Origin of the sequence: Micromonospora sp. NPDC048930 (genome assembly GCF_043197935.1) — a bacterium.
GTDB lineage: Bacteria > Actinomycetota > Actinomycetes > Mycobacteriales > Micromonosporaceae > Micromonospora.
Genome location: NZ_JBICUB010000005.1, coordinates 168,563 through 280,787, shown reverse-complemented (window position 1 = coordinate 280,787; position 112,225 = coordinate 168,563). Strand labels below are relative to the sequence as shown.

101 protein-coding genes, 1 tRNA gene, 4 pseudogenes and 2 riboswitches (2 of these 108 cut by a window edge) are annotated in these 112,225 nt (G+C 73.7%); of the genes and pseudogenes, 40 read left to right on the top strand and 66 right to left on the bottom strand.

The features are described from left to right. The 3 genes from ACGFI9_RS15970 to ACGFI9_RS15960 form a co-directional block, all read right to left on the bottom strand. A protein-coding gene (locus tag ACGFI9_RS15970; protein WP_393178706.1) for an anion permease crosses the window boundary here: on the bottom strand, positions 1-314 show its 5' end (the start). 688 nt of this gene lie to the left of the window's left edge; only the first 314 of its 1,002 coding nucleotides appear in the window; its start codon is at positions 312-314; its stop codon lies off the left edge, out of view. Positions 315-318: 4 nt separating this feature from the next. Then, complete coding sequence (locus ACGFI9_RS15965; protein ID WP_393178705.1) at positions 319-945, bottom strand: DUF47 domain-containing protein; 627 nt, start codon at positions 943-945, stop codon at positions 319-321. 131 nt (positions 946-1,076) lie between these two features. Next, entirely contained in the window at positions 1,077-2,054 is a 978-nt protein-coding gene (locus ACGFI9_RS15960; protein WP_393178704.1) for a PPK2 family polyphosphate kinase, read from the bottom strand. Positions 2,055-2,298: 244 nt separating this feature from the next. Here ACGFI9_RS15960 and sigJ point away from each other — a divergent pair, with 244 nt between their 5' ends. Further along, positions 2,299-3,255: an RNA polymerase sigma factor SigJ gene (sigJ, locus tag ACGFI9_RS15955; RefSeq protein WP_393178703.1), complete on the top strand. Its 957-nt coding sequence runs from the start codon at positions 2,299-2,301 to the stop codon at positions 3,253-3,255. Positions 3,256-3,261: 6 nt separating this feature from the next. Here the strand turns inward: sigJ and ACGFI9_RS15950 are convergent, their stop codons facing one another. Further along, positions 3,262-3,768, bottom strand: coding sequence for a DUF402 domain-containing protein (locus tag ACGFI9_RS15950; RefSeq protein ID WP_393178702.1), 507 nt, complete (start codon positions 3,766-3,768; stop codon positions 3,262-3,264). A 127-nt stretch (positions 3,769-3,895) separates the two neighbouring features. Here ACGFI9_RS15950 and ACGFI9_RS15945 point away from each other — a divergent pair, with 127 nt between their 5' ends. Next, positions 3,896-6,037 carry an ATP-dependent DNA helicase gene (locus ACGFI9_RS15945; protein WP_393178701.1) on the top strand — a complete coding sequence of 714 codons (2,142 nt, stop codon included), beginning with the start codon at positions 3,896-3,898 and terminating at the stop codon, positions 6,035-6,037. Positions 6,038-6,175: 138 nt separating this feature from the next. On the opposite strand, the gene ACGFI9_RS15940 is transcribed toward ACGFI9_RS15945, so the two are convergent. Beyond that, positions 6,176-7,540 carry an AI-2E family transporter gene (locus ACGFI9_RS15940; protein WP_393178700.1) on the bottom strand — a complete coding sequence of 455 codons (1,365 nt, stop codon included), beginning with the start codon at positions 7,538-7,540 and terminating at the stop codon, positions 6,176-6,178. An 87-nt stretch (positions 7,541-7,627) separates the two neighbouring features. Here ACGFI9_RS15940 and ACGFI9_RS15935 point away from each other — a divergent pair, with 87 nt between their 5' ends. Together ACGFI9_RS15935 and ACGFI9_RS15930 are read left to right on the top strand one after the other, a co-directional pair. After that, the gene (locus ACGFI9_RS15935) at positions 7,628-7,978 is read left to right on the top strand and encodes a GroES family chaperonin (protein ID WP_393178699.1); all 351 of its coding nucleotides are present in this window, start codon (positions 7,628-7,630) and stop codon (positions 7,976-7,978) included. Positions 7,979-8,059: 81 nt separating this feature from the next. Then, positions 8,060-8,227 carry a hypothetical protein gene (locus ACGFI9_RS15930; RefSeq protein ID WP_393178698.1) on the top strand — a complete coding sequence of 56 codons (168 nt, stop codon included), beginning with the start codon at positions 8,060-8,062 and terminating at the stop codon, positions 8,225-8,227. Positions 8,228-8,377: 150 nt separating this feature from the next. Here ACGFI9_RS15930 and ACGFI9_RS15925 read toward each other — a convergent pair whose 3' ends face one another. After that, positions 8,378-9,865: a PrsW family intramembrane metalloprotease gene (locus ACGFI9_RS15925; RefSeq protein ID WP_393178697.1), complete on the bottom strand. Its 1,488-nt coding sequence runs from the start codon at positions 9,863-9,865 to the stop codon at positions 8,378-8,380. Between the two features lie 23 nt (positions 9,866-9,888). Continuing rightward, positions 9,889-10,009: riboswitch (SAM riboswitch) on the top strand. Positions 10,010-10,059: 50 nt separating this feature from the next. On the opposite strand from ACGFI9_RS15925, the gene ACGFI9_RS15920 reads away from it, so the two are divergent. After that, entirely contained in the window at positions 10,060-11,322 is a 1,263-nt protein-coding gene (locus tag ACGFI9_RS15920; RefSeq protein ID WP_393178696.1) for an aminotransferase class V-fold PLP-dependent enzyme, read from the top strand. A gap of 111 nt (positions 11,323-11,433) precedes the next feature. Here the strand turns inward: ACGFI9_RS15920 and ACGFI9_RS15915 are convergent, their stop codons facing one another. Then, positions 11,434-12,699, bottom strand: a complete 1,266-nt coding sequence (locus ACGFI9_RS15915; RefSeq protein WP_393178695.1) for an aromatic acid exporter family protein — start codon at positions 12,697-12,699, stop codon at positions 11,434-11,436. A gap of 68 nt (positions 12,700-12,767) precedes the next feature. Between ACGFI9_RS15915 and ACGFI9_RS15910 the strand changes: the two genes are divergently transcribed. Beyond that, positions 12,768-13,406: a metal-dependent phosphohydrolase gene (locus ACGFI9_RS15910; protein ID WP_393178694.1), complete on the top strand. Its 639-nt coding sequence runs from the start codon at positions 12,768-12,770 to the stop codon at positions 13,404-13,406. Positions 13,407-13,448: 42 nt separating this feature from the next. On the opposite strand, the gene ACGFI9_RS15905 is transcribed toward ACGFI9_RS15910, so the two are convergent. Further along, positions 13,449-13,757 carry a DUF4031 domain-containing protein gene (locus ACGFI9_RS15905; protein ID WP_393178693.1) on the bottom strand — a complete coding sequence of 103 codons (309 nt, stop codon included), beginning with the start codon at positions 13,755-13,757 and terminating at the stop codon, positions 13,449-13,451. Positions 13,758-13,815: 58 nt separating this feature from the next. Here ACGFI9_RS15905 and ACGFI9_RS15900 point away from each other — a divergent pair, with 58 nt between their 5' ends. Beyond that, complete coding sequence (locus tag ACGFI9_RS15900) at positions 13,816-15,216, top strand: FAD-binding oxidoreductase (protein ID WP_393178692.1); 1,401 nt, start codon at positions 13,816-13,818, stop codon at positions 15,214-15,216. Positions 15,217-15,219: 3 nt separating this feature from the next. Here the strand turns inward: ACGFI9_RS15900 and ACGFI9_RS15895 are convergent, their stop codons facing one another. Beyond that, a complete protein-coding gene (locus tag ACGFI9_RS15895) occupies positions 15,220-15,726 on the bottom strand; it encodes a hypothetical protein (protein WP_393178691.1) in 507 nt (168 codons plus the stop codon). Between the two features lie 63 nt (positions 15,727-15,789). Continuing rightward, complete coding sequence (locus tag ACGFI9_RS15890; protein WP_393178903.1) at positions 15,790-17,604, bottom strand: glycerol-3-phosphate dehydrogenase/oxidase; 1,815 nt, start codon at positions 17,602-17,604, stop codon at positions 15,790-15,792. Between the two features lie 73 nt (positions 17,605-17,677). Here ACGFI9_RS15890 and ACGFI9_RS15885 point away from each other — a divergent pair, with 73 nt between their 5' ends. The 3 genes from ACGFI9_RS15885 (at position 17,678) to ACGFI9_RS15875 (ending at position 21,378) form a co-directional block, all read left to right on the top strand. Then, a complete protein-coding gene (locus ACGFI9_RS15885; RefSeq protein ID WP_393178690.1) occupies positions 17,678-20,098 on the top strand; it encodes a S8 family serine peptidase in 2,421 nt (806 codons plus the stop codon). A 45-nt stretch (positions 20,099-20,143) separates the two neighbouring features. After that, positions 20,144-21,073, top strand: coding sequence for a GNAT family N-acetyltransferase (locus ACGFI9_RS15880; protein ID WP_393178689.1), 930 nt, complete (start codon positions 20,144-20,146; stop codon positions 21,071-21,073). Positions 21,074-21,138: 65 nt separating this feature from the next. After that, positions 21,139-21,378 carry a hypothetical protein gene (locus ACGFI9_RS15875; RefSeq protein WP_393178688.1) on the top strand — a complete coding sequence of 80 codons (240 nt, stop codon included), beginning with the start codon at positions 21,139-21,141 and terminating at the stop codon, positions 21,376-21,378. A 69-nt stretch (positions 21,379-21,447) separates the two neighbouring features. Here the strand turns inward: ACGFI9_RS15875 and groL are convergent, their stop codons facing one another. The 3 genes from groL to ACGFI9_RS15860 all read right to left on the bottom strand — a co-directional run bounded on the left by groL (position 21,448) and on the right by ACGFI9_RS15860 (position 25,063). Further along, a complete protein-coding gene (gene groL, locus ACGFI9_RS15870) occupies positions 21,448-23,070 on the bottom strand; it encodes a chaperonin GroEL (protein ID WP_393178687.1) in 1,623 nt (540 codons plus the stop codon). 274 nt (positions 23,071-23,344) lie between these two features. Continuing rightward, positions 23,345-24,751, bottom strand: coding sequence for a hypothetical protein (locus tag ACGFI9_RS15865; protein ID WP_393178686.1), 1,407 nt, complete (start codon positions 24,749-24,751; stop codon positions 23,345-23,347). 108 nt (positions 24,752-24,859) lie between these two features. Beyond that, positions 24,860-25,063, bottom strand: coding sequence for a cold-shock protein (locus ACGFI9_RS15860; protein WP_013288855.1), 204 nt, complete (start codon positions 25,061-25,063; stop codon positions 24,860-24,862). A gap of 224 nt (positions 25,064-25,287) precedes the next feature. Here ACGFI9_RS15860 and ACGFI9_RS15855 point away from each other — a divergent pair, with 224 nt between their 5' ends. Beyond that, positions 25,288-25,806 carry a GNAT family N-acetyltransferase gene (locus ACGFI9_RS15855; protein WP_393178685.1) on the top strand — a complete coding sequence of 173 codons (519 nt, stop codon included), beginning with the start codon at positions 25,288-25,290 and terminating at the stop codon, positions 25,804-25,806. 169 nt (positions 25,807-25,975) lie between these two features. Here ACGFI9_RS15855 and paaN read toward each other — a convergent pair whose 3' ends face one another. Then, positions 25,976-27,649, bottom strand: coding sequence for a phenylacetic acid degradation protein PaaN (paaN, locus tag ACGFI9_RS15850; protein ID WP_393178684.1), 1,674 nt, complete (start codon positions 27,647-27,649; stop codon positions 25,976-25,978). A 157-nt stretch (positions 27,650-27,806) separates the two neighbouring features. On the opposite strand from paaN, the gene ACGFI9_RS15845 reads away from it, so the two are divergent. After that, positions 27,807-30,017 carry a hypothetical protein gene (locus ACGFI9_RS15845; protein ID WP_393178683.1) on the top strand — a complete coding sequence of 737 codons (2,211 nt, stop codon included), beginning with the start codon at positions 27,807-27,809 and terminating at the stop codon, positions 30,015-30,017. On the opposite strand, the gene ACGFI9_RS15840 is transcribed toward ACGFI9_RS15845, so the two are convergent. The 3 genes from ACGFI9_RS15840 to ACGFI9_RS15830 form a co-directional block, all read right to left on the bottom strand. Next, on the bottom strand, positions 30,007-31,026 hold the full coding sequence (locus tag ACGFI9_RS15840) for a GNAT family N-acetyltransferase (protein WP_393178682.1): 1,020 nt from the start codon (positions 31,024-31,026) through the stop codon (positions 30,007-30,009). The two genes, ACGFI9_RS15845 and ACGFI9_RS15840, sit on opposite strands and share 11 nt — an antisense overlap. A gap of 362 nt (positions 31,027-31,388) precedes the next feature. Then, positions 31,389-32,678, bottom strand: a complete 1,290-nt coding sequence (gene thrC / locus ACGFI9_RS15835; RefSeq protein WP_393178681.1) for a threonine synthase — start codon at positions 32,676-32,678, stop codon at positions 31,389-31,391. Positions 32,679-32,690: 12 nt separating this feature from the next. Beyond that, positions 32,691-32,823, bottom strand: a riboswitch (SAM riboswitch). A gap of 185 nt (positions 32,824-33,008) precedes the next feature. Continuing rightward, positions 33,009-33,974 carry a DMT family transporter gene (locus ACGFI9_RS15830; RefSeq protein ID WP_393178680.1) on the bottom strand — a complete coding sequence of 322 codons (966 nt, stop codon included), beginning with the start codon at positions 33,972-33,974 and terminating at the stop codon, positions 33,009-33,011. A 90-nt stretch (positions 33,975-34,064) separates the two neighbouring features. Between ACGFI9_RS15830 and ACGFI9_RS15825 the strand changes: the two genes are divergently transcribed. Beyond that, complete coding sequence (locus ACGFI9_RS15825; RefSeq protein ID WP_393178679.1) at positions 34,065-34,370, top strand: ArsR/SmtB family transcription factor; 306 nt, start codon at positions 34,065-34,067, stop codon at positions 34,368-34,370. Positions 34,371-34,475: 105 nt separating this feature from the next. Continuing rightward, on the top strand, positions 34,476-35,174 hold the full coding sequence (locus tag ACGFI9_RS15820) for a hypothetical protein (RefSeq protein ID WP_393178678.1): 699 nt from the start codon (positions 34,476-34,478) through the stop codon (positions 35,172-35,174). Positions 35,175-35,297: 123 nt separating this feature from the next. On the opposite strand, the pseudogene ACGFI9_RS15815 reads toward ACGFI9_RS15820, so the two are convergent. Both ACGFI9_RS15815 and ACGFI9_RS15810 read right to left on the bottom strand, forming a co-directional pair. Further along, a pseudogene (locus ACGFI9_RS15815) lies at positions 35,298-36,165 on the bottom strand (ABC transporter permease). 19 nt (positions 36,166-36,184) lie between these two features. Then, complete coding sequence (locus ACGFI9_RS15810; RefSeq protein WP_393178677.1) at positions 36,185-39,055, bottom strand: alpha/beta fold hydrolase; 2,871 nt, start codon at positions 39,053-39,055, stop codon at positions 36,185-36,187. 401 nt (positions 39,056-39,456) lie between these two features. Between ACGFI9_RS15810 and ACGFI9_RS15805 the strand changes: the two genes are divergently transcribed. Together ACGFI9_RS15805 and ACGFI9_RS15800 are read left to right on the top strand one after the other, a co-directional pair. Next, a complete protein-coding gene (locus ACGFI9_RS15805; RefSeq protein WP_393178676.1) occupies positions 39,457-39,918 on the top strand; it encodes a roadblock/LC7 domain-containing protein in 462 nt (153 codons plus the stop codon). A gap of 100 nt (positions 39,919-40,018) precedes the next feature. Continuing rightward, a complete protein-coding gene (locus tag ACGFI9_RS15800; protein ID WP_393178675.1) occupies positions 40,019-42,301 on the top strand; it encodes an AAA family ATPase in 2,283 nt (760 codons plus the stop codon). A 19-nt stretch (positions 42,302-42,320) separates the two neighbouring features. Here the strand turns inward: ACGFI9_RS15800 and ACGFI9_RS15795 are convergent, their stop codons facing one another. From ACGFI9_RS15795 to ACGFI9_RS15720, 16 genes and pseudogenes are all read right to left on the bottom strand, one after another. Next, the gene (locus tag ACGFI9_RS15795; protein WP_393178674.1) at positions 42,321-42,674 is read right to left on the bottom strand and encodes a gas vesicle protein K; all 354 of its coding nucleotides are present in this window, start codon (positions 42,672-42,674) and stop codon (positions 42,321-42,323) included. Next, entirely contained in the window at positions 42,671-42,889 is a 219-nt protein-coding gene (locus ACGFI9_RS15790) for a gas vesicle protein (RefSeq protein WP_393178673.1), read from the bottom strand. The genes ACGFI9_RS15795 and ACGFI9_RS15790 overlap by 4 nt, the downstream gene beginning before the upstream one ends. Next, entirely contained in the window at positions 42,880-43,695 is an 816-nt protein-coding gene (locus tag ACGFI9_RS15785) for a GvpL/GvpF family gas vesicle protein (protein WP_393178672.1), read from the bottom strand. The genes ACGFI9_RS15790 and ACGFI9_RS15785 overlap by 10 nt, the downstream gene beginning before the upstream one ends. A 151-nt stretch (positions 43,696-43,846) precedes the next feature. Beyond that, a pseudogene (gene gvpJ / locus ACGFI9_RS15780) lies at positions 43,847-44,047 on the bottom strand (gas vesicle protein GvpJ); the annotation flags it as partial. 1 nt (position 44,048) lies between these two features. After that, positions 44,049-44,399 (bottom strand): gas vesicle protein, encoded by a 351-nt coding sequence (locus ACGFI9_RS15775; RefSeq protein ID WP_393178671.1) that lies wholly within the window; start codon positions 44,397-44,399, stop codon positions 44,049-44,051. After that, entirely contained in the window at positions 44,396-44,740 is a 345-nt protein-coding gene (locus tag ACGFI9_RS15770) for a gas vesicle protein GvpG (protein WP_393178670.1), read from the bottom strand. Before ACGFI9_RS15770 ends, ACGFI9_RS15775 begins: the two co-directional genes overlap by 4 nt. Positions 44,741-44,743: 3 nt before the next feature. Continuing rightward, positions 44,744-45,499, bottom strand: a complete 756-nt coding sequence (locus ACGFI9_RS15765; RefSeq protein WP_393178669.1) for a GvpL/GvpF family gas vesicle protein — start codon at positions 45,497-45,499, stop codon at positions 44,744-44,746. A gap of 202 nt (positions 45,500-45,701) precedes the next feature. Then, positions 45,702-45,926: pseudogene (gene gvpJ / locus ACGFI9_RS15760) on the bottom strand (gas vesicle protein GvpJ); the annotation flags it as partial. Further along, positions 45,926-47,125 carry an SRPBCC family protein gene (locus ACGFI9_RS15755; RefSeq protein WP_393178668.1) on the bottom strand — a complete coding sequence of 400 codons (1,200 nt, stop codon included), beginning with the start codon at positions 47,123-47,125 and terminating at the stop codon, positions 45,926-45,928. The pseudogene gvpJ (ACGFI9_RS15760) and the gene ACGFI9_RS15755, both read right to left, overlap by 1 nt. A gap of 2 nt (positions 47,126-47,127) precedes the next feature. Continuing rightward, positions 47,128-47,577 (bottom strand): hypothetical protein, encoded by a 450-nt coding sequence (locus tag ACGFI9_RS15750; RefSeq protein ID WP_393178667.1) that lies wholly within the window; start codon positions 47,575-47,577, stop codon positions 47,128-47,130. A 291-nt stretch (positions 47,578-47,868) separates the two neighbouring features. Then, a complete protein-coding gene (locus ACGFI9_RS15745) occupies positions 47,869-48,378 on the bottom strand; it encodes a GNAT family N-acetyltransferase (protein ID WP_393178666.1) in 510 nt (169 codons plus the stop codon). Between the two features lie 149 nt (positions 48,379-48,527). Beyond that, complete coding sequence (locus ACGFI9_RS15740) at positions 48,528-49,421, bottom strand: hypothetical protein (RefSeq protein ID WP_393178665.1); 894 nt, start codon at positions 49,419-49,421, stop codon at positions 48,528-48,530. A 167-nt stretch (positions 49,422-49,588) separates the two neighbouring features. Next, positions 49,589-50,059, bottom strand: a complete 471-nt coding sequence (locus ACGFI9_RS15735; protein WP_393178664.1) for a DUF3263 domain-containing protein — start codon at positions 50,057-50,059, stop codon at positions 49,589-49,591. Between the two features lie 158 nt (positions 50,060-50,217). Further along, entirely contained in the window at positions 50,218-51,231 is a 1,014-nt protein-coding gene (locus tag ACGFI9_RS15730; protein WP_393178663.1) for an ABC transporter permease subunit, read from the bottom strand. Continuing rightward, a complete protein-coding gene (locus ACGFI9_RS15725; RefSeq protein ID WP_393178662.1) occupies positions 51,228-52,214 on the bottom strand; it encodes an ATP-binding cassette domain-containing protein in 987 nt (328 codons plus the stop codon). The genes ACGFI9_RS15730 and ACGFI9_RS15725 overlap by 4 nt, the downstream gene beginning before the upstream one ends. Positions 52,215-52,335: 121 nt before the next feature. Then, positions 52,336-53,121 carry a DeoR/GlpR family DNA-binding transcription regulator gene (locus tag ACGFI9_RS15720; protein WP_393178902.1) on the bottom strand — a complete coding sequence of 262 codons (786 nt, stop codon included), beginning with the start codon at positions 53,119-53,121 and terminating at the stop codon, positions 52,336-52,338. Between the two features lie 202 nt (positions 53,122-53,323). Here ACGFI9_RS15720 and ACGFI9_RS15715 point away from each other — a divergent pair, with 202 nt between their 5' ends. Genes ACGFI9_RS15715 through nagA form a run of 3 tightly spaced genes read left to right on the top strand, consistent with a single transcriptional unit; the run spans position 53,324 to position 56,299 of the window. Next, the gene (locus ACGFI9_RS15715) at positions 53,324-54,253 is read left to right on the top strand and encodes an SIS domain-containing protein (protein ID WP_393178661.1); all 930 of its coding nucleotides are present in this window, start codon (positions 53,324-53,326) and stop codon (positions 54,251-54,253) included. Continuing rightward, positions 54,250-55,170: an ROK family protein gene (locus ACGFI9_RS15710; RefSeq protein WP_393178660.1), complete on the top strand. Its 921-nt coding sequence runs from the start codon at positions 54,250-54,252 to the stop codon at positions 55,168-55,170. Before ACGFI9_RS15715 ends, ACGFI9_RS15710 begins: the two co-directional genes overlap by 4 nt. A gap of 19 nt (positions 55,171-55,189) precedes the next feature. Beyond that, on the top strand, positions 55,190-56,299 hold the full coding sequence (nagA, locus tag ACGFI9_RS15705) for an N-acetylglucosamine-6-phosphate deacetylase (RefSeq protein WP_393178659.1): 1,110 nt from the start codon (positions 55,190-55,192) through the stop codon (positions 56,297-56,299). A 319-nt stretch (positions 56,300-56,618) separates the two neighbouring features. Here nagA and ACGFI9_RS15700 read toward each other — a convergent pair whose 3' ends face one another. Then, entirely contained in the window at positions 56,619-57,830 is a 1,212-nt protein-coding gene (locus tag ACGFI9_RS15700; RefSeq protein ID WP_393178658.1) for a DUF4032 domain-containing protein, read from the bottom strand. Positions 57,831-57,971: 141 nt separating this feature from the next. Between ACGFI9_RS15700 and ACGFI9_RS15695 the strand changes: the two genes are divergently transcribed. Together ACGFI9_RS15695 and ACGFI9_RS15690 are read left to right on the top strand one after the other, a co-directional pair. After that, complete coding sequence (locus tag ACGFI9_RS15695; RefSeq protein ID WP_393178901.1) at positions 57,972-58,709, top strand: phosphatase PAP2 family protein; 738 nt, start codon at positions 57,972-57,974, stop codon at positions 58,707-58,709. A gap of 9 nt (positions 58,710-58,718) precedes the next feature. After that, on the top strand, positions 58,719-59,960 hold the full coding sequence (locus ACGFI9_RS15690; RefSeq protein WP_393178657.1) for an APC family permease: 1,242 nt from the start codon (positions 58,719-58,721) through the stop codon (positions 59,958-59,960). Positions 59,961-59,964: 4 nt separating this feature from the next. On the opposite strand, the gene ACGFI9_RS15685 is transcribed toward ACGFI9_RS15690, so the two are convergent. Then, positions 59,965-61,746 (bottom strand): potassium channel family protein, encoded by a 1,782-nt coding sequence (locus ACGFI9_RS15685; RefSeq protein ID WP_393178656.1) that lies wholly within the window; start codon positions 61,744-61,746, stop codon positions 59,965-59,967. Between the two features lie 86 nt (positions 61,747-61,832). On the opposite strand from ACGFI9_RS15685, the gene ACGFI9_RS15680 reads away from it, so the two are divergent. The 3 genes from ACGFI9_RS15680 (at position 61,833) to ACGFI9_RS15670 (ending at position 64,669) form a co-directional block, all read left to right on the top strand. Next, the gene (locus tag ACGFI9_RS15680; RefSeq protein WP_393178655.1) at positions 61,833-62,324 is read left to right on the top strand and encodes an MSMEG_6728 family protein; all 492 of its coding nucleotides are present in this window, start codon (positions 61,833-61,835) and stop codon (positions 62,322-62,324) included. Positions 62,325-62,364: 40 nt separating this feature from the next. Then, positions 62,365-63,891 carry an FAD-dependent oxidoreductase gene (locus ACGFI9_RS15675; RefSeq protein ID WP_393178654.1) on the top strand — a complete coding sequence of 509 codons (1,527 nt, stop codon included), beginning with the start codon at positions 62,365-62,367 and terminating at the stop codon, positions 63,889-63,891. Between the two features lie 334 nt (positions 63,892-64,225). Then, complete coding sequence (locus tag ACGFI9_RS15670; protein WP_393178653.1) at positions 64,226-64,669, top strand: HNH endonuclease; 444 nt, start codon at positions 64,226-64,228, stop codon at positions 64,667-64,669. A gap of 76 nt (positions 64,670-64,745) precedes the next feature. Here the strand turns inward: ACGFI9_RS15670 and ACGFI9_RS15665 are convergent, their stop codons facing one another. Further along, on the bottom strand, positions 64,746-65,513 hold the full coding sequence (locus tag ACGFI9_RS15665) for an enoyl-CoA hydratase/isomerase family protein (RefSeq protein WP_393178900.1): 768 nt from the start codon (positions 65,511-65,513) through the stop codon (positions 64,746-64,748). 357 nt (positions 65,514-65,870) lie between these two features. On the opposite strand from ACGFI9_RS15665, the gene ACGFI9_RS15660 reads away from it, so the two are divergent. The 3 genes from ACGFI9_RS15660 to ACGFI9_RS15650 are packed head-to-tail and all read left to right on the top strand — an operon-like array spanning position 65,871 to position 69,463. Continuing rightward, entirely contained in the window at positions 65,871-66,509 is a 639-nt protein-coding gene (locus ACGFI9_RS15660) for an RNA polymerase sigma factor (RefSeq protein ID WP_393178652.1), read from the top strand. Further along, entirely contained in the window at positions 66,496-67,671 is a 1,176-nt protein-coding gene (locus ACGFI9_RS15655) for a CU044_5270 family protein (protein ID WP_393178651.1), read from the top strand. Before ACGFI9_RS15660 ends, ACGFI9_RS15655 begins: the two co-directional genes overlap by 14 nt. A 25-nt stretch (positions 67,672-67,696) precedes the next feature. Beyond that, the gene (locus ACGFI9_RS15650) at positions 67,697-69,463 is read left to right on the top strand and encodes a hypothetical protein (protein WP_393178650.1); all 1,767 of its coding nucleotides are present in this window, start codon (positions 67,697-67,699) and stop codon (positions 69,461-69,463) included. Positions 69,464-69,597: 134 nt separating this feature from the next. Here ACGFI9_RS15650 and ACGFI9_RS15645 read toward each other — a convergent pair whose 3' ends face one another. Next, on the bottom strand, positions 69,598-72,000 hold the full coding sequence (locus tag ACGFI9_RS15645; protein WP_393178649.1) for a M4 family metallopeptidase: 2,403 nt from the start codon (positions 71,998-72,000) through the stop codon (positions 69,598-69,600). Between the two features lie 186 nt (positions 72,001-72,186). On the opposite strand from ACGFI9_RS15645, the gene ACGFI9_RS15640 reads away from it, so the two are divergent. After that, positions 72,187-72,624 (top strand): protealysin inhibitor emfourin, encoded by a 438-nt coding sequence (locus ACGFI9_RS15640; protein ID WP_393178648.1) that lies wholly within the window; start codon positions 72,187-72,189, stop codon positions 72,622-72,624. A 96-nt stretch (positions 72,625-72,720) separates the two neighbouring features. Here ACGFI9_RS15640 and ACGFI9_RS15635 read toward each other — a convergent pair whose 3' ends face one another. The 4 genes from ACGFI9_RS15635 to ACGFI9_RS15620 form a co-directional block, all read right to left on the bottom strand. Continuing rightward, positions 72,721-73,332 carry a histidine phosphatase family protein gene (locus ACGFI9_RS15635; protein ID WP_393178647.1) on the bottom strand — a complete coding sequence of 204 codons (612 nt, stop codon included), beginning with the start codon at positions 73,330-73,332 and terminating at the stop codon, positions 72,721-72,723. An 86-nt stretch (positions 73,333-73,418) separates the two neighbouring features. Next, positions 73,419-73,838, bottom strand: a complete 420-nt coding sequence (locus tag ACGFI9_RS15630; protein WP_393178646.1) for a VOC family protein — start codon at positions 73,836-73,838, stop codon at positions 73,419-73,421. A 35-nt stretch (positions 73,839-73,873) separates the two neighbouring features. Then, complete coding sequence (locus ACGFI9_RS15625; RefSeq protein ID WP_393178645.1) at positions 73,874-74,278, bottom strand: helix-turn-helix domain-containing protein; 405 nt, start codon at positions 74,276-74,278, stop codon at positions 73,874-73,876. Continuing rightward, positions 74,275-75,144: a sigma-70 family RNA polymerase sigma factor gene (locus ACGFI9_RS15620; RefSeq protein WP_393178644.1), complete on the bottom strand. Its 870-nt coding sequence runs from the start codon at positions 75,142-75,144 to the stop codon at positions 74,275-74,277. The genes ACGFI9_RS15625 and ACGFI9_RS15620 overlap by 4 nt, the downstream gene beginning before the upstream one ends. A gap of 141 nt (positions 75,145-75,285) precedes the next feature. Between ACGFI9_RS15620 and ACGFI9_RS15615 the strand changes: the two genes are divergently transcribed. Then, entirely contained in the window at positions 75,286-75,750 is a 465-nt protein-coding gene (locus tag ACGFI9_RS15615) for a carboxymuconolactone decarboxylase family protein (RefSeq protein WP_393178643.1), read from the top strand. A 177-nt stretch (positions 75,751-75,927) separates the two neighbouring features. Here the strand turns inward: ACGFI9_RS15615 and ACGFI9_RS15610 are convergent. Beyond that, positions 75,928-76,004: transfer RNA gene (locus tag ACGFI9_RS15610), tRNA-Thr, on the bottom strand. A 364-nt stretch (positions 76,005-76,368) separates the two neighbouring features. On the opposite strand from ACGFI9_RS15610, the gene ACGFI9_RS15605 reads away from it, so the two are divergent. Beyond that, positions 76,369-77,460 carry an ABC transporter ATP-binding protein gene (locus ACGFI9_RS15605; RefSeq protein WP_393178642.1) on the top strand — a complete coding sequence of 364 codons (1,092 nt, stop codon included), beginning with the start codon at positions 76,369-76,371 and terminating at the stop codon, positions 77,458-77,460. A 61-nt stretch (positions 77,461-77,521) separates the two neighbouring features. On the opposite strand, the gene rlmB is transcribed toward ACGFI9_RS15605, so the two are convergent. Both rlmB and cysS read right to left on the bottom strand, forming a co-directional pair. Then, positions 77,522-78,637, bottom strand: coding sequence for a 23S rRNA (guanosine(2251)-2'-O)-methyltransferase RlmB (rlmB, locus tag ACGFI9_RS15600; RefSeq protein WP_393178641.1), 1,116 nt, complete (start codon positions 78,635-78,637; stop codon positions 77,522-77,524). Beyond that, complete coding sequence (gene cysS, locus ACGFI9_RS15595; protein WP_393178640.1) at positions 78,638-80,056, bottom strand: cysteine--tRNA ligase; 1,419 nt, start codon at positions 80,054-80,056, stop codon at positions 78,638-78,640. It abuts the gene before it with no gap. Positions 80,057-80,118: 62 nt separating this feature from the next. On the opposite strand from cysS, the gene ACGFI9_RS15590 reads away from it, so the two are divergent. Both ACGFI9_RS15590 and ACGFI9_RS15585 read left to right on the top strand, forming a co-directional pair. Then, positions 80,119-80,766, top strand: a complete 648-nt coding sequence (locus ACGFI9_RS15590) for an IclR family transcriptional regulator (protein ID WP_393178639.1) — start codon at positions 80,119-80,121, stop codon at positions 80,764-80,766. A 173-nt stretch (positions 80,767-80,939) separates the two neighbouring features. Further along, a complete protein-coding gene (locus tag ACGFI9_RS15585) occupies positions 80,940-81,794 on the top strand; it encodes a BTAD domain-containing putative transcriptional regulator (RefSeq protein WP_393178638.1) in 855 nt (284 codons plus the stop codon). Between the two features lie 53 nt (positions 81,795-81,847). Here ACGFI9_RS15585 and ACGFI9_RS15580 read toward each other — a convergent pair whose 3' ends face one another. The 3 genes from ACGFI9_RS15580 to ACGFI9_RS15570 form a co-directional block, all read right to left on the bottom strand. Then, positions 81,848-83,539, bottom strand: a complete 1,692-nt coding sequence (locus ACGFI9_RS15580; RefSeq protein ID WP_393178637.1) for a vanadium-dependent haloperoxidase — start codon at positions 83,537-83,539, stop codon at positions 81,848-81,850. 175 nt (positions 83,540-83,714) lie between these two features. After that, a complete protein-coding gene (locus ACGFI9_RS15575; protein WP_393178636.1) occupies positions 83,715-85,394 on the bottom strand; it encodes a S8 family serine peptidase in 1,680 nt (559 codons plus the stop codon). Between the two features lie 234 nt (positions 85,395-85,628). Next, positions 85,629-86,591, bottom strand: coding sequence for a DMT family transporter (locus tag ACGFI9_RS15570; RefSeq protein ID WP_393178635.1), 963 nt, complete (start codon positions 86,589-86,591; stop codon positions 85,629-85,631). 85 nt (positions 86,592-86,676) lie between these two features. Between ACGFI9_RS15570 and ACGFI9_RS15565 the strand changes: the two genes are divergently transcribed. Beyond that, on the top strand, positions 86,677-87,222 hold the full coding sequence (locus ACGFI9_RS15565) for a CGNR zinc finger domain-containing protein (protein WP_393178634.1): 546 nt from the start codon (positions 86,677-86,679) through the stop codon (positions 87,220-87,222). A gap of 129 nt (positions 87,223-87,351) precedes the next feature. Here ACGFI9_RS15565 and ACGFI9_RS15560 read toward each other — a convergent pair whose 3' ends face one another. The 5 genes from ACGFI9_RS15560 to ACGFI9_RS15540 form a co-directional block, all read right to left on the bottom strand. Beyond that, positions 87,352-88,761 (bottom strand): class II fumarate hydratase, encoded by a 1,410-nt coding sequence (locus ACGFI9_RS15560; RefSeq protein ID WP_393178633.1) that lies wholly within the window; start codon positions 88,759-88,761, stop codon positions 87,352-87,354. Between the two features lie 35 nt (positions 88,762-88,796). Continuing rightward, positions 88,797-91,787, bottom strand: a complete 2,991-nt coding sequence (locus tag ACGFI9_RS15555) for a BTAD domain-containing putative transcriptional regulator (RefSeq protein ID WP_393178632.1) — start codon at positions 91,785-91,787, stop codon at positions 88,797-88,799. A 194-nt stretch (positions 91,788-91,981) separates the two neighbouring features. Continuing rightward, a complete protein-coding gene (locus tag ACGFI9_RS15550; protein ID WP_393178631.1) occupies positions 91,982-93,649 on the bottom strand; it encodes a fumarate hydratase in 1,668 nt (555 codons plus the stop codon). Between the two features lie 100 nt (positions 93,650-93,749). Next, entirely contained in the window at positions 93,750-95,123 is a 1,374-nt protein-coding gene (locus ACGFI9_RS15545; RefSeq protein WP_393178899.1) for a PQQ-binding-like beta-propeller repeat protein, read from the bottom strand. A gap of 123 nt (positions 95,124-95,246) precedes the next feature. Further along, a complete protein-coding gene (locus ACGFI9_RS15540; protein WP_393178630.1) occupies positions 95,247-95,741 on the bottom strand; it encodes an Lrp/AsnC family transcriptional regulator in 495 nt (164 codons plus the stop codon). 140 nt (positions 95,742-95,881) lie between these two features. Here ACGFI9_RS15540 and hppD point away from each other — a divergent pair, with 140 nt between their 5' ends. The 4 genes from hppD to hisC are packed head-to-tail and all read left to right on the top strand — an operon-like array spanning position 95,882 to position 99,947. Continuing rightward, the gene (gene hppD / locus ACGFI9_RS15535) at positions 95,882-97,087 is read left to right on the top strand and encodes a 4-hydroxyphenylpyruvate dioxygenase (protein WP_393178629.1); all 1,206 of its coding nucleotides are present in this window, start codon (positions 95,882-95,884) and stop codon (positions 97,085-97,087) included. Between the two features lie 10 nt (positions 97,088-97,097). Next, on the top strand, positions 97,098-97,814 hold the full coding sequence (locus ACGFI9_RS15530; RefSeq protein ID WP_393178628.1) for an RDD family protein: 717 nt from the start codon (positions 97,098-97,100) through the stop codon (positions 97,812-97,814). 55 nt (positions 97,815-97,869) lie between these two features. After that, positions 97,870-98,847, top strand: a complete 978-nt coding sequence (locus ACGFI9_RS15525; protein ID WP_393178627.1) for an RDD family protein — start codon at positions 97,870-97,872, stop codon at positions 98,845-98,847. Beyond that, positions 98,844-99,947 (top strand): histidinol-phosphate transaminase, encoded by a 1,104-nt coding sequence (hisC, locus tag ACGFI9_RS15520; RefSeq protein ID WP_393178626.1) that lies wholly within the window; start codon positions 98,844-98,846, stop codon positions 99,945-99,947. Before ACGFI9_RS15525 ends, hisC begins: the two co-directional genes overlap by 4 nt. Positions 99,948-100,011: 64 nt before the next feature. Here hisC and ACGFI9_RS15515 read toward each other — a convergent pair whose 3' ends face one another. From ACGFI9_RS15515 to ACGFI9_RS15495, 5 genes are all read right to left on the bottom strand, one after another. Continuing rightward, positions 100,012-101,265, bottom strand: a complete 1,254-nt coding sequence (locus tag ACGFI9_RS15515; protein ID WP_393178625.1) for a PQQ-binding-like beta-propeller repeat protein — start codon at positions 101,263-101,265, stop codon at positions 100,012-100,014. Positions 101,266-101,309: 44 nt separating this feature from the next. Then, on the bottom strand, positions 101,310-101,792 hold the full coding sequence (locus ACGFI9_RS15510; protein ID WP_393178624.1) for an SRPBCC family protein: 483 nt from the start codon (positions 101,790-101,792) through the stop codon (positions 101,310-101,312). A 117-nt stretch (positions 101,793-101,909) separates the two neighbouring features. After that, a complete protein-coding gene (locus tag ACGFI9_RS15505) occupies positions 101,910-102,119 on the bottom strand; it encodes a DUF397 domain-containing protein (RefSeq protein WP_393178623.1) in 210 nt (69 codons plus the stop codon). 137 nt (positions 102,120-102,256) lie between these two features. Further along, the gene (fahA, locus tag ACGFI9_RS15500) at positions 102,257-103,456 is read right to left on the bottom strand and encodes a fumarylacetoacetase (RefSeq protein WP_393178622.1); all 1,200 of its coding nucleotides are present in this window, start codon (positions 103,454-103,456) and stop codon (positions 102,257-102,259) included. After that, on the bottom strand, positions 103,453-104,310 hold the full coding sequence (locus ACGFI9_RS15495) for a hypothetical protein (protein ID WP_393178621.1): 858 nt from the start codon (positions 104,308-104,310) through the stop codon (positions 103,453-103,455). The genes fahA and ACGFI9_RS15495 overlap by 4 nt, the downstream gene beginning before the upstream one ends. A gap of 94 nt (positions 104,311-104,404) precedes the next feature. On the opposite strand from ACGFI9_RS15495, the gene ACGFI9_RS15490 reads away from it, so the two are divergent. Then, complete coding sequence (locus ACGFI9_RS15490; RefSeq protein WP_393178620.1) at positions 104,405-105,571, top strand: homogentisate 1,2-dioxygenase; 1,167 nt, start codon at positions 104,405-104,407, stop codon at positions 105,569-105,571. Between the two features lie 94 nt (positions 105,572-105,665). On the opposite strand, the gene ACGFI9_RS15485 is transcribed toward ACGFI9_RS15490, so the two are convergent. The 3 genes and pseudogenes from ACGFI9_RS15485 to ACGFI9_RS15475 all read right to left on the bottom strand — a co-directional run. Beyond that, entirely contained in the window at positions 105,666-106,691 is a 1,026-nt protein-coding gene (locus ACGFI9_RS15485) for a tetratricopeptide repeat protein (protein WP_393178619.1), read from the bottom strand. A 123-nt stretch (positions 106,692-106,814) separates the two neighbouring features. After that, positions 106,815-107,513 (bottom strand): ABATE domain-containing protein, encoded by a 699-nt coding sequence (locus tag ACGFI9_RS15480; protein WP_393178898.1) that lies wholly within the window; start codon positions 107,511-107,513, stop codon positions 106,815-106,817. Beyond that, positions 107,514-108,162 (bottom strand): annotated as a pseudogene (locus ACGFI9_RS15475) (BTAD domain-containing putative transcriptional regulator); the annotation flags it as partial. 188 nt (positions 108,163-108,350) lie between these two features. On the opposite strand from ACGFI9_RS15475, the gene ACGFI9_RS15470 reads away from it, so the two are divergent. Then, a complete protein-coding gene (locus ACGFI9_RS15470; RefSeq protein WP_393178618.1) occupies positions 108,351-108,878 on the top strand; it encodes a hypothetical protein in 528 nt (175 codons plus the stop codon). Between the two features lie 28 nt (positions 108,879-108,906). On the opposite strand, the gene ispF is transcribed toward ACGFI9_RS15470, so the two are convergent. Genes ispF through ACGFI9_RS15455 form a run of 3 tightly spaced genes read right to left on the bottom strand, consistent with a single transcriptional unit; the run spans position 108,907 to position 110,641 of the window. Further along, complete coding sequence (gene ispF, locus ACGFI9_RS15465; protein WP_393178617.1) at positions 108,907-109,389, bottom strand: 2-C-methyl-D-erythritol 2,4-cyclodiphosphate synthase; 483 nt, start codon at positions 109,387-109,389, stop codon at positions 108,907-108,909. A 16-nt stretch (positions 109,390-109,405) separates the two neighbouring features. Then, positions 109,406-110,101: a 2-C-methyl-D-erythritol 4-phosphate cytidylyltransferase gene (ispD, locus tag ACGFI9_RS15460; protein ID WP_393178616.1), complete on the bottom strand. Its 696-nt coding sequence runs from the start codon at positions 110,099-110,101 to the stop codon at positions 109,406-109,408. 54 nt (positions 110,102-110,155) lie between these two features. Further along, positions 110,156-110,641, bottom strand: coding sequence for a CarD family transcriptional regulator (locus ACGFI9_RS15455; RefSeq protein WP_012015454.1), 486 nt, complete (start codon positions 110,639-110,641; stop codon positions 110,156-110,158). Between the two features lie 327 nt (positions 110,642-110,968). On the opposite strand from ACGFI9_RS15455, the gene ACGFI9_RS15450 reads away from it, so the two are divergent. Further along, a complete protein-coding gene (locus tag ACGFI9_RS15450; protein ID WP_393178615.1) occupies positions 110,969-111,691 on the top strand; it encodes a hypothetical protein in 723 nt (240 codons plus the stop codon). A gap of 8 nt (positions 111,692-111,699) precedes the next feature. Here ACGFI9_RS15450 and ACGFI9_RS15445 read toward each other — a convergent pair whose 3' ends face one another. Continuing rightward, on the bottom strand, positions 111,700-112,225 hold the 3' portion of the coding sequence (locus tag ACGFI9_RS15445) for a hypothetical protein (protein WP_393178614.1). Its footprint extends 29 nt past the window's final position; only the last 526 of its 555 coding nucleotides appear in the window; its start codon lies beyond the right edge, outside the window; the stop codon is at positions 111,700-111,702.

Genomic DNA, 112,225 nt, shown 5'->3' with positions numbered 1-112,225 from the left:
GACGGCAGACCGAAGTACCAGGTGATCAGGTTCCAGGCGATGGCGCCGAGCACGCCGGCGAAGACCACGCCGAGACTGGCCACCCCGGTGGGCAGCGTGACCAGGCCGTCGCCGACCGTCTTGGCCACCCCGGCGCCGAAGTGCGCGCCGACGAAGTTGCCGACGGCGGCCAGCGCGAGGGCGACCCGGGGTGTCAGCGCCCGGGTGGAGACGCTGGTGGCGATCGCGTTGGCCGCGTCATGGAAGCCGTTCGTGTAGTCGAACGCCATGGCGACCACGATCACCGCCAGCACGGCGATGAGTTCGGGACTCACGGGATCAGGACTCCTTGACCGCGATGGTCTCGACGGTGTTGGCCACGTGCTCGAAGGCGTCGCAGGCGGCCTCCAGCTCGTCGGCCACCTCCTTCATCTTCAGCACGGTGAGCGCGTCGTACTCACCGGAGAAGAGGCGGACCAGCAGCATCCGGTAGGCCTGGTCACCGTCGTTCTCGAGGCGGTTGCACTCGATCCAGTAGTCCTCGAGGTTCTTCATCGACCGCAGCTGCGGCATCGCCTCGGCGGTGAGCTTGGCCTGCTGGTCCAGCACGTTGACCAGCTCGTGCAGCTCGCGCGGCAGCGCGGGGAGCTTGGTCAGGCCGTACAGGTAGAGCAGGTTGCCGACCGCCTCCAGGTGGTCCATCACGTCGTCGAGCAGTGAGCCCAGACGGTAGATGTCCTCCCGGTCGAACGGGGTGATGAAGGTGGAGTTGATCTTCTTGTAGAGCTCGTGGGTGATCTGGTCGCTGTCGTGCTCGACCTCGGTGAGCCGCTCGCTCACCGACTGGACCTCGACGTCGGGCAGCGCCAGCTCGTTGAGCAGCTCGGTTCCCTTTACCAGGTTCTGCGCGGCCCTGGTGAAGAGCTCGTAGAAGGCGCCCTCGGTGGGACGGAAGGAAAACTTCACAGCACGGACCTCGTCGTGTCGGTGGAAGGGTGGCCGTCGCCCCGAAGGGCGTGTGCTCTGGGCATGCTAGGTACCCCACGGAACCGGGCATCGGCCGGCCCACCCCTGGTCAGGCCCGATTCACCACTCGTTCACCTGGCGTTCACCTTGTCCCGGTCGCTCTCACTCCGCAACCGCTGGCGCTCGCGCTCGACGTCGAAATCGGCAGGCGGATACCCCAGATCCAGGGTGTCGAACGTCTCCCGGAGCAGGTGGGCCACCGCCCAGTCCCGGTACCACTTGCGGTCCGCCGGCACCACGAACCAGGGCGCGGCGTCCGTGCCACAGCGCGCCAGGGCATCGGCGTACGCCGCCTGGTAATCGTCCCAGCGGGCCCGGGTGTCCAGATCGCTGGGGTTGTACTTCCAGTGCTTCGTCGGGTCCGTGAGCCGCTCCATCAGCCGCTCGCCCTGCTCGGCGTACGAGATGTGCAGCATCACCTTCAGCAGCGTGACCGAACTCGCGGTCAGCTCCCGCTCGAAGTCGTTGATCATGTCGTATCGGGCCTGCCAGGTCGGCTCGTCGACCAGCGACTCCACCCGGGCCACCAGCACGTCCTCGTAGTGCGAGCGGTTGAAGATCCCCACGTAGCCGGGCGGCGGCAGGGCCCGCCGGATCCGCCACAGGAAGTCGTGCCGCAGCTCCTCCTCGGTGGGCGGCCCGAACGAGCGGATGTGCAGCCCGAGCGGGTTCATGGCACCGGCCACCCGCTTGATCGTGCCGTCCTTGCCACCGCAGTCCATCGCCTGGAGCACCAGCAGCACCCGGCGCGGGCGGTCGCCGCCCAGGTCGGTGCCGGCCAGGGTCGGGGCGCTGGTCGGCGCCTCCGGTCCGGCGGCGCCCTTCGCGGCGGCGTACAGCATCTCCTGCTGCCGGCCGAGGTCCGCACCGAGCAGCTCGACCTGCGACCGCGCCCACTCCTTGCGCTGCCTCCCGGGGCCGGCCGCCGCCGGCAGCCCCGGGGTCGACCGGGGATCGACCGCCGCCAGGTCCACCGCCCCCGGGGCCACCCGCAGCAGCTCCCGCATCGACCCGCCCTCGGGCCGCACCACGTCGTCGACTCCGCTCATCCCCCGATCCTCACCCACCCCGCCCACCTCCGCCTCCCGAGCCTCCGCCGTGTCCGCCGAGGGACCTCCTTCACGGCAGCCGAGCGGCCTCCTTCACGGAAACAGTGGCCTCCCGCGCTGTGGAGGCCACTGTTTCCGTGAATTTGCACGATCTTGGGCGGGGGGCGCGGGGCGGGCGGGGGTGGGGGCGGTGGGGGGGGTCCGGGCGAAGGGGGAGAATGCGGGTTGCGGGAGGGAGTGGGTCGTGGGGGATCTGACGGCGGAGTTCGAGGCGGAGCGCGGGCACCTGCTGGCGGTCGCGTACCGGATGCTGGGCAGCCGGAGCGAGGCCGAGGACGCGGTCCAGGAGACCTGGCTGCGGTACGCGGGCGCGCTCGCCGACCCGGCGGCCCGCGCCCAGGTGCACGAGCTCCGCGCCTGGCTCACCACCACCTGCTCGCGGATCTGCCTCGACGTGCTCCGCTCCGCCCGGGTGCGCCGGGAGGCGTACCCCGGTCAGTGGCTGCCGGAACCGATGGTGAGCGACGTGCCCACGGCGGACGGGTACGCCCCTGACCCGGCCGAGCGGGCGATCCGGGCCGACCAGCTCGGCACCGCGCTGCTGGTGGTGCTGGAGCGGCTGACCCCGGAGCAGCGGGTGGCGTTCGTCCTGCACGACGTCTTCGCCGTGCCGTTCGCCACGGTCGCCGAGGTGCTCGGCACCACCCCCGCCGCGGCCCGGCAGCTCGCCTCGCGGGGCCGCCGGGCGGTCACCGCCCCCGACGCGCCCCGGCACACCGCCGACCTGGCCGAGCAGCAGCGGGTGGTGGCCGCCTTCTTCGCGGCCGTGGAATCCGGCGAACTGGACCGGCTGGTCCAGGTGCTCGCCCCGGACGTGGTGCTGATCGGCGACAGCGGCGGCCACTTCCCGGCGGCCCGCCGCCCGGTGGTCGGCGCGGAAGCGGTCGCCCGGTTCCTCCTCGGCCTCTTCGGCCAGGCCGCCCGGTATCACGCGAAGCTGGTGACCCGCCCCGCGCTGGTCGACGGGACGCTCGGCTGGCGGGCGGAGACGGTCTTCCGGGACGGGCGGCCGCTGCGCATGGTGTCCTCGTTCGCCGTGCACGAGGGGCGGATCACGGGCGTGTTCAACCAGCTCAACCCGGAGAAGGTGGGCCACCTGCCGCCGCTGGCGCCGGACGGGCCCCCGGCGCCGCTCGACTAGCCCGGCTCAGACCACCAGGGCCAGCCACTTCCGGTACGACGTGGCGAACGGCTCGGTGCCGTCGGCGAGCGCGCCGAAGAGCCAGCCGGCCGCCGCCTCGGCCGCCACGACCAGGTCGTCGGGGTAGCCCCAGCGCGCCCGGTGCTCGGCGAACTCGTCCTCGTCGCGCAGCTCGACCAGGCCGGTCTCCCGGCGGCGTACCACGTCCAGGTCGAGGTCGACCAGGTGGACCGTGTCCTCGCCCTCCCAGCGGGCCGGGGTGGTGATGTCGCAGTAGACCTCGCTGGTCCGGGGCGGTGGGTTGAACATCCCGGTCCACCAGCCGTGCCGGGGCACCAGCAGGACGAACGGGATCTGCTCGACCGAGGGCCGGCCGTGGTAGACCGACTCGGTGCCGGCCGGTACGCCGAGCCACACGCCGAGGTCGTCCTCGGCGAGCCGGCGGGCCGGGTAGTCGCGGTGGGCGCTGCCGTCGTACTTGCGGTAGATCACGCGGACCACGTCGCTCGGCATGACTGGCACCCTAACCGATTCCGGCCACGCGACGCATTCGGCAGGTAACCCGACGCGACCCGGCCGGGACCACGCCACGCGGTGGAGGGGCGGGGCCGGTGTCGGGCCGGGCGGGTACGGTCGCACGGTGACCCCGCCTCGCACCGCCACCGGTCCCGCCGTGCCGAAAAAGCGTCGGGGCGCCCGGCCCAGCGGCGGTGACCTGCTGGCCGCGGCGGTCGGCGCGGTCCCGGGCGGCGCGGCCCGTCCCGGGCAGCAGCAGATGGCCGAGGCGATCGAGCGGAGCGTCGGCTCCGGCGAGCACCTGCTGGTCCAGGCCGGCACGGGCACCGGCAAGTCGCTGGCTTACCTGGCCCCGGCCCTGACCGTGGACGGGCCGGTGGTGGTCTCCACCGCCACCCTGGCGTTGCAGTCCCAGCTGGTCGACCACGACCTGCCCCGGCTGGCCGAGGCGGTGGAGCCGCTGCTCGGCCGCCGCCCCACCTTCGCGGTGCTGAAGGGGCGACACCACTACCTCTGCCTGGCCCGGCTGGACAGCTCCACGGAGGAGGAGCCGGAGGACACCCTCTTCGACGCGCCCCGCCCCGGCGGCGGCACGAAGTGGCTCGGCGAGGCGGGCCGGCTGGGCAAGCAGATGCAGCGGCTGCGCGACTGGGCGGAGGAGACCGCCACCGGCGACCGCGACGAGCTGGACCCGGGCGTCGACGACCAGGTGTGGCGGAGCGTCTCGATGCCGGCGCGGGAGTGCGTGGGCGCGACCCGCTGCCCGTTCGGCCAGGAGTGCTTCGCGGAGGCGTCCCGGGCCCGGGCCCGGGAGGCGGACATCGTGGTCACCAACCACAGCCTGCTCGCCGTGGACATGCTCGCCGGCCGGCACATCGTGCCGCCGCACAAGCTGCTCATCGTAGACGAGGCGCACGAGCTGGCCGACCGGGTCTCCTCGGCGGCCCAGGCCGAGCTGGTCCCCGAGCTGATCGACCGGTCCGCCCGCCGGGCCCGGCCGCTGCTGCGCCCGGAGGTCGCCGAGCGGCTCGCCGAGGCGGGCGACGCCCTGACGGTGGGGCTGGCCGAGGCGCCCGCCGGGCGGCTCACCGCCGGCCTGCCGCCCGCGCTGCGCGAGGCGTGCACCCTGCTCGACGCGGCGACCCGGGCCGCGCTGGAGGCGATCGGCGAGATCAAGGCGGACGACCCGGACCCGGTCCGCAAGCAGCAGGCCAAGGCGGCGCTGGACGAGCTCTCCACCACCGCGCAGCGCCTGCTGGAGGAGGCCGACCACGACGTGGCCTGGGTGGAGAAGCCGGAGAACGGCAGCCGCCGGGCGCTGGTGGTCGCGCCGCTCTCGGTCGCCGGCACCCTCGCCACCCACCTGTACGACGAGCGCACCGTGGTCGCCACGTCGGCCACCCTGGCGCTGGGCGGCCGCTTCGACACGGTGGCCCGGGCGCTGGGGCTGGAGGCACCGCCGCCGGCCCCGCCCTCCCCGGCCGCCGCCGCGCTGGCCACCGCGGCCGCCGCCGGCCGCGCCACCGTCCCCATCCCGGTGGCGAGCACCGAGGGCAGCCGGGCCACGATCGGCACGGTCCCGGCCACCGAGGGGCCGGGCTGGCGGTCCCTGGACGTCGGGTCGCCCTTCGACTACGCCCGGCAGGGCATCCTGTACGTCGCCGCGCACCTGCCCCGCCCGAGCGTCTCGGGCCTGCCCGACGCGGCCGGCGAGGAGCTGCTGGCGCTGGTCGAGGCGCTCGGTGGGCGTACCCTCGGGCTCTTCTCCTCGCGACGGGCGGCGCAGCAGGCGGCGGAGCTGCTGCGCGCGCGGACCGACCTGCCGGTGCTGCTCCAGGGCGAGGAGGCCCTGCCGCTGCTGGTCCGGCGGTTCCGGGAGGAGCGGGAGAGTTGCCTGTTCGGGGTGATGTCGCTCTGGCAGGGGGTGGACGTGCCGGGCGACTCCTGCCAGCTCGTGGTGATCGACCGGCTGCCGTTCCCGCGGCCGGACGAGCCGCTCGCCGCGGCGCGGGCGGCGGCGGTGGACGCCAGCGGTGGCTCGGGGTTCGCGGCGGTCAGCGTGCCGATCGCGGCGGTGCGGCTGGCCCAGGGCGTCGGCCGGCTGATCCGGGCCACCGGTGACCGGGGCGTGGTGGCGGTGCTGGACTCCCGGCTGGAGACGGCGCGGGGCTACGGCCCGTTCCTGCGGCGCTCGCTGCCTCCGTTCTGGTATACCACCCGGCCGGACGTGGCCCGCGGCGCGCTGGAGCGCCTCGGCAAGGGCTGATCCGGCCGGGCCGTCTGGCGCGCCCAAGGCGCGGGATGGCGCATGTCGCGGCCTCCGCTCGACCGGAAGCCCCGGGATGCCGCGAAACGCGACGGGCCCGTCCGCGTGGGGCCGGACCCGGTCGGCGGTTCGGGGGGGTCAGGGCGCCTGGGCGGCGACCACCACGGCGTCCGGCGGGGTGTCCGGCACGGTACGCGCGGCGAGCCGGCGGATCGCGGTGTTGAGCACCGCGATCAGCGGCACCGCGACCAGCGCGCCGGCGATCCCGGCGAGCACCACCCCGGCGGCGATCCCGATGATCACGGCGAGCGGGTGGATGGCCACCGCCCGGCCCATGATCAACGGCTGGAGCACGTGCCCCTCGACCTGCTGCACGCCGATCACCGCACCCAGGATGATCAACGCGGTGACCGGGCCGCTGTCGACCAGCGCCACCAGCACGGCCACCACGCCCGAGAGGGTGGCCCCGACGATCGGGATGAACGCCCCCAGGAAGACCAGTGCGGCCAGCGGGAACGCGAACGGGATGTCGAAGACGACCAGGAAGATCCCGATACCGACCGCGTCGATGAAGGCGACCAGCACGGTGGCCCGGACGTACGCCCCGAGCGTCGACCAGGAGGCCCGGCCGGCGTCGTCCACCTTCCAGCGCGCCTTCACCGGCAGCAGCCGGACCAGGAAGCGCCAGATCTTGTTGCCGTCCCGGAGGAAGAAGAAGGTGGCGAAGAGCACCAGGATGGTGCCGGTGAGCACCTCGGCCAGGGTGGCCGCCGTGTTGATGGCGCCGCTGGTGAACGTCTTGGTGTTCTCGTCCACCCACTTCTGCGCCTCGTCGATGTAGTTGTTGAGCTGGCTGTCGGAGAGGTGCAGCGGGCCGGTCTTGAGCCAGTTCTGGATCTGCCGGACGCCCTGCGAGGTCTTCTCGCTCAGCTCCGGCACGCCCTGGATGAACTCGTTCACCACCAGGGTCAGCGTGCCGACCACCGCGGCCAGGCCGCCGACCAGCACCACGCCGGTCGCCAGCGACCGGGGGAAGCGGACCCTGAGCAGCCAGCCGACCGCCGGGGCGAGCAGGGCGGAGAGCAGCAGCGCGACCGCCAACGGGATGATCACGATGCGGATGGTGCCGATGATGTTGAGGAGCGCCCAGGCCACGATGCCGACCACGATCAGCCGCCAGCACCAGGCCGCCGCGATCCGCAGCGCGTGCGGCACCTCGGTGTCGTCCCGGCTGGCCGTCGTGGCGTGCGTGACCGCGGGCGGTTCCGCGCCGACCACGGTCGCCGCGGCGGGCGCCGCCGGGCCCGGCGAGGACGGCGAGGCCACCCCCGGCTCCTCCGGCGCGTCGTCCGGGTCGACCCGGCCGGCCCGCGCCGATTCCCGGCCGGACTCGTACGCGCGGCGGAGCCGTCCGCGCAGCGCCTCGAAGCGGCTCAAGCGCACCTCCCGCAAACTTGGCCCGCCCACGTCACAGGGGGGACAGGATACGTCCGTCCGCCCCACCCTAGGGCGGCTCCGCCACCATTGCCCCCCTCCCGTCGCGCTCAACCACCGGATGATCGACCGTGGCGCACGCGGTAGCGTCTTCGCGTGACCGCCGACCAGAACCTCGTCGACACCGGCCTGCCGATCCGTCTGCTGCACGACCGTGTGCTGGTACGCACGGAGAACGGCGAGGGTGAGCGCCGATCCACCGCCGGCATCGTGATCCCCGCGACCGCGGCGGTGGGCAAGCGGCTGGCCTGGGCCACCGCGGTGGGCGTGGGCCCGCACGTACGCGCGATCGTCGCCGGCGACCGGGTGCTCTTCGACCCCGACGACCGCTCCGAGGTCGAACTGCACGGCCGGGCGTACGTGCTGCTGCGCGAGCGGGATGTGCACGCCGTCGCCGCCGAGCGGGTGGAGAGCGAGTCGACCGGCTCGACCGGCCTCTACCTGTAGGACCCCGCCCCCGCCCCCGGGCGTCGTTTGCACCGCTGCCCGGCGGGAAGCCCAGGCACCTCAGCGCCCTGGGGAGGGACCATGCCGGTACTGCTCAAGAAGATACTGACCTGGGGATTCTTCGCGTTCCTGATCTACTTCATGGCGTTCCGGCCGGATGGTGCCGCGCAACTGTTCAAGTCGATCGGGGCGGCCCTGATGGCCATCTTCCAGGGCTTCGGCGACTTCATGACCGGCCTGATGACCTGACCACCTCCCGCGCCGGGCGGGCCGTCAGGCGCCGGGGGGCCAGGGGGCCGCAGGGGCCCGAAGGCACGGCGCCGGACCAGCCGGGCGGGCCGTCAGGCGCCAGGGGGCCAGGGGGCCGCAGGGCGCGGGCCGTACCAGCCGGGCAGGCCGTCAGGCGCCAGGGGGCCAGGGGGCCGCAGGGCGCGGGCCGTACCAGCCGGGCGGGCCGTAGCCGAACGGGTGGGCCGGGGGCGGCGGCGGGGCGAGCACGACCGGGATCGGCACCACCGGCTCGTCCGGCGCCTCGACCGCCCGCTGCGACCCGTCCGGGAACCGCAGGTGGTAGCGCTGCCCGTCCCAGACCCCGACCGGCGCCTGCGGATCCCGCCCCACGAAGAACGACCGGTACGCGGCGATCGCGTCCAGCAGCTCCCGTTCCTCCCTAACCGTCCGGTCCCGGTCGGCCGGCTTCCGGTCCAGCCCCCGGCGCATCCCGTCGCGCAGCAGCGCCAGCCGGGTGGCCGCGAACTGGTAGCCCCGCATCGCCTTCACCCCACCGTCACCGGCCACCCGGCGAGCCCAGGTACGCGCGGCGTGCCGCCGCCCGAGGCTGCCCAGCGCGGCCACCTCCGGCGGGGTGAGCCAGCCCGCCCGGACGTAGTCCGGCAGGGTCCGCTCGGTGAGCCGCCCCTCCCACGCGCGCAACCAGATCGCCAGCCCCACCATGCCGAAGAAGATCGGCACCATCACGCCGATGTAGCCGTACAGGACGATCACCGGCTGCCCGGTGGCGACGGCCAGCGAGGGCAGCAGGTTCCAGGTGCCGTGCAGCATCATCGCGAGCAGCAGGCCGGCGATCGGGGCGAGGATGCGTACCCGCCGGTCGGCGGTGCGGGCGGCGACACCCAGCCCCACCCCGGTCATCGAGGTGAACAGCGGGTGGGCGAAGCCGAAGAGCAGGATCCGGACGATGAAGATCGCGATGACCTGCTGCGCGCCGGTGGCCGGGCCGTACTCCTCGACGCCGGTGCGGTAGCCGTAGCCGCCCAGGTAGAGGATGTTCTCCACCATGGCGAAGCCGACCGCGGAGAGCCCGCAGTAGACCAGCGCGTCGGTGACCCCGGAGAACTCCCGGCGCCGGAAGATCAGCAGCAGGATCGGCCCGGCCGCCTTGGTCAGCTCCTCGATGAACGGGGCGACCAGCACGGCGACCAGGGCGCTGGGCAGCCCCCAGTTCTGGAAGAGCTTCGCGGCTGTCTCGTTGACCAGCAACGAGACAGCGGTGGAGACGAACGCGCCCCAGGCGAAGCAGAAGATCAGGTACTTCAGCGGCTCCGGCTCGTACCGGTCCAGCCAGAGGAAGCAGGAGACCAGCACCGGCACCGGCAGGATCGCCGCGATCACGCCGACCAACAGGGCCTCGGCACCCAGGCTCTCGCCGAGGGTGAAGACCATGAACACCGCGCCCGCGGCGATCAGCAGCACCACCGCGGCGAGCGCCAGGATCCGTCGCCAGCCGAGACGGCGCAGCGGCATCCGGGGGGTCGACGACCCCGGCGGTGGGGCGGCGGGCGCGGTCGGCGGCGGCAGGGCTCCGCCGGGCGGGGTGTCGGCCATGCGGTCAGCGTAGTCACCCGCGACCCACTGGTCCGGCCGCATTCCGCCCGCTATGCTCCGGGGCAGGTCACGAGTGCCAGCGTCAAGCCCCGGCTTGCTGGCCGGCAACCCTCGTCGAGTTCGCGGTGGGGTGCCCCGGGTGATGACCGGGCCCAGCCCGAACCGCGTGCTGGGCAAGCGCGGACCCCGTCCCGGTGCCCATACCCCGGGGTCCCCTGGACCCGGGAGGTTCCGGTATGACCGTCACCCTCGTACCCTCGCTGCCCACGCCGCCGGCGCCGACCCGGCCGGACCCGCTCGGCGTGCTCGGCGTACCGGGGGAGATCAACCTTGACCACGCCGCCAGCGCGCCGTGCGCGCGGGCCGCGGCCGACGCGGTGGCCGAGCTGCTGCCCTGGTACGCGAGCGTGCACCGGGGCGCCGGGGCGCTGTCGCAGCGCTGCACGCTGGCCTACGAGCGGGCCCGGCAGACAGTCGGCGACTTCGTCGGCGCCCGCCCCGACGATCACGTGATCTTCACCCGGAACACCACCGACGCGCTCAACCTGCTGGCCCGGGCGCTGCCCGCCGGCACCACGGTGGTGACCTTCGCCGGCGAGCACCACGCCAACCTGCTGCCCTGGCCGCGCGGCTCGGTCCGGCTGCCGGTGCCGGCCAGCCCCGCCGGGGCGGTACGCGCGCTCGCCGCCGCCCTCGCCGAGCTGTCCCGCGACGCCCGGCCGGGCCTGCCGGTGCTGGTCGCGGTGACCGGGGCGAGCAACGTGACCGGGGAGCGCTGGCCGGTGGCCGAGCTGGCCCGGGTCGCCCGCCGGCACGGCGCCCGGATCCTGGTGGACGCCGCCCAGCTCGCCCCGCACGCCCCGGTGGACCTGGCCGCGCTGGACGTGGACTACCTGGCGCTCTCCGGCCACAAGCTGTACGCGCCGTTCGGCGCGGGCGTCCTCGTCGGGCGGGGCGACTGGCTGGACGCGGCGCCGCCGTACCTGGCCGGCGGCGGGGCCACCAGCCATGTCGGCGCGGCCACCCACGAGGTGCGCTGGGCGACCGGGCCGGCCCGGCACGAGGCGGGCACCCCGAACCTGCTCGGCGCGGTGGCCCTGGCGGCAGTCTGTACCGCGTTCGCCGACGCCGACCGGGACGCCCTGCACGCCCGGGAGCAGGCGCTGCTGGCCCGGCTGCGGGACGGGATCGACGCCCTGCCGCACGTGGTGGAGCTGCGGACCTTCGACCCGGACGCGCCCCGGGTGGGCATCGCCTCCTTCGTGGTCGCCGGGCGGGACTCGTCCGACGTCGCCGCCCACCTGGCCCGGGTGCACCGGATCGGGGTGCGGGACGGGCTCTTCTGCGCCCACCCCCTGGCCCGGCGGCTGCTGGCCGAGGCGGCGGCGCGCACCGGCCGGACCGACCTGCCCCCCACCGCCCTGCGCGCCAGCTTCGGCCTCGGCACCACCGAGGCCGACGTGGACGCCCTCCTCACCGCCCTGGCCACCCTCCCCTGACCGCCGCCGCCCCCTCCCAGGTCCGCACTGATTCGCGGAAAGAGTGGCCATGCACCATCGAATGACCACTCTTTCCGTGCATCAGGGGCCTGCGAACCCGTGCGCGGCGGGTCAGCCGACGGGGGGTGCGGTGGGGGGTTTGGGGGCGGGGCTCTGCTCGGCGGTCTCGCCGGTGCGCTGCTCCTTCTCGCCGAACGCCTGCCGGACCAGGCGGTTCGCCTCCTCCTGCTCGATGCCGGAGGCCACCATCAGGTCGCTGGCGGCGGTACGCACCTGCGCGATCACCACGCTGCCGGAGAAGCCGACCCCCTCCGCGTACGCCCGGCCGGCCTCGCTGACCGCGCGCAGCGCCCGCTCCCGGGCCTTCTCCGGCTCCTCCCCGACGGCGAACTCGTGCCGCAGCAGGCGTACCGACTCGGCGAGGTGGCTGACCGAGTCCGGCATCGGCTCCGGGATGGGCTCCTCGTCCTCGATCATCGTGACCGAGCGGCGGATCAGCGTGCCGCTGTTGCGCATCGCCCGGTCGATCGGCTCGGCCGCCTCGGCGTAGTGGGTCAGCTCGCTGCGCCGGTGCCAGCGGGCGGGCGAGATGGTCACGGTCTCCTTGGCACCCTCGATCGCCTCGGAGAACGCGGCCAGCTCCTCCTTGTTCTCCCGGAGCCGGAACAGCGCCTGCTGGGCCAGGTTCCGGTCCCGCTTGCGCAGCGCCTCGGCACAGGTGTCGAGCTGGGTCGCGAGCAGGTCCAGCGCCGGCCGCGCGGCCCGGTTGATCACGCGCAGCGGGTTGAGGGGCAGCAGGATCGCGGTCACCAGCAGCGCGATGCCACCGCCGATGAAGGCATCGACGAACCGTGGGACCTCCAGGTTCTGGGTGGACGGGCTGAGCGTCACGATCAGCACCGCGGTGGCCGCCGCCTGGATCACGATCGCCACGCTCGCCCCGGCGAAGATGGTCAACAGGATCGCCGCGGTCACCACCAGGCCGAGCTGCCAGGCCCCGGTGCCGAGCAGGTAGATCAGGAAGTCGCCGACGGCCACCCCGACCGCCACCCCGATGATCAGCTCCACGGTCCGGCGGAAGCGCTGGCCGACCGAGGCCGCCAAGGTGCCGACCGCCGAGATCGGCGCGAACACCGGTTGCGGGTTGTTGAGCAACCGGTGGGAGATCAGGTAGGCCAGCCCGGCCGCGAGGCCCGCCTGGACCGCCAGGCCGGCGGCCGTACGCACCCGGTGCAGGCGATCGTGCAGGGTGGCCTTGCTGCGGTTGCGCAGTTCCTCGACGGCCTCGGCGATGCGCGGCCCGTCCAGGTCGACCAGCCCTTCGCGCAGCGGGGCACGACGCAGGAACGAGGGTCGTCGCTCCCGGGCCTCGGCCATGGCCGGGACTACCCACCCCGCACCGGGTGAATCCTCGGGTTTCGGGGCGGTGCGGCAGACTGCACCGGGTGGGAGAGCTGATCGAGCGGTGGCGGCTGGCGGCCCGCGAGGCAGGGGCGTCCGACCCGGCCGGAGTGGCCCGGGCCGGGGACCGGCTGCTGGCCGCCTGGCGGGAGCCGCACCGGCACTACCACGGCGTGCCGCACCTGCGGGCGGTGCTGGACGTGATTGACGCGTACGCCGGGGCGGCCCGGCGCCCGGAGCTGGTCCGGCTGGCGGCCTGGTGCCACGACGCGGTCTACGACCCCCGGGCCGGCGGGGACGCCAACGAGCGGGCCAGCGCCGAACTGGCCGGCGACCTGCTGTCCGACGCCGGGCTGCCGGCTGCCGCGGTGACCGAGGTACGCCGGCTGGTGCTGCTCACCGCCGGGCACGCGGTGCCGCCCGACGACCCGGACGGCGCCCTGCTCTGCGACGCCGATCTGGCGATCCTGGCCGCCCCGGCCCCCGAGTACGACCGTTACGCCGCCGCCGTGCGCCGCGAGTACGCCCACGTCCCCGACCCCGCCTTCCGCGCCGGCCGCGCCACCGTCCTGGCCGCCCTCCTGGCCCTCCCCGCCCTCTACCGCCTCCCCGACCCACACGCCCGCTGGGAGCCCACGGCCCGCGCCAACCTCACCCGAGAACTCACCACCCTGCGCCCCTGACCCCGGCGATCTTGCAGTTGTGGTGCCGACAAAGGGCGCACATCACCTCGAACGGGCAACCCGAGGTGCAAGATCGTGGGGAGGAGGTGGGGGGAAGAGGTGTTTGGGGCGGCGGAGGCCGGCGGCGTGGAGGACGCGGACGATCTCGCGGGAGGGGACGACCCGGGCGCCGAGCCAGACGGCCATCCGGAAGCGTTCGGCCGGCAGGTCGTAATGGTCGCGGTCGAAGGCCCGGCGGGGCGCGCCGAGCGCCTCCGCGAAGGCGTGCAGCTCGGCGTACGAGACGTCGCTCACCAGATGCGACCAGAGCCGGCCCCGCCACGGCACCGAGGGCCGGTCGACGTACAGCATGGCGACCAACGGTACGCCCGGTTGATGATCGCCGCCGGCACGACCTAGCCTTCCCGGCATGGTCGCCAACCCCCTTCTCGACGAGCTGCGGGCCGCCCTCGGTGACGCCGCCGTGCTGACCGACCCGGACCTGCTACGGATCCACGAGCGGGACGAGGCCGACCTCTGCGCGGCGGGCACGCCGCTGGTGGTGGTGCGCCCACGCAGCACCGAGGAGGTGGTGGCGGTGGTCCGGGCGGCGGGCCGGCACGGCGTACCGGTGGTGCCGCAGGGGGCGCGGACCGGGCTGGCCGGCGCGGCGAACGCGGTGGACGGCGCGGTGGTGCTGAGCACCGTGGCGATGGACCGGATCCTGGAGATCGACCCGGTCAGCCGGATCGCCGTGGTGCAGCCCGGCGTGGTGAACGCGACGCTGGCCGGCGCGGTCCGGAAGCACCACCTCTACTACCCGCCGGACCCGGGCTCCTGGGAGTCCTCCACCATCGGCGGCAACGTCGCCACCAACGCCGGCGGGATGTGCTGCGTCAAGTACGGCGTGACCACGGAGTACGTGCTCGGCCTGGAGGTGGTGCTCGCCTCGGGCGAGGTGCTGCGCACCGGCCGGCGCACCGCCAAGGGCGTCGCCGGGTACGACCTGACCCGGCTCTTCGTCGGCTCGGAGGGCACCCTCGGCGTGATCACGGAGGTGACCGTGTCGCTGCGGCCGGCGCCGGAGGAGTCGCTGACCCTGGTCGCGGTCTTCCCCACCACCGCCGCGGCCGGTACGGCGGTCGCCGGCATCGCCGAGCGTGGGCTCACCCCCAGCCTGCTGGAACTGCTGGACCGCACGCACCTGCGGGCCATCGAGGCGTACCGGCCGATGGGGCTGCGTACCGACGCGGAGGCGCTGCTGCTGGCGGCGGTGGACACCGGCGCCCGGGCGGCGGACGACCTGGCCCGGCTCGCCGAGGTCTGCGCGGCGGCCGGCGCCGACGAGGTGTACGCGGCCACCGACGCGACCGAGGCCGCCGCCCTGCTCCAGGCCCGCCGGCTGGCCCACCCGGCGATGGAGAAGTTCGCCGCCGACACCTTCCCCGGTGGCAACGGCGGTCTGGTCATCGACGACGTGGCGGTGCCGCGTGGGGCGCTGGCGGCGTTGCTGGACGGGGTGGCCCGGATCGCCGAGGAGTGCGCCGTGCCGATCGGCGTGGTCGGGCACGCCGGTGACGGCAACATGCACCCGAACATCGTGGTCGACCGGGCCGACCCGGCCAGCGTGGCGCGCGGCCGACGGGCCTTCGACGAGATCATGCGGCTCGGGCTGGACCTCGGCGGCACCTGCACCGGCGAGCACGGCGTCGGGCTGCTCAAGCGGGACTGGCTGGCCCGCGAGATCGGCCCGGTGGGGGTCCGGGTGCACCAGGCCATCAGGGCGGCGCTCGACCCGGCGGGGCTGTTCAACCCGGGCAAGGTGTGCTGACGGTCAGCCCTTGTCCTCGGCGGGGGTGGTCTGGGTGAGCAGCAGCAGGATCTGGTAGGCCACCTTCGGCTTCGGCTCGCCCGGGCAGTCCTGCGTGGTGATGGTCAGCCCCGGCGGGATGAGCAGGCTGGAGGTCAACGCGTCGATGCAGCCCTGCTTGTACTGGCGGGCCTCGTCGGTCTCCTTCGCCAGGGCGGGGTCGGCGAGCATCCGCTGCAACCGTTGGGTCTGCTCCGGGTTGAGCTGACCGGTCGAGTCGACCCCGTCACCGGCGCAGTCCCGGCACTGCCACCGCCCGCTCGGGTCCACATCGAGCGTCCGGATCGGACCGTCGATGCCGAGCTTCTGCACCAGCGAGACCCGCCGCCCGGCCGCGGCCGAAGCTTCTCCCGCCTGCGCGGGTGTGGTGCTGCCCTCCGCCCGGCCGAACACGGAACAGCTGGCCAGGGCGATCACCAGCAGGGCGCCGGCGGACAGGGAGAGGATCCGGAACCAGGATGGGCGAACCACGGAGGGAAACCTACACTTCCGTAGGTAGCGCCCGGTACCCTCCGGAGCGACGTTACCCGCCGGTCACCGCGGGGACGGCAACTCGACGCCATCCCCGTCGATCCCCCGGTCGGCGGCGAATCCGCGTACGTCGGGAGCGCCCAGCCGGGCCGCGTCGGCGGCCACGTCGTCCGGCATCTCCTGCGACCGCCGCTCCGCCTCGACCCGGGCCCGATAGTGGGCGACCTCGCGGGCGCGGGTCGCCTCGTCCCAGCCCAGCACCGCACCCATCAGCTCGGCGGCGTGCTCGGCCGACTCCAGGCCCCGGTGACTGGTCTCGATGGAGATCCGGGTACGCCGGGTCAGCACGTCCTCCAGGTGCAGCGCCCCCTCGGCGCGGGCCGCGTACGTCACCTCGGCGGCCAGGTATTCCGGGGCTCCGGCCAGCGGGGAGCCGAGCAGCGGATCGGCGTCGACCAGGGCGAGCAGGTCGCGGGTGAGCGTGCCGTACCGCTCCAGCAGGTGCTCGACCACCCCGACGGGCATGCCGTGCCGGCGGGCCAGGTCGGCCCGGTCCCGCCACATCGCCGCGTACCCGTCGGCGCCGAGCAGCGGCAGGTCGGCGGTCCGCGACGGCCGGGTCCAGCCGAGCCGGTGCACCGCCCGGTCGACCACGTCGGAGGCCATCACCCGGTACGTCGTGTACTTGCCGCCGGCCACCAGCAGCAGCCCGAGCATCGGCTCGACCACCGCGTGCTCGCGGGAGAGCTTGGAGGTGGAGTCCGCCTCGCCGGCCAGCAGCGGGCGCAGCCCGGCGTAGACGCCCTCGATGTCGTCGGTGGTCAACGGCCGGTCCAGTACCGCGTTGACCTGCTCCAGCAGGTAGTCGATGTCGCGGGCGGTGGCCGCCGGATGGGACCGGTCCAGCCGCCAGTCGGTGTCGGTGGTGCCGATGATCCAGTGGCCGCCCCACGGGATGACGAAGAGCACGCTGGTGGCCGTCCGCAGGATCAGGCCGGCTTCCCCGGTGATCGCCGAGCGGGGCACCACCAGGTGCACGCCCTTGGAGGCCCGCACTCGCAGGCCGGGCCGCAGCCCGACATCGTCGAGCATCCGGGACATGTCGTCGCTCCACACGCCGGTCGCGGCGATCACCGTGCGGGCGCGTACCTCGAACTCGGCGTCCGGGGAGCCGGCGGGGGCCTCCAGGTCACGGACCCGGACCCCGGTCACCTCGCGGGCCTGCCGGATCAGCCCGACGGCCCGGGCGCTGGTGACCACGGTCGCCCCGAGGCTGGCCGCGGTGCGGGCCAGGGTCACCACCAGGCGGGCGTCGTCGACCTGCCCGTCGTAGTAGCGGATCGCGCCGGCCAGGTTGTCGGCCCGCAGGCTGGGGAAGACCCGGCGGGCGCCCTCGCGGGTGAGGTGCCGGTGCAGCGGCATGCCGCGCCCGCCGCCGAAGACCCCGGCGAACGCGTCGTAGGTGGCCACCCCGGCGCCGTAGTAGGAGCGGCGGAAGAACCGTCGGGGCAGGTCGCGCAGCCCGCCCTCGGCGGGGAGCGGGACCAGGAAGGGCACCGGGCGCACCAGGTGCGGGGCGAGCCGGGTGGCGAGCAGCCCGCGCTCGGTCAGCGCCTCGTGGACCAGGTGGAACTCCAACTGCTCCAGGTAACGCAGGCCGCCGTGGATGAGCTTGCTGGACCGGCTGGAGGTGCCGGCGGCGAAGTCCCGCGCCTCCACCAGGGCCACCTTGAGCCCGCGGGACGCGGCGTCGAGCGCCGCCCCGGCCCCGGTCACCCCGCCGCCGATGACCAGCACGTCGAACCGCTCGGCGCGGAGTCGACGCAGGTCATCGGCACGGCGCTCGGCGGAGAGCTGACCGGCCACGGATCGGGACACATTGGGGTCGCGCACCTGTCCACGGTAACCGCCCCGGCGGTACGGCGGCAGCTACCGGCCGGGCCGTACGGTGATGGTCATGACGGTCGGTCCGCCCGCAGCCCCGCCCCCGCCGCCGGTTCCCGGACCCCGGGAGGGCGGGCCGTGGCCGGTGGTCGCCGCCGTCTTCACCGGCGTCTGGGCCGTGCTGGTCACCGTGCTTGGCCAGGTGGCCGGCTGGGTGCTCGACCAGGCGGTGCTGACCAGCGGCCAGGACCGGGTGGTGCTGGTCTGGCCGGTGGTCGCGCTGGCCACCGTGCTGCTGGTGGGCGCGCCGACGCTGGCGCTCGCGCTGCTCCCCCGCGCCCCGGCGGTCCGGACCGCCGGCCGGGTCTGGCTGGCCGGCACCCTCGCGCTCGGCGCGGCGACCCTGCTCCGGGCGCTGCCACCGGTGCACCAGGAGGCGTACCTGGCCGCGCTGGCCGCCACCGCCGGCCTGCTCGCGCTGCTCCTCGGCCGGCTGCCCCGCCGCCGCCCCGGCGTCGCACCGGCCCGGGCGCGGCGGTACGACGTGGTGACCCTGCTGGCGGTCGCCGCCGGGCTGGTGATGCTGCTGCCCTGGGCCTGGGTGGGTGCCCTCGGGGGTGCCCTGGAGACCCTGCTCGCCGTGCTCGCCGCCGCCGCGTTCGGCGCGCTCGCCGGGGCGCTGCTCGACGCCGCGTTCTGGGCCCCGTTCGCGGTCGGCTCGCCGCCCCGGCCGGCCCGGCTGGTGCTGGTCGGCGGCCTGGTGGCCGGGGTGGCCCTGGTGCTGGTGGCCGCCGGAGCCGGGCAGTCTGGGGCGCACCTGCCCGGGTTGTTCCTGCTCCCGCCGCTCGGCTTCGTCCTGGGCGCGCTGGAGGCGGCGGCCCGGCGCGCCGGTGCCCCGGCCGGCCGTGCCGCGGTCCGCTGGGCGGTCGGCCTCGCGCTGCTCGGGCCGCTGGCGTTCACCGACCCGGAGGAGATCACCGTCCTGCTGGCGACCAGCCGCGACGTGCCCTACTGGGTCGCGGTCGCCACCGGCGCGGCGTTCGCCGTCGCGGTCCTGCTCGCGGTCGCGTACGGCGTCCTGCTGGCCCGGCCGCGCGCCCGCGCGCCCCGGCGCGGGGTGGCCGGGCTGGTCGCGGCGGGCCTGCTCGCCGCCGTGGCCGTGGTGTACGTCGTCCCCGGCCAGCCCGGCTGGCACGGCGAGCGGCTGCTCGTGGTGCTGCGCGAGCAGGCCGACCTGAGCGGGATCCGGGCCGGGGCACCCGGTCGGGCCGGGCGGGACGCGCGGGCCGCCGAGGTCTATCGGCGGCTGGTGGCGACCGCCGACCGGACCCAGGGCGACCTGCGCCGCGAGCTGACCCGGCTACGCCTGCATCCCACGCCGTACTACCTGGTCAACGCCATCGAGACGGACGGCGGGCCGGAGGTGCGGGCCTGGCTCTCCGGGCGGCCGGAGGTGGCCCGGGTGCTGGTCAGCCAGCGGCTGCGCCCGCTGCCGGCGGCGCCGCCCCCGGCCCGGGGCGACCAGCCGGCGCCGGCCGGTCCGGCCTGGAACGTCTCGCTGATCGGTGCCGACCGGGTCTGGGCCGAGCTGGGCGTCACCGGGGCGGGCGTGGTGGTCGGCAGCTCCGACTCCGGGGTGGACGGCCGGCACCCGGCGCTGGCCGCCGGCTTCCGGGGCGGCGACGACTCCTGGTACGACCCGTGGGAGCACACCCGGACGCCGGGTGACCGGGGTGGGCACGGCACCCACACGGTGGGCAGCGCGGTGGGCCGGGACGGCATCGGGGTGGCCCCCGGGGCGCAGTGGGTCGGCTGCGTCAACCTGGAGCGCAACCTGGGCAGCCCGGCGCACTACCTGGACTGCCTCCAGTTCATGCTGGCCCCGTTCCCGGCCGGCGGGAACCCGTTCACGCAGGGCCGCCCGGAGCGGGCACCGGACGTGCTGACCAACTCGTGGGGCTGCCCGCCGATCGAGGGCTGCGACCCGGGGGCGCTGCGGCCGGCGACCGCCGCGCTGGCGGCGGCCGGGATCCTGGTGGTGGCCGCCGCCGGCAACACCGGCCCGTACTGCGGCTCGGTGGCCGACCCGCCGGCCCCGTACCCGGACGTGCTGACGGTCGGCGCGGTGGACGAGGCGCGGCAGCTCACCCGCTTCTCCGGCCGGGGCCCGGCCGCCGGGGGTCTCGCCAAGCCGGACCTGGTGGCGCCCGGGGCGCGGGTGCCGTCCGCGTTCCCCGGCGGCGGTTACGCCACCCTGGACGGCACCTCGATGGCGACCCCGCAGGTGGCGGGGGTGGTGGCGCTGATGTGGTCGGCGAATCCGGCGCTGGTCGGCGACCTGGCCCGGACCCGGCGGATCCTGCTGGACACCGCCACCCCGGCCCGGGTGCCCCCGGGCACCGACCGGTGCGGTGGCGACCGCGACCTGGTCGGGGCCGGTCTGGTCGACGCGTACGCGGCGGTGCGGGCCGCGCGGGCGGAACGGTGACCGCCCTCTGTTAAGAACCCTGCCCGATGGCCTAGGGTCGCGACCATGGACGTGGAGATCATCGAGCTGGACGTCGACCGCCTGCCCGCGGTCGTCGACCTCTGCCGGCGGGCCCTCGACCTGCCGGAGGACGCCGCCGAGGCGCCGGCCGTCGTGGACACCCTGGCCGCCCGGGCGGCGGCCGACCGGCCGGTGCTGCGGCTCGGCGCGGTACGCGCCGGCGAGCTGATCGGGGTGCTGGTCGGCTCGGTCTCGGCACGGGATCCCCGGCTCGGCCACGTCGATCTGCTGGCGGTGGCGCCGCCGGAGCGCCGGCGGGGCGTCGGGCGGGCGCTGCTGACCGAGGCGGAACGGCGGCTCGCCGGGCTCGGCGCGAGCGAACTGCTGCTCGCCGGGAACCCGCCGTACTACGCCTGGCCGGGCATCGACGTCCGGTACACCCCGGCGGTCTGCGCCGCGCTGCGCCTCGGCTACCGGCAGGACCGTACCGCCTGGAACATGACCGCGGACCTGGCGGCGGGGTCGCCGGCGCTGCGCTCGACGGAGGCCGCCGAGCGCCGGCTGGCCGACGGCGGCGTCACGGTACGCCGGGCCGAGCCGGCGGACCTGCCGGCGCTGGCGGCGTTCGCCCGGGACACCTTCGGCGGGGCCTGGGACGGGGAACTGGCCGGCTCCCTGGGCCGGCCGGACGCGGGCGCGCACCTGGCCGAGCGGGACGGCGCGATCCTCGGTTTCGCCGCGTACGGCTCGTCCCGGCCGAGCTGGTTCGGCCCGATGGGGACGGCGCCGGCCGCGGAGGGTTCGGGAATCGGCGGGGTGCTGCTGCGCCGCTGCCTGCGCGACCAGGCGGCGGCCGGGATCGGCGCGGCGCAGATCGGCTGGGTCGGTCCGGTGCCGTTCTACTCGGGCGCGGCGGGCGCCCGGATCGAGCGCGTGTTCTTCCTGTACCGCAAGGAACTTAACGGACAAAAGTAACGTACCGTCGTTTCGCCTCCCCGGCCATCGACCGCGCCCTACCGTCGGGCGTAGAGGAGGCAGCCATGACCATGGAAGACGAACGGACCGACCAGCCGGCGAGCTGGCCACCGGCCGACGAACTCCCCGGCCACCTGCCGTTCGACCGGCTGGACTACGGCGACGCCGAACAACTCGCGGAGATGACCGGCGGCGACGAACCGGCCACCGAGGAGCCGCTGCAACCGGTGGACGAGCCGATCCGCGTCCCGCCGCCGTACGACCGGACGCACAAGCGACGCAACCAGCGACGGCTGCCGACGTAGAGACAGAAGAAAAGGGGGCGGACCGCTGACGCGGCCCGCCCCCTTTCGGCGTGCTGGGTGGAGCTGGACTCAGAAGTCCATGTCCCCGCCACCCGGGCCAGCCGGGGCGGCCGGGGTCTTCTCCGGCTTGTCCGCCACGACGGCCTCGGTGGTGAGGAACAGCGCGGCGATCGACGACGCGTTCTGCAGCGCGGAACGGGTCACCTTGGCCGGGTCGATGATGCCCGACGCGAGCAGGTCGACGTACTCGCCGGTCGCGGCGTTGAGGCCGTGACCCGGGTCGAGGTTGCGGACGTGCTCGACGACGACGCCACCCTCCAGGCCGGCGTTGACGGCGATCTGCCGCAGCGGGGCGTCCAGCGCGATCTTGACGATCTGGGCGCCGGTCGCCTCGTCACCGTTCAGGTCCAGCTTGTCGAAGGCGGTCTTGCCGGCCTGCACCAGCGCGACACCACCACCCGGGACGATGCCCTCCTCGACGGCGGCCTTCGCGTTGCGGACGGCGTCCTCGATGCGGTGCTTGCGCTCCTTCAGCTCGACCTCGGTGGCCGCGCCGACCTTGATCACCGCAACACCGCCGGCCAGCTTGGCCAGGCGCTCCTGCAGCTTCTCGCGGTCGTAGTCGGAGTCGCTCTTCTCGATCTCGGCCCGGATCTGGTTGACCCGGCCCTGGATCTGCTCGGCGTCGCCGGCACCGTCGACGATGGTGGTCTCGTCCTTGGTCACCACGACCTTGCGGGCCCGGCCCAGCATGTCGAGGCCGACGGCGTCCAGCTTGAGGCCGACCTCCTCGCTGATGACCTGGCCACCGGTGAGGATGGCGATGTCGGCCAGCATGGCCTTGCGGCGGTCACCGAAGCCCGGCGCCTTGACGGCGACCGACTTGAAGGTGCCGCGGACCTTGTTGACCACCAGGGTCGCCAGGGCCTCGCCCTCGATGTCCTCGGCGATGATCAGCAGCGGCTTGCCCGACTGCATGACCTTCTCCAGGATCGGGAGCAGGTCCTTCACCGAGGAGATCTTGCTGTTGACGATCAGGAGGTACGGGTCGTCGAAGACGGCCTCCATACGCTCCGGGTCGGTCATGAAGTAGGCGGAGATGTAGCCCTTGTCGAAGCGCATACCCTCGGTGAGCTCGAGCTCCAGGCCGAAGGTGTTGCTCTCCTCGACGGTGATGACGCCTTCCTTGCCGACCTTGTCCATCGCCTCGGCGATGATCTCGCCGACGCTGGTGTCACCAGCCGAGATGGAGGCGGTGGAGGCGATCTGCTCCTTGGTCTCCACGTCCTTGGCGAGCTTGAGCAGCTCCTCCGAGACGCTGGACACGGCGGCCTCGATGCCCCGCTTCAGGGCCATCGGGTTGGCACCGGCGGCCACGTTGCGCAGGCCCTCGCGAACCAGGGCCTGGGCCAGGACGGTCGCCGTCGTCGTGCCGTCACCGGCCACGTCGTCGGTCTTCTTCGCGACCTCCTTGACCAGCTCGGCGCCGATCTTCTCGTACGGGTCCTCGAGCTCGATCTCCTTGGCGATGCTCACACCATCGTTGGTGATGGTGGGGGCGCCCCACTTCTTCTCGAGCACGACGTTGCGGCCCTTGGGGCCGAGCGTCACCTTCACGGCGTCGGCGAGCTGGTTCATGCCCCGCTCGAGGCCGCGGCGCGCCTCTTCGTCGAACGCGATCATCTTGGCCATACGGCGTTGTCCTCCTGGACACTCACGGGCCACCCGGGGATCCCCCGGATGGGCCGTCTGGTGTACGCACCTTGGGGACGTCGCCACCTGGCGACGACGACGTCTCCTCGGTCGGGCCGGACAGCCCGCGACGACCGGCCCGTGCCGTTCCGGCGCCATCGAGACGCCGGCGCGGCCGTGGCCCTACCGCCCCGACCATTGGCACTCACCGCATGCGAGTGCCAATGACCTGTTTAGCACTCTCCCTAGCCGAGTGCAAGCACGATGGCCTCGCTCAGCCGAGTTCCGCAACCAGTCGGGCGGTGTTCACCGGACCGTCCTGGGCCCGCTGCTCGGCGTACGTCACCAGCAGCCCGACGAGCTGGGCCAGGTAGGACGGGGTGACGAGCACGGCGCTCAGCACGGCCACCAGGACCGCCCCCACCGCGGTGCCCGGGGCGGCCATCGGATGCACCCCGAACGTGAGCTGGCTGACCGCCTCCAGCACGCCGTTGACGACGGCGGCGGCGACGAGCACGGCCACGACCAGCGCGACCCGGCCCAGCACCATCCCCAACCGCCGGTGCAGCATCCCGAACGAGCGGCCGATCGGGTCCTGCCGCTCGAAGAGGTAGACCGGGCCGAACAGGGCGATCGCGAAGATCACGTAGATCCCCGGGAGGACGCACGCGCAGAAGCCGACCATGATCAGCAGCGAGGCGACCACGGTCCAGCCCCACAGGCCGAGGGCCCGGCGCCACCCGTACCGGAAGGCGGCCCCGACACCGGCCGGCTCGCCGGCCGCCTGCCGGGTGATCACCCAGGTGCCGGCGGCCCAGCCCGCGGCCTGGAGCGGGCCGAAGAGCAGGACGGCGAGCAGCACCGCGCCGTAGAAGAGGAAGATGTCCCCGAAGTACCCGTCCGGCAGCACCGGGGCGCCCTGGGGCCCGGTGACGGGCTCGCCCGCCGGGGCGAGGCCGACGGAGAGGATCCCGATCACCGCCGCCGGCACCGCCTGGGTGAGCAGCATGATCGGCAGCAACTGGCGCCAGCCCCGGCGTAGCGCACCGGTGCACCGGGCGAACCAGCCGCCGATCCCCGCGTACGGGGGCGTGACCAGCGGGTCGTTCGGGTCGGCGCCGGGGTGCCAGCCGTAGGGCTGGCCGGGCAGTGGCAGCTGGCCGGGGTACGCCCCGCCCGGCACCGGACCGGCCCCGGCCGGCCACGCCCAGCCGTGCGGCTGGGCCGCCGGATCGCCCGGGTACGCCGCGCCCGGCGTCGGCCAGGCCGACCCGTGCGGGTACGCCGCCGGATCGCCCGGGTACGCCCCCCAGGACTGCCCGCTCGGCGCGGCCGGATATCCCGGCTGCCCCGGCGCGGCGAACCCCGGCTGGCCGGGCACGGGCTGGCCTGGCGCGGTGAACCCCGGCTGAGTCGGCACGGGCTGGCCCGGCACGGTGAGTCCAGGGTGGCCGGGCAGCGTCGGGTCGACGGGCTGCGCGGGCACGGCCGGGTACCCGGGCTGGCCCGGCATCGTCGGATCCGTCGGGGTGGGCTGTCCGGACGTGACGGGGTGGTCCGCATGCCCCGGTGTCGGGGCCGGCGCGGCGGCCGGCGGTGTCGACGGGGCCGGGTCGGCCGGCGTACCGGACGACGCCGGGGGCACCGGCTCGGTGGGACCCGACGGGGGCTGGTCGGACATGAACCCTCCTCAGCAACGATGGCTGGAACGGCTCACGATCTTCCCTGGTGCGCGCCCGCACCGCACCCCCGGAATCGGGGTGAAATCCGCCGAACGGCGGCGACGCGGTCAGGCGATGACGCGGACCCGCTCGGCCTGCGGACCCTTCTGACCCTGGGCGATCTCGAACTCGACCCGCTGACCGTCGTCCAGCGCCTTGTAGCCGTCCATCTCAATCGCGGAGAAGTGGACGAAGACGTCCTGCCCGCCGTCGACGGCGATGAAGCCGTAGCCCTTTTCGGCGTTGAACCACTTGACGGTGCCCTGTGCCACGGTGCACTTCCTCACTCTGCGCGGCGTTCCACAACCCGGAGACCGGCGGACCGGCACCGGCGGACCACCGGTTTCGGCGATCGGCTACGGTCGCTGAATCGGGTGACCGAAATCGCACGCTACACGAGGCGTGACGACACCGCACGACCGCAAATCGGGCATATTTCGGCCGCCATCGGCCCCGGGTGGACCGGTCCCGCCGGCACTCCGGTATGCATTGCCACATGACCAGCGCGCCCACCATGACCGCGACCGTCCGCCGGGTCCGTCCGGAGGACGCCGCCCGGATGCGGGCGCTCCGGCTGGAGATGCTCGCCGACTCACCGCTGGCGTTCCTGGAGACCGTGGCGGAGGCGGCCGCCCGCCCGCACGCCGACTACGCGGCCCGGATCGCCGCGGTCTCCGCCGGCACCGCGAGCGCCCAGTTCGTCGCCGACCCCGGTGGCCGGTTCGTCGGGCACGCCGGCGGCATCGCGGCCCCGGATGAACCGGGGCTGACCCTCATCTACGCCGTCTACCTCACCCCGGCCTGGCGCGGCAGCGGGCTGCTCGGCGCGCTCGTCGACCAGGTGGCCGCCTGGTCCCGGGCCTGCGGCCGACCGGAGCTGATGATGGAGGTGGTGGTCGGCAACGACCGCGCCTACCGCGCCTACCAGAAGCTCGGCTTCGAGGACACCGGCATCCGCGTCCCCCACCCGAGGATCCCCACCCTCAACGAACTCCAGATGCGCCGCCCCGCGTAGCCCACCCCCGGACCGAGGACCTGACCCGAGGCAGCGCCCCTCAGATCAGCCCCCACGGGTTCCGGGGCAGGCCGCCTCGCGGAGGGATCAAGCCTGACCGCCCGGAGCGAGGCGGCCTGCCCCGGAAACCACGCGCACCTGCCCCGGAAACCCCTAACCGTAACCAAGATCAGACGTGCCGGCGGCTCTGCACGATCCGGAACCGGTTCGCCACGTACGCCCCGTCGGTCAGCGCGGAATTCGCCGCCGGGTTCGCCCCCGACCCGTGGAAGTCGGAGAACGCCGCCGACTGGTTGACGAAGACCCCGCCGGTGAGGTTGCAGGACAGGTGCACCCCGGCGTCGATCGCCGCCGCCTCGGCCGCGTCGAGCACCGCCTCGTCGGTGGAGTAGACCCCGGCGGTGAGCGCGCCCTTCTCCCGGACGGTCGAGCGCAGGATCTCCAGGCTGTGCGCGGTGGAGTCGGTGGCGATGGCGAACGAGATCGGCCCGAACCACTCCCGGGAGTAGGTCCCGGTGTCCGCCGCGTCCAGCTTCACGATGGTCGGCGTACGCACCACGGCGCCCGGGAAGCTCGGGTGCTCGACGGTGCGCGACTCCAGCACCGGCTCGCCGACCTTGGTGACCTCCTCCAGCCGCTCCAGCACACCGTCGTTGACGATGGCGCCGGTCAGCTCGACACCCCGGGCCGGGTCGGCGGTGAGCTTGCCGACCGCCCCGGCGATGCCGGCGGCCACCTCGTCGAAGCTCTTGTGCCCCTGGTCGGTCTCGATGCCGTCCCGGGGGATGAGCAGGTTCTGCGAGGTGGTGCACATCTGCCCGCTGTACAGGGTGAGCGTGAAGCCCAGGTTGCGGCACAGGCCGGCGAAGTCGTCGGTGGAGTCGATCACGACCGTGTTCAGGCCGGCCTTCTCGGTGTAGACGGCGGCCTGCCGGGCGTTGGCCTCCAGCCAGTCGCCGTACTCGGTGGAGCCGGTGAAGTCGACGATCTTCACCGCCGGGTGCAGGGCCAGGGTCGAGGCGAGCTTCTCGTCCGCCGCCTCGGAGGCGAGCTGCACCAGGTTCGGGTCGAAGCCGGCCTCGGCGAGCACCTGGCGGGCGTACTTGACGGTGATGGCCAGCGGCAGCACCGCGCGCGGGTGCGGCTTGACGATCACCGGGTTGCCGGTGGCCAGCGAGGCGAAGAGCCCGGGGTACGAGTTCCAGGTCGGGAAGGTGTTGCAGCCGATCACCAGGGCCACGCCGCGCGGCACCACGTGGAAGGTCTTGCTCATCCGCAGCGGGTCGCCCTTGCCGGCGGCCTTCTCCCAGCCGGCGGTCCCCGGGTGCCGGGTCATCTCGGCGTACGCGTAGGCGATCGCCTCCAGCGCCCGGTCCAGCGCGTGCGCGCCACCGGCCTGGAAGGCCATCACGAACGCCTGGCCGCTGGTGAACTGCACCGCGTTGGCCAGCTCGAAGACGTTCTTGTGCAGCCGGTCGAGGATCTCCAGGCAGACGCCCACCCGGGCCTGCGGGCCGGCGTCCCGCCAGGCGGGCAGGGCGGCGGTGGCGGCGGCCACCAGCTGGTCCGCGCCGGCGTGCGGGTAGCGGACGTTCAGCTCGACGCCGAACGGGCTGACCTCGGTGGCGACGGTCCCGCCGTCACCCGGCTGGTCGAGGGGGAAGTCGGCGTTCAGGTACGCCTCGAAGGCGGCCCTGCCGTCCGCGGCGGCGGTCTCGCCGTACACCCGGGGGCTGGGCGACTCGGGATAGGCGGACCAGTACCCGCGCTCCGAGATCGCGGTCAGCGCCCGGTTGAGGGTGTCGGCGTGCCTGTCGTACAGGGGGTGCGGGGTCTCCGTCATGCCCGCCATCATGCAACAGGAAGCCACCAGATCAGTAGGGGCGTGTCACAAGTTCGATCGTCGCCCGCCACTGGTCGAGCTGCCCCGGACCGTCCGGGAATGACCGGACCGGCGCCGGGTAACCGCGCGGTCGGCGACCAGGAGAGGACGGCGGCGGGTGCGGACGACCGAGATCCGGGTGCACGGCGTCGCCGACAAGGGGCCGGAGGCGATCCTGGACCGCCCGGTGGTCGTCCGGGTGGCGGGTGACCGGGACGCCGGCTTCTACCGGGTACGTCCGGGCTTCGGCGAGCCGACCGGACCGGGCGGGGCGGACCTGGAGGCGTACCGGTGGAGCGGCCTCACCGGCGGCACCGCCATCCGGACTCTCTCGCTGGTGCTGCTCCTGCCCTTCATGCTGGCCAACATCGCCATCTGGATGCTGCCCCCGGGTCGGGCCTCGGCGACGCCCGGGCGGGCGCTGTGCCGGCTGCTCGCCGCCAGCCTCACCGCGATGTACGTGCTGTCAGCCGTCGGGGTGGCGCTCGACCTGATCGGCTGGCAGTGCGCGGAGTTTCCGCGCTGCCTGGAGGGACGGCGGGAGATCTCGTGGCTCGGTGGCCTGCCCCCGGGGCAGCGGCTGGCCATCCTGGCGCTGCTGCCGATCCTCGCGGTCGGGCTGGTGCGCCGGACCAGCGACCGCACCTGGCAGCTCCCCGAGGACGCGGCGACGAGGCCGCAGGGGGTGGGCGCCGACCGGCTGGACACCCGGCACTTCTGGGACAACCGGGCACTGCTGCGCCGGCTGCGCTCGCTGCACCTCGCCATCGCCCTGGGGATGCTCGACCTGGCGCTGCTGCTGGTGCTCGTCCCGCACGACCGGAACCTGCCCGGGTATCTGCTGCTCGCGGCGGCCATCGGACTGCTGCTGGCGGCTGCGGCGCTGCTCTGCCTGCCCCAGCTGGACCGTAGGGGCGCCCAGCCCTGGTTGCACCGCGCCACGGCCGGGGCGCGGTGGGGAACGGTCGCCCTCACCGCGCTCACCGTCGGCTACGCGGCCGCGCCCCGCTCGCCGTGGTCGGCCACGCAGGGAATGCCCGGGTACGACGTCCTCGTGTCCGCCGTCTTCGCCACCCAGCTGGGGCTGCTGCTCCTCCTCGCCGGCGTGGTGCTGACCGGGCCGGCCACCCAGCGGGCGTCCGCGGTGCTGGGTGGCCTGGGCGCGCCGGTCCTGGTCTCCGCCGCGATCGGCCTCGCCGTGGCCTTCTCGTCCGGGTTGAGCTACGGGGTGGCCGAATACCTGGACCGGGGTTCCAGCCCCACCCCGGCCCGGCCGTTGCCACCGGGCGCGCCGCCGCTCGCCCCGCCGGTGGCGTACCGGTGGGCCGCCCTCGGGTTCTCGATCGCCGTGGTGCTGGCCGTCGTGGTGGCCCTGGCCGGTCGCAGCTGGCACCGGTCCCGCCGCCGCCGCGCGGCCGAGGAGCTGATCCGGCAGGACTTCCCCGAGGTCGCCCGGGTGCCACCGGAGCGGGTCCGGGCGCTCCGGGACCGGCTCGTCCGGGCCCGGCTCGCCACCCGCCTCGGGCCGCTGCTGCCGGGGGCGTACGCGCTGCTGGCCGTGCTGACCCTCGGTGCAGCGGGGCTGTCGGTCGTGCACCAGGGGCCGGAGTCGATCGCGGCCCGGCTCGGCGGGATGCCCCTGGCCGCCCCGGTGATCTTCGCGACCGACCTCGGCGGCCTGCTGATCGGCCTGTTCGCCGTGGTGCTGGCCGGTGCCGGGCTGTTCGCCTACCGGTCGCCCGCGATCCGGGCGGTCGGCGTGCTGTGGGAGCTGGCCACCTTCTGGCCCCGGGCCGCGCACCCGCTGGCCGCGCCCTGCTACACCGAGCGGGCGGTGCCCGACCTGACCCGCCGGATCGCCGAGCTGACCCGGGACGGCGGCGGGGTCGTGCTCTCCGGCCAGAGCCACGGCAGCGTGCTGGTCTCGGCCACCGTGCTGCAACTGCCCGAGTCCTGCCGCGCCCGGGTGGCCCTGCTGACGTACGCGACGCCGCTCGGTCCGCTCTACCGCCGGGTCTTCCCGGCCTACTTCGGCCCGGAGGTGCTGCGCGAGATCGGCGAGCGGGTGGACTGGAAGTGGATCAGCCTGTGGCGGTACACCGACCCGATCGGGGGGCGGATCTTCCCGGCGGAGCTGTCACCGGACGACCCGGCCGCCGGGGTGGACCGCCGGGTCCGTGACCCGAGGACACTGCTGATCCCGCCCGGGGACACCGTGCCGCCGCCGATCGGCGGACACCGGTTCGAGCCGGACGAGGACTTCCACCGGGCGGTCCGGGACCTGGCCCTCCGGCTCGGCCGGCCGGGGGACGGCGGGCTCAGAGGGTGAGCTGCCAGTCCGTCGAGCCGGCCGCCGGCCGGAAGCCGAGCTGCTCGTTGATCGCGATCATGTGCGTGTTCTCCGCCGCATTGTAGGTGTCGATCACGCGCAGCTCCGGCTCGTGGGTCAGGGCGTAGGCGAGGTTCTCGGCCTTGCAGAGCAGACCGAGACGGTGGCCGCGGTGCTCCGGGTCGACGATGGTGATCTGCTGCCAGGCATGTTGGACGCTGCTCGCGTCGAAGCTGAGCTGGCTCCAGGCGACCAGTCGGCCGGACGCCTCGTGCACCGCGCCGACGTTGTACCGGCGGATGCCCCGGCCGTCCAGCGCCCGCTCCACGCCCCGGATCCGCTCCGCGTCCATCTGCTCCTGCTCCCACGCCAGCTCCCCGAGCGGGGCGTCGAGCAGCAGTCGGCCCTCCAGGTGGGCGACGTCGGCGACGTGCTCCTCAGGGACATGATCCCGCCAGCGGACCGCCCGGTAGCCGGCCGCGGCCGCCCGGGCACCGGCGAGCAGCGCCGCCAGCCGGGACCGGTCGAGCGTGGTGACGTCGAGCCGGCGGCGGACATCGGCGAGCGCCGGCCGCGCGCCGACGGCGGCGGCGAAGGCGGCCCCGGGCAGCTCCCGATGCTCCTCGCCCGGCAGCGCGGTGACGGTCGAGCCGACCATCCGCTTGCCACCGTGCTCCCGCAGCACCGTCAGGCCGTGCTCGTGCAGCGCCCGCCCCACCCCGCGCCGCCGGTACGCCGGGTCCACCACCAGCTCCACGCTGGCGTTCTCGGTGTTGTCGAGGGTGTGCAGGTACAGCCGGATCCAGCCGACGGGCACCCCGTCGAGGCGGGCCACCGACCACCGGATGTCGATGCCGGGCATCGGGTGCCACAGCGGTGCCTCGAACCGGCGCCGGCACGGCGGCGGAAGGTCGGGCTCGTCCACGGCCTGGGCCGCGACCGCCGTGCGGTGGACCGCGTCGAGGGTCGGCCGGTCGGCGGGATCGAGGGGGGTGACGGAGATGCCCATGCCGCTGAGCGTGCGCCACCCACAGCGAAGGGGCCAGCGGTTTTCCGCCGGCCCCTTCGGACGTTGGTCGGGAGGGACGTCCGCACAACGCCTCCGGCGTTGGGTCGTAAGAACTTAAAAAGTCTCCGGCGGATGCCCTCCCGCACCGAGCATCTTGCGCCGTCCGGTTCCTGCCGTCAAGTCCTTGTCGGCGGGTTTTCCACACTCACAGCAAATCGCCAGTTACCCACCGGATCTCCCCGATCCCCCACCCGGGCGATCCGCCCCTCCCCCACTCGCATGAGTTGATCAAGGGGTTCGCGTCGGGATCGGCCCTTCCGCCGACGCGAACCCCTTGACCAACGACCTGGGGGGCCGGCGGGTCAGGCCAGGAGGCCGGCGTCGCGGGCGGCGCGCAGGCTCGGCTTGATGCGGTGCGTGGGACCGACCTGCGCGGCCACCGCGTCGATCGTCTTGAGGCCCTCGCCGGTGTTGAAGACGACCGTCTCGGCGGCGGGGTCGAGCCGGCCCGACTCGACCAGCTTGCGGAGCACCGCGACGGTGACCCCGCCGGCCGTCTCGGCGAAGACCCCGGTGGTCCGGGCGAGCAGCCGGATCCCGGCGCGGATCTCGTCGTCGTCGGCGTACTCCATCCAGCCGCCGGTGCGGCGCACCGCCTCCAGCGCGTAGAGGCCGGCGGCGGGGTCGCCGATGTTCAGCGACTTGGCGATGCCGGTCGGCTTGACCGGGGTGATGGTGTCGCTGCCGGCGTGCAGCGCGGTGGCGATCGGGTTGCAGCCGGCGGACTGGGCGCCGAACACCTTCCAGCCACCGGCCGGCGCCTCGACCAGGCCGATCTCGACCAGCTCGGAGAACGCCTTGTCGATCTTCGTGAGCAGCTCGCCGCTGGCCATCGGGATGACCACCTGGGCGGGGATCCGCCAGCCGAGCTGCTCGGCCACCTCGTACCCGAGGGTCTTGGAGCCCTCGGCGTAGTAGGGCCGGACGTTGACGTTGACGAAGGCGGTGTCCTCGAAGTCGTCGGTCTCCACCAGCTCGCCGCAGAGCCGGTTCACGTCGTCGTACGAGCCGTCGATGGCGACCAGGTCGCCGCCGTAGACGGCGGTGGTCACCACCTTGCCCTGCTCCAGGTCGCTGGGTATGAAGACCACCGAGGGCGCCCCGGCCCGGGCCGCGTGGGCGGCCACCGAGTTGGCCAGGTTGCCGGTGGAGGCGCAGGCGTACCGGGTGAAGCCGAGCGCGCGGGCGGCGGTCAGCGCCACCGAGACCACCCGGTCCTTGAACGAGTGGGTGGGGTTGCCGCTGTCGTCCTTGACCCAGAGCGGCGCGGTGAAGCCCAGCTCGGCGCCGAGATTCGGGGCGGCGACCAGCGGGGTCAGGCCCGGGTCGAGGGTCACCCGGGTGGCCGGGTCCTGGCCGGCGGGGAGCAGGGGCGCGTACCGCCAGAGGTTCTTCGGGCCGGCCTCGATCTGCTCGCGGGTGACGGTGGCCAGGGCGGCGGCGTCGTAGTCGACCTCCAGCGGGCCGAAGCACTCGTAGCAGGCGTGCTGCGCGGCGAGCGGGTAGCGCGCGGAACAGGCGCGGCAAACCAGGGCGCGGGCGGGGCTGAGGGTGGTGTCGATGCCGGACGTGCCGGGAAGCGTCGACGTCATGTCGAGGAATTCCTCTCATCTTTCCCCGCATCGCCTCGTGCGGCGGGGACGGAATTGGCACCTGCCCGGCGTCGCTCGTCGTCGAGCGCGCGGGTGGTTGCCGGGGCGTCATCGGGCCGTATCCCTCAGCCCCTCTGGATGAGGTATGCAGTTGTGCCGCCGAGTCTATGCCGCGTCCCCGCGACCACCACCTCGGGTTCCCACGCTGTGAACCCACCCCCGCCCGAGATTCGCCCTCAAACACGGAAAGAGTGGCCATCCGGAGCTCGGAGGCCACTCTTTCCGGGAATCTGCGCGCACCCGGGCCCGGGTGGGGCGGGGACGGCGGGGTCAGCGGGCGACGACGGCGACGGGGTCGACGACGGCGGGGCGGTCGATCACGGCGGCCAGGGGCTCGGCGCCGGCGGCCTTGCGGGTGCGGGTGGCGAGGTTCGCGGCGACCAGGGCGGCGATGGTCACCGCCGCGCCGACCAGCTCCACCGCGCCGGGCCGGTAGCCGCGCAGGGTCTGCACCGCGAACGTGGTCACCGGGACCAGGTTCATGAACAGCGCCGCGTCGGCCGCGCCGAGCCGGCGTACCCCGGTGTTCCAGGCGAGGACCGCGAGCACCGCGGCGACCACCACGGCGTACGCCAGCTGCGGGGCGACCGCGGCGAGGTCGGCGGCGGCCGGCGCGTGCTGGACCCCGGTGAGGTCCGCGACGGCGCTGGCGGCGAGCATGGCGAGCGTGCCGGCGACGGCGGTCAGGGTGGTGTAGCGCAGCGCGGAGTGCTCGGGGAAGCGGCTGGCGCCGTGGGTGTAGATCGCCCAGCTGATCACCGCGCCGACCATGAGCAGCCCACCGAGGCCGAACTGACCCAGCCCGTCGAGCCGGCCCCGGGTGATCACCAGGCCCACGCCGAGCAGGGCGACCAGCGAGAGGCCGAGCAGCACCGGCCGGGGGCGTACCCCGTCCCGCGCCCAGCGGACGAGCTGGGTGACCAGCGGGGTGGTGGCGGCGAAGAGGGCGATCTGCTGCGGCGCGGCGTGCCCGAGGGCGAGGTTGGTGAGCATGTTGAAGCCGCCGAAGCCGATCACCCCGAGCAGCACCACCTCGACGCCGCGCCCGTCCGCCCGGAGGGCGGCCACCCCCTCCCGGGCCAGCAGCAGGGCGAGCAGCACGGCGCCGGCGAGCACGTACCGGGCGGTGGTCAGGTTGACCGCGTCGACCCGGGTGAGCGCGCTGGCCAGGACGGGGAACATGACGCCCCAGCTCAGTACGGCGAAGAGCGGGAAGGCGGCATGACGAGGACGCATCACAGCTCCAATGTTCGAGTACCGTCGAACCAACGACACCGACCATAGGAGGTTGTTCGACGGATGTCGAACATGGGTTACCCTGGTCACATGGAGCTGCACGAACCCGAGCTGCGGGACGTCCCGGTCACCGCCGTGCTGGCCGCCCTGGCCGACGACGTACGGCTGCAGATCGTCCGGGCCCTCGCCGAGGGCGGCGAGTACGCCTGCGGCACCTTCGAGTTCGGGGTCTCCAAGGCGACCCGCAGCCACCACCTCAAGGTGCTGCGCGAGGCCGGCCTGACCCGCACCCGGGTCGCCGGCACCAGCCGGTACGTGCGGCTGCGCCGGGACGAGCTGGACCGCCTCTACCCGGGGCTCCTCGACGCGGTCCTCACCGCGCGCACCCCGTCCTGAGCCGTACGCCGACGGCGCGACCGCGGGCGGCCGAGCGGCCGATCATCCGGGTGGCGCGGGCTCAGTACGGTGCGGGCACCTTCCCCGAGAGAGGAACGCCCGCCCATGCGCCGGACCCTGCCGAGCCTCGCGACCCTCGCCCTGCTCGGTTTCCTGACCGCCTGCGGAGGTGACTCCGGAGCGGTCTCCTCGGCGACCAGCACGGTCACCTCGTCCGCCGAGGCCCCGACCGCCCCGGCCGCCTCGACGCCCGCCGCGGTCACCCCCAGCGCCACCCCGAAGACCGCGTCGACGACGAAGCCGGTCGTCGCCCCCAAGCCGGCCCCGCCCAAGACGCCGGCGCTCACCTGCACCCAGCTCGGCGGTGCCCAGCTGGGCAGTGCGAAGGTGCCGTTCAACGGTTACCCGGACTACATCCCCCTGCTGGACGGCGTCTGGAGCGGCGAGGACGGCGCGACCGTCGAGCTGCAGAATCCGTGCGGGATCGGCGACCTGGACGGCGACGGCGCGGCCGACGCCGTCGGCACGGTGCTGCTGCGTACGGGCGGGATCGGGCAGTTCTGGAGCGTCGTCTTCTGGCACAACTCGGCCGGCAAGCCGGCCTACCGCAGCCTGGTCGACCTGGGTGACCGGAACCCGGTCACCTCGATCAGCGTCGCCGGCCAGCAGGCCACCGTGGTCTGGCTGACCCGCTCGGACGGCAAGAGCATGGCCGAGCTGGACATCAGGCGCACCACCGTCTACCAGCTGTCCGGCACCACGGTCACCGAGGTCAAGCACACCGACGCGCCGTACACCGCCTGATCAGCTCGCCTGCCCGGCACCGGGCTCCAGGTATCCATAGCTGAGCCGCTTGGATCTTGGTAGGAAACGGCCCCTGGAGGGGCCGTTTCCTACCAAGATCTCCAAGAGGCCACCCGATTCGGGTCAGCTGGTGACGTCCTTGCGGGTGAAGCGCCAGAACGCGAGGCCCCAGAACAGGGTGGCGTAGACGACGGCCGAGACGGCGCCGCGTACCACGTCGTCGGTCTGCGCCGGGGTGGAGAGCAGCCCGAGCCAGGCGCTGCTGTAGTGGGTGGGCAGCAGCGCGCGCAGCCCGCCCAGCGCGGTGATCTGGTCCAGGATGCTGGAGAGGATCCAGAGCAGCACCGCCCCGCCGACCGCGCCGAGCGCCGCGTCCGTGGTCACCGAGAGCAGGAACGCCAGGCCGGCGACCACCAGCAGGACGACCGCCAGGTAGCCGAGCACCGCGAGCAGGCGCAGCAGCCCGTCGGCCGGGGCCAGTTCGGCGGCGACCTGGCTGCGCAGCGGGGACCAGCCGTACCGCACGGTGCCGGCGAGCAGCGCGGTGCCGAAGAGGAGCAGCAGGGCCAGCGCCGAGTAGGCGAGCGCCACCAGCAGCTTCATCGCGAGCAGCCGGGCCCGGGGCACCGGGACCGCCAGCAGGTAGCGCAGGCTGCCCCAGCTCGCCTCGCTCGCCACGGTGTCCCCGCAGAACAGCGCCACCACCACGACCAGCAGGAAGGACGAGGACACGAAGAGCGAGAAGAGGGCGAAGTTCAGCCCGCCCCCGGTGGCCAGGTCGACCAGGCTGCCGAACTCGTTGTTCCGGTTGCGGTCCGCGTCGCCGGAGTTGAACTCGAACGCGACCAGGATGATCAGCGGCAGCAGCACCATGAACCCCAGCGCGAGCTGGGTACGCCGCCGCGACGCCTGCCGGCGGAACTCGGCCAGGAAGGGCAGCGTCGCGGACGGCCGGTAGCCTGCCGCCGCGCCGGCCCGGTCCACCGTGCACACCGAGGTCGACTCCGCCATCACCGGTCCCCGCTTCCCCGAGAGTTCTCGCCGACCAGGGCGAGGAACGCGTCCTCCAGGCGGCGCCGGGGCACCACCCGGTCCACCCCGATGCCGGCCCGGACCAGCTCGGCCACCACCTCGCTGCGGGCGGTGCCGTTGGTGTCCACCACCAGCCCGCCGTCGCCGTCCGGCAGCACCCGTACGCCACCGAGCCGGTCGAGCACGGTCCGGGCGGCGTCCGGGTCGCTCACCTCGAACAGCACGCTCGGCGACTCGCCGACGATCTCCTCGACCGGGCCGGAGGCCACGATCCGCCCCTTGTTCACCACCACCGCGTGGGTGCAGGTCTGCTCCACCTCGGCCAGCAGGTGGCTGGAGACCAGCACCGCCCGGCCGTCGGTGGCGTACCGCTGGAGCACCCGGCGCATCTCGGCGATCTGCGGCGGGTCCAGCCCGTCGGTCGGCTCGTCGAGCACCAGCAGCTCGGGCAGGCCGAGCATGGCCTGCGCGATGGCCAGCCGCTGCCGCATGCCGTGGCTGTAGTTCTTCGTCCGCCGGTGCACCGACGCGCCGAGTCCGGCGATCTCCAGCGCCTCGTCGAAGTGCGCGTCCGCCCACGGCCGGCCGGTCGCCCGCCAGTACGCCTTCAGGTTGTCCAGGCCGGACAGGTGCGGCAGGAAGCCGGGCCCCTCCACCAGCGCGCCGATCCGGGAGAGCACCGGTGAGCCGGGCACCAGCCGGTGACCGAAGACGTAGATCTCGCCGGCGGTGGGCTGGGTCAGCCCCATCAGCACCCGCAGGGTGGTGGTCTTGCCGGCGCCGTTCGGCCCGAGCAGGCCGACCACCTGTCCGGGGTGCACCTCGAAGTCCACGTTGGAGACGGCGACGAAGCCGTCCGCGTACTCCTTGCGCAGCGCGCGGACGGCGAGCGGGACGTCCGCGTAGTCGGGGTGGACCGAGCTGTCCTGGCGGCGGTGCCGGCGGCGGACGACCAGGACGACCGCCACGAGCCCGAGCGCGATCGCGGCGAGCAGGCCGGCCAGCACCCAGCGCCAGAGCATGGCCGAGGTGGGGATCGGCTGGGCGTCGACCGTGGGCACCGTCAGCGGCCCGTCGCCCAGGGCCACCGAGTAGACGGCCGGCTCGGCCGGGGTGGCGTACGCCTGGTCGGAAGTGGCGACCACGATGCGCAGCCGGTGCCCCGCCTCGATCCGGCGGACGATCGCCGGCAGGGTCACCGTGACCGGCTGGGCGGCGTCGACGGTCCGCGGCAGGCCGGTCAGCCGGACCGGGGCGACCAGGCCGTCGGGGAGGGTGGCCGCACCCTTCGGGTCCACGTCGTAGAGCTTGACGAAGAGCACCGCCTCGCCGGTCGGCGACGCCGCCCGGATCCGTACGGTGGGCGCGCCGACCACGTCGACCGCCTCGTCCAGCGGGGCGGACTCGAACCGGGCGTGCTGGCCGGGGATGTCGCCGGCCACCCCGTCCAGCAGGGAGCCGAGCGCCCCCGCGAACGGCACCGCGGAGATCGCCGCCGGGTTGCCGTTGGGTGGGTTGGCGATGGTCTGCGCCGGGCCGGTCAGGGTGACGTCCCGGCGGGCCTGCCCGGTCACCCCCGGGTAGTCGGTGATCCGGTAGCCGGTGGCCACCAGGCCGCGGTCGAGCGCGTCGAAGCCGGCGATCCGGGAGAAGGTGAAGCCCTGGCCGGGCAGCGCGCCCTCGCCCTTGACGTAGTGGTCGAGCCACTGCGCGGTCAGGAACTTCACCCGGTCCGAGTCGGATGTGGGTCCCTCGCCGCCGTCGTGGCCGCCGGTGAACCAGGCGACCCGGACCGGGGTGCCGGCGGCGGCGATGCCGCGGGCGTTGGCGTCCGCCTCGGTGAGCGGGAAGAGCGTGTCGGCCTCCCCCTGCACCAGCAGGGTGGGCGCTGTGATGCGGTCCAGCACCCCGGCCGGGGAGGAGCGCCGGAGCAGGTCCACCGCCGCCTGGTCCGCCCGGCCGGTGGTGGCGATCCGCAGGTACGCGGCGCAGACGTCGGCGGCGAACCGGCCGCAGGCCGGGTCGGCGGCGCCGCCGGGAGCCCGACCCGGGCCGGTGCCGGGTCCCGCCCCGGGCTGCGGGCTGGGCGCGCCGGCCGACGCGGGAGCGCCCTCGGACTGGCCGGCGGTGCTGCCGGAGACGCCGGACGGGCCGGAGCCGGCGTTGCCCCCGCCGCCGAAGAAGATGCCGGCCCAGCCCTTCTTGAACACGCCCTCGGTGGGCGCCTTGCCGGTGCTCTCCGGGAGGAACGCCCGGGACAGGTCGTTCCAGGTGATCATCGGGACGATCGCGTCGACCCGGCGGTCCTGGGCGGCCAGCAGCAGCGCCAGGCCCCCGCCGTACGAGCCGCCGACCACGCCGACCCGGGGGTCGCCGGCGGCGTCGAGGCGAATGTCCGGACGGGCGGCGAGCCGGTCGAGCAGCCGGGAGGCGTCCCGCACCTCGTAGTCCGGGCTGTCCAGGTGGATCTCGCCCCCGCTGCGGCCGAACCCACGGGCGGTCCAGGTGAGCACCGCGTACCCCCGGGCGGCCAGGTCCTCGGCGTCGTCGCGGACCGACTCCTTGGTGCCGCCGAAACCGTGCGCCAGCAGCACCGCCGGCACCCGGTGCCGGGCCGAGGCGTCGCGCGGCAGGTAGAGCGTGGTGTCCAGGTCGACCGGCTGGTTCCCGTCGGGTCCGGAGCGGACGGTCACCAGGGCCGGCTCGGTCCGGAAGTCGGATCGCTGCGGCCGGGCCGCCCAGGCCACGGCGGCGGCCACCAGGACCACCACCGCCACCGCGGCGACGACCCGGCGACGGCGGGTGGCCAGGGCGCGCCGGATCCGCGCGGCGTCCAGCGGTGATCTCATGCGGCACACGGTACGGCCCGGAAGCTGAGCGTCACCTGAGATCCGCCGTACGTCCGTCCGGTTGCACCGTTCGGTGCGCGAGGTCCGTCGACCGCTGAAGGTCCACCGGTGTCTCAGCGAGACGAATTCGAATCCCGCGAATTCACCTCTACGCGCGAATCACCGTCGATCCGGGCATCCCGCCAGGCCCGTGGGACGCTGCGTGCCGGAGGTCTCGACGAGACGTGACGCAACCGGAAGTGACGCGAAGCCGACTCGGCAATGGCCGGCACACCCACCCGCAGGTCGGCTACTTTCCGGTCCGGTGCACCGGACCGCGTACTCCCCACCACCGCAGCGTCACCTGCCCGCGCTCCGCGCGAAGTCAGTCCAGACCGCCGTCACGAAGAGGACCCATCACGGTGACCAGCCCCTTCCCGCACAACGTCGACCAGAACGGCACCGGGGAACTCAGCCCGGAGGCGCGCACGTTCAACTGGCTGCTCGACTCGTTCACCTCCAGCACGGCCGGGGTCATCGAGGCGATCGCGGTCTCCTCCGACGGGCTGCTGATGGCGATGTCCGCCAGCAAGGACCGGTCCAACGCGGAGCGGCTCGCCGCGGTCGTCTCCGGCATGACCAGCCTCGCCGGCGGTGCCGCGAGCTGGTACGCGCTGGGCGGCCTCAACCGGGTGATCGTCGACATGGCCGAGGGCTACCTCCTGATCAGCGCGATCAGCAGCGGTTCGGTGCTCGGGGTGGTCGCCGACCGCTCGGCCAACCTGGGCACCGTGGCGTACGAGATGACGCTCTTCGCCGGCCGGGCCGGCGGGGCCCTCGGCCCGAAGCTGATCGCCGAGCTGAAGAACGCCGTCCAGCGATGACCGCCGGGCCTGGAGACCCAGCGGGCGGACACCGGCCCGCGCTGACCAGGCGGGCCGCGCCACGGGGCAGGGCGTGGTGCCGGCGGCTACTGTCGGGCGGGTGGCGGAACCCGACCTGACCCTCACCGCGAGCCTGCGGCCGGCCGCGCTGGACGCCCGGCGCGGCGTCGTCCGCCTGCACCCCGAGGTGCTGACCGCGCTGGCGCTGCGCCCCGGCGACCCGGTGCGGCTGGCCGGCCGGAGGGTGACCGCGGGCGTCGTGGCCGCGGCCGAGCCGACCGCGAGCACCGCCCTGCTCTACGCCGACGACCTGCTCCTGGGCAACCTCGGCATCCGTGACGGCGGACAGGTGACGGTGACCCCGCTGCCGGTCACCCCCGCCCGCCGGGTGACCCTGGCCGGCCCGGTCGGGGTCGTCGCCGCGGTCTCCCCGGAGATGCTCCGCCTCGCCCTGCTCGGCAAGGTGGTCACGGCCGGGGACGACGTCTCGCTGCTGCCCCAGGACGTGCTGCCCGACGCCGCGGTCCGCGGCCTGGTCGAGGCCGCCCGGCGCAGCCTCGCCAACACCGTCGGGTACGCCTGGACCAGCACCCTGCTCACCGTCGTCGCGGCCGAGCCCGGGGCAGGGGCGCTGGTCACCATGGACACCGTGGTCGGCTGGGAGCACGGCCCGGCCACCCGCGGCTCCGGCCCGCTGGGGCAGGACGCCGCCGGTCGGCTGACCGGGGACGTGCCGGCACCGACCTCCCCCGCCGGCGACGCCCCCACCGGGACGGGCGCGCGGACCGAGCCGGCGACGGTCGGCCTGCTGGGACCGGAGGAGGCGCCGGACGTCGACGAGCTGCCCGGGCTGCGGGCCCAGGCCGAGGAGCTGACCGAACTGCTCGACCTGGGGTTCCACCACCGCGAGGTGCTGGATCGGCTCCGCACCACGGTCTCGCTGGGGGTGCTGCTCAGCGGGCCGGCCGGCTCGGGCAAGTCCGCTCTGGTCCGCGCGGTCGCCGCCCGGGTCCGCGCCCGGGTGTGCCCGCTCTGGGCGCCCGAGGTGGCGGCGCTGACCAACGACGCCGCGGCTCGCCGGCTGCGGGCGGCCGCCGAGGCGGTACGCGCCGACCGCCCGGCCGTCCTGCTGGTGACCGACGTGGAGGCGCTGGCCCCGGCCGACGAGCCGGGGCCGCTGGCCACGGTCTTCCGGCAGGTCGTCGCCGAGACGGTCCGGGCCGGGGCGGCCGTGGTCTGCACCACCGGCCGGCCGGAGGCCGTCGACCCCGCGCTGCGCGCCCCGGACCTGCTCTCGTTGCGGATCACCGTGCCGCTGCCCGACCACGCGCTGCGCCGGGAGCAGCTGGCCGTGCTCACCCGGCAGGTGCCGCTCGCCGAGGACGTCCGGCTGGACGAGGTGGCCGGGCGTACGCCGGGATTCGTGGCCGCCGACCTGGCCGCGCTCGTCCGCGAGGCCGGCGTACGGGCGGCGCTGCGGCAGAAGTCGGCCGAGACCCCGACAGTGGCGATGGCCGACTTCACCGCCGCGCTGGAGGTGGTCCGGCCGACCACGATGGCGGCCGCCACCCTGGAGCTGGCCGCGGTGACCCTGGACGACGTCGGCGGGCTGCACGAGGTCAAGGAGACGCTGACCGAGTCGGTGCTCTGGCCGCTGACCTACCCGGACACCTTCGCCCGGCTGGGCGTGACCCCGCCGCGCGGCGTGCTGCTCTACGGGCCGCCCGGCTGTGGCAAGACGTACCTGGTGACCGCCCTGGCCGGCTCGGGACGGGCGAACGTGCTGTCGGTGAAGGGTGCCGAGCTGCTCTCCAAGTGGGTCGGGGAGAGTGAGCGGGCGGTCCGCGAGCTGTTCCGCCGGGCCCGGGAGGCGGCGCCCACCCTGGTCTTCCTGGACGAGGTGGACGCGCTCGCGCCGGTCCGCGGTCAGGCCACCGACGGGGGTATCACCGACCGGGTGGTCGCCGCGTTGCTGACCGAACTGGACGGGGTGGAGGCGCTGCGCAACGTGGTGGTGGTCGGGGCGACGAACCGGCCCGACCTGGTCGACCCGGCGCTGCTCCGCCCCGGGCGGCTGGAGCGGCTGGTGTACGTGCCGCCGCCGGACGGTCCGGCCCGGACGGAGATCCTCCGGGCGGCGTCCCGTGACGTCCCGCTCGCGCCCGACGTGGACCTGGCCGCGCTCGGCGCGGAGCTGGCCGGCTTCTCGGCGGCGGACTGCGCGGCGCTGGTCCGCGAGTCGGCGCTCGCCGCGATGCGCGAGTCGCTGACCGCCACCACGGTCACCGCCGCCCACGTCGCGGCGGCCCGTACCCGCGTCCGCCCCTCCCTCGACCCGGCCCAGCTCGCCCACCTCGAGTCGTACGCCGCCACCCACCGCTGACCCGGGTCGCGGCGGTGGCTCAGTCGGTGGGGAGGAGGGGGCCCAGCGGGCCGAGGTCGAGGTTGAGGTCCTCGGGGGCCAGGCCGAAGTACTCGCGGAGCTGGGTCATCTGCTCCTCCAGCGCCATCAGCGTGGTGCCGATCCGTTCCACCTGCTCGTCGCTGAGGTCACCGAGGTCGACCCGGCGCAGGGCCTGCCGTTCCATCAGCTGGCGCAGCAGCTCCACGACGGTGAGCACGAGGCTCGCCAGTCCCCGCTCGACCGAGTCCTGGTCGACGGCGAGCCGGCGGTCCAGCGGCCGGACCCGGGGCGCCTGCCACTGCGGTTCCCCCAGCGCCGCGGCCAGGTCGGCCGCCTCGTCCCGCCCGGTCACGGCGCACCCTCCGTCGGCGGGGCGAGCGCGCCGACCGAGGCGATCAGGGCCCGCAGCGAGATGCGGACCAGGTCGACGTCGGCGATGGCCAGGGTGATGTCCCCGGTGATCACCACCCCGGTGGCGAGCACCCGGTCGAGCAGGTCGACCAGGGCCACCGGCCGGTAGGTGAGCGGGTCGTCGGCGCTGTTCGGCGCCAGCGTGGTCACGCCCATGCCGGCTCCGCCGAGGGTTCGGCCACGAAGGAGTACGGCGGCCAGGGGCCGGTCGGCTCCAGCCGGAGCTCCGGGTGCCGGTCCGTCAGGTCGCGTACCAGCGCGGCGAAGCCGTCCAGCCGCTCCCGGTCGACCAGGTACGCGCCGTTGAGCACCATCGCGGTGGGCGCGCCGGAGAGCCGCCGGTCCTGCGGGGCGTGCCGGCGGGCGGCGGCTGCGTACCCGGCGAGGGCGGTGTGCACGGTGGCCGCCGCGTCGGCGGCGATCCGCTGCCCCTCCTCCCGGGCGGTGAGCTGGGCCTTGCGCCGCCGCAGGTACGCCGCGCCGGCCCCGCCGCCACCGGTTGGCGCCTCGGTGCGCGGCGTCGCGCCGGGAACCGCGTACCCCTTGACGCCCCACTCCTCGCGGCCGGTGAGCCGGTCGAGCGTGCTGGCCAGCTCGTCCTGCCGCTCCACCAGCACCCGGGCCACCCGGTCGTCGTCCCGGTGCACGGTGGCCAGCCGCGCCGGCACCACCGCGCCGGCCCGGGACAGCACGTCCACCACGGCGTGGTGCGCCCGCGCGGCCCGCTCCAGCCAGGCCAGGTCCTCCAGGTTGCGGCGCAGCGCCTCCTCCCCGTACTCGGTCAGCGGGGCGTCGCTGACCACGGCGACCAGGCCGGCGGCGGCCACCGCGCGGACCGGGGTGCCGGCGATGCCGGGGATCCCGGCCGGGGTCGCCGGGCTCGCCCCGCCGACCACGCCGTGCAGCCAGACGCCGGTCCCGTCCCCCGGCCGGCCCGGAGCCGGCTCAGCCGTCGTACTCATCCCACTCCTCCCTCTCGGCCCGGGCGGCCGTGCGGGGCCGCCGGGACGCCTCGACCTCCTCGGGGTCGCGCGGGCCCGGCTCGACCGGTGGGCGGGCCCGGGAGCTCAGCCACGGGTCGTGCTCCCACCAGTCGATGCCGATCTGCCGCGCGGTGTCCACGGACGCGATGACCAGCCGCAGCTTCAGCGTCAGCAGCTCGATGTCGAGCAGGCTGACCCGGATGTCACCGGCGATGACGATGCCCCGGTCCAGGACCCGTTCGAGGATGTCGCCCAGGTTGGCCGGCTCGTGCCCGGCCGGCAGCACCTGACCGGAGTTCTGCACCACCGAGGGTGGCCGCGCTGTGGTCATCTCAGCCCCCATCCCCCTTGCCGCGCTGGTAGCGGCGCGTCCGCCGGTAACCGAGCAGGCTGCCGGTCATGTCCAGGTCCACCTCGTAGAGGCCGAGCAGGTCGGTCGACGCGGGGATCCGGTGGTCCTCGACCACCTCCACCCCGATCAGCCAGCCGTCGTCGGTGGGCTGGACCGAGGTGACGCCCAGCGGATCCTTCCCGGTCAACCCGGCGATCTGGCGCAACCCCTCGCGAGCCGCCTCGGCCGCGCTGATCTCCTCGTATTCGTCCTCGTCGACGTACCGGCCCTCGTCCCGGTCGCCCTGCTCGGGCCGGCGCTCGCGGTCGTCGCGCATCCTCGCTGCTGTCATCTCGGTCTCCCTCGCCCGCCGCGCTGCTCACCCGTACGGTCGACGCGCCGTCGCCGGGCGGGCGGCGGTCGCCGGCCGGTGCCGGCCGGTCCCGGGGACGGGGCCGGGCCGTCGCCGGCCGGCGGGGTGAGCCGCTCCAGCACCTGCTGCTGGCCCCGGTCCCGCTCCTCCGGCGTGATCTCGCCGGCCGCCGCCGCCCGGTCCAGCTCCTCCAGCTCCCGCCGGATGTTGGCCGGGTCGTGCTGCTGCGACTCCGCCTCCCGGGCCACCACCTTGACCACCGCGGTGACCGCCCGCACGGGGGCGTACGGCAGGGTCAGCAGTCCCCAGAGGATGTCCACGGCTCACCCCACGAGTTGGTGCGCGCTGACGAAGTCGTACGGGGCCAGCGGGCCGATCAGCCGCATCCGGATCAGGTCCCGGCGCTGCTCGGCGAACTCCTCCACCGACGCGATGAACTCCTCCTCGTCGTCCGTGCCGACCAGGAAGGCGACGTTCACCGCGTCCAGCTCGTGGCTGGGCTGGCGCGGCACGTTCGCCACCGCGTACCGGCCCACCGCGTCGATCAGCTCGCGGTTCTCCGCCTCCCGGCGCAGCTCGACGGCCTGGCTGATCAGCTCGCCGAGCCGGATCCGCTGCTCCCGGCTCTCCGCCTCCGGCCGGCCGCGCACCTGGTCCGCGAGCGCGGCGGCGGATTCGTTCCCGGCCAGGAAGCCGCCGATGAACTCCTGCTCGTCGAAGCGCCCGTGCACGGTGTACTGGACGTGGTCCTCCAGCTCGTCGAGGGCGGCGGCAAACCGCTCGTGGTGCGCCTCCAACAGCTCGGCCACCGCGTCCTCGCCGGTCACCACGGTGCCGAACCGGACCGGCAGCACCGGCGCGACCAGCGCCGTGCCGTCCAGCAGCCGCTCGTACGCGGTCAGGTCGTCCGGCCGACCCAACGGCTCCTCCAGCCCGACCTCGCTGACCAGCGCGGCGAGTTCGCCGTGCTGGATGGCGCCGACCTTGCCGGGCGGGTTGCCGACCCCTTCGGCGTCGGCGGTGGGCTCCACGTCGGACGGCACGATGCCGTAGATGAACAGTCCGTTCTGCTGGGCCATCTCAGCGCTCCTCCTGCCAGCTGCGGCGCTGCCGGGGGCGGTCGGCGTCCCGGTCGCCGAGGGAGTCGACCACCACGCCGGTGATCTCCTTGGCCGCCTGGCCGAGGCCGGACAGCGACCTGCCCTTGGCGGCCCCACTTGCGGTGTCGCCCACGATGTCCGGCAGGCCCTTGGTGTCCTTCGGCACGATGCTCAGCCGGTCGACCGCCTCGGCGAACCGGAGGTACGTCTCGACACTGGCGATCACGATCCGGGCGTTGACCTCGAGAAGCTGGATGCCGACCACGGCGACCGACACCTGCGCGTCGATCACCACGCCCTTGTCCAGCACCGTCTCGACGACGTCGGCGAGGGTTCCCCCGCCCCCACCGCCGCCGACGCGCTCCAGGGCACCACCGGTGTCGTTCGATGTCGTGGCGATCGTCATCAGTCACGCTCCTCTCGCCGGCGGCGAACCACCGGCCGTCGGGGGGGTTCGGGGGTACGGCGGGTCGGGCGGGCCCGCTCCTCGCGGGGCTCGCGCTCCTCCCGCTGCGGGCGGCGGGCCCGCTCGGGCTGCCGGCGGCGCGGTGGCGGCTGCTCCGCCTCCTCGGGCTCCTCGGCGTACTCGTCGTCCTCGAAGTCGTCGCCCTCGTCGTAGGAGTCGTACTCCTCCTCGTACTCCTCCTCCCGGGGACGACGGCGTGGCGGCGGCCGGCGGCGAGCGCGCTCGGCGGGCCGGCGCTCCTCCTCCGGTTCCTCCTCGCGCTCCTCCGCCGGGGCTTCGGCACGGCCCTGTTCCGGCCGCTCCCGGGCCTCGCGCTCCTCCCGGAGCGCGGTCTCGTGGTCCTTGACCACCTGAGAGTCCCGGATCTCGCCGCGCCAGCCCTCGACGGCGTCGGGGTCGAGCACCGTCTGCGTCATCACGTGCCGGACGAAGTGCTTCAGCTCCAGCCGCACCCGGCGGCCCTGGGCGCGCCAGAGGTTGCCGGTGTGCTCGAAGAGTCCCTGCGGGTGGTACTCCAGCACCACCAGGATCTTCGTCAGCTCCGGGCCGACCTCGTGGAAGCTGACCGTGCCGTCGACCGAGCCCTTCTCGCCCTTCGACCGCCAGTGGATCAACCGGTCCGGGATCTGCCGGACGATGGTCGACTCCCAGCTCCGGTGCGACCAGAAGACCTGCGCCTTCCAGGTCATCTTCTCGTCGGACTCGCAGTCGGCCTGCTCGACCTTCTTCATGAAGCTGGGGAAGTCACCGAAGGTCGTCCACTGGTTGTACGCGACCCGCACCGGCACACCGACCTCGATCGTCTCGACGATGTTGGTGACCTTGAGCTTCTTCCCCCCGCCCTTGCCACGCTTACCGCCACCGCCGAACGCCGACATCAGCTTCTCCTTACCGCCGGCCAGGCCGGCATGGAACATGGCCTTGACCGGGGAGTCGCCCTCGGCGAGCTTCTGCGCGCCGGTGGCGGCGGCGACCAGACCGGGACCGCCCTGCTTGGCGTACTCGCTGAGCCGGCCGGTGGCCCCGGTGATCCGCTCGGTCACCACCTGCACGGCCCGCTCCCCGACGGCCGAGGCGAGGTTGCGCAGCTCACCACCGAGCTGGTCGCGTGCCTTGTCGGCGAGGTTGCTGGTGGCCATGGTCACCGCCCCCGCCGCCGGACCACGACCGGACGCTCGGCACGGTCCTCCTCGTCCCGCGCCTCCGGCTGGTCGTGGAGCTCCTGCTCCTCGTCCGGCGCCGAGTGCTCCTCGGGCTCCGGTTCCCCGCCGGCCTGGCCGGCGGACCTGCGGCGCAGCGCGTCGGCGCTGCCGCGCAGCTTGCCGCTGAGCGCGTCGATACCGCTGCCGGCGGCCGCGGTCGCGGCGGCCTTGCCGGCCGTGGCGAGCGGCCCGCCCAGCTTGCTGAGGTTACTGAGCTGGGGGTTCACGCTCAGCAGGTCGGCGGCGAGTTGCTTCAGCCCGCCGGGCTGTTGGCTGGCCCGCCCCGCGGCGACCGCGGCGGCCAGGGTGAGTGCGGTACGCAGCTTCCTGCGGCGGCCGATGACGTATCCGGCACCGACCGCCAGGGCGATCCGAGCTCCGCTCTTCATCAGTTCTCCTTCGCTCCCCGGCGGAAGCGGACACCGTGCGCGTGGAGCAGGCCCGGAAAACTGCTACCGGGGATCAGCGGAAATGGGCCTGCGACCGGCGTCCCGAATCAGCGGACCCGGCGGGCAGTACCCGTCTCCGCATCCACAAAACGTTTCCTAGGAAGTCTCGACGGAGACGTCACAGTGGAATGGGATGGCCGGCGATCCGGAGGCCGATACCCCACAAAGCGGTCAGACGGACCGCTCTGAGCAGGAGGAAGGAGTTACTTTCCCTGAAGCAACAAATAATTGTCAGTGGGCCGGGAGGGCAGAATCCAGACACATTTCCGCGCGCACCTTGCCGTCATTCTCGCGCAATTCCGCGCCGCATTTCTTCAATACCGAGATCGCCCCGCGGTTGTCCGGGGTCGTCTCGGCCACGACGGTACGCATCCCGGCCGCCGCGGCGGCGTTCAGCAGCTCACGCAGGGCGGCCGCGCCGAGCCCCTGGCCCCGCGCCGAGCGCCCGAGCCACATCCCGGTCTCCACCGTCCCCGGCTCGTCGCAGCGGGTCATCCGCACCATGCCGACCACCTCGCCGCCGGCGATGATCGCGTACATCCGAGTGCGGGTGGGACCGTCCAGGCCGCCGAAGCTGGCCCGGTGGAACTCGCGGAACGCGTCCCGACGGGCCAGCGACCAGCCGGCCGGGGCCTCCACCGGAGGCATCACGTCCTCCGGTTCCGCCTCGGCCGCCGCTACGGAGAGCAACGGCTCGAGGTTCCCCTCGTCGACCGGCTCCAGTCGTACCGCACCCGTCACGTGCCGCAGTCTGCCGCTCTCAGCGGCCCAAGTCCACTGCTTTGGGCCCGTTCTGCCGGTCCGGACGAGGGTATGGTCCGGTCGTACCCCCGGGGTGTTCCGCCTCACGCTGCGTTGTCAGCCGACCGGATCGTTCGGCGTGAGCGTGCTCACTCGAACTCGCAGAGCGCCACCGAGGCGTCGTCGGTCCGCTTGTGCCGGCGCAGCCGCTCCGGATGGTCCCGCTCGGCGGCCCGGACCCGGCCGATCAGCCCCTCCGGGCCCTCCGCGACCGTCACGTCCAGCAGTCCGGCCCAGTCGAAGAGGCCGAACTGGTCCACCGCGCAGGACGCGCCGTCGCTGAGCAGGGCCGCGCGCCGCAGCGCGCCGGGACCGCGCAGCGGCAGCGTCCCGGTCACCGCGTGGTACGCGGCGTCCGGGTCGGCGGCGGCCGCCCAGTAACCGTGGGTGCGGTTCATCCGCGCCCGCTGCACGGTCACCGAGCGGCGGAACCGGAGCTGCGGGTCGAGGTCGTTCCCGGGCAGCGCCTCGGCGGTCCGGCGCAGGTCCGCCATCGCCGCGGCCAGCCGATCGTCGGAGACCACGCTGACCTCGCCGCCGGTGTCGAGCACCAGCGGGCTGTCGCAGAGCACCAGGTAGTCCACCTGGTCGCCGCCCTCGCGGAGCAGGCAGACCGTGGCGGAGGGGGTGCCGGGGTGGTCGAGGTCGCACTGGTCGCCGTGGTCGGCGCGGACCCCCAGGATCGCCGCCGCCAGGCTGCTCATCAGCGTGGCCGCCGGCCGGGCCGCGATGGCCAGGCCGATCCGGGCGGCCAGGTGGCGGACGTACCAGGCCGGCCCGTGCACGCAGCCGGTGTCGAAACCCTCCGGCACGGTGGCGCCGTCGAGGACGCCGACCAGCGGGCCGAAGCGGAACACCACGTCCTCGTTCTCCAGCCGGCCGGGCGCCGGGTCGGTGGCGGAGCGTACCCGCATCATGGGCGCGGTCCCGACCGGCCGCGCCGGCCGGCTCCCGGTCGGGTACCGGCGATCTGGTGCCCCCATCCGTGCGCTCCCTCCGTCGCCGCCCGCCTACCCGGAGCGGCGGCGGCCATGCCGGCGACCCCGCCGGTTCCGCCCCGAGCGCCGGGCCGGGAGGGACGGCCGGGGCCCCGCCGCGAGCGGCGTGCCGGGGCGGACCGCCGGGGCGTCGCCCGGGGAGAAGGCGCCGGTCAGCGCCGGCGGTTGCGGGACCGGGAGGAGCGCAACCGGCGCAGCCGGCCGATCAGCACCGGCTCGGCGGCCAGCGCGGCCGGATGGTCGAGCAGCGCGTTGAGCAACTGGTAGTAACGGGTCGCGGAGAGGCCGAAGGTGTCCCGGATGGCCTGCTCCTTGGCACCGGCGTGCTTCCACCACCGCTGCTCGAAGTCGAGAATCCGCCGGTCCCGCTCGGTCAACTCGCCCGGCCCACCGGCCGGCGCGTCGGCGGCCGGGGCGTCGTCCCCGTCGGCTCCGGCATCGTCCGCGGCGGCCGGACCGGTCCGTACGTCAACGGGGCCGGCGCTCGGCGGGCCCGGGTCGGCCTCGACGGCGGGCGCGGACCGGGGCGGGGGAACGGTGACGCCGGGCTCCCGGCGCACGACGTCGGCCGAGCCGGACGGCTCGGGCCGATCGGTGGCGGCCGCGGAGGCGTCGGCGGGCATGGCGCTCCTCGGGAGGGCGGACGACCGGCGCGGGGACCACCGGCCGGGGGGACCCCAGCGTAACCAGGGCCCGCCCCGGCCGCAGCGGACGCCGTGTCCGGGCCGGATCCGTGGCGCGCACGGTGGCGATGTCCGCCGCCGGCGCATCCCGCGGACGGTCAGGCGATGTCCCGCCGGCGCATCGCCCAGAACCCGGCGACCAGCGCCGCCGCGGCGCCGATGCCGAGCACCAGGGCCCCGTCCTGCCAGGTGAGCAGCAGCTCGGCCGGCTCGCACTGGCCCTTGGCGAACTGGCACGCGTCGTAGTCGAGCAGCTTCACCTGCTTCATGAACCATGCCTGCGCGTACGTGGAGAGCACGTACCGCTCGCCGAACGGGACGGAGAGCACGCCGACGGCGATCCGGATGCCGATCTCGCTGATCGCGAAGACCGCCACGGCCGCGCCGAGCGCCATCGCGGTGTGCCGGCCGAGCGAGGCGAGCGCGAAGGCGACCGCCCCGACGGCCAGGATCAGGCCGACCGCCCGCAACCCGTCGAGCCCCAGGGACTGCCACACCCCGGCGGTCACCTTCTCGGTCGTCCCCCGGTACCGCCCGGTCAGCCAGAAGGCCAGGGTCCAGAACGCGCCGAGCACCACGCTCACCCCGAGCACCGTGGTCAGCAGCGCGGCCAGCTTGGTGCCCAGCACGGCGAGCCGTTTCGGCCGCCAGAGCAGCAGGTTCATCATTCCGCCGGTGCTCCACTCGGCCCCGACGAAGGACGCGCCGGCGATGAACGCGAAGAGCGCCAGCGCACCGGCGAAGACCGCGATGAACAGCGGGAACTCGCTGCGGAAGTCGAACTGGTAGGGCAGGTTCCACTTCGGGTCGAACATCTCCGGTTGCGGCTGCCAGTCCCGGCCGCAGTTCGGTCCGAAGCGTTCCTCGGTGTTCTCCCCCCGCGCCTTGGCGGCGTCGCAGTCGGCGACGGTCCGCTCCCAGTCCTTCAGCGCCTGGCGGTACTGGGCGTCGGATTCCGCCTGGGCCGCCGCGACCACCTCGGGAGAGAGCTTGTGGCTGGAGAGGGTGAAGGCGGTGGCCACGCCGGCCAGGCCGAGCACCAGCAGGACCAGCAGCAGGCGGGTGAGCCGGCGCTTGGCCAGCCGGCGCAGCTCGGTGACGTACAGACTCATGCGCCCCAACCTCCTTCGACCTTCATGGACTGGTCGACCTGCCGGTGCTGCCCGGGGACCGGCGCGGTGGCGGTCAGTTCGAGGAAGACGCTCTCCAGGTCCACCGCGACGGGCGTCAGCTCGCTGACGTAGAGGCCCTGCTCGGCGAGGAGGCGGCTGACCGTGGCCGGCTTGTCGACGCCGGCCAGCATCAGGTGGTCCGGCTCGCTGGCGCTGACCCGGATCCCGGCGCCGGTCAGCGTCTCGGCGGCCCGGGGCAGGTCGGTGACCGCCTCCAGGCGGACCCGTACCGTGCCCTGCGAGTGCGCGGCGAGCACCTCGTCGACCGGGCCGTACGCGACCCGCCGGCCCAGCGAGATGATGGTGACCGAGTCGCAGATGAGCTGGATCTCGCCCAGGATGTGGCTGGAGAGCACCACGGTCATCCCGGCGGCGGCGAGGTCCCGCATCAGGGTGCGCATCTCCCGGATGCCGCCCGGGTCGAGACCGTTGGCCGGCTCGTCCAGGATCAGCAGCTTCGGGTTCTTCAGCAGCGCCGACGCGACCGCCAGCCGCTGCTTCATGCCGAGCGAGTAGGTCTTCACCCGCTCGCCGGCCCGGTCGCGCAGCCCGACCAGCTCCAGCACCTCGTCGACCCGCTGCCGGGGCAGCTCACCGGCCTGGGCGAGCAGCCCCAGGGTGTCCCGCGCGGAGAAGTGCGGGAAGAACTGCGGGCTCTCCACGATGGCCCCGACCTGGCCGGCGACCGTCGGCAGCGCCTGCGGCAGCTCCTGGCCCAGGATGGCCATCCGGCCGCCGTTCGGCCGGATCAGGCCGAGCAGCGTCCGCAGCGTGGTGGTCTTGCCCGAGCCGTTGGGGCCGAGGAAGCCGTGCACCTGCCCGGCCTCGACCCGCATGTCGAAGCCGTCGAGCGCGTGGCGCACCCCGCGTCTGCGGCTCCGGTACGTCTTGCGGAGACCCTCGATCTCCAGGACAGCCGTCAAGCTGACCTCCCCCGATGTGTTGGTGACAGCGGACACCATACGCGGTATGCAGCAGAAGACAATACCGGGTATGCATCAGGGGGACCGGATTTCGCCCTCGGGTGTGGACGGCGGCGCGCGCTCAGGCGCAGATGACGTGCACCCCGGCGTCCCGGAACGCCTGCACCACCGTGGGGGACGCGCCGGAGTCGGTCACCAGCGTCTCCACCCGGTCCACCGGGCAGATCCGGGCGAACGCGTGCCCGCCCAGCTTGGACGAGTCGGCGATCACCACCACCCGCTTGGCCCGCGCCACCATCAGGCTGTTCATCGCCGCCTCGCCCTCATGATGGGCGGCGGCGCCGAGCTGGGGGTCGATCGCGTCCACGCCGAGCAGGGCGACGTCCAGGGTCACCTCGCGCAGCAACGCCCCGCCCAGCGGGCCGACCAGCTCGAACGACTTGGGCCGGACCACCCCGCCGGCCACCACGACCTTCATCCGCGAGCGCACCAGCAGCTCGTTGGCGATGTTGAGGGCGTTGGTGACCACGGTGAGCTGGGCGCCCTCCGCGTTGGTGTTGAGGTCCGGCCGGACGGCCAGGGCGCGGGCCACCTCGGTGCTGGTGGTGCCGCCGTTGAGGCCGACCACGGTGCCCGGGGAGACCAGCGCCGCGGCGGCCGCGCCGATCCGCTGCTTCTCGGCCGAGTGCTTGGCCGTCTTGTAGCGCAGCGGCAGGTCGTACGAGACGCCGTTGGCGACGGCGCCACCCCGGGTACGGGTGATCATCTGCTGCTGCGCGAGCTGGTCGAAGTCACGCCGGATGGTCGCCTGGGAGACGTCCAGGCGCGCGGCCGCCTCCTCGACGCTGACCCGTCCGTTGTCGGTCAGCATCTCCAGCAGCGCGTTCCATCGGGCGTAGCGGTCCACCGCGGGGGCCTCCACTGACTCTGCACGAACGGTGATTGATTGCGTGCACAGTAGTGCGCGAAACTAGCAGGGCGCAAAACCCTGACCTGCGCGATCTGAGAGGCGGTTGCCACAGCCGCCCGAGCTCGCGCAGAATGACGCGCGAAAGACGGCCATATCGCGCCGTATTGCGCAAGGTCTCCCTCCGGGGCGAGGAGTTGTGATGGCGTACGTGCACGCGGAGATCGCGAGCCAGCCCGACTGCTGGCGGGAGGCGGCGCAGCTCGCCCCGACCGTCACCGACCGGCTGCCGCGCCCCGGCGAGCGGGTCGCCGTCGTCGGCTGCGGCACGTCGTGGTTCATGGCGACGGCGTACGCCGGACTGCGCGAGCACGCCGGCCACGGCGAGACCGACGCCTTCCAGGCCAGCGAGTTCCCCGCCGGTCGCCGCTACGACCGGCTCATCGCGATCACCCGCTCCGGCACGACCACCGAGGTCCTGGATCTGCTCGGCGCGCTGCGCGGTCAGGTCCCCACCACGGTCCTGGTCGGCGATCCCGCCTCCCCGGCAGTCGAGCTGGCCGACGCCGCGGTGACCATGCCCTTCGCCGACGAGCGCTCGGTCGTGCAGACCCGCTTCGCCACCTCCGCCCTCGCCCTGCTCCGCGCCCACCTCGGCGAGGACCTGGGCCGGCTGGCCGCCGACGCCGAGGTCGCCGTCCGGGCCCCGCTGCCGATCGACCCGGCCCGGATCGAGCAGGTCACCTTCCTCGGCCGAGGCTGGACGGTCGGGCTGGCCCAGGAGGCCGCACTGAAGTGCCGGGAGGCGGCCACCTTCTGGGCCGAGGCGTACCCGGCGATGGACTACCGGCACGGCCCCATCTCGGTCGCCGCCCCGGGCCGGCTGGTCTGGGCGTTCGGCGACATCCCCGAGGGGCTGCCCGAGGACGTGGCCGCCACCGGCGCCGCCTTCGTGCACAGCCGTACGCATGGCTGCCGCACGGTGCTGACCAGCTGGGCGGTCGGGCGCAACCCGGTCGACCCGATGGCCGACCTGATCCTCGCCCAGCGCTTCGCCGTCGCGCTGGCCACCAGCCGCGGTCTCGACCCGGACGCGCCCCGGCACCTGACCCGCTCCGTGGTGCTCGCGTGACGTCAGGCGGCGAGGTCGTCGTCGCGCTGGACGTGGGCGGCACCGGGATGAAGTGCGCCCTGGTCCGCCCGGACGGCACCGTGGTGCACGCCGAACGGCACGCCACCGGGGCGGCCCGCGGCCCGGAGTCGGTGGTCGGAACCATCCTCGACGTCGCCGAGGGGCTGGCCGGCAAGGCCCGCGCCGACGGGCTCACGCCGCTGGCGTGCGGGATCGCCGTACCGGGCGTGGTCGACGAGGCGCGCGGGGTCGCGGTCTGGTCGGCGAACGTGGGCTTCCGGGACGTACCCCTGCGGGAGCTGGCGGAGGCGCGGCTCGGCCTGCCGGCGGCGCTCGGCCACGACGTCCGGGTGGGCGGCCTGGCCGAGGCCCGGCTCGGCGCCGGGCGGGACGCCCGCCACGTGCTCTTCGTCGCGATCGGCACCGGCATCGCCGCCGCCCACGTGGTCGACGGGTCGGCCGCCACCGGCGCGCACGGCGCCGCCGGGGAGATCGGCCACATCCTGGTACGCCCCGACGGCCCGCGCTGCGGCTGCGGCCGGCCCGGCTGCCTGGAGGCGATGGCCTCAGCCTCGGCGATCGGCCGTCGCTACACGGAGCTGGCGGGTACCTCGGCCACCGCGGCCGAGGTGGCGGGCCGGGCGGCGGCCGGCGAGGAGCTGGCCGGCCGGGTCTGGCGCGAGGCGGTCGAGGCACTCGCCGACGGCCTCGCCACCGGTCAGGCGCTCTTCGACGTGGACACCATGGTGATCGGCGGCGGGCTCGCGCAGGCCGGTCCGGGTCTGCTCGACCCGCTGCGCGCGGCGCTGCGCGAACGACTGACCTTCCACCGGGAGCCGCGCCTGGTCGCGGCGGCCCTCGGCGACGAGGCCGGCTGCCTCGGCGCCGCCCTGCTCGCCCTGGACACCCGATCCTGACGCTGGAGATGGAGAGCCGATGACCCTGCGCGTGACCGGCAAGGTGGTGACCCCGGCCGGCGTGATCCGGCAGGGCTGCGTGGAAATCAGGGCCGACCGGATCAGTGCGGTCGCCGAGTACCCGTCGGTGCGGGACGGGCACTGGATCGTGCCGGGCTTCGTGGACATGCACACCCATGGCGGGGGCGGACACACCTTCACCACCGGGGACGCCGACTCGGCCCGCGCGGCGGCCGCGTTCCACCTGCGGCACGGCACCACCACCCTGCTGGCCAGCCTGGTCAGCTCGCCGTTCGCGCTGATGCGGGACGCCACCGCCGCCTACCGGCCGCTGGTCGAGTCGGGCGTGCTGGCCGGCGTCCACTTCGAGGGGCCTTACCTGTCGGCGGACCGGTGCGGCGCGCAGAACCCGGAGTTCCTCCGCGACCCGTCGACCGAGGAGCTGGCCGAGCTGATCGAGCTGGGCGGCGGCGTGGTCCGGATGGTGACCCTGGCCCCGGAGCGGACCGGCGCGCTGGAGGCGATCAAGCTGCTGATCTCGCACGGCGTGGTCGCGGCGGTCGGGCACACCGACGCCACCTGGGAGCAGACCCGGGCCGCCGTGGCGGCCGGGGCGAGCGTCGGCACCCACCTGTTCAACGGGATGCGCCCCGTGCACCACCGGGAGCCCGGCCCGGTGGTGGCCCTGCTGGACGCGCCGAACGTGGTGTGCGAGCTGGTCGCCGACGGGGTGCACCTGCACGACGGCATGCTCGGCTTCGCCACCTCGGTGGCCGGCCCGGAGCGGGCCGCCCTGATCACCGACGCGATGGCCGCCGCCGGCATGCCCGACGGCGAGTACGAGCTGGGCGGCCAGGCCGTCACCGTGGCCGACGGGGTGGCTCGGCTCAGCCGGGACGGCGCGATCGCCGGCAGCACGCTCACCATGGACGCCGCCCTGCGGCACGCCGTGGCGGCCGGCATCGCCCTGCCGGACGCCTGCCGGATGGTCGCCACCACCCCGGCCCGGGCGATCGGCCTGGGCGACCAGGTCGGAGCGCTCCAGGCCGGCCTCCGCGCCGACCTGGTCGTCCTCGACGACGACCTCAACGTGGTCCGGGTGATGCGCGCCGGCGCCTGGCTGGAGTGACCTGCGGGCTGCGGGAAGTTATAGCTGATCGTTCCCTTTGGAGCTGATATCACCAACGACTCACCACATCCCCGGAGCCGCCGCGTCGCCACGCTCACGGCGTCGCCGGCCGCCCGACAGCCCGCGCAGTGAGTCGTCTGCGATATCAGCTCCAAAGGCGGCAGCAACCCTTGGCGCTCCCCACCCGGGACGCCGGACGCCGGACGGCGGATGGCGGACGCCGGGATGCCGGATGGCGGGATGCCGCATTGCGGGGACTGCGGACGCCGGAACCCCCGGGCTGCCGCATCCGGAGTGGATCAAGCGAGCGCGGGCGGGGTCAGCCGGCGGTGGGGACCTCGACGCCGAGGACGGCCTGCTCGTCGGGGCGGTGCACCAGCACGTCGGCGAGGAACGAGTGCACCGCGTGGCGCATCCCGACGTCCCGGCCGGCCCGCTCGGAGAGCAGCCACTTGTGCTCGATGATCTGCGCGAACAGCTCCTGCGGCTCCAGCTTGCGGCGCAGGTGTGCCGGCACCGCCCGGACCACCGGCTCGAACACCTCGGTCAGCCAGCGGTGTGCGGCCTGCTGCTCGTCGGTCAGATCGCTCTCCACCCGGTACGCGTCCAGGTCGTTCAGCAGCTTGCGAGCCTGGTTCTCCTCGGCGTCCAGGCCGGTGAGCCGGAGCAGCCGGCGGGTGTGGTAGCCGGCGTCGACCACCTTCGGGCGAACCAGGTACCGCCCGTTGTCGGCCGTCGACATGGCCACCTCGGCGACGTCGAAACCCAGCTCGTTGAGGCGGCGGATCCGGCCCTCGATGTCGTGCCGGGCCTCGCGCTCGATCTGCTGCTCGTAGGTGATCTCGTGCCAGAGCCGCTCGTAGCGCTGCACGACCTCCTCGCAGACCACCTCCGGGTCGATCGACTCGTGCAGCAGCCCGGCGGCCTGCAGGTCCAGCGCCTCGCCGAAGATGTTGACCCGGGCGATCTCCAGGTCCTCGCCCCGCTGGCCGTTGGAGAGCGAGCGGTGCAGCGCCCCGGTCTCGGCGTCCACCAGGTACGCGGCGAACGCGCCCGCGTCCCGCCGGAAGAGGGTGTTGGACAGCGAGCAGTCGCCCCAGAAGAAGCCGGTCAGGTGCATCCGGACCAGCAGCACCGCCAGCGCGTCGAGCAGCCGGTTCATCGTCTCCGGGCGCAGCGTCCGGGAGAACAGCGCCCGGTAGGGCAGCGAGAACTGGAGGTGCCGGGTGATCAGCACCGGGTCCAGCGGCTGGCCGTCGTCGGTCTGCCGGTCGGCCACGATCGCGATCGCCTCGACGGAGGGGAAGTCGATCCGCTCCAGCGCCCGGAGCAGGTCGTACTCCCGCTCGGCGACCCGCTCGCCGGTCTCCTTCACCGCGTACACGTAGTCGCCGAGGCGGACGAAGCGCACGATGTGCCGCGAGATGCCCTGCGGCAGCGCGACCAGGTGCTGGGCAGGCCACTCCTCCAGCGGGGTCGACCAGGGAAGGTCGAGCAGCGCCGGGTCGACGAGGGCCGAGGTGATCCGCACGGCCCCAAGTGTGACCGGTCACCCGGCCGAGCGCCTCCCTTCGTGGGCCGGCACACAGCCGCCGCCCGCCCGCGCCGGTCCGCCCGCGCCGGCGGCCGGTAGCGTGGTCGCGTGCGGGACACCACGGAGGTACGCGAGAAGCTGCGGCTCCGGCCCGTCCGACCGGCCGGCTGGTGGTTCGACGGGCTGCTGCTGGCCGCCCTGATCGGGCTGACCGTGGCGCTGGCCGCCGGTCACCTCTTCGGCCTCGACCGGGCCGTCGCCGACTGGTCCGACGCACACCGCCCCACCGCCGCGGAGTGGACCGCCCGGATCCTGAACCTGCTCGGGCAGGGCACCCCGCTGACCCTGCTCTCCGCCGGGCTCGGCGTGCTGCTGGCGGTCCGGCTCCGCTCGGTCCGGCCGGTGCTGCCGCCGGTGGTCGCGTTCGTGCTCACGTACCTGACCATCGGGCCGCTCAAGGTGTGGACGGCCAGGCCGGCACCCAGCGCGAGCGCCAAGGAGCCGTTCCTGTCGCCCGAGTTGACGCTGCCGCTGTTCCAGCACGAGCTGCCGGTGCGCTTCGCCCAGTCCTACCCGTCCGGGCACGTGGCCAACGCGATCGTCTGGTACGGCGTGCTCGCCCTGCTGCTCGCCCCGCTGCTGCGCACCTTCGGCCGGACCGTTCCGCCCCGGCTGATCACCGTGGTCCGGGTGGTGCCGCCGCTGGTGGTCTTCACCACCACCATCTACCTCGGCTGGCACTGGCTGACCGACTCGGTCGCCGGGCTGATGCTCGGGCTGCTGCTGGACCGGCTGCTGCGCCGGGTGCCCTGGGACGACCTGCCCTTGCCCGGGCCGTTGCGGAACTGGGACCGGCCGTTCACCTCGTACCCCTAGGGTGCCGGTGTGGATCATCTGACGCGCCGGCTGGGCGTACCCGATGCGGTGGTCATCGGCCTGGGGTCGATGCTCGGCGCGGGCGTCTTCGTGGTGTTCGCCCCGGCCGCGGCGGCGGCCGGCGGCGCGGGGCTGCTGGCCGCGCTGGCCCTGGCCGGCTTCATCGCCTGGTGCAACGCGACCAGCTCGGCCCGGCTCGCGGCCCGCTACCCCGAGTCCGGCGGCACGTACGTCTACGGCCGGGAACGCCTGCACCCGTTCGCCGGCTTCCTCGCCGGTTGGGGCTTCGTGGTCGGCAAGACGGCGAGCTGCGCGGCGATGGCGCTGACCATCGGGGCGTACCTCTGGCCGGGGCGGGCGCGGCTCGTCGCGGTCCTCGCGGTGCTGGCGGTGACCGCGGTGAACCTGCGCGGCATCGGCAAGACCGCCACCGCCACCCGGGTGCTGGTCGGGCTCGTGCTCACCGTGCTGACGGTGGTCGCGGTGACCGGCGCGCCGCACGTCTCCCTCGACCGGCTGGACGGCGTGGCGGAGACCGGGACCCGGGGCGTGCTGACCGCCGCCGGCCTGCTCTTCTTCGCCTTCGCCGGGTACGCCCGGATCGCCACCCTCGGCGAGGAGGTACGCGACCCGCGGCGCACCATCCCGCGCGCCGTGCCGCTGGCGCTCGGCGTGGTGCTGGCGATCTACCTGGTGCTGGCCGTGGTCGCGCTCGGCGTGCTCGGCGAGCAGCGGCTGGCCGCCTCGGCCGCGCCGCTGGCCGACGTGGTGCGGGTCGCCGGGCTGTCCGGCCTGGCCTGGCTGGTGCGGGCCGGCGCCACCGTCGCGGTGACCGGGGTGCTGCTCTCCCTGCTCGCCGGGGTCGGCCGGACCGCCCTGGCGATGGCCCGCCGCCGGGACCTGCCGGGCGCGCTGGCCGCCGTGCACCCCCGCTACAAGGTGCCGCACCGGGCGGAGCTGGCCGTGGCCGCCGTGGTGATCGTCGTGGTGTCGCTGGGCGACATCCGCGGCGCGATCGGCTTCTCCAGCTGCACCGTGCTGGTCTACTACGCGATCGCCAACGCCTCCGCGCTCACCCTGGGCCGGGAACCCGGCAGCCGGATCCCGGTGCAGCTCCTCGCCGCGTTGGGGCTGGTCGGCTGCCTGGTGCTGGCGGTGAGCCTGCCGGTCGGCAGCGTCCTGGCCGGCTTCGGCGTCCTGGCCCTCGGCGCGGCCTGGTACGCCCTCCGCCACGCCGTGGCCCGCGGCTGACCGGTCACTCCTCCGGCAGCCGGGGCGCTGGCATGCCGGCCGGCTCGGGCGGCACCGGGGTGGTCTCCCGGAGCAGGGCGCTCAACCCGGCCCGCCGGGCCACCACGGTGAGCCGGTCCCCCGGGTGGATCACCATCCGCGGGTCGGCCGACCAGTCGGTCTTCTGCCCGACCCGGGTGTACGCGAGGAGGCGTACCTCGCCGGGGCGGGCTACCGAGGCGAGCGGGCGGCCGTCCAGCGGGGAGCCGGCCATCACCGGCACCTCGGTGACCAGCAGCGCGTGCCGGCCGACCGGGATGGTGGCGATCACCGCGCGGTCCAGCAGCGCCGCCGCGAACGCGGGCGCGGCCAGGTACGACACGCTGCGCGAGATGCCGATGCCGAAGGCGCGCTGGATGCGTTCGGCGAAGTCACCGTCGAAGAGGCGCAGCACCACCCGCAGGTCCGGGTCGAGGCTGCGGGCGTTCAGCGCGGCGCGCAGGTTGGTCCCGTCGTCGGTGGAGACCACCACCAACGCCTGGCAGGTGGCCACGGAGGCGGCCCGCAGGGTGTCCTCCAGCCCGGCGTCCCCGACGATCAGCGGTACGCCGAGCCGGTGCGCCAGGGAGGCGCCGCGCGCGTCGGGGTTCTTGTCGATGGCGGCCACCTCGACCCCGAAGTCGTTGAGCTGGGCCATCACCCGGGTGCCGATGTTGCCCAGCCCGACCACCACCACGTGCCCGGCGCGGTCGGGTTGGATCCGGCCGGTGTGCAGGGCGAGCCGGGCCTTGACGATGCCGTCGACCACGGCGGCGGTGATCAGCGGGATCAGGGCCAGCCCGGCCAGGTTGAGCACCACCTGCATGACCTGGGCGGCGACCGGCTTGTCGAGGTCGGGATCCTGCCCGCTCAACGTGGTGACCAGGGTGAGGTAGAGCGCGTCGGACCAGTTCACCGCCGCCGCGCGGGCGTTCAGCCAGCCGAGGAGTGCGATCACCGCCAGCAGCGCCAGCACCGCCACCCCGATCTTGCGGGTGGCGAAGCTGCGGACCGCCCGGAGCAGCATCACGACGGGCTCCCGGCGACGCCGGGCCCGGGCCAGCCGGCGGGCGGCCAGCTCGGTGCCGGCGGGTTGCCCGGTCGCCTCGGCCAGCACCACGTCGGCCGACTCCTCGTCGGCGGGGAGCACCCGGATCAGCTCCGGGTCGGTGGTGACGGCCAGGCCGCAGAGCACGTCCTGCGGGCGTACGTCGGTGCGGCGGGCCGCGTAGAGGGTGCGGCCGCCGTGCCGGAAGTGGGTGGGGGCCAGCTCGCCCAGCGCCGCGGCGACGAACGCCGGGGCGGCGATCGAGGCGTCGGAGAGCACCGCCGAGTCGGGGAAGAGCTCCCGCAGGCCGTTGGCGAGGCTGGTGTTGTACATGCGTACCACCAGGCGCAGCCGGGGCTCGACCTCCTGCGCGCAGAGCGCCGCGTGCATGTTGCCGACGTCGTCCTGGTGCAGCAGGGCAAGCCCGGCCGCGCCGGCCAGCCCGGCCCGGCGGAAGGTGGCCTCGTCGAGGCGGTCGGCGAGGATCACCAGGACCCCGTCGAGGTCCCGGCCGTCCGGCCCTTCGGAGCGGCGGCGCTCGGGCAGGACCAGGGTGACCCGGGCCCGGCCGACGGGCGACTCGGTGGCGAGCAGGGACCGGGCCACCCAGTACGCGAGCGGGTCGTTGCCGCAGACCACGTAGTGCGGGCGGGGATCCCCGTTCATCCGGAGCCGCCATCCGGTCGCGCGGCGCGCACGGTCACGCAGGGGCTCGGCCATGCCCGGATCGTAGTCAGTCGATCGCCGTGCGCGCAGCCCCGTTGATCACGAACGCATGGTGTCCCCGAGTACGGGTAGAGGAGCGCATGCAGACGTTCCTCCCGTACCCGGACTTCCTGGCCAGCGCGCGGGTACTGGACCAGCAGCGGCTGGGCAAGCAGCGGGTGGAGACCATCCAGGTGCTGCGCGGGCTGACCCGGCCCGACTACGGGTGGCGGAACCACCCGGCGGTGAAGATGTGGGCCGGGTACGAGGAGGCGCTCACCCGGTACGGGCTGGACATGTGCGCGGTGTGGTCGGAACCGGGCCGGGCGGACACCTGCGCGGCCACCCTGGTCACCGATCTCGCCGCCGCGTGCGGCGTGACGGTCGTCCGCAGCCAGGCGGAGCTGGCCGAGGCCGGCGAGCTGCCGCCCTGGCTGGGCCGGGAGGACGTGCACCGCAGCCACCGCTCGTCGCTGCTGCGCAAGAACCCGGGCCACTACGGCTCCTGGTTCCGCGACGTCCCGCCCGACCTGGAGTACGTCTGGCCCGCCTCCGATCGGGAACGGCGCTGCCTGCTGCCCCGGGAGGGCTGAGCCGGAGAACTGGAGGCCCCCGCCGCCGGGAAGGGTGCACATGGCGCTGTCGCAACTGGTCGGCCGGCTCATCGGCGTACGCGAGCACGTGGTGGACCCCGGCGGCGCCGGCGCCCCCCGGGTGCCGCGCCCGGTGCGGGCGGTGGTGGTGGGCGGTGGCATCGCCGGCATGTCGGCGGCGGTGGTGCTGGCCGAGCGCGGGGTGACGGTGACCGTGCTGGAGGCCGCGCCGACGCTGGGCGGCCGGCTCGGCGCCTGGCCGGAGGAGCTGCCGGACGGCCCTCAGCGGAACGAGCACGGCTTCCACGCCTTCTTCCGGCAGTATTACAACTGGCGGTCCATCCTCCGCCGGATCGACCCGGACCTGCGCTTCCTCAAACCGGTCCCCGGCTATCCCGTCCTGTCCGCGCGGTGGCCGGCCGAGGAGTTCGGCCGGCTGCCGCCGGCGCCGCCGGCGAACCTGCTGGCGCTGCTGCTGCGCAGCCCGAGCGTGCGCCTGCCCGATCTGCGGTCGATGGACCGGGACGCCGCGCTGCCGCTGCTCAGCTACGACCCGGTCCGCACCTACGCCGAGTTCGACGAGCGGACCGCCGACGAGCTGCTCACCTCGCTGCGGCTGCCGGACCGGGCCCGGGCGATGCTCTTCGAGGTCTTCGCCCACTCGTTCTTCAACCACGAGGCGGAGATGTCGGCCGCGGAGATGATCGCCCAGTTCCACTTCTACCTGCTCGGCAACCCGGAGGGGCTGGCCTTCGACTGCCCGGACCGGGACTACGGGACGGCGATCTGGGCACCGCTCACCCGGCACGTGGAGCAGCACGGTGGCCGGGTGCACACCGGCACGGCCGCCGCCCGGCTGGACCGGACGCCGGCCGGCTGGCGGGTGACCACCACCGCCGGGGACGCCCACGAGGCCGGGCACCTGGTGCTCGCCGTGGACCCGCCGGCGCTCGCCGCGCTGGTCGCCGCCTCGCCCGGCCTGGTGGCGGCGGCGCCTCGGCTGGTCGCGCGGATGCCCGCGTTCGGCGCCCCGGGACCGCCGTACGCGGTGGCGCGGTACTGGATGGCCGGGGACGTCCGCCCGGACCGGGCGGTGTTCAGCGGCGTGTCCCGGCAGGCCACCCTGGACTCGGTGACCCTCCACCACCGGCTGGCGGACGAGCCGCGCCGCTGGGCCGCGCGCACCGGCGGCTCGGTCGTCGAGCTGCACGCGTACGCCTGCGAGCCGGGCGTGCCCGCCGAGGAGCTGGCCGAACGGATGCGGGTGGAGCTGGCCGCGCTCTGGCCGGAGGCCGCCGGCCTGCGGGTCCGCGCGCTGCGGGCCCGGGTGGCGGCCCGGGCGCCGGCGTTCAACCCGGGCAGCCACGCCGGGCGGCCGGGGGTACGCACCGACGCCGACGGCCTCTACCTGGCCGGCGACGGGATCCGCACCGAGATCCCGAGCGCGCTGATGGAGCGGGCGGCGGCGACCGGGATCGTGGCCGCCAACCACATCCTGCGGACCGAGGGCGCGGCGGGCGAGCCGCTTCGCTCGGTACGCCCGCGCGGCCTGCTCGCCGGGCGGTAAGGAAGGGCCCCTTCTTAACGCCTGGTGTAGAGAAGGGTTCCCTTCTCACCGACTCGGCGGGCATCCGGGCGGGCATCGAAATGCGTTGCCCGCCCGCGGGACCCCGCCCTACCGTGATCCGCGCAAGGTCAACCAGCCCGCCGGGAGCATGCCATGTCGTTGTCGCACGTCAGGTGCGTGTTGTCGATGCTGCCCGCCGATGGTTGCCGAGCCGAAGGTCCCCGCACCGGGTGGCCCGACTGACGCGTGTCCGCGTCCGTCCCCACCGCCGCCCGGTCCCGTGGACCCGGGCGGTTTTTCGTTTTCGTACCACCGATCGTGAAGGGAGAGCCCGGTGGACGCCGTCCTCGTCATCAACGCCGACCTCGGCCCGCTGCACCGGGTCACCGTCCAGCACGCGATCCGGATGCTCTGCCGGCGGGTCGCCGAGATCCACGAGGCCGAGCCGGACCAGGTCATCGGCGTGTTCCCGATGCCGCGCGTGGTCCGCCTCGTCCAGTACGTGGTCACCCGCTGGCGGTTCAGCGCCGGGCCGGCCTGGTCCCGGGGCGGGGTGCTGCGCCGCGACGGCCGGCGCTGCGCGTACTGCGACGGCCCGGCCAGCACGGTCGACCACATCCTGCCCCGCTCGCGCGGCGGCCGGAACACCTGGAAGAACACCACCGCCGCCTGCTACGCCTGCAACCAGCGCAAGGGCGACCGGACGCCGGCCGAGGCGGGCATGCCGCTGCGGCGCGAGCCGGTGACGCCGAGCTGGGCCGCGATGGCGGGGCGGTGACGGCCGACCGGCGGGCACAGGGGGCCGCGTCGGGGGTACGCCTCCGGCGCGGCGCCCGCCGGTCCCTCCCCGGCGGTCAGCCGGCGGCGGGTGGGGTCCAGGTGAAGCGGGGCGGTCGGCGCTCGTTGGCCGCCGCCACCCCCTCGCGGGCCTCGCCGCTGGCCCGGACCTGCCCGTGCCACCAGGCGACCCGGTCGTCGTCGGCCCGGCCGTCGATGATCTCCTTGGCCGCCGCGAGGGTGAGCCGGGAGCGCTCGGCGATGGCAGCGGTCACCGCCACCACCCGGCCGGCCAGCCCGTCCGCGGGGAGCACCTCGTCGACCAGGCCGATCCGCAGCGCCCGTCCGGCGTCGACCAGTTCGCTGGTGAACAGCAGGTGCTTGGCGGCGGACGGCCCGACCAGCCGGGCCAGCCGGCGGGTGGTCGGCGCGGGGTAGACCAGTCCCAGCTTCGCCGGGGGTACGCCGAACCGGGCGTCCTCGGCGGCCAGCCGCAGGTCGCAGGCGACGGCGAGCTGGCACCCACCGCCGACGCAGGCGCCCTGGATCGCGGCGACGGTGGGCTTGGCGAACCCGGCCAGCCGTTCCTCGGCGGCGACCGCGATGCTGCCCTCCCCGGCCTCCAGCAACTCGTCCAGGTCGCCGAGGTCGGCACCGGCGCAGAACGTGCCGTCGGCGCCGGTGAGCACCAGGGCGTGCACGGCGGGGTCGGCCTCCAGGCCGTCGAGCAGCAGCGGGAGCTGCCGCCACATGGCCGGGGTCATCGCGTTGCGGCGGGCCGGGTTCCGGATCACCACGGTCGCCACCGGGCCGGTCACCGTCACGGTCAGCTCCGCGTCCGACATCTCTCCCCCGTGCACCGTCGCGGACAGGATCCGGGCTGTTCCGGCCTCCAGCCGCCGGGTGAGCTTACGGGTCGGCTCGTGCGTCTTCAACCGCCCCAACCGCGGCAGGACCGCATGCTCCCGGTCCGCCTCCATGCGAATCGCTCCCGTATTGAACTGGACGCTCGGCGTGCTCCGGCGGCGGGACCTGAACCGGGGAAACCCTCGTGCACCGGCAGGTCACGGTGCGCGACGAACGCCTCGGTCGGTGGCATGTCGGCGACAGCCGTGAAGATCATTTAGGGCTGCGGGCAAGTAGGTACGTCAACCGTTTTCGCCCGCACCCTCGGAAGGGCCACCCATGATCGATACCCCCACATGATCCTCTCCACCGACGACACGCCAGGTGGGGAGCTGCGTCTGTCCGCCGAACACCGCGACGCCGAGACGCTGCGGCGCTCGCGGACCGATCCGGAGGCGTTCGCCGAGCTCTATGATCGTTACTTCGGCGAGCTGCACCGGTACGCGGCGCGTCGAGTCGACGGGACGGCCGATGATCTGGCCGCCGAGGTCTTCCTCATCGCGTTCAGTCAGCGCGGCCGGTACGACCCAGCCCGAGGATCGATTCGGGCGTGGCTGTACGGCATCACCACCCACCTGATCAAGCGGCATCGCCGGGCCGAGGTACGTGGCTATCGCGCCCTGGCGCGGATGTCCGCCGAACCGCCGTCGGACGCCTCCGACGAGCGCCTCGTCGCCCGGGCAGCGGCGTCGGCCGTACGCGGTCGGCTCGCCGCCGCGCTCGGCCGGCTCAGTGCCCGCGACCGGGACACATTGCTGCTCGTGGCTTGGGCCGAGCTCTCCCAGACGGAGGCCGCCGCCGCGCTCGGCGTACCGGTTGGCACGGTCGCGTCCCGGCTTCACCGGGCCCGCCGCCAGCTCCGCGAGGCGCTGGGCGACACCAATCCCACCCAGGAAGTCTTCTCCGGCAAGGAGTTCCGCAATGAACGAGCTTGATCTGCTGGCCACCGTACGGTCGGTGCCGCCGCCGACACCCGAGGTGGAGGCGCGCGGCCGTGCCCGGTTGGACGCGGTGATCGCCGACGAGACGGCACGTAGCATTCGACCGCACCTGGTCCGCGCCCGCCGTAGCGGCCGGTGGTGGCAACTCGCGGTGAGTGGCGCGCTTGCTGGCGGACTTGCCGCCGGGGTCGCCGTAATCACCCTCGCCTCACCCGACGCGGGTGTGCCGGAAGAGGCGCCGGGCACCGTTGCCGCCCCGGCCGACGTCCTCCGCGACGCCGCACTGGTCGCCGCCGCCGCCGACCTCACCGCCCGCGACGACCAGTTCGTCCACGTCAGCTATCTGCGGACCGCCACGACCACCGTCGGTGGCCCGGGGGCGCCCGCGAGCGGTAGTCCGTCATCTGGGTCGGCGGGCAGCGGTTCACCTCCGGCACCCCCGGAGCGGGCGGTCGGCGGCGACCCTACGTGGCTGGTGGACAGCAGGCAGGAGAGATGGGAGTCAGCCAACGCCGACGGCGATGGGCTGCTGCGGCTGTCGTACTCGGCGCCTCGGCCGTTGCCCGGTCACAGCCTGCCTCCAGCGGCGCGGCGGTTCCCCGACATCGAGGTCCGAGTCGCCGATTGTGCGCCGGACATGCGCGCGCCCTCGTACGCCTATCTGCGCGGGTTGCCGACCGATCCTGGTCAGCTACGGACCCTGGTCGACGAGGAGGTGCGGAAAACGAGCACCCCGCAGGATCTGGCTGATCCGGTCCGGCGAGGCGAGACCACCTGGGAGATGCTGACCGCCCTGGCGCAGGCTCCGGCCGCTCCGGCGAAGCTGCGCGCGGCGGTGTACACCCTCATGGCCGAGCAGACGGACGTACGACTCGTGCCCGGCGCGACCGACGCGGCCGGACGTACCGGAGTCGCGGTGGCCCGGGAACTGCCTACCAACGGCACCCAGGTGCAGCTGGTCTTCGACCGGAAGACCTACCAGTACCTGGGCAGCCGCACCATCACCACGGCAGCCAACCCGCGAATGGGCTACCCCGCCGACGCGGTGATCGAATCCGACGCCCTGCTGGGCACCGAAGTCGTGGACGCGCCACCGCCCGCCGGGCCGCATGCGCAGACCGCCGACTGTGGCGCCAACCGACCGAAGGGCGAGTGACATGCGTCGAACGAAGGCTTCCGTCGTGCTGGCCGCCCTGTTCGGTAGCCTGCTGACCACCGTCACCGCACCGGCGACAGCCGCACCGGCGACGACCCCGACAATCCAACCCGTCCCGACCGCACCAGCCGGCAAGTCCGCGCAGCGGCCGCTCTCTCGCAATGGCAACCAGTCCGAGCCTCGCCACTGGCATCCGGGGCGGTCCACGCTCCCACAGTCGGCGACCGCGCCGCCGGTCGGCGACACCGGCAGCGCCACGCTGGTCGTGTCCGTGCGGGACCGATTCGGAGCAAGACCCAAAACCGAACACGCCAGCTATGCCCTCGCCTTCGACCTGGCCACCGGCGCGTTGACGGGAGTACCGCTGACCAACGGTCAGGGGAGCGCCCGCCTGACGCCGGGGACGTACCTGGTCCAGGCATTCGTCGAGACGCCCGAGGCCAACGGTCAGCTATCGCTGAGCATGCCCATGCAGGCGCAGGTGCCCGTGGTCGGTAGCACCCAGACCACGCTGGACGCCCGCGGCACGGCGCGGGTGACGGCGAGCACAGACCGTGCGGACGCGCAGCTGGCCGGGGGGACCGTACAGGTCACCCAACGCACCCCAGGGGAGCTGATCTGGTACGCCGCGGACTTCGACTACCCGGGGGGCATCTACGTCCAGCCGACCAACCAGGTCCCCGGCCTCGATCTCAACGTGTACACGGCCCTCACCAGGAATGGCGCGTCGACAAGCCCGTACATTTACCACCTGACGTTCGAGTCCACCAACGGGATCCCCCCGCAGCCAGCCTTCACCGCACAGACGACCGCGCTCGCGGCAGTCACCATGCAGGTCAACGGCCAAGGCCAGACGGCCTGCGGCCGGATCGGCGCACAGGGCTACGACCCGGACCTGCCCATCGGCCTCGGCACCTCGGTCACCGCTGGCCCAGTCCCCGCGACGTATGAGGCGTACTTCACCCCTGGCACGAATGTGCTGTGGAGCCCGACGGCGCGGATCCTGCCGGCAGACTGCACGGAGACGGCGGGCGGCGACTACTTCATCACCGAACGGACCTTTCCCACCGCCGGTCCGTACGCCGTGACCTTCGGCCGAGCACCGCTTGGTCCCACCGTCACCCGCTCCAGCAACCCGTACGCATTCTGGCCAGCGGAACGCGACGGGGACGTCCTCCGGTTCGGAATTCCCGCGTACGCCGACGCCGGCGCACGCAATGGCGGCCCGACCGCCAACTTCGCTGCGGACTATCCAGCCACCACCGGCACGACCACCCTGTCCCTGGCGGATGGCACAATCCTGGGCAGCACCAATCGCACCGCCTTCGGGGAATTCCCTGTGCCCAGCGAGGAATTGCAGTACGTCCTCACCACCGAGGCGATCCGGGACGCGCCCTGGTCATCGCTGTCCACCCGGCAACGAGCCGTGTGGACGTTCACCTCAGCCCACCTCGACCAGGCAGCGTCCCTGCCCCTGCTTGCGGTCCGGTATGACCTGGGGCTGGACAACCTCAACCGGGCGCCGGCTGAGGCTCCGTTCACCTTCGACGTGTCAGTGGAGCAGAGCGGATCGGAACCGGCTCAGCAGATCGAGTCGCTGACCCTGTCCGCATCGTTCGACGACGGCGCGACGTGGCAACCGGTCAGCCTGGCGCGTACCGGTGACCGCTGGACGGCTAGCCTCACCCACCCCGCCACCGGCGGTTACGTCTCACTGCGGGCCACGGCGACGGACCTCGCCGGTAACGCGGTCGACCAGACGATGATCCGCGCGTACGGGCTGGCTGGCTAGAACCGGTTCCCGCTTGGCGCCGGTCTTGTTTGTGATCTTCGGGCCGCCGTCTCTCCCTCGCGCCGACCATAACGGCGGGGCCCGGGGACCACCCGCGTGAGGTGGCCGCCGGGCCCCGGGGTCGGGCGGCTACGTCAGGAGACGTTGACCGCGGTGTCGTCGATGACGAAGGACGTCTGCAGGGAGATGTCCTCGGTGCCGGTGAACCTCAGGGTGACGGTCTGGCCGGCGTAGGCGGCCAGGGAGAAGGACCGCTGGGTGTAGCCGGCGGCCTTGTTCAGGTTGGAGTAGGTGGCCAGCGTCGCCAGCACCGTGCCGGAGGAGTTGAGCACCTGCACGGTGAGCTTGTCGTACTGGACGCTCGTGGTGCTCTCGGAGCTGTCAATGTGCAGCCAGAAGGTGAAGTTGTAGGAGGTGCAGCCGCTGGGCAGGCTCACCGCCTGGGACAGGGTGTCGGTGTGGGTGGTGCCATAGCCGTCCAGCCAGGCGTTCCAGGTGCCGGAGCGCGGCGGCTGGCCACTGGAACCGTACTGGCCGATGACGCCCGAGGTGGACGCCCAGACGGTGTTACCCGACTCGAAGCCGGGGTTGCCCAGCTTCTGCCCGGCCCCGGTGCAGCCACCGCCGGTGCCGTTCACGGTCAGGGTGTACGTCGCCGAGTGGCTCACCGAGCCGGTGCCGGTGACGGTCACCGAGTAGGTGCCGGCCGGGGTGCTCGCCGTGGTGCTGATGGTGAGGGTGGACGAGGCGCCCGAGGTCACCGAGGACGGGTTGAACGACGCGGTGGCGCCGCTCGGCAGGCCGGACGCGGAGAAGGTCACGGTCTGCGCGGTCCCGCTGGTGGTGGCGGTGGCGACGGTGGTGGAGACCGAGCCGCCCGCGGTCACCGAGCCGGAGGTCGGCGAGAGCGAGACGGAGAAGTCGTTACCGGTCGAGCCGCAGGGAGCGTCGGAACCGGCCACGTTCACCGCGGTCCACGCCGCCTGCACGGTCTTGTACTCGGTGGAGCAGTTGCCGTACAGGTCGGTCGCCGCCTTGAGGGTGTACGCGCGGGCGGTGTTCGACGGGGTGGTGGTGTTGACGTACGAGGTGTTCGAGGTGAAGTAGACGTCGAGCGCCCGGAACCAGATCTTCTCCGCCTTGGCGCGACCGATGCCGGTCACGGCCGGGGCCGAGCCGCAGACCGGCGAGGTGCCGTACGGCGTGGCGCCGGTGCCCTCGGCGAGGTTGAAGAAGAAGTGGTTGGCCGGGCCGGACGAGTAGTGCACGTCGACGTTCTTGGTGGTGGTCGACCAGCAGGTGTGCGACGAGCCGTCCAGACCGGGGTTGTACATGTAGCGCAGCGGCGTGCCGTTGCCGTTGATGTTGATCTTCTCGCCGATGTCGTAGTCGCCCGGGTCGGCGGTGGTGTTGGCGTAGAACTCGACCATCGAGCCGAAGATGTCGCTGGTGGCCTCGTTGAGGCCGCCGGACTCACCGGAGTAGGTCAGGCCGCCGGGGACCACGTTCTCGGTGACGCCGTGGCTCATCTCGTGCCCGGCCACGTCCAGCGAGACCAGCGGGCGGGCGTTGCTGGAGCCGTCGCCGTAGGTCATCCGGGAGCCGTCCCAGAAGGCGTTGACGTAGTTGTTGCCGTAGTGCACCCGGCTCGGCACGCCGGTGCCGTTGCCGAAGATGCCGTTGCGGGCGTGCACGTTCTTGAAGTAGTCGAACGTCTTGGCGGCACCGAAGTGCGCGTCCACCGCCGCCGACTGCCGGTTGGAGTTGGTGCCGTTGCCCCAGGTGTTGTCGGCGTCGGTGAAGGTGGTGCAGGTCGACGTGCCGTTATTCATGTCGCAGGTCGAGCCGTTGCCGTGCGACGGGTCGATCATCTGGTAGGTGCTGCCGGAGAGCGTGGTGTCGATGCTGACCGTGCCGGAATAGATGCTGTTGCCGGTGCCGGCCACCGCCTCGATCTCGTCGTACGAGCCGATCACCTTGCCGGTGCTGGCGTCGGTGATGACGTGCAACTTCGACGGGGTCTGCCGGTCCGGCTGCCACCCGGAGGCGACGGTCTCCCAGGCCAGGCGGCCCTTTCCGGAGCTGGCGTCGACGAAGAGCTCCGGGCTGCCCACCGAGGTGAGCGTGCCGGAGAAGGCCTGCCGTGCGGTCGCCTTGGCGGCGGCCGCGCCGACCTTGGCGGCGGTGCTCAGGGTGAGCGGGGCGGCCAGGCCGGACGAGGTGCCGGTCATGGTGCCGTCCGGGGCGGTGTGGATGACGAAGTCACCACCGTAGACGCGCAGGCCGTGGTAGGTCCGGGTGTACCGGGTGTGTGCGGCCCCGGACGGGTCCACCTTCGTGCGGACGGCCTGGTACGCCTCCCCGCTGGCGCCCTGGACGGCACCGGGGTTGGCCTGGAGCAGGCTGTCCGCCCGAGCTGCGGCGGCGGATTCCGAGACGGGGGCGCTGGGGGTTGCCGCGTGCGCCGTGGTGGTGACGCAGGTCAGCGCGCCGCTGGTGAGCAACGCTGCGCTGACGGCGGCGAGGGATCTCTTCACGTGCCCTCCTGAGAGAAAGTTGTGACGGGGGTAGTCACTGATGTAGATATAGCGATACATCGAAGAACGTGAAAGAGGAGGGCGCTTTCCTGCCGGCGACACTGTCCGTTCGGACGAGGCGACGCACGGTGGTCGGAACCACCCGGCCTCGCCGTGCGTCCGATCGGCATGAGGACAACCCCTGTCGTGGCGGCCACCATCGCCGCGCTGCTCACCACCACCGCGTGCGCGCAGGCCGACGGTGGCGCCACCCCCGCCACCGCGACCGACGCCGCCACCCTGCCGAGCCAGGTGGTGCTGACCACGTCGGGGGGCATCGCCGGGCGGCAGGACACCGTGACCGTGCGGACGGACGGCCACTGGACCAGGGTCGACCGGTCCGGCGCCGCCCGTACCGGCCAGCTCACCGCCGCGGACCTGGACCGGCTGCGGCAGCTCGCCACCGACCCCCGGCTGGCCGCCGAGGCCACCGCCACCGCCGCGGCCACCATGTGCGCGGACGCCTTCACCTACCGGCTCACCGTCGGCCGGACGACGACCGGCTACGTGGACTGCCCGCCGCAGGCCACCCCGCCCGCCGCCACCGGGGCGGTGGTCGACCTGCTCAACCGCGCCACCGGCTGACCCGCCCCGGCACCCGCCCCCGCCGACCAGCACGCAGATTCGCGGAAAGAGTGGCCATCGGTGCGCTGACGGCCACTCTTTCCGGGAAACAGGTGGCTAGAGAAGGTAGTCCGCCGGCAGGCCGGTGGCGCGCAGGTCGGGCGGGAGGTGGGCGACGTCGTTGTGGGCGATCAGAGTGGGCGGGACCCCGTCGCGGTAGCGGAGGACGGTCAGGCCGCAGTTGTGGTGGTTGAGGCCCAGCCAGCGCCGCTCCGGCGCCTCCAGCGCGTGCCGCACCAGCCAGGCGATCAGGAAGTTGTGGGTGATCACCAGCTCGCGGACGTCACCCTCCGCCGGCGCCGTCGCGAACCGGGCCACCGCCTCCGCCGTACGGCGTGGCCCGTCGGCCCGCTCCCGCTCGTCGAACCCGGCCAGGAACTCCGCGTACGCCGGGGGCAGGCCGGCCGGATCGGTGTCGTGCGGCAGGTGGTCGCCGACGCTCTCCGCGCAGTGCACGGGGACGCCGGGCAGGGCGGCGGCGACCAGCTCGGCGGTCTCCACGGCCCGCCGCGCGGGTCCGTGGTGGACGGCCACGAAGGGTGCCCCGCGCAGCCGGGCGGCGAGCAGTTCGGCCTGCCGCCGCCCCCGCGCCGAGAGGCCGGTGTCCCCGCCCTCCTCCGCTCTGTCCTGCTCACCGTGCCGGACCAGGTAGAGAAGTCGGCTCGCCACTCGTCACCTCGCCATGATCGGAAGACGCGAGCCTAGCCCGCGCCTCCCGACCCCGGCTGCCCCCGCAGCTGCCCCGGGTGAGCGCCTCAGCGGCGCGGGAACATCTGGCCGATGCGGATCCGGTTGCCGAACGGGTCGCGGATGCCGAAGTCGATCCCGTACGGCCGCTCGGTCGGCTCGTCGGTGATGTCCACGCCCTTGGCCACCAGTTCCTCGTACGTCTTGTGGGCGTCGTCGGTGGTGAGGCAGAGCCAGCCACCCATCGCGCCCTTGGTCAGCAGCTCCCGCACCTGCTCGGCGGTGGCCGGGTCGAGCGCCGGCGGCCCCGGCTTCTCCAGCAGGATCTCGTGCTCCGGGTCGCCCGGGACGTTCACCGTGAGCCAGCGCATGAAGCCGAGGTCCTGGTCGGTGTTGACCTCCAGGCCGAGCTTGCCCACGTAGAAGTCGAGCGCCTCGTCCTGGTCGAGCACGTAGATCTGGGAGCGGGAAATCGAGTTCATCGTCATGCCGACGACGCTACGGCCCGCCGCTGACCTGCTGCTTATCCAAAACTGCTGGGTCTGGTCCAGGCCTTGGCGAAGCAGCTCGGCACGTTGGCGGCGGCGACCGACCGGCGCCGGCGGAAGTCGCTGGGCGACTCCCCGACGATCTGCCGGAAGGTGCGGCTGAACGTGCCGAGGCTGCCGAAGCCGACCGCGTAACAGATGTCGGTGACGTCCCTGCCGGTCTCCAGCAGCATCGACATGGCCCGCTCGACCCGCCGGCGTTGCAGGTAGCGGTGCGGGGTCTCGCCGAAGGTGGCCCGGAAGGTACGGATGAAGTGTGCCTCGGAGACGTGCGCGATCCGGGCCAGCGCCGGAATGTCCAACGGCTCGGCGTACGCCCGGTCCATGGCGTCCCGGGCGCGCAGCATCGCCCGGTTGGACTCCTCGACGGCCCGGCTCACCCGTCCACCACCACGTCGAGGGTGCGCACCTGCTCGGGGTCGGCCACCACCTCGATGCCGATGATCCGGTCGGTGACGGTGAAGCTGAGCACGAGGCGGGTCTGCCCGCCCGCGACGACCACGGCGCCCGCCGCCCCGTCGACGTACGCCGGCACCGCCGCCTGGGCACGGCCGTTGAAGAAGTCGGCCACGGCGGACGCCCCGCGTACCTCGCCGGCCCCGCCCATCCGGACGGCGGCGGCGTCGCCGCGCAGCACCACGTACGGGTCGAGCAGGCTGACCAGGTCCTCGAAGCGACCTTCCCGGGAGGCGGCGAGGAACGCCTCGACGACCCGGCGCTGGCGGGCAGGGTCGGTGACCGGGTCGGCCGAGCGGCTCTGCACCCGGCGCCGGGCCCGGCTGGCCATCTGTCGTACGGCCGGGGCGCTGCGGTCGACCACCGGCGCGATCTCGTCGAAGGAGACGGCGAACATGTCGTGCAGCACGAACACCAGGCGCTCGGTGGGGCCGAGGGTGGTCAGCACGACCTCGAGCGCCTGACCGACCGCATCGGCGAGCAGCGCCTCCTGCTCCGGGTCGCGTCCGCCGGCCGGCTCGGCGGCGGACTCCTCCCCGGCCGTGTCGGTGGCCTCCTCGTGCCGGGTGCTGCCGGAGCGCAGCCGGTCCAGGCAGACGCGCCCGACCGTGGTGGTCAGCCAGCCCGGCAGGTTGTCGATGGCGTCGACGTCGGCGCGGCTGAGCCGCAGCCAGGTGTCCTGCACGGCGTCGTCGGCCTCGGCCACGGAGCCGAGCATCCGGTGGGCGACGGCGCGCAGCCGGGGCCGCTGTTCCTCGAAACGCTCGGCCAACACCTCGGTACCGCTCACGATCCCGCCATCCCCCGCGACCTTTGAGTGATCGCCGTCACATCTGTCACGTCACCGCTCCGGACCTCGACATCCCGGTGACGGACGACAACAGCGGCGGCGACGAACGCCGGCCAGCGTAACAGGACAGGATGGATGAAAATGACGCTCGAACCCCGCATCCAGAACTCGGCCGCGCTGCTCCCCGACGCGGTGAAGGGGATCAATCTCCTCTACAAGGCGGCCCACTCGGCCGGCGTCCCTGGCAGCACCCTGGAGCTGGTCCACCTGCGGGCCAGCCAGATCAACGGGTGCAGCGCCTGCGTCGACTCCGGGGCGCGCAGCGCCCGGAAGAACGGCGAGACCGAGGAGCGGCTCTTCGCGGTGGCCGCCTGGCGGGAGACGCCGTACTTCACCGAGGCCGAACGGGCCGCGCTCGCCCTGGCCGAGGCCGCCACCCGGCTCGCCGACCGCAGCGACGCGGTGCCGGACGGGATCTGGAACGAGGCGGCCCGGCACTTCGGGGAGAAGGAGCTGGCCGCGCTGGTGCTCTGGATCGCCACCACCAACTTCTTCAACCGGATCAACGCCACCACCCGGCAGCCGGCCCCGCAGAACTGGAGCTGAACCGGCTCGGGAATGAGGACGGCGGTCGACGTCGGCCTGCTGCCGCAGTCCTAGAACCGCGGTCCGTACCCGGACACACCGAGGGGCCCCGGTTCGCACCGGGGCCCCTCGTCACTGTCGCCGTTGCTGTCATCCGCCGGTTCGCGGCGACCGAAACCTCGAACCGCCCGGCGGAATTGGAGCCCCCGGCCGGGATCGAACCGGCGACATCTCGCTTACAAGGCGAGTGCTCTGGCCAGCTGAGCTACAGGGGCGCGTGGTGTCGTGGTCAGCATAGCGACCAAAGTCCGAAAATCCCGCTCGGCAGGGCTCCCGAGCACGGAAAACGTCAATTTCCCGTCCCCGGTACCGACGGATCGACGCCCGCCCGGCTCGAGCACCCCGGGGATTGATGCCTCACCGTGCCCGTGTGACCGGAATGCGTATGCCGTCCGTCCCACCCCGCGTCCCTCGTCTTGGCAGGGTCGCAAAACCCGTTTACCGTGCAGTGACACGGACGACACTCCGGACGGCCTCGGCTGCTCGGGTGACGGACCGTTGGCCGGCACCCTGGGTGCCGGTCGCTCCTTCACTCGGATCGTCCGGCACGTTCCTGCCGGTGAAAGGAAGCGCTCCACCATGGCTACGGTCACCTACGCGAAGGCGTCCCGGATCTACCCGGGCACCGATCGCCCCGCCGTCAACCAGCTCGACCTCCAGATCGGTGACGGGGAGTTCCTCGTCCTGGTCGGCCCGTCGGGTTGCGGCAAGTCCACCAGCCTCCGGATGCTCGCCGGTCTCGAGGACGTCGACGACGGCGCGATCTTCATCGACGACCGCGACGTCACCCACCTGCCGCCGAAGGCCCGCGACATCGCGATGGTCTTCCAGAACTACGCCCTCTACCCGCACATGACGGTGTACGAGAACATGGCGTTCGCCCTCAAGCTGCGCAAGACCTCGAAGTCGGAGATCGACCGTCGGGTCAAGGAGGCGGCCGCGCTGCTCCAGCTGGAGGACTTCCTCAACCGCAAGCCGAAGGCGCTCTCCGGCGGTCAGCGCCAGCGCGTCGCCATGGGCCGCGCGATCGTCCGCGAGCCGCAGGTCTTCCTCATGGACGAGCCGCTGTCGAACCTCGACGCCAAGCTGCGGGTGCAGACCCGTACGCAGATCGCCTCGCTCCAGGCCAAGCTCGGGGTCACCACGGTCTACGTCACCCACGACCAGGTCGAGGCCATGACCATGGGTCACCGGGTCGCGGTCATGCTCGACGGCGTGCTCCAGCAGGTGGACACCCCGCGGGCGCTCTACGACACCCCGGCCAACGTCTTCGTCGCCGGCTTCATGGGCTCCCCCGCCATGAACATCAAGACCGTGCCGCTGACCGAGCAGGGCGCGGAGTTCGCCGAGATGCACGTGCCGCTGACCCGTGAGCAGGTCGAGGCGGCCCGCGCCGAGGGTGGCGACGGCAAGGTGACCGTCGGCTTCCGCCCGGAGGACTGCGACCTGGTCAGCCCGAGCGAGGGCGGCATGCCGGTCGTGGTCGAGCTGGTCGAGGACCTGGGCTCCGACGCCAACGTCTACGGCCACGCCGCGCTCGGCGGCAACTCCGAGCGCTTCGTCGTCCGCACCGACCGGCGCAGCATGCCGAACATGGGTGACACCGTGTTCGTCAAGCCGCGCCAGGGCCGCAGCCACGTCTTCAACGCCGCCACCGGCAACCGGATCTGACGTACGCAGGAAAAGGGGCGGTCCGCCACGGCGGACCGCCCCTTTTCGTGTGCTCGGGTGACTACATCTCGACGGAGCGGCGGCGGGCGACCTCGGCGAGGGTGACCGCGGCGGCGACACTGGCGTTGAGCGACTCGACGTCCGAAACCATCGGGATGCTCACGGTCAGGTCGCAGGTCTCGCCGACCAGCCGGGACAGCCCACGCCCCTCCGAGCCGACCACCACGACCAGCGGGCCGACGGCGGCCTCCAGGTCGTACAGGTCGGTCTCGCCGTCGGCGTCCAGGCCGACCACGACGAAGCCGGCGTCCTTGCACGCCTTCAGCGACCGGGTCAGGTTGGTGACCTGGGCGACCGGCACCCGCGCGGCCGCGCCGGCGCTGGTCCGCCAGGCGGTCGCGGTGATCCCGGCCGCCCGCCGCTCCGGTACGAACACGCCCTGCGCGCCGAACGCGGCGGCGGACCGGATCACCGCGCCGAGGTTGCGCGGGTCGGTTACCCCGTCCAGCGCGACCAGCAGCGGGGCGGCCTGCTCCAGCGAAGCCGCCATCAGGTCCTCGAACGGCTCGTACGCGAACGGCGGCACCTGGAGGCCGACGCCCTGGTGCAGCACCCCGCCGGTCATCCGGTCCAGCTCGGCCCGGCTGACCTCCAGGATCGCGATGCCCCGGTCGGCGGCCGTCCGGACGATCTCGTTGACCCGGTCGTCGATGTCGATGCCCTGGGCGGTGTAGAGGGCGGTCGCCGGCACCTGGGCGCGCAGCGACTCCAGCACCGGGTTCCGGCCGACCAGCAGCTCCGGGCTGTCCTTCGCCGGGGTGGACTTACGCCCCGGGGCGACCCGGGGGCCGCCCCGGCCGGCGGGCCTGCCCTTGCCGCCCTTCAGCGGCACGCCGGCCCGGCTGCCCTTGCCCCAGGTGGTGTCCTTGGTGCCCGGCTGGCCGATCTTGGGGGCGCGCCCCTCCTCGGCCGCCGCGCGACGCTCCTTCTCCTGTTTCCAGGCGGTGCGCTGGGGCAGCTTCTCGGTGCCCGAGTACGCCTTGTGCCAGGGCCGCTCGTCTGCGGGCAGGGTGCGGCCCCGCCCGGCGAGGGCGTCCTTGCCCTTGCCGCCGGAGCCCTTCGGGGCGCCCGCCTTCGGCGTCAGCCGCCGGCCACGGCGCTGCGAGTTGCCGGCCATCTAGTCCTGCTCTCCAATAGTCCAACGGGGGCCCTGGGGGGTGTCCTCGACCACCACGCCGGCCTGCTTGAGCTGGTCGCGTACGGCGTCGGCGGCGGCCCAGTCCTTGCGGCTGCGGGCCTGCGCGCGCTGCTCCAGGGCGAGCGAGATCAGCGAGTCCACGACGCCGCGCAGGTCGTCCGCGCGGCCGCCGCCGGTCGTCCAGGCCGGGTCCAGGGGGTCGACCCCGAGGATATCCAGCATCGCCCGGGCGGCGGCCAGCGTGGTGCGGACGGTCACATCGTCGCCCGCGGTCAGCGCGGTGTTGCCGTCCCGGACCACCTCGTGCAGCACGGCCAGCGCGGCCGAGGTGTTGAGGTCGTCGTCCATCGCCGCGACGAAGCCGGCCGGCAGCTCGCCGGGCTGCCCGGCGCCCACCCGCTCGGTCGCTCGCTGGACGAAGCCCTCGATCCGCCGGTACGCCACGGCGGCCTCGCGCAGCGCGTCCTCGGAATAGTCGATGCGGGACCGGTAGTGCGCGGCGGCGTAGTAGTAGCGCAGTTCCACCGGGCGCACCCCGAGGGACGCCACGTAGTCGAGGTCGAGGGTGTTGCCCAGCGACTTGCCCATCTTGGTGCCGCCGATGCCGAGCAGCCCGTGGTGCACCCAGTAGCGGGCGAACGGCAGGTCGGCCGCCTGGGACTGGGCGATCTCGTTCTCGTGGTGCGGGAAGATCAGGTCGAGCCCGCCGCCGTGGATGTCGAACTCGGCGCCCAGGTAGCGCCAGCACATCGCGGAGCACTCGATGTGCCAGCCGGGCCGGCCCCGGCCCCACGGCGACGGCCAGTAGGCGTCCGCCGGCTCGTCCGGCTTGGCGCCCTTCCAGAGGGCGAAGTCGCGGGGGTCACGCTTGCCCCGCTCCGGGGCGTCCCCGGCCGACTGCATGTCCTCCGGCGACTGGCCGGACAGCGACCCGTACGCCGGCCAGGAGGCCACGTCGAAGTAGACGTCGCCGGAGCCGTCGGTGGCCGGGTAGGCGTGCCCGGTCTCGATCAGCCGCGCGATGAGCTGGTGCATCTCCGGGATGTGCCCGGTGGCCCGCGGCTCGTAGGTCGGCGGCAGCACGTTCAGCGCCCGGTACGACGCGGCCAGGATCTGCTCGTTGGCGTACGCGATCGACCAGAACGGCCGGCCCCGCTCCGTCGACTTGACCAGGATCTTGTCGTCGATGTCGGTCAGATTCCGGATGAAGTTGACCTCGAAACCGGACGCCATCAGCCAGCGGCGCAGCACGTCGTAGCTGACGCCGGAGCGAAGGTGGCCGATGTGCGGCGGGGCCTGGAGGGTGAGACCACACAGGTAGACCCCCACCTTGCCGGCTTCCCGCGGGACGAAGTCCCGCACCGATCGGGTGGCGGTGTCATACAGGCGTAGCGTCACCGTACAAGGGTAGCCGTCCGCGCATTTCGAGGTTGTCGGGAGCCGGGTCGTACGCTGCGTGCGTGGACACCGCGGCGCGCGCACCGGAGACGGCCCAGACCCTGGACCGGGGGCTACGCCTGCTGCACCTGGTCGCGGACGCGCCCAACGGGCTGACCGTCACCGAGGCGGCGAGCCGGCTGGGCATCGGGCGCGCGGCGGTCTACCGGCTGGTCGGGGCGCTGACCGGGCACGGCATGCTACGCCGGGACGGCGCGGGCCGGCTGCGCCTCGGCGCCGGCGTCCTGCAGCTGGCCCGGCGGGCCCAGCCGCTGCTCGCCGAGGGGGCGCTGCCCGCGCTGCGCCGGCTGGCCGAGCAGGCCGGCGCGACGGCCCACCTGACGGTGGTGGAGGGCGGGGAGGGCGTCGCCCTCGCGGTGGTGGAGCCCAGCTGGACGTCGTTCCACGTGGCGTACCGGACCGGGTCCCGACACCCGTTGGAGCGGGGCGCGGCGGGTCGGGCCATCCTGGCCGGCCGGGCGGGCGACGCCGGGCCGGTGAGCACCAGCGGCGAGTTGCAGTCCGGGGCGTACGGGGTGGCCGCGCCGGTGCTGGGGGTGCCGGGCATGGAGGCGAGCGTCGGCGTGGTGTCGCTGGCCCCGCTCGACGTGGCGGTGGTCGGCGCCCAGGTGACCGCCGCGGCCGAGGCGGTCGCCGCCGCCCTGTCCTGACCCGTCGTCGCCGGATTTCCCGGCGCACGGCGGCTTTCGACTGTCCGTGTCATTGCCATTGCATCGTGCAACTTCTATGGTTGCGGCAGCGTCGCGTTCTCCTCTGACACGGGGGGTGGAGGACTGATGAGCTGCTGTCGGCGTGCCTGGTCACACGAGGGTCCGGACCCGTCATGAGGTTCCGGCTACTGGGACCGTTCGCGGTGGAGGAGGACGGCCGGCCGGTCCGGCTGGACGGCAACCGGGCCCGCTGCGTCCTCGCGTTGCTGCTGCTCAACCCGGGCACACTGGTCCCGGTGGAGCGGATCATCGACGAGGTCTGGGGGGACGCGCCGCCGAGGAGCGTCCGGACCCAGGTGCACGCCCAGATCTCCGTGATCCGGCGCGGCCTGCGCGCGCTGCCGGAGGTGGAGGTCCGTACCCACGCCACCGGCTACCTGCTGCGCGTACGGCCGGACGAGATCGACGTGGCCGTGTTCCGGCAACTGACCCGGCAGGCCCGCGCCGAGGCGGCGCTCGGCCGGCCGATCGCCGCCGCCGAGGCGTACCGGGCGGCGCTGCGGCTGTACGCCGGACCACCGCTGGGCGACCTGGACGCCCCGTTCGCCCGGGCCGAGGCGGGCCGGCTGGCCGAGGAGCGGCTGGCGGCACTGACCGAGCTGATCGGCCTCGACCTGGCGGCCGGCCGGCACCACGAGTTGATCCCCAAGCTGACCACCCTGGTGGAACGGCACCCGCTGCACGAGCCCTTGTGGCGGCACCTGCTGGTGGCCCTGCACGCCGCGGGACGTCGCAGCGAGGCGATCGCCTGCTACCGCCGGGCCCGGGCGGTGCTCCGGGACGAGCTGGGGCTGGAGCCGGGCCGCGAACTGTCCCGCGCCTACCGGGACCTGCTGGCGTCCGAGGGCCCGCTGACCGTGGACCCGCGCGGTGACGCCCTCGACCGGGCGCTGACCCGGCTCGCCCGGGTGGAGCGGATGCTGCGGGACATCCGCCGTGAGCTGGAGCTGGGCGAGCCGAGCCGGTGACGCCGGTCGGCGCGGCCGGACGGTTCCGGCCGCGCCGACCTGTGGTGTCCGGGTCAGACGACGTCGCAGTCGACGGTGATGGTGCGCCGGGAACCGTCCCGCAGCAGCACCGAGAAGGGGTACGGCCCGCTGCAGTTGCGGTTGGTGGAGATGCCCACCTCGTACCGGCCCTTGCTGGCGTTGTAGGTGGGCGTCGCGTAGACGGTGCCGGCCGGCGAGCCGTCCCAGGAGGCGCCGACGACCGCGCCGGGGTCGGTCACCGGGTTGCCGGCGGCGTCCCTGAGCGTGAACTCAAGCAGGTACGACGCGGGCGGTGCCACGTAGATCACGTTCCCGACCTTCGTGCCGCCGGTCCAGAAGCCGTCGAAGGTGTAGGTCGAGGTGGGCCGCAGGAAGTTGGCGGTCACGTAGTTGGCCAGCGAGGTGCCGGACGACATCCCGCTGTCCGCGTCGAACTGGTAGTGCACGCCCAGGTAGATGCGGCTGCGGGCGTTCTCGGTGGCGGCCGTGCTGAAGCTGTTGTACGTCCGCTGCCTCACCGTGGCGTGCGTGTCGTCGGTGCCGCCGGTGAACCGGAAGGCGTCGGTGCCGAAGAAGCCCTTCACCGCGCCCGCCCAGGCCGCCGCGAAGGTGGCGTGGCCGGAGCTGTACGCCGGGAACGGTGGGGAGAAGCGGTCGCCGGCCTCGTCGATGGAGAGCGGCTTCCAGTTCGGGTCGGCGACGGTGGCGTCGTTGTTGTCGTCACCGGCCAGCGTGATGGCGCTCTCCGGCCGCCAGAGGTCGATGGTGGTCTGGAACTTGGTGTCCCAGGACACGATCGCGGCATCGCCCATCGCGAGGCCGACCAGCGCGAAGAGGCGGGCGTTGCCGGCCTGGGTGAGCTTCGCGGCCTTGGCGAGTTCCTGGGTGTGGGCGAAGAGCTGGCCCGGGGGCTTGTAGGTGCCGTCGAGATCGTTGGCCCAGAACCAGGCGATCTCGGTCTGGTCGGCGGTGCGCAGGGTGCTGTCGTACCGGCCCAGGTCCTTGACCTCGTTGACCTGCCTGGCGTACTCGTCGCTGCGCAGCAGGCTGTCGTACGTGGTGTAGCCGGCCGGCGGGCCGGGCCGGAACTGGGTGTTGGAGGTCATCGTGAACGGCTTGACCAGCCCCCAGCTCGGGGTGGCCGCGGCGCGCTTCGTGTCGGTCGCCCGCCACTGCCCCGGGACGGTGCCGTCCACGTAGGTGGAGTTGTCCGGCGAGCCGTCACCGGTCCGAAAGCTGATCATCGCCTGAGCGGCGGCCGAGCCGATCCGCTGCCCGTCGGTGCGGGCGGCCGAGCCGGCGATGCCCTCCTGGGCGGTGGCCAGGTCCGCGTCGAAGTTGATCGTCGGGTAGATGCTGCGCAGGGTGTCGTACGCCGCGTAGTCCACAGCGGTGGCGAAGTCCGGGGTGACCCCGGCGGTCGGCGCTACCTTGACCCGGTACGGCTGGCCGAGGCACCGGTCGGCGCCGGTGGCACAGAGCGCCGAGTTGGCGGCGTCGTACATGGCGCCGTGCACCATCGCCCCGGCGCGGGCCAGCGGCCCCGGTGCGCCGCCCACCTGGCGGTAGGTCCGGAGCAGGACGTTGTTCCAGTAGAGGACGTGGTCGGCGGGACCGGCGGCGAGCGCCGGGGTCGCGGGTACCGCGGCGACGGCGGTGCCGATGGTGACGGCGGTGAGCGCGGTGGCGCTCCACCGGCGGGAGGACGTACGAAGCCAGCGCATGGGACTCCTCGGTGAGAGACCGTGGCCGTGGATCGGGTGCACGGCCACGGCGAGCCTGGCCGAGGTCGCTACGGGCGGCCTACGGGTCGGCTACGCCAAGTCGTCACCTTCCCGGGCACACGGAAGGGCCCGGGCGACCAGACGGTCACCCGGGCCCCGCACCGAGGTGCGGCTGTCACATGGGGGTCGTCACCGCGGCGTACGCGTCGACGATGCCGTACCCGTAGAAGCCGTTGAACTCCTCGTCACCCTCGCAGTAGGCGTTGAACTCCGCCGACCGGCCCTCGTTGGTGTAGGTCTGCAGGCGCGGCTCCGGGCAGGCGTGCTCGGCCGCCGTGGCGTAGAGCTGCTTCTCCACGAGGGCGGGAGGCATCCGCAGACCACCCAGCTCGTTGTCGGCCTTGCCGAACTTGCTGACGATCAGCGACGCCACGCCTGCGGCGTGCGGCGACGCCATCGACGTGCCCTGCAGGTAGGTGTAGTAGCCGCAGACACCTGCCTCGGTGCACTCCTTGAAGACGAAGCTGCGGGCGGCCGGCACGACGTTGCCGTGCTTGTCGACCGAGCCCTCCTCCTGGAGGACCTTCTTCGGGTAGGTCGACAGGATCATGTTGGCGTCGGTCCGGTACGACGACGTGCCGTAGCCGTCCCGGAACCAGCCACCGGGGGCGGCCACCGAGATCTGCTCGACGCCGTAGTTGGAGAAGTCCGACTTCTTGCCAGAGGGGCCGAGCGCCGACACCCCGATCACGTGCGGGCCCTCCGCCGGCAGGTCCCAGCAGCTGGAGTTGTCGATCGGCCGGGGGTAGGCCGGCGCGCCGTAGTCCGGGCTGGAGGTGTCGGTCCGCGGGTTGCCGAGGTCCTCGTGGTTGTTGCCGAGCGCGCCGACGAGGGTGACCCCCTTGTCGTGCGCGTAGTTGAGCGCCCGGTTCATGCCCTCGATGATGACCTGCTGCTCCGCCTGCGCCTCGGGCGAGTCGGCCGGGTTGGCGGTGCAGTTGTAGAGCCACGGGTCGACGTAGAAGGACATGTTGACCACGTCGAGGCCGACGTCACCGGCGTGGACCAGGGCGTTGACCACCGGGTTCAGGAAGAAGTACCCGGAGTCCTGACCGCCCTTGAGCTCGACCAGGGTCACGTTCGGGGCGACGCCGGAGACGCCGAAGCCGTTCGCGGCCGCGCCGATCGTGCCGGCGACGTGCGTGCCGTGGCCGCCGTCGTCGGTACCGACCGGGTCGAGGCAGCTCGCCACCTCGCAAGGGCCGTCCACATCGGTCATGTCGGGGGCGAAGTTCTTGGACAGCGACCAGTTGAAGTTGGCCGCCAGGTCCGGGTTGCTCGCGTCGAGGCCGGTGTCCAGGACGCCGACGGTCACCCCGCGCTTGCCCGGCTCGGTCTGCCGCGCCTTGTCGGCGTGGATCATCGACAGGCCCCAGAGCTTGTCGTCAAGGGGGTCCATGCCAGCCGACTGGCTGGCGGAAACGGCGCCGGTGCCCTTGCTCGCCACGTCCGCCAGCAGGTGCTCCTGCTCGACGCGGTCGATCTTCGGCGCGCGGCCGATGGCCTTCTGCTGGGCGGCGCCGACGAGAGCCTGGGCGGCGGCGGCGCGGCTGGCGAAGTCGGACCGGTCGCTGCGCACCTGGAAGATCCCCAGGCTGTCGGTACGGGACACGACGGTGCCGCCGGCGGCCTCGATCGCCGCGACGGCGGCGTCGGCCGAGATGCCCTTCTCGGCGACCACGGTGTACTCGGTGGTGGTCGACGGGGCGGCGCCGGCCATGCTGGTCTGTCCGGCCAGCACGGTTGCCAGGGCCGCCACGGTCGCGACGGCACCGGCGGTGAAGCGTCTGCTCACCACATCTTTCCTCTCGGTTCGAGGGACGTGCTTGGCATCACATCTCACCGACGCCATTTCCGCCAGTGGTCAGCGCGGATTCTTTCCGCTCGGCAAGCATCCGCCGACGGATCGGGCAGGGAACTGTCACCGTCGGGCAGGGGGCCGTCACGATCGGCCCAACGGGTGGTGGCTCAACGGGCTGTCGCGGCCGCCTGAGCGGCGACGACATCGGGCTCAATGCCTGTCGTTCGCTCATCGTTCGCCGGCCAGGGCCGGCTCGGCCGGGGTCGGCGGGACCGCGTCCGGCGCGGCACGCAGCTCGTCCAGCCGGACCAGGGCGACCCCGGCGACGATCAGCGCGCCGCCGAGCAACTGGATCCCGGCCGGCAGTTCGCCCAGCACCAGCCAGGCGATCAGCACCGCGAACATCACCTCGGTCAGCCCGACGAAGGACGACAGCCGCGCCCCGAGCAGCCGGGCCCCGGCCACCCCGGTGAGGTACGCGACCACCGCGGCGATCAGCGACAGCCCGGCGATCGGCACCAGCCAGCTCATCCGGTGCCCGGCGAAGGTGACGTCGGCAGTGCCGGCGTGCAGCGGGAGCGCCCCGACCAGCCCGAGCAGGAGCAGCACCAGCGCGCCGACGGCCATGCCGCCGCTCGCCATCACCACGGACGGCAGCTCGGCGTCGACGCGGCCGGCGATGACGAAGTAGCCGGCCAGCCCGACCCCGGCGCCGAGCCCCCAGAGCACCCCGACCGGGTCGAGCCGGCCGGCGCCGGTCAGGTCCAGCACGAGGGCGAGGCCGGCGAGCGCGGTCAGCGACCCGATGACGGTGAGCAGCCGGGGCCGCTGTCCGTGGACCAGCCACATCCAGCCGACCACCAGCACGATGCCGAGGTACTCCAGCAGCAGCGCGACGCCGACCGGCAGGTAGCGGACCGCGTTGAAGAAGCACGCCTGGGCCAGGGCCACCCCGAGCAGCCCGAACACCACGACGGTGCCGGCGTTGCGGCGCAGCACCGGCAGCCGCCCGCGCAGCGCCACGAGGGCCGGCACGGCCAGCACCAGCGCGGCGATGCCGACCCGGGCCAGCACCACCGCCTCGGCGGACCAGTCGCCGGTGATCAGCGGGCGGGCGAAGGTGCCCGACGTGGCGAAGGTGAGCGCGGAGAGCAGGGCCAGGCCGAGGCCGACGCCGGGCCGTTCACGCATCGACAGCTCCTTGATCCGACGACCCGTCATGAGTCAAACGAGGTTATGCTGATGACGCTAGGCCGGCACCCTGACAGGAGTCAAGTTGCTTTTCGCTCATGACACCGAGTGCGGTCTCACCGCGACCGCAGCGCTGGTCAACACCACCGGTCCCGACCGGGAGGGGCTGCCCGACGTGGCCGCCCTCGACGAGTTCTTCACCGCCCACGCCTGGACCGGCCGGCACGAGCACACCGAGGCGGAGCTGCGCGACGTCCGCGCCCTGCGGCCCCGGCTGCGCCGGCTCTGGCACGCCGACCCCGACGAGGTGGTGGCGATCGTCAACGCCCTGCTCCGCGAGTCGCACGCCCTGCCACAGCTCATCCGGCACGACGACGAGCCGTACCACCTGCACGCCGTGCCCCGGGACGCGCCGCTGGCCACCCGGATGGCGGTCGAGGCGGCCATGGCGATGGCCGACCTGGTCCGGATGGACGAACTGAGCCGGCTACGGGTCTGTGACCACCCGGACTGCGACAACGTCCTGGTCGACCTGTCGAAGAACCGCTCTCGCCGGTTCTGCGACGCCGGCTGCGGCAACCGCGCCGCCGTCAGCGCCTACCGGGCCCGCCGGGCGGCGGCCCAGTCCTGACCGGGCCGGACGCGGCCGGGCATCCCGGCGCCACGTCGGCGAGGTGGGGGTATCCCGGCCGCGGGGACACCGCCAGATCGGCGAGGCGGCGTCGATCAGGCATGGTCAGCGCTCTGGCGCGCCGGGCCGTCAGGGATGGGTCATCCGGAGCAGGTCGAGGGCCTCGTCGAGCTGGGCCTCGCTGAGCTTGCCGGAGGCGATGTGCCCCCGGGAGATCACCACCTCGCGGATGGAGACCTGCTTGGCCAGCGCCTCCTTGGCGATCGAGGCGGCCTCGTCGTACCCGAGGTGGCGGTTGAGCGGGGTGACGATCGACGGCGACCCCTCGGCGTACGCCAGGCAGACCTCGGCGTCCGCGACCAGGCCGACCACCAGGCGGTCGGCGAAGAGCCGGCTCGACGCGGCCAGCAGCTTGATGGATTCCAGCAGGTTGCGGCCCATCACCGGGAGCATCACGTTCAGTTCGAAGTCGCCCTGCGTGCCGGCGAAGGCCACCGCGGCGTCGTTGCCGATCACCTGGGCGCAGACCTGCCGCATCGCCTCGGCGACCACCGGGTTCACCTTGCCGGGCATGATCGATGAGCCGGGCTGGAGGTCGGGGATGCGCAGCTCGCGCAGGCCGGCACGCGGGCCCGAGCCCATCCAGCGGATGTCGTTGGCCATCTTGTACAGCCCGACCGCGATGGTGCGGAGCTGGCCGGAGGTCTCCACCAGCGCGTCCCGGGCGCCCTGCGCCTCGAAGTGGTTGCGCGCCTCGGTCAACGGCAGGCCGGTCGAGTCCCGCAGCTTCTCGATCACCTTCGTCGCGAAGCCGAGCGGCGTGTTGATGCCGGTGCCCACCGCCGTCCCGCCCAGCGGCAGCTCGGCCAGCCGGGGCAACACCGCCTCCAGCCGCTCCACGCCGTAGCGGACCTGGGCGGCGTACCCGCCGAACTCCTGGCCCAGGGTGACCGGGGTGGCGTCCATCAGGTGGGTACGCCCGGCCTTGACCACGGTGGAGAACTCCTCCGCCTTCTCCTCCAGCGCCCCGGCCAGGTGCTTAAGCGAGGGGATCAGGTCCTCCACCACGAACTGCGTGGCGGCCAGGTGGATCGAGGAGGGGAAGACGTCGTTGCTGGACTGCGAGGCGTTGACGTCGTCGTTCGGGTGGACGCTGCGGCCCAGCTCCCGGCCGGCCAGGGTGGCGATCACCTCGTTGGTGTTCATGTTGGACGAGGTGCCGGAGCCGGTCTGGAAGACGTCCACCGGGAACTGGTCGTCGTACCCGCCGTCGGCGACGTGCGCGGCGGCGGTGGCGATCGCCTCGGCGACGTCCGCCCCGATCACCCCCAGCTCGCCGTTGACCTGGGCGGCCGCCCCCTTGATCTGCGCCAGGGCCTTGATCTGGGCCGGTTCGATGCCCCGGCCGGAGATCGGGAAGTTCTGCACCGCGCGCTGGGTCTGGGCCCGCCACAGCGCCTCGGCGGGCACCTCCACCTCGCCCATCGAGTCGCGTTCGATCCGGTAGCCGGTCGCCTCTGGAGTCGTCACGCGTACCATCCTGCCGCGCCGGACGCCGGCGCGCAGATGATCGCTCAGCCGAGCTCGGCCAGCAGCTCCTCGGTCGCCCGCTGGTCCGGGGACTCGATCTGCCGGAACAGGGTCAGCGCCCGGCTGGCGTAGGTGCGGGCCTGATGCGGGTCGGTGCCGCGCAGGCAGCGGGCCAGCCCGTCGAGCGCCCGCGCCTGCTCGTAGCGAGTGCCGAGTGCGGTGGCCTGGTCGAGCACCCGGCGGTGCAGGTCCAGGGCGCCAGCCGTGTCGCCCTGATCGAGGAGGGCGCGGGCCAGCAGGTTGCGCGAGGCGTACTGCCCGATCCGATCCCCCGCGTCGATCATCGCCACGAGCGCGTCGCGGTGCCGGATCGCCGCCTGATCGGGGTGGCCCTCCTCGCGCTCCAGCATCCCGATCTCGTTGAGCAGCTCACCCTCCCCGGACCGGTTGCCGTTCTCGCGTTTGAGCACGAGCGCCGCCTGAAGCAACCGGCGTGCCTGTCTCCGGTCACCCATCCGGTGCCGGATCATCCCGAGGTGGCCGGTCGCGTTGGCCACGTGCCACGGATCGCCGTTCCGCCGGGCCAGCAGAAGGTGGTGCCGGGCGTCCCGGAGGGCGTCGGGATAGCGGCCCAGGAGAGTCAGGACGACCGATCGGTTGTTGAGCAGGTTCGGCAGCCTCGCCCCCACGTCTTCCGGCAGCAGCCCCAGAGCGAGAACCTCGTCGGCGCGCTCGAGGGCGCGTCGGTACTCGTTGGCGCTGACATGGGCGGCAGCCAGGTTGATCAGATGGTGCACGGTCTCGCGGCGCCGGCCGAGCCGGCGGTAACGGTCGACGACGCCCTCCATCAACTGGATCGCCTCGGTGAAACGGGCCAGCCGGTTGTACGTCGCGGCGAGACGGTTCGCGGTAATGGCCACCGCCTCGTCGTCGCGGAGCTTCTGCGCGGCCCGCAGGGCGATCGTGTGCGTCTCGATCAGTTCATCGAGGTGCCCACCGTGGAGTTTGAAGAACCATGACGCGCGAGTCAGTTGCCAGCAGTGCCGAAGGAAGCCCTCGGCCTCGGCCAGCCGGACCAGGGCGGTCATCGCGGCGCGGTTCTCCTCGAGCCAGGGGCGGCCCAGCCCCTGGCTCGCCGCGACGAGATCGGGACGCGGCGGCGGGGGCAGGTGGTGCACGTCCTCGACGCCCGGGCTGGGCTCGATCTTGCGGGCGATCATCGTGGCGACATACAGATAATGATCGAGCAGGCGTTCGACGGCGGCTTGACGGTCAGCGGCCCGCTCTGGCTCGGCCAGCAGACTGCGGGCGTACCCACGCAGCAGGTCGTGCAGCCGGTACTGGCCCGGCTCCACCTCCTCGACCAGGTGCGCGTCCACCAGCTCGTCGAGCACGTCCTGCGCCTCGGGCAGCGGCAGCTCTGTCAGCGCCGCGGCCACCCCGTTGTCGAACCGCTCTCCCGGGTGCAGACCGAGCAGCCAGAACAGCCGCTGCGCCGGTGGCGACACCTGGGCGTACGACAGCGCGAAGGCCTGACCCACCGAGCGCTCGCCGGCGGCCAGCTCGGCCAGCGGGTCCGGCCGAGCGGCCAGCCGCGCCGCCAGGTCGGCGACTCGCCAGCGTGGACGGTGGGCCAGCCGGGCACCCGCCAAGCGGATCGCCAGTGGCAGATGACCGCAACGGCGGACCACCTCCGCCGCGGCCGCCGGCTCGGCGGCCACCCGATCCGGGCCGGCCACCCGGCCGAGCATCTCGACGGCCTCGTCCGGGTCCAGCACCGGCAGCGACGACGGTCGCCCGTCGTCGAGCCCGATCAGCCGCCGGCGGCTGGTGACCAGGACGAGGTTGTCCGGCCCGTTGGGCAGCAGGGGCGCCACCTGAGCAGCACCGGCCGCGTTGTCGAGCACCACCACGGCCCGCCGGTTGGCCAACTCGGTACGCCACACCGCCAGCCGCCCGTCCAGGTCCACCGGGATCCGCTTGGGGGGCACACCCAGCTGCCGGAGCAGGGTGTCCACCGCCACCGCCGGGGTCACCGGCGCGTGCTCGCTGTGCCCGTGCAGGTCGATGAAGAGCTGCGCGTCCGGGAACCGGTCACCGAGGGCACTCGCCAGGTGCACCGCGAGGGTGGTCTTGCCGCTGCCGGCCATGCCATCGATGAGCTGGACCCTGGCACCCTCCTCGGCGATTTCCTTGACCAGCCGGGCCACCGTCTGCTCCCGGCCGGTGAAGTCGCTGATCGCCCGAGGGAGCGACCGGACCGGGACCACCACCGGCCGCTGCTCCCGATCGGTGGCCGTCGCGTCGCCGGTCAGCAGCCGTTGATGCAGCTCCTGCAACGCCGCACCGGGCTCGATGCCCAGTTCCTCGGCGTAGATGCGGCGCCCCTCGCGGTAGACGGCCAAGGCGTCGGCCTGCCGGCCGGCCGCGGAGAGGGCGAGCATGAGCTGACGGCGCAGCCGCTCCCGCAGCGGATGGCGCTCCACGCTCTCGGTCAGTTCGTCGATCACGTCGGCCGCCTGGCCCAGCCGCAGCTCGACGTCGACGCACTCCTCCAGCGCGGCGAGCCGCTGTTCGTCGAGGGCCTGCGCCCGGCGGCGTACGCTCCGGCTGGTGATGCCGCTCAGCGCCGGACCGCGCCAGAGCGCGAGCGCCGCGCGGTAGTGCCGGCGCGCCTCGGTCGGCTGCCCGGCCGCGACCGCCGCCCGGCCGGCCTCGACCTGCCGGGCGAAGGCGTCGGCGTCCAGGTCGTCCGGCTCGATCCGGATGCCGTAGCCGACCGGATCCCGGACGATGATCTCCGGGGGCAGGCCGAGCACGGCGAGCCGTTGCCGCAGCCGCGACACGCAGATCTGCAGCTGGGTCCGGGCGGTGGCCGGGGGACGTTCCTCCCAGACGGCGTCGATCAGCTCCTCGACGGGCACCACCCGGCCGGCGCGCAGCAGCAGCATGGCGAGCACGGTCCGGTCCCGACCCGCGGTGACGGTGGCTTCGCCAGTGCCCACCCGCAGGGATCCCAGGATCCCGAACCGCATCTGTCCCCCGCAATGCCATCGTGCAACTTCCAGGAGCGTAGCGCCCTGGTGACGGACCGCCTCGTCGAGGCGATAGCGATGTGATAGCGGATCGACAGCCGTACGTCCGACACTCGTTCCGGGTTGTCGGTCACGACATCCGACGGGGGCGGTGCGCCCGCGGGGAATCCCCCCTCCCAGCGGGCGCACCGACGTCAGCGCCGGCCGACGGTGAGCACCGGCTTGGTGACCTCGGCGAAGAAGTCGTTGCCCTTGTCGTCGACCACGATGAACGCCGGGAAGTCCTCCACCTCGATCTTCCAGACCGCCTCCATGCCCAGCTCGGGGTATTCGAGCACCTCGACGTGCTTGATGCAGTCCTGGGCGAGGCGGGCGGCCGGGCCGCCGATCGAGCCGAGGTAGAAGCCGCCGTGCTGCTGGCAGGAACGGGTGACCTGGGCGGACCGGTTCCCCTTGGCCAGCATCACCATCGAGCCGCCGGCCGCCTGGAACTTCTCCACGTACGCGTCCATCCGGCCCGCGGTGGTCGGGCCGAACGAGCCGGAGGCGTAGCCCTCGGGGGTCTTCGCCGGGCCGGCGTAGTAGACGGCGTGGTCGCGGAGGTACTGCGGCATCGGCTCGCCCGAGTCCAGCCGCTCGGCGATCTTGGCGTGCGCAATGTCGCGGGCCACGACCAGCGGGCCGGTCAGCGACAGCCGGGTCTTCACCGGGTACTTCGACAGCTCGGCGCGGATCTCGTCCATCGGCCGGTTGAGGTCGACCCGGACCACCTCGGCGGCGTCCAGCTGCGCGTCGGTGACGTCGGGCAGGTAGCGCGCCGGGTCCGTCTCCAGGCGCTCCAGCCAGACCCCGGACGGGGTGATCTTGGCCACCGCCTGCCGGTCGGCGGAGCAGGAGACGGCGATGGCGACCGGGCAGGAGGCGCCGTGCCGGGGCAGCCGGACGACCCGTACGTCGTGGCAGAAGTAGCGGCCGCCGAACTGCGCGCCGATGCCGAAGTTGCGGGTCAGCTCCAGCACCTCGGCCTCCAGCTCCAGGTCACGGAAGCCGTGCGCGCTCATCGAGCCGGAGGTGGGCAGGGTGTCCAGGTACTTCGCGGAGGCGTACTTGGCGGTCTTCAGCGCGTACTCGGCGGAGGTGCCGCCGATGACGATGGCCAGGTGGTAGGGCGGGCAGGCCGAGGTGCCGATGAGCCGCAGCTTCTCCTCCAGGAACTGCATCATCCGCGTCGGGTTCAGCAGCGCCTTGGTCTCCTGGTAGAGGTACGACTTGTTGGCCGAGCCGCCGCCCTTGGCCATGAAGAGGAACTTGTACGCGTCCGGGTGCCCGTCCGGGTCCTCGGCGTAGAGCTCCACCTGGGCGGGCAGGTTGCTGCCGGTGTTCCGCTCCTCCCACATGGTCAGCGGGGCGAGCTGGGAGTAGCGCAGGTTCAGCCGGGTGTACGCCTGGTAGACGCCGCGCGAGATGGCCTCGGCGTCGGTGCCGTCGGTCAGCACGTGCCGGCCGCGCTTGCCCATCACGATCGCGGTGCCGGTGTCCTGGCACATGGGCAGCACGCCACCGGCGGCGATGTTGGCGTTGCGCAGCAGGTCCAGCGCGACGAACCGGTCGTTCGGCGAGGCCGCCGGGTCGTCGATGATCGACCGGAGCTGGGCCAGGTGCGCCGGGCGCAGGAAGTGGGCGATGTCGTGCATCGCCTCGGCGGTCAGCGCGGTCAGCGCGGACGGCTCCACGGTGAGGAAGCGACGGCCACCCGGGCCGTTGACGACATCGACGCCCTCGTCGGTGACCAGGCGGTACTCGGTCTGGTCGGGACCGGTCGGCAGCAAGGGGGCGTACGAGAACGCGGCGGCACTGCTCATGACGGGAAAGCCTAGGGCAGAGGGGTCGATCGGTGGCACCCGCCGGGGGCGTCCTGGGACGCCGCTCTCACCCGCCGCGCCGAGCTGGCGTCGTCGCAGGTCAGCAGAGCTCCTTCTTCGGCCCGCAGCTGCCCTGGTCAGAGGGGGGCAGGTAGCTGCCGTCCGGCCTCGGAGCGGGTACGTCGCCCCCGGCCGGCGGGGGTGCGACGGAGCTGCCGGCGGCGCCCCAGCGGACGTACCCGATCTCCCGCCCCTCGCCGATGATCATGCCGTTCGGGCCGACCGCCAGGGCGTTCGCCGAGGTCCGCAGCACCACCAGCTCCCGCCCGGTACGCGGGTCGACCGCGATCAGCCGGGACGGCTTGTCCTCGGCGATCACCGCCGCGTACGGGGTGAGCGCCGCCCCGCTCTTCCCTCCGGCGGCCCGGGTCCACCGGGTGCGGTCGACCGACAGCTCCCGGCCGAGGATCGAGTGCTTGTCGGCGCTGCGCACCAGCGCGTACCGGTCGTCCACGGCGAGCAGCTTCTCGCCGTCCGCGCCGACCTGGAGCAGCCGGCCGTCGTACCCGTCGATCACCGCCTCGCGGCCGTCCGGGGCGACGCCGATGAGCACGTTCCGGGCACCCTGCGGGTCCTCCCGCTGCACGCAGCCGGCGTAGTCCGCGGTCCGCAGGTTCACCCCGGCCCGGCGCCACACCTCCCGTCCGTTGGCCGGGTCGACGGCGGAGATGGTGAAGTAGCAGGTCCCGTCGCGCGAGGTGGCGGTGATCCGGAGCAGCCGGCCACCGATCACCGCCAGCCGCTCCTCCCGGCCGGGCTGGACGTTCTGCAGCACCCGCCCGGTGGCGGTGTCCACCACGTGCACCCGCCCGTCCACCGGGAAACCGAGCAGCGGCGGGACGCCCTCCGGCCCGGCCACCCCGCCGTCGATCCGCGGCGTGCCCAGCCGGCGGCTGCCGAGCAGCTCCGGATTGTCGGCGAGCATCCCGCTGTGCACGCCGGGCAGGAAGGCCGTCCAGCGCGGCCGGGTCCCGCGCGGCTCCCAGGCGCTCAGCGTGCAGTCGGTGGCCGCCGTGCAGTGCACGTCGAGCAGCAGGTCCCGGTACGTCCAGACGGCCACCGCCTGGTCGTCGTGGCGGCGCACCACGCCGGTGGCCGGGTCGAGCAGCTCGTACCCCTTGACCAGGAGCTTGCCCACGGCGACGACCGCGTCCCGGTCGCCCCCCGCGACCGCCGCCCAGTCCGCCTTGCGCTCCCAGAGCTGGGTGCCGGTGGCCAGGCTGCGGGCCTCCACCCGGGTCCGCTGCTCCACGATCACGGTGTCGCCGGCGATGGTGACGCTCTTCGGAGTGCCGCCGACCCGCTGCTGCCAGACCACGTCCGGCTCGGAGATCGGCTCGCTCCGGTCGACCCAGTCCCACATGGTCGGGAACGGGTTCCACACTCCGGTCGAGGCGAGCACGATCACGGTGATGAGCCCCAGCAGCAACCAGCCACGTACGCCAAGGCCCTTCACACCGCACACGGTAGCGACGATCACCCCTGCGCCGACCCCCCGAACGGCCGTGTCGCGCCGCTTTCTCCGTCGGCGGTCGTGTTATGCGCCGCCGCGCGCGGCCGAGCGGACCAGGGGGAGGGTGCGGTAGGGGATCTGCTCGGCCAGCGCGATGATCGTGGAGGCGCGGCGGATGCCCTCGGACGAGACGATCTGGTCGATGACGCGCTGGAGGTCGGTGTTCGACCGGGCCACGATGCGGCAGAGCAGGTCGCTGGAGCCGGTGATGGTGTGCGCCTCCAGCACCTCCGGGATCGCCGCCAGGTGCGCGGTCACCGGGTCGTGGCCGTGCCGCTGGCTGATCTCCAGGGTCACGAAGCTGGTCACCCCGAAGCCGATCGCGGCCGGGGAGATGTCCGGGCCGAACCCGCCGATCACCCCCCGGTCGACCAGCTTGTCGAGCCGGGCCTGGACGGTGCCCCGGGCCACCCCGAGCCGGCGGGAGCACTCCAGCACCCCGATCCGCGGCTCCTCGGCGAGCAACGTGAGCAGTCGTGCATCCAGCTCGTCGAGCTGTACATCCTGACCAGCGTTCATGGGGTTTCACTTTACCGAATGCACAACATGACCAGCATTTTGGCCAACTGTTGCTCAACGAACGGCGGCGCGGCGATCCTCGCCACATCAGCACACGAACGGCGGCCCACCAGGCCGGCCGGTACGCAAGGGAGGCCACCATGACCCAGGCGATCGACCGACCCGAGTCGACCGAGGAGGTCGACGTCGACGCCCTCGTCGGCGCCGTCGACCACGACATCACCCGGGACCCGTTCCCGGTCAAGGGTCTCGACCACGTGCACTTCCTGGTCGGCAACGCCAAGCAGGCGGCCCACTACTACTCCACCGCGTTCGGCATGACCTGCGTGGCGTACCGGGGACCGGAGCAGGGCTACCGGGACCACGCCCAGTACGTGCTGACCAGCGGCTCGGCCCGGTTCGTGCTGACCGGCGCGGTCCGCCCGGACGCCGAGGGCGCCGAGCACGTGGCCCGGCACAGCGACGGCGTCTCGGACATCGCGCTGGAGGTGCCGGACGTGGACGCCGCGTACGCGCACGCCACCGCGCAGGGCGCGACCGGCCTGGTCGAGCCGCACGACGTCAGCGACGAGCACGGCACCGTCCGGCTGGCCGCCATCGCCACATACGGCGACACCCGGCACACCCTGGTCGACCGGTCCCGCTACTCCGGCCCGTTCCTGCCCGGCTTCGTGGCCCGCGGCCCGATCGTGGACCGGCAGCCGATGATCGACGCCGGCATCCAGCCGAAGCGCTTCTTCCAGGCCGTCGACCACGTGGTCGGCAACGTGGAGCTGGGCCGGATGGACGAGTGGGTCGAGTTCTACAAGCGGGTCATGGGCTTCACCAACATGGCCGAGTTCATCGGCGACGACATCGCCACCGACTACTCCGCGCTGATGAGCAAGGTGGTCGCGAACGGCACCCGCAAGGTGAAGTTCCCGCTCAACGAGCCGGCCATCGCCCGCAAGAAGTCGCAGATCGACGAGTACCTGGAGTTCTACCAGGGCCCCGGCGCCCAGCACATCGCCGTCGCCACCAACGACATCCTGGCCAGCGTCGACGCCATGCGGGCGGCCGGCGTCGAGTTCCTGGACACCCCCGACTCCTACTACGAGGACCCGGAGCTGCGCGCCCGGATCGGCGAGGTACGGGTGCCGATCGAGGAGCTGCAGTCCCGCAAGATCCTGGTGGACCGGGACGAGGACGGCTACCTGCTGCAGATCTTCACCAAGCCGGTGCAGGACCGCCCGACCGTCTTCTTCGAGCTGATCGAGCGGCACGGCTCCCTCGGCTTCGGCAAGGGCAACTTCAAGGCCCTGTTCGAGGCGATCGAGCGGGAGCAGGAGAAGCGCGGCAACCTGTAACACTGTCCGCGTGACCCAGCCTCCCCCGAGCACCCCGCCGCCGCCCGCCGGGCCCCCACCCGCGGGCGGCGGCTTCGCGCCCCCGTCCGGGCCGTACCTGCCGCCCCGGCAGCACACCCCGCCCACGTACGCCGGGCTGCCGGGCTATCCGCCGCCGCCGCCGGGGTACGTCCCCCACGCCGGTTTCGTGCCGCCCACCCTGGCCCCCAACGGGCAGCCCCTGGCCGGCTTCGGTGAGCGATTGGTGGCCTGGCTGATCGACACCGCGGTGGCCACCGTGCTCGCCATGGTGCTGTTCTTCCCGGTCTTCATCTGGCTCTGGTGGCGGATGTTCAGCGAGATGATGACGGCCAACGCGGACGGGACGGTGGCTCAGCCCGACCCGGCGCAGATGATGGGCGAGTTCGTCCTGCCGATGCTGCTCGCCGAGGCCGGGCTCCTGCTGGTGATGTTCGTCTTCTACTGGCTCTACCACGTCGAGTACGCCCGCCGGACCGGGCAGACACTGGGCAAGAAGGCGATGAAGCTCCGCATCGTGCCGCTCGACCCGGCCGCTCCCCTCACCCGGGGCGTTCTCGGCAAGCGCTACCTGGTCGAGTTCGTCGCCGGCTCGCTGGTGCCCTTCGCCAACTACGTCGACGGGTTCTGGCAGCTCTGGGACAAGCCCTGGCAGCAGTGCCTGCACGACAAGTTCGCCGGTACGGTCGTCGTTAAGGTTGCACCGTGAGCGTGAGGAGTGAGCCGGGTCTGCGAGCCCCGCAATCGCGAACTGAGCTGGCACCGTGAGCGTGCAACCCGGCTGGTACGTCGACCCCGCCGACCCCGAGACCCGCCGGTACTGGGACGGCGAGGGGTGGATCGGCGCGCCGATCCCGGTCGACGCCACCCCGCCCGAGGGCCCGCCGCCGCCCGAGCCGGCCCCCGTGGCCGCGCCGGCACCGCTTCCTCCCGGCGCTCACCCGGGCCAGCCGGGCCCCGGGCCCCAGCCGGGTCAACCCGGGACCGGCCCGTGGCCCGGGCACCCGGGCGGACCGGGACCGTGGCCGGGACAGCCGGGCGGACCGGGACCGTGGCCGGGACAGCCGACCGGCGTCGGGCAGCCGGGCGGGCCGCCCCCGGGCTGGCCGTACCCGACCTGGCCGGGCCGGCCGCCCCTGCCGCAGCCGCACGGGCTGCCGCTCGCCTCGTACGGCGCCCGGCTGGTCGCCCGCCTGATCGACTTCGGCGCGGTGTTCCTGCTCAACGTCGCGGTGAACGGCTGGTTCGTCTGGCGGTACCTCGAGGAGATCGCGCCGTACCTGCGGGAGTCGGTCCGCCGGGCGCTGGCCGGGAACAGCTCCACCGAGGGGCTGCCCCAGCCCGGCGAGCAGGCCGGTCTGCTCCAGATCGTCATCCTGCTGATCGCCACCGCGCTCTGGTTCGCGTACGAGGTGCCCTCGATGGCGGCCCGTGGGCAGACCTTCGGCAAGCGGATGATGGGTGTCCGCGCGCTGCCGGTCGAGGCAGACCAGCCGCTCGGCTTCGGCCGGGCCACCCGGCGCTGGAGCACCCTCGGCCTGCCCACCATGCTCTGGTACTGCTGCGGCCTGGGCCTGCTGCTCCAGTTCGTCGACGCGGTCTCGGTGCTCTTCGACCAGCCGCTGCGCCAGGCGCTGCACGACAAGCGCGCGCAGACCGTGGTGGTCCAGCTTCCGCGTACCAGGCCCGAACCCCGTACCACCCCGCGCGACCGCGCCAACCACCCGGGAGACACCCCATGACCGACACCGGACGTCACCAGCCTCCGCTGCGGCTGACCCGCGCCGACCTGGACGCGCTGCCCAACTACGTGCCCGGGCGCAGCCCCGCCGACCTGGCCCGCGAGCTGGGCCTGCCGGAGGCGATCAAGCTGGCCAGCAACGAGGTGCCCTACGGCCCGCTGCCAGGCGTGGTGGAGGCGGTCGCCGAGGCGGTCGCCGGTTCGCACCGCTACCCGGACATGGGCGTGGTGGCGCTCCGCCAGGCCCTCGCCGAGCGGTACGGCGTGGACGCCGACCGGATCGCCACCGGCTGCGGGTCGGTGGCGCTGGCCGAGCACCTGGTCCGGGCCACCTGCCTGCCGGGCGACGAGCTGCTCTACTCGTGGCGGTCCTTCGAGGCGTACCCGATCATCGCGGCGACCAGCGGCGCGACCAGCGTGCGGGTGCCGAACGACGCCGGCCACGGCCACGACCTCGCCTCGATGGCGGCGGCGGTGACCGACCGGACCCGGATGATCCTGGTCTGCAACCCGAACAACCCCACCGGCACCGCCGTCCGGAAGGCGGAGCTGGACCGCTTCCTCGACGCCGTGCCGGACGACGTGCTCGTGGTGATCGACGAGGCGTACCGGGAGTTCGTCACCGACCCCGAGGTGCCGGACGGCCTCAGCTACCTGGACCGGCCGAACGTGGCGGTGCTGCGCACCCTCTCCAAGGCGTGGGGGCTGGCCGGCCTGCGGATCGGCTGGCTGGTCGCCGAGCCGACCGTGGCCGCCGCCGTGCGCAAGGTCGTCACGCCCTTCTCCACCAGCATGGCCGCCCAGGCCGGCGCGCTCGCCGCGCTGGCCCAGGCCGACGAGGTCGAGCGGCGCTGCGCGCTGGTCGTGGCCGAGCGGGACCGGGTCACCGAGGCGCTGCGCAAGTTCGTCCCGGACGTGCCGGCCAGCCAGGCCAACTTCGTCTGGCTGCCGCTCGGCGACCGGGCCGTCGACTTCGGCAAGGCGTGCGAGGCGCGGGGCGTCATCGTGCGGCCGTTCCCCGGCGACGGGGTCCGGGTCACGATCGGCACCCCGGCCGAGAACGACGCCTTCCTGGCCGCCGCCGAGGCCGCGCTCGCCTGAGATGTAAGGAAGGGCCCCTTGTCAACGCCTGGCGTTGTACAAGGGGCCCCTCCTCACACTGCGCTCAGGTCGCGGCGAGCAGCACGGGCTCGGCCATCAGGAAGTACGCCTGGTCGTCGTCGTCCGGCCCGGCCCGCTCGCGGGCCCGCTCCACGGCGACGTAGCCGCCCGCCGCGTACGCCCGGCCGGGCTGCCAGCCGGTCCCGTCCCGGCCGATGTTCATCGCGAACCGGGACCGCTCCGCGCCGGTGGCCGGGTCGAGGGTCACCAGGTCCTTCCCCTCGGTCAGCAGGTGGATCCGACCGGGCTCGACCGCGATGATCCGGACCGGCCCGAGGTCGTCCCGCCGCCACAGTTCCGCGCCGGTACGCGCGGAGCGGCCGATCACCACCCCGGCCGAGGTGCCGACGACGCGCTCGCCGTCGAGTTGGGCGTCCGTACCGTCGAGCGCGGGCGCGGCCACCGGCGCACCGGAGCCCAGCAGCCAGCCCCGGCCGCTGCCGTCGCCGCGATCGGCGATGCGCAGGCCCCGGCAGCCGGAGCGCCCCTGCCGGCAGCCGACCGGCGTCACCACGAACTCCTCCGGGGCCTCCGGCGGGCGCCAGCGGGTGCGGACCGCACCGGTGGCGGCGTCCCGGAACTCGACCGCCTCCGGCCCGGCACAGGCGTCCAACCCGAGCACCTCACCGGTGGCGGTGGTGCCCGCGGCGCCGAGGCAGCCGCGCTCCCGGTCGACCCGCCAGAGCCGGCGGCCGTCGGCCAGGTCGTACCCGTCGAGCCGGCCGGCGCCGGCCACGACCAGCACGGCCCGGCCGGCGGCGGTGCGGGCGACGTGCAGCCCGGCCGGGTCCCAGACCGTCGCGGCGTAGGTGCGACGCGGCTTCGGCAGCACGCCGGGTTCCGGCCCGTCGGCCCGCCAGGCGACCCGTCCGGTACGCGCGTCCAGCGCCACCAGCTTCCGGTCGGACCAGCGGCTGACCACGGTGGTGCCGTCCGCGAACACCCCGACGAGCTTCGCCGGCCAGCGCCGGTACGACCAGAACGGGGTCACCCGGTACCGCCCGTCGGCCGGCTGGTCGGCGTACACCTGGCGGGCGCTGGCGTAGACGCGGAGGCGGCCGTCGACAACCAGCGGCGCCACCGGCAGCCGGCCGATCACCCCGGGTCCCGGGCTCGGCGCCGGCGGGTACGCGCCCCGGGCGACCGTGCTGACCTCGGCCGGCGCCAGCACCCGGTGGACCACGACGGCCGTCGCCACCGCGGCGAGCACCGCCGCGAGCGCCACCACGATCCGCCGCCGCCCCACGGGCAACCCCATGCCGCACCTCCGCCCGGCACCCTACCCAGCGGCGGCGGCAGGTCTCAGGCAGCCTCGGCGGAGCGGTTGGGCGCGACCGCCCGGGCCAGATCGTCGAGGTCGCGCCGCAGGGCGCCCTCGACCGCCCGGGCCGCCAGGCCGCCGAGGATCAGGGCCAGCACGCGGCCGTACGGGGCGGTCGGGGCGGCCTGCTGCTCCACGGTGACCTCGGTACAGCCGCGCCCCCGGCGTTCGACCGTCCGGAGCCGCCAGGTGATCCGGTAGTCCGCCCCGGCGCCGCGCGAGCTGAGCACCAGCCGCGTCGGGGCGACCGCCTCGACCACGACGAACTCCTCCGGCTCGGCGGCACCGTCCGGCCGGGCCCGGGTCTCGCACCACGCGGTGCCGGGACCGAAGCTGCCGGGGGTGAGCACGTCGACCGCGCCGACGGCGGAGAGCCACCCGGCTCGGGCGGGGAGATCGGTGAGGAGGCGCCACACGTCGACGTCCGGCGCTTCGATGAATGCGGTTACCGTCACCGTCGACATGGCACCTCCCGTGTCGTCCACGGTACGGGGCGTGAACGGGAACGGGGAGGCTTGCGGTGACATTTCCACCACCGGTGCCCCGAGCGGGGCACCGGGCTCAGGGGGCGTCGGGGTCGGTCAGCTCTGGAAGGTGCCGGACCGGATCGCGGCGACGAACGCCGTCCAGCCCGGTGGGCTGACCGCGAGCGCCGGACCGGACGGGTCCTTCGAGTCGCGTACGCCCACCACGCCGTGCGCGGCGACCACGTTCGTGGCCACCTCGACGCAGAGGCCCTGATCGTTGGAACGGCTACTGGTGCGCCAGACGGCACCGGTCAGGTCGGTCATCCTCGTTTTCTCCTGCGCTCGGGCACGCCCCCGACCGGCCGGTCGGGGGCGTGCGGAATCCGCGACGATCAACGGGGATGGCCACGCCGCCGATCGCACCCGCTGTGCGACCGGAGAGGGGCAGACGGAAGGGCGACTCAGCGGGCCGGGAGGACCGTCCCGGTGACCTCGCCGAGGGCGATCGTGGTGCCGTCCGGGCCGGGCGCGGTGGCGGTGATGGTGACCGTGTCACCGTCCTCCAGGAAGGTCCGGGTGCCGCCGTCGGCGAACTTGACCGGCTCGGCCCCGCCCCAGGTCAGCTCCAGGAACGAGCCGACCTGGCCGCGCTCCGGCCCGGAGACGGTGCCGGAGGCGTAGAGGTCCCCGGTACGCAGCGACGCGCCGTTGACGGTGAGGTGGGCGAGCTGCTGGGCCGGGGTCCAGTACATGGTGGCGAAGGGTGGCTCGGCGACCCGCTCGCCGTTCCACTCCACCGACAGGGCGAGGTCCAGCCCCAGGTGCGGGGTGTCGTGGAGGTAGTCCTGCACCGGCGGGTCCTGGTCGGGGGCGGGCACGAACGCGTCCGCGAGGGCGTCCAGCGGGGTGACCCAGGCCGAGACGGAGGTGGCGAAGGACTTGCCCAGGAACGGGCCGAGCGGCTGGTACTCCCAGGCCTGGATGTCCCGGGCGGACCAGTCGTTGACCAGCACCACGCCGAAGACGTGGTCGGCGAAGTCGTCCACCGTCACCCGGTCGCCGAGCCGGCTCGGCACCCCGACCACGAAGCCGACCTCCGCCTCGATGTCCAGCCGTACGGACGCGCCGGTGGTGGGCCCCTGCGCGGTGGCCCGCTGGCCGGTGGGCCGGACCACCGGGGTGCCGGAGACCACCACCGTGCCGGCCCGGCCGTGGTAGCCGACCGGCACGTGCTTCCAGTTGGGCAGCAGCGGCGGCTGCCCGGGGCGGAAGATCTGCCCGACGTTCGACGAGTGGTGCTCGGACGAGTAGAAGTCGACGTAGTCGGCCACCTCGAACGGCAGCAGCAGCTCCACCTCGCGCAGCGGTACCAGCAGCGGTTCCACCGCCGGCCGGTGCGCCGCGTCGGTGAGCAGCTCGGTGATCCGCTGCCGGACGGCGGTCCACTGCGGACGGCCGAGCGCCATGAAGGCGTTCAGGGTGGGGCGGCCCAGGGCCCCGGCGGCCAGCACCAGGCCGGCGTCCTCGGCGCCGGCCAGGTCCAGCACGAAGTCGCCGATGCGTACGCCGACGCGCGGCTCCTGGTCGCCACGCCGGAACACTCCGTACGGCAGGTTGGTCACGCCGTACGGCGAACCGTCGGCACCGGTCACCCAGGTCATTCGTCAAAACCCCCGTTCACCAGCCCCAGCCGGATCAGATCGGTCAGCGGTTCCTCGATGCTGCACGAGCCGTACCCCACCCAGAGGGGGCGCTCGGCGTCGCGGTGCGCCCGGGCCAGCTCGACCACGCGCACCGGGTCGGTGGCGGCGAGCAGCTCGGCGACGGCGTCGACCTCGGCGCCCTCGATGGCGGCGAGGGTCGCGCCGAGCACGTTCACGAAGCCGTGGTGGGTGAAGCCGGTCTCCGGGTCGCGGTGCCGGATCGCGTGGTGCAGCCCGGCGGTCAGCTTGAACGGCAGCTCCCGGTCCCGGCAGGCGCAGATCACCGCGGCCAGCTCGACCGGGGTCGGGAAGAGCTCGGCGGCCAGCCCGCCGGTACGGAACTTGGCGGCAAGCGGCAGCCCGCCGGCGCGCGCCTCGGCGACGGTGTCCAGCGCGCCCATCAGCCCGAAGGTCAGCGGAATCTCCGCGTACACCGTGGTGCCGGCCAGCCGCTCGGTGAGCTTGACCAGGTCCGCCAGGCCGGGCTGCGGGTCCTCGCCGCGCTTGGCGACCGGCGCCTCGACCTGCCGCACGGCGAGCCCGGGGTCCGCCTCGGCGAGCGCCCCCTCCAGCCGGCCGATCGGCACGTCACCGATCGCCCCGACCGCCAGGGTCGTCTCCGGTGCCAGGAGACCGGGCAGGTCGGGCAGGGCCGAGGCGGGCAGCAGCAGCGGGCCGACCAGGCCGGCGTACCAGCCGGCGCGGTGCCGGCGGTGGGCGGTCACCGCGTCCGGCAGCGACGCGCTGCCGGGCGGGAAGACCGCGGCGTCGTCGACCAGTCCGGTGAAGAGACGGGGCACCTGCGTTGACACGAGACAAGAATCTACGGGACGCTACGAGGAACGGACAACAGCGTCCGATTACCGGACGCCATCGGCCGGAGAACGGGACATATCGGGAGGCGAGATGCCCTACTACCGCAGCGTCGGCGAGGTGCCCCGCAAGCGCCACACCCAGTTCCGTCAGCCCGACGGCAGCCTCTACGCCGAGGAGCTGGTCGGCCAGGAGGGCTTCTCCTCCGACTCGTCGCTGCTCTACCACCGGCACGCGCCGACCGCGATCGTGGCCGCCGAGGAGTTCACCCCGCCCGCCTTCACCCGGGTGCCGAACCTGCCGCTGAAGCCACGCCACCTGCGTACCCACAAGCTCGACGGGACCGGGGCGGACCCGGTGCTCGGCCGGCAGTACCTGCTCGCCAACGACGACGTCCGGATCGCGTACGTGCTGGCCGACCAGCCGTCCCCGCTGTTCCGGGACGCCACCGGCGACCACTGCCTCTACCTGGAGTCCGGCGCGCTGCGCGTCGAGTCGCCGTTCGGCGTGCTGGACGCGGTGGCCGGCGACTACGTCATCATCCCCACCTCGACCATCCACCGCCTGGTGCCGACCGGCGACCAGCCGACCCGGCTGCTCGCCATCGAGGCGGCCGGGCACGTCGGGCCGCCCAAGCGCTACCTCTCGGTACGCGGCCAGTTCCTGGAGCACTCGCCGTACTGCGAGCGGGACGTCCGGGGACCGGACGCGCCGCTGCTGGTCGACGGCGAGGACGTCGAGGTGCTGGTCCGGCACCGGCGCGGCTGGACGCGGTACACGTACGCCCACCACCCGTTCGACGTGGTCGGCTGGGACGGGCACATGTACCCGTGGGCGTTCTCCATCCACGACTTCGAGCCGATCACCGGCCGGATCCACCAGCCGCCGCCCGTGCACCAGACCTTCCAGGGCCCGAACTTCGTGGTCTGCTCGTTCGTGCCGCGCAAGGTGGACTACCACCCGGACGCCATCCCGGTGCCGTACAACCACCACAACGTCGACTCCGACGAGATGCTCTTCTACACCGGCGGCAACTACGAGGCCCGGCGCGGCTCCGGGATCGAGCAGGGCTCGATCTCGCTCCACCCGTCCGGCTTCACCCACGGCCCGCAGCCCGGCGCGGCCGAGCGCTCCATCGGGGTGGACTTCTTCGACGAGCTGGCGGTCATGGTGGACACCTTCCGCCCGCTGGACCTGTGCGACGCCGCAGCGGCCTGCGAGGACTCCGGGTACGCCTGGACCTGGGCACGTCGTTCCTGATTGCTTGGGTTTCGGTGCAGCTAGTCACGCTGGTCACCCTTCACCCGCGCTGCCAAACGCTGAGTGACCTGTCGGGGTGCTGCCTTGTGCTGGGTCATCTGGGCGTGCGCGCGAGCACGGCGAACTCGGCGACCATCGCCACGGTGATCGACGCGACGAGCGGCCACGGGCCGCCGACCAGCGCGTAGAGCAGCAGCAGCACCGGCGCGCCGGCCACCGCGTACACCGCCAGGGCCAGGCTCCGGTCGGCGCGGACCAGCCCGGGGAGGATCGTGCCCAGCAGGCCCGGCATCCGGGCCGCGTACCGCCAGACCACCAGCGCCCCGCCGAGCGCCGACAGGGCCGCGACGACCCGGGACAGGCCCGGCGCGGCCGGGGCCAGGAAGGCGACCAGCACCGCGGCGACCAGGGACCAGCCGGCCCCGTAGAGGACCAGCCGCCGCAGCCCGTCGGAGATGGTCCGGCCCGCGTCGCCGCGCGCCGGGTCCATCGCGGCGGCCTCGGTCAGGTGCTCCAGGGCTTCCGCGTAGCGCCGCTGCTCCAGCCGGATCACGCCCATGTCGTGCCGCGCCGCGCTCAGCTCCGGGTTCAACCGCAGCGCCTCCCGGTACGCCCGCTCGGCCAGGTCGTACAGCTCCAGCCGGGCGGAGACCAGGCCGAGCACCAGGTGCGCCTGCGGCTCCTCCGGCGCCAGCTCGACGCCCCGCCAGGCGGCGTTCAGCGCCTGCTGGCCGTTGCGCGAGCCGGACAGGATCGCGGCGGCGCTGCGCTGGGCGTACGCGTCGGTCGGGCCGAGCGCCAGGATCTCGTCCGCGGTGCTCGCGGCGGCCTTCCACCGGCCCAGGTCCACCAGGGCGAATCCGCGCGCCACCAGCGGCGGTACGGCGGTCGGCGCGGCCGACACGGCCGCCTCGGCGGCGTCGAGCGCCTCGGCCGACCGGTCCGTGGCCAGGTGCATCCGGGCCAGCATGGTCAACGCCTCGGCGTTGCCCGGGTCGGTCGCGATCAGCGAGCTGAGTTCGCCGACGGCCTCGTCGTACCGGCCCAGCTCGGCGAGGAGCTGGGCGCGCTGGAGGTAGCCGTCGGCTGCGGACTGGTCGGAGGCGGCGTCACTCGACATCCCGGCGAGCGTAGCCGCCCGCGCCCCGTCCCGCCGACCAGTGCACCCGCCGCGCCCCGCCCCGGGTCGTCGGCACCGGCGGGCGGCGCCGCGCCGGCCAGGGCGGCCGGCCGGGAGCCGGCGTCAGGCGCTGCGGCAGGGCAGCCCGGCCGTCCGGCCGCCGCAGGTGCCGAGGCTGCACCAGCGGCGCAGGCCGGTCTCGTCGAGGAAAAGCCAGCCGCACCGCTCGTCGGGACAGGCCCGGACGGTGAGCCGGCGCGGGTCGGCGAGCAGTTGCGCGGCGCTCCACGCGGCGGCGTGCAGGGGCAGCCGGAGACCGCCGCGGAGCTCCGGCCACCAGCGGCCCCGGCCGTCGGCCTCCCGGCGGAACACCATCGTCCCGGCGGCGGCCTCCGCGTACCGGGCGACCGTGTCGAAGGCCGACCGGTCCTCCGGGTGGCGCAGGCAGGCGTACAGCGCGGCACGCAGCGCGCGGGCCTCGGCGAGCACGCCGTCGGCCGCGGTGGGGTCGCGCCGGGCGAGGTGGAGCAGCCGACTCACGGAGACCTCGTCGGTCAGTCCGACGTGGCCGCTCCACACGGCCAGGGTCCGATAGCCGCGCAGCCACTCGCCGCGGGGCGGCGCCGGCTCGTGACCCCAACCCGCGAAGGTGTTGCAGAAGTCGAGCGCCGGATGCCCACCGACACTCCACGGCAGGCTCTCGTCGCGTACCCGGACCTCGAACATCGGCCGGCCCGGACGGTCGAGCCGGTCGTCACCGTCGAGGACCCGGCGGTGCACCTCGCGCAGCCGCGAGCCCGGCTCGACCCCGAGGTCCGCCACGAGGAGTTCCCGGGTGGTCCGGTAGAGCCGTAGGGCGTCGGCCCGCCCGGTGCAGGGCGGTCATCAGCGTGGCGACGAGCTGTTCCCGGGTCGGGTGGCGCGCCACCAGCGGGGCCAGTTCACCGATCGCCCGGCTGTGCTGGCCCAGCGCGAGCCGCGCCTCCGCCCGCAGCTCGGCGCCGACCAGGCGCAGCTCCTCCACCGGGCCCGCGAGCCGTTCCCGCAGCTCGTCGTCGGCCGTGTCGGCGAGCAGCGGGCCCCGCCAGAGGTCCAGCGCCCGGTCGAGCAGGCGGACCCGCTCGGCGGGATCCCCCACCTCGCCCGCCCGCCGGATCAAGCCGGCGAAGTCCCGCACGTCGACGTGATGCTCGTCGGCCTCGACCAGGTAACCCTCGCCGCGGGTGCTGATCCGCACCCCGTACGGCGTCAGGGACGACCGCAACCGCCCGATGTACGTGTGCACGGCACCCCGGGCCGAGGCCGGTGGCGAGCCGTGCCAGAGCAGGTCGATCAGGCGGTCGGTGCCGACCAGCCGGCCGGGTTCGAGCAGCAGCACGCCGAGGAGGCAGCGCTCCTGACGCCGGCTGCCGACCTCGACGGGCCGACCGTCATGGCGGGCCTCGAACGGTCCGAGCAGGCGGAAGTCCATGTCACCTGAAACCGCCTGGCCCGCGCCGGAGGTTGTCGGTCCGGTGAGCCGGTGGTGTGTCCGCCGGCCGCCGGCCGCTCGGCACCGCCGCCGAACCCGCCGGTCGAGGCAGGTCGCGCGGTGAGCGGACGGTGAGTGGGCCCGGTGACGCTGGGCCCGTCCCACACGGAAGAACGGATGGAGTGATCATGCGTTTCCTGAAGACCGTCGGAGCGGCGCTGGCCGCGGCGGCACTCGTCGCGGCCGGGCCGGCCCCGGCGTCCGCAGCGAGCGGCGACATCGCCCCCGGGGCCTGGGAGCCGGCGCCGCAGGAGGAGTTCGAGCTGCCCGCCGGGGCGCGCTGCGACTTCGCCGTACGGTCGGAGTCGATCGTGGACGAGGTCCGGAAGCTGACGGTGTCGAGGTACCCGGACGGCTCCCCGGAACGGGAGCTCTACCAGGGTGCGCTCATCGGACGGCTGACCAACCTGGAGACCGGGGCCAGCACGATCACCGACGCGAGCGGCAGCGCCCGGATCGAGTACGGCACCGACGGCTCGATGACCTGGTACGTGACCGGCCCGGTGCTGATCGGTTTCCGGGAGAACGGCGGCAGCCTGCCGAAGGGCCTGTACATCATCGACGGCGAGTACGTCCTCGCGTTCAGCCCGACCGGCATCAAGACCCTCACGATGCGGCACGGCACCGTGCACGACCTCTGCGCGGATCTCGCCTGACCCGGCCGTACCGGGAGCTCCGGCCGGCTCAGTCGGCCGGGGCCTCGTACACCAGGGCCACGGCGATGCCGGTCAGCCCCTCGCCGCGCCCGGTGAAGCCGAGCCCGTCGGTGGTGGCGGCGGAGACCGTGACCGGCGCGCCCACCGCCGCGGAGAGCACCCGCTGCGCCTCCTCCCGGCGCGGGCCGATCTTGGGGCGGTTGCCGATCACCTGCACCGACACGTTGCCGATCCCGAAGCCGGCGGCCCGGACCCGCCGGGCGCTCTCGGTGAGCAGCGCCACGCCGGACGCGCCGGCCCACTCCGGCTGGTCCACGCCGAAGTTCGCGCCCAGGTCACCGAGGCCGGCCGCGGAGAGCAGGGCGTTGCAGGCGGCGTGCGCCGCCACGTCGGCGTCCGAGTGGCCGGCCAGGCCGTCCTGGCCCGGCCAGTGCAGGCCGGCCACCCAGCAGGGCCGCCCGGCCTCGAAGGCGTGCACGTCCGTGCCGATGGCCACCCGAGGAACGATCATGAGCCGAGGGTACGCGTCAGGCGCCGGCTGAGAGCAGGTGCTCGGCGAGGGCCAGGTCGAACGGCCGGGTGATCTTCAGGGCCAGCTCGGACCCGGGTACGCAGACCACCGGGACGCCCTGTTTCTCGACCAGACCGGCGTCGTCGGTCAGCGGGTCGCCGGCCGCCTCGTGAGCGGCGGCCAGCACCGAGCGGCGGAAGCCCTGCGGGGTCTGCACCGCCCGGAGGGCGGAACGGTCCACCGTGCCGAGGACCCGCTCGCCGGGGTCGACCTCCTTGATCGTGTCGACCACCGGGAGGACCGGGATCACCGCGTCATGGCCGGAGCGGACCGCCGCGGCGACCGATTCGACCAGCTCGGGCGGGGTGAGGGCGCGGGCCGCGTCGTGCACCAGGACGATCTCCGGCCCGGGCGGGACGGCGGCCAGCGCGGCGGCCACCGAGGCCTGCCGCTCGGCGCCACCGGGCACCACGGTTACCGGGGCCACCGGCGCGAGCAGCTCCCGGACCGACTCGACGTCGGGCGCGGGGGCGGCCACCACGATCACGCGCACCGAGGACGCTCCCGCGATCCGGCGTACCGCGTGCACCAGCAGCGGCTCGCCGGCCAGCGGCCGGAGCGCCTTCGGCGCGCCGGGCCCGAGGCGTACGCCGGCACCGGCCGCAGGAACAAGGACCGCGACGTCACCGCGCGGATTGAGCTGCGCGGTCACGTCGCGGTCCTCGGATTTCTTTGCTACGGGGTGGGTACGACGATGCTGTGGGAATCAGGCCTCGGTCAGGACCTTGTCGAGCAGCGTCTCCGCCTCGTCCTTGGTGCTCTTCTCGGCCAGCGCGACCTCGCCGACGAGAATGTCCCGGGCCTTGGCGAGCATGCGCTTCTCACCCGCGGAAAGACCCCGCTCCCGCTCCCGGCGCCACAGGTCGCGGACGACCTCGGCGACCTTCAGCGGGTTGCCGGAGGCCAGCTTCTCCAGATTCGCCTTGTAACGCCGCGACCAGTTGGTCGGCTCCTCGGTGTGCGGAGCACGGAGCACGTCGAAGACCTTGCCCAGGCCCTCTTCGCCGACCACTTCGCGCACACCCACGATCTCGGCGTTCTCAGCGGGCACCCGGACCGTCAGGTCACCCTGCGCGACCCTCAGGACGAGGTACTGCTTTTCCTCACCCTTGATGACCCGAGTCTCGATTGCCTCGATGAGTGCGGCCCCGTGGTGGGGGTAAACAACGGTCTCGCCGACACTGAAAACCATAGGTTCGAAACCCCTTTCGCTGTGTCTAGGGTAACACGCTCAGGCACCGATGTCCCACCGCTGTCCTGACCGTTGGCGCAGCTCAGGGGCCCTGTGAGAGGTATTTCTTCAGCTTGACAGGCGGTCAAACCGATGGTTTCGACACGCTCCGTGACGACCGGATGACAACCGGGTGCGACTGGCAGGAGCGTCGATATCTAGGGCGATGCGCTCTTCCCATGGTAGCTCCGGAACACGAGGTGCGCCCAGGTGTGGCGGTACGCGGACCGGTGCGGGACGCTTGAGGTGGACGTGACGTCCGCTCCCGAGACGGTTCCTGGGGGTCCGATGGGCATGCCTGACGCTGAAGGCCAAGGGCCGCCGGACGGGCTGCCCGGCCTGCCCCCCGAATGGGGTCGGGTGGTCGTACCCGACGACGCCTCGGCGCTCGCCCACGAGGCCCGCCAGGTCCGCCGCGAGCTGCGCCGCCAGCACCGGCGTACCGGATGGCGCCGCCGCCTCGGGCTCGTCCCCGGGCCGGACGGGCGCCCCCCGCTCGGGCTGCCGATCCTGGCCCTCCTGGTCTCGGTCCTGATCACCCTCACCGGGTTGGCCGCGGTGACCTGGCCCCGGTCGACGCGCTCCGGTGGCAGCCCCACCGTCGTCCCGTACCCGACGGCCAGCCTGGCCGTGATCGGGCCGCTGCCGGCACTGGACCTGGTCGACACCGGGAACTCCCCGGTGTCGCTGCGCAGCCTGCTGCCCGCGATGATCGTCCTGATCGACGCGTGCGCCTGCCCGGAGCGGGTCACCGAGGCGGCCGCCGCCGCGCCGGCGGGCGTCACCGTGGTCACCGTCACCGAGGGCCGGAAGGCGGAGACCTCGCCCGTCCCCGGGGTACGCGCCCTCGCCGACCCGGCCGGCGGCCTGCGGGCCTACGTCCACCTCGCCCCGCACCCCGGCACCGCCACCGCCCTGCTGGTGGACCGCGAGGGCACGCTGGTCCGGGTGGTGCCGGAGCTGGGGCCGGTCGGGGCGTACCGGGACGACCTGGTCAAGCTCGCCGCCTGATCCTCGGGTCAGGACAGCTGGGCGAGCCGGGCATCCAGGTCGACCTCGCCCTCCTCGGCGCTGAACCGGACCAGCAGCGGGGAACCCGTGGACTCGACCACGGAGGACGCCGAGCCCTCGCCACAGCGCACGTTGCTCGGCGGCGGGTCGTACCCTGCCCCGGAGAACTCGACCACGACCGCCCCGGGGCCCGAACACCGGACGCTCAACAGGTACTGCCCGACATCCGCCGTGCTGCTCTGCCGGGCGAGCGGCGGCCTCCCGGGCACCAGGTGGGACCGCTCGTGCCACAGCTCCAACGCCGCGCCCGTGCCGGGCGGGTCGCTCGGTCCGACGTGCACGACCACCCGGTCCCCCGGGTCCGAGCTGGGCAGCACCTCGCCGAGGACCGGGTCGGCCAGCCGTACCCCCGGTTCGAGGAACGCGTCGCGGGACGGGCTGGGCGACGGGCCGGTCGGGCCGAGGGCCGGCGCCGAGCCCTGCCACCACCACCCGCCGGCGGCCAGCGCCGCCGCGGTCAGCCCGGCCAGCAGC

Excerpts from the sequence above, each read along its gene's own strand:
- ACGFI9_RS15960 (WP_393178704.1), bottom strand. The coding sequence starts at position 2,054 with ATGAGCGGAGTCGACGACGTGGTGCGGCCCGAGGGCGGGTCGATGCGG.
- ACGFI9_RS15950 (WP_393178702.1), bottom strand. The coding sequence starts at position 3,768 with ATGCCGAGCGACGTGGTCCGCGTGATCTACCGCAAGTACGACGGCAGC.
- ACGFI9_RS15930 (WP_393178698.1), top strand. The coding sequence starts at position 8,060 with ATGCCGGTACTGCTCAAGAAGATACTGACCTGGGGATTCTTCGCGTTC.
- ACGFI9_RS15925 (WP_393178697.1), bottom strand. The coding sequence starts at position 9,865 with ATGCGGCCGGACCAGTGGGTCGCGGGTGACTACGCTGACCGCATGGCC.
- ACGFI9_RS15920 (WP_393178696.1), top strand. The coding sequence starts at position 10,060 with ATGACCGTCACCCTCGTACCCTCGCTGCCCACGCCGCCGGCGCCGACC.
- ACGFI9_RS15915 (WP_393178695.1), bottom strand. The coding sequence starts at position 12,699 with ATGGCCGAGGCCCGGGAGCGACGACCCTCGTTCCTGCGTCGTGCCCCG.
- ACGFI9_RS15905 (WP_393178693.1), bottom strand. The coding sequence starts at position 13,757 with ATGCTGTACGTCGACCGGCCCTCGGTGCCGTGGCGGGGCCGGCTCTGG.
- ACGFI9_RS15900 (WP_393178692.1), top strand. The coding sequence starts at position 13,816 with ATGGTCGCCAACCCCCTTCTCGACGAGCTGCGGGCCGCCCTCGGTGAC.
- ACGFI9_RS15885 (WP_393178690.1), top strand. The coding sequence starts at position 17,678 with ATGGTCATGACGGTCGGTCCGCCCGCAGCCCCGCCCCCGCCGCCGGTT.
- ACGFI9_RS15880 (WP_393178689.1), top strand. The coding sequence starts at position 20,144 with ATGGACGTGGAGATCATCGAGCTGGACGTCGACCGCCTGCCCGCGGTC.
- ACGFI9_RS15875 (WP_393178688.1), top strand. The coding sequence starts at position 21,139 with ATGACCATGGAAGACGAACGGACCGACCAGCCGGCGAGCTGGCCACCG.
- groL (WP_393178687.1), bottom strand. The coding sequence starts at position 23,070 with ATGGCCAAGATGATCGCGTTCGACGAAGAGGCGCGCCGCGGCCTCGAG.
- ACGFI9_RS15865 (WP_393178686.1), bottom strand. The coding sequence starts at position 24,751 with ATGTCCGACCAGCCCCCGTCGGGTCCCACCGAGCCGGTGCCCCCGGCG.
- ACGFI9_RS15855 (WP_393178685.1), top strand. The coding sequence starts at position 25,288 with ATGACCAGCGCGCCCACCATGACCGCGACCGTCCGCCGGGTCCGTCCG.
- paaN (WP_393178684.1), bottom strand. The coding sequence starts at position 27,649 with ATGACGGAGACCCCGCACCCCCTGTACGACAGGCACGCCGACACCCTC.
- ACGFI9_RS15840 (WP_393178682.1), bottom strand. The coding sequence starts at position 31,026 with ATGGGCATCTCCGTCACCCCCCTCGATCCCGCCGACCGGCCGACCCTC.
- thrC (WP_393178681.1), bottom strand. The coding sequence starts at position 32,678 with ATGACGTCGACGCTTCCCGGCACGTCCGGCATCGACACCACCCTCAGC.
- ACGFI9_RS15830 (WP_393178680.1), bottom strand. The coding sequence starts at position 33,974 with ATGCGTCCTCGTCATGCCGCCTTCCCGCTCTTCGCCGTACTGAGCTGG.
- ACGFI9_RS15825 (WP_393178679.1), top strand. The coding sequence starts at position 34,065 with ATGGAGCTGCACGAACCCGAGCTGCGGGACGTCCCGGTCACCGCCGTG.
- ACGFI9_RS15820 (WP_393178678.1), top strand. The coding sequence starts at position 34,476 with ATGCGCCGGACCCTGCCGAGCCTCGCGACCCTCGCCCTGCTCGGTTTC.
- ACGFI9_RS15810 (WP_393178677.1), bottom strand. The coding sequence starts at position 39,055 with ATGAGATCACCGCTGGACGCCGCGCGGATCCGGCGCGCCCTGGCCACC.
- ACGFI9_RS15790 (WP_393178673.1), bottom strand. The coding sequence starts at position 42,889 with ATGGGCGTGACCACGCTGGCGCCGAACAGCGCCGACGACCCGCTCACC.
- ACGFI9_RS15785 (WP_393178672.1), bottom strand. The coding sequence starts at position 43,695 with ATGAGTACGACGGCTGAGCCGGCTCCGGGCCGGCCGGGGGACGGGACC.
- ACGFI9_RS15775 (WP_393178671.1), bottom strand. The coding sequence starts at position 44,399 with ATGACAGCAGCGAGGATGCGCGACGACCGCGAGCGCCGGCCCGAGCAG.
- ACGFI9_RS15765 (WP_393178669.1), bottom strand. The coding sequence starts at position 45,499 with ATGGCCCAGCAGAACGGACTGTTCATCTACGGCATCGTGCCGTCCGAC.
- ACGFI9_RS15755 (WP_393178668.1), bottom strand. The coding sequence starts at position 47,125 with ATGGCCACCAGCAACCTCGCCGACAAGGCACGCGACCAGCTCGGTGGT.
- ACGFI9_RS15750 (WP_393178667.1), bottom strand. The coding sequence starts at position 47,577 with ATGAAGAGCGGAGCTCGGATCGCCCTGGCGGTCGGTGCCGGATACGTC.
- ACGFI9_RS15740 (WP_393178665.1), bottom strand. The coding sequence starts at position 49,421 with ATGGGGGCACCAGATCGCCGGTACCCGACCGGGAGCCGGCCGGCGCGG.
- ACGFI9_RS15735 (WP_393178664.1), bottom strand. The coding sequence starts at position 50,059 with ATGCCCGCCGACGCCTCCGCGGCCGCCACCGATCGGCCCGAGCCGTCC.
- ACGFI9_RS15730 (WP_393178663.1), bottom strand. The coding sequence starts at position 51,231 with ATGAGTCTGTACGTCACCGAGCTGCGCCGGCTGGCCAAGCGCCGGCTC.
- ACGFI9_RS15715 (WP_393178661.1), top strand. The coding sequence starts at position 53,324 with ATGGCGTACGTGCACGCGGAGATCGCGAGCCAGCCCGACTGCTGGCGG.
- nagA (WP_393178659.1), top strand. The coding sequence starts at position 55,190 with ATGACCCTGCGCGTGACCGGCAAGGTGGTGACCCCGGCCGGCGTGATC.
- ACGFI9_RS15685 (WP_393178656.1), bottom strand. The coding sequence starts at position 61,746 with ATGGCCGAGCCCCTGCGTGACCGTGCGCGCCGCGCGACCGGATGGCGG.
- ACGFI9_RS15680 (WP_393178655.1), top strand. The coding sequence starts at position 61,833 with ATGCAGACGTTCCTCCCGTACCCGGACTTCCTGGCCAGCGCGCGGGTA.
- ACGFI9_RS15675 (WP_393178654.1), top strand. The coding sequence starts at position 62,365 with ATGGCGCTGTCGCAACTGGTCGGCCGGCTCATCGGCGTACGCGAGCAC.
- ACGFI9_RS15665 (WP_393178900.1), bottom strand. The coding sequence starts at position 65,513 with ATGTCGGACGCGGAGCTGACCGTGACGGTGACCGGCCCGGTGGCGACC.
- ACGFI9_RS15660 (WP_393178652.1), top strand. The coding sequence starts at position 65,871 with ATGATCCTCTCCACCGACGACACGCCAGGTGGGGAGCTGCGTCTGTCC.
- ACGFI9_RS15655 (WP_393178651.1), top strand. The coding sequence starts at position 66,496 with ATGAACGAGCTTGATCTGCTGGCCACCGTACGGTCGGTGCCGCCGCCG.
- ACGFI9_RS15630 (WP_393178646.1), bottom strand. The coding sequence starts at position 73,838 with ATGACGATGAACTCGATTTCCCGCTCCCAGATCTACGTGCTCGACCAG.
- ACGFI9_RS15615 (WP_393178643.1), top strand. The coding sequence starts at position 75,286 with ATGACGCTCGAACCCCGCATCCAGAACTCGGCCGCGCTGCTCCCCGAC.
- ACGFI9_RS15605 (WP_393178642.1), top strand. The coding sequence starts at position 76,369 with ATGGCTACGGTCACCTACGCGAAGGCGTCCCGGATCTACCCGGGCACC.
- rlmB (WP_393178641.1), bottom strand. The coding sequence starts at position 78,637 with ATGGCCGGCAACTCGCAGCGCCGTGGCCGGCGGCTGACGCCGAAGGCG.
- ACGFI9_RS15585 (WP_393178638.1), top strand. The coding sequence starts at position 80,940 with ATGAGGTTCCGGCTACTGGGACCGTTCGCGGTGGAGGAGGACGGCCGG.
- ACGFI9_RS15580 (WP_393178637.1), bottom strand. The coding sequence starts at position 83,539 with ATGCGCTGGCTTCGTACGTCCTCCCGCCGGTGGAGCGCCACCGCGCTC.
- ACGFI9_RS15570 (WP_393178635.1), bottom strand. The coding sequence starts at position 86,591 with ATGCGTGAACGGCCCGGCGTCGGCCTCGGCCTGGCCCTGCTCTCCGCG.
- ACGFI9_RS15560 (WP_393178633.1), bottom strand. The coding sequence starts at position 88,761 with ATGGTACGCGTGACGACTCCAGAGGCGACCGGCTACCGGATCGAACGC.
- ACGFI9_RS15555 (WP_393178632.1), bottom strand. The coding sequence starts at position 91,787 with ATGCGGTTCGGGATCCTGGGATCCCTGCGGGTGGGCACTGGCGAAGCC.
- ACGFI9_RS15550 (WP_393178631.1), bottom strand. The coding sequence starts at position 93,649 with ATGAGCAGTGCCGCCGCGTTCTCGTACGCCCCCTTGCTGCCGACCGGT.
- ACGFI9_RS15540 (WP_393178630.1), bottom strand. The coding sequence starts at position 95,741 with ATGAACGCTGGTCAGGATGTACAGCTCGACGAGCTGGATGCACGACTG.
- hppD (WP_393178629.1), top strand. The coding sequence starts at position 95,882 with ATGACCCAGGCGATCGACCGACCCGAGTCGACCGAGGAGGTCGACGTC.
- hisC (WP_393178626.1), top strand. The coding sequence starts at position 98,844 with ATGACCGACACCGGACGTCACCAGCCTCCGCTGCGGCTGACCCGCGCC.
- ACGFI9_RS15515 (WP_393178625.1), bottom strand. The coding sequence starts at position 101,265 with ATGGGGTTGCCCGTGGGGCGGCGGCGGATCGTGGTGGCGCTCGCGGCG.
- ACGFI9_RS15510 (WP_393178624.1), bottom strand. The coding sequence starts at position 101,792 with ATGTCGACGGTGACGGTAACCGCATTCATCGAAGCGCCGGACGTCGAC.
- ACGFI9_RS15505 (WP_393178623.1), bottom strand. The coding sequence starts at position 102,119 with ATGACCGACCTGACCGGTGCCGTCTGGCGCACCAGTAGCCGTTCCAAC.
- fahA (WP_393178622.1), bottom strand. The coding sequence starts at position 103,456 with ATGACCTGGGTGACCGGTGCCGACGGTTCGCCGTACGGCGTGACCAAC.
- ACGFI9_RS15490 (WP_393178620.1), top strand. The coding sequence starts at position 104,405 with ATGCCCTACTACCGCAGCGTCGGCGAGGTGCCCCGCAAGCGCCACACC.
- ACGFI9_RS15485 (WP_393178619.1), bottom strand. The coding sequence starts at position 106,691 with ATGTCGAGTGACGCCGCCTCCGACCAGTCCGCAGCCGACGGCTACCTC.
- ACGFI9_RS15470 (WP_393178618.1), top strand. The coding sequence starts at position 108,351 with ATGCGTTTCCTGAAGACCGTCGGAGCGGCGCTGGCCGCGGCGGCACTC.
- ispF (WP_393178617.1), bottom strand. The coding sequence starts at position 109,389 with ATGATCGTTCCTCGGGTGGCCATCGGCACGGACGTGCACGCCTTCGAG.
- ACGFI9_RS15455 (WP_012015454.1), bottom strand. The coding sequence starts at position 110,641 with ATGGTTTTCAGTGTCGGCGAGACCGTTGTTTACCCCCACCACGGGGCC.
- ACGFI9_RS15450 (WP_393178615.1), top strand. The coding sequence starts at position 110,969 with ATGGGCATGCCTGACGCTGAAGGCCAAGGGCCGCCGGACGGGCTGCCC.